The following is a 110,120-nucleotide window of genomic DNA, read 5'->3' as shown; positions in this document are numbered from 1 at the left end:
CCCGGGAACTGCGCTTCCTGGTCCGCCGGGATGGTGTTCACATAGTCCGTGGTGGTGACCATCGGAACCCCGACGCTCTGGGCGCCGGCACGCTGCAGGAGACTGCGCATGATGTATTGGGCACGCTCGGTGCCCTGTTCCCTGATCAGTGAATCCAGGGACTCAACCCACTCGGCGGTCTCTTCCGGATCACGATCAGGCAGCTGGTTAGTCAACCCGCTGAGGATATGGGAGGTATCTTCTCCTGCAGCCACGTCCAACCTCTCTTTGCGCGCATGCATCGGCGCCCTCAGGTCCGGCAGGGTAGCTGCCTGGCGTGAACGCGACGTGTGCGACATATCGGTTACAACAGCCCGGTCATGTGCGCCGGGCAGGGTTCTATCTCGTCTACGACTGCCTATCCGTCCAGGGCGGTCGCCCCGAAGGTATGGCTGTCACCAGTCACTCTAGCTGTGACGGCTTGCCGATGCGTAGCCGCGTCTGGCGCCCCGGTCGTATTTGACCGTCATACTGGTTGTGTGACGCACAATAAGCCGCACCGCGGCAGCAGCAGCTTGAAGCACGCGCCCAAAGGGTGTTGGCTTGGAGTAATCGATATCACTATGCATAGGAGGAACACGTGAGTGAGGCCGACGCCGCCACTTCGGTAAATGTGGCGGAAAAATTGGGTTTCAAGAGCGGGGATCTGATTCAGGAGTTCGGCTACGACGATGACGTCGATTTCGACTTGCGTGATGATATTGAGGACCTGACAGGGTCCGAGCTCCTGGATGAGGACGATCATGACGTTGTGGACGCCGTAATATTCTGGTGGCGCGACGGCGACGGCGACCTCGTGGACACGCTCATGGATTCGCTGACCACCCTGAGCGAGAACGGCGTGGTCTGGGTGCTGACGCCCAAGTCCGGGAGGCCAGGTTACGTCTCCCCGGCGGAGATCCAGGAAGCTGCACCCACCGCGGGGCTTCACCTCACCACATCGCCGGGCGTATCCAAGGACTGGAGCGCCACGCGCCTGGTGACCAGGAAGAACAAGTGACCTTAACAAACACCGTCGCCCCAACGGGTGCCGCGGTTGTGCCCGCAGTAGGAGAGCAGGCTCCGGAGTTCACTCTGGTCAACCAGTTCGGGGAGCCGGTCCGGCTCGCGGACTTGCGGGGCCGGAACGTGGTGGTCGTCTTTTATCCCTTCGCCTTCTCCGGTATCTGCACCGGTGAGCTGTGCGAGATCAGGGACAATTTGGCCGTCTTTGAGCATGCCGACGCCGAAGTGCTGGCAATCTCGGTGGACAGCAAGTTCGCGCTGCGCGCCTACGCCGAGCAGGAAGGCTACGGCTTCAGCCTGCTGGCTGACTTCTGGCCCCACGGCGCCGTGGCCGAGCAGTACGGCGTGTTTGACGCGGAGAGCGGCATGGCTACCCGGGGCACCTTCATCATCGACGGCGACGGCATCATCCGGTACGTCGTTGTCAATCCCCGCGGCCAGGCGCGCGATCTGGGCGAGTACCGCCGCGTGCTGGCAGGACTGGCGCAGGGCTGACCCCATGGACCGGCAGCGGACCGGCGTCGGCCTGACAGGGTTTGCCAGTCTGCCTCCGGTGCCTGGGACGGAACCGTCGGCGTCAGAACTCCAGGTCCTGGGGGAAATCCGGGATCTGTTGTCTGGACTGCGCCTGGCCCTCCTTACCGGGGCAGGACTGAGCACGGATTCCGGAATCCCTGACTACCGCGGGCCGGATTCGCCGCCGCGGTCGCCCATGACCTACCAGGAATTCGTGCGCGACGAGGCGAACCGTCAGCGGTACTGGGCCCGGAACCACATCGGCTGGTCCCACCTCCGGCGGGCTGACCCCAATGCCGGCCACGCCGCCGTCGCAACCCTGGAGCGCCGGGGACTCCTGACCGGACTGATCACCCAGAACGTCGACCGCCTCCATGAGGATGCCGGAAGCGTGAATGTTGTGGACCTGCACGGCCGCTTCGACCAGGTCATTTGCCTGGACTGCCGGCGCACGTACTCACGCCAATTGCTCGCCGGAGTGCTGGAGGAGCTCAACCCGGGATTTCTTGACCGTGCGCTGGAATCCGGCGCCGTTGAAATCGCACCCGATGCCGACGCGACCGTCGAGGACTCGGCGCTGATCCGGAGCTTTGTGGTTGCCCGGTGCCCTGCCTGCGGCGGCGCCCTGAAACCCGACTTCGTGTACTTCGGCGAAAACGTTCCCAAGGACCGCGTAGAGCGCGCCTATTCGATGGTGGATGAGGCCGGAGCGCTGCTCGTTGCCGGGTCCTCCCTCAGTGTCATGAGCGGCCTGCGCTTTGTCCGCCACGCCTCAAAACAGGGCAAACCGGTGGTCATCATTAACCGCGGAGAGACGCGCGGCGATGACCTGGCAACCGTCAAGCTCGTTGCGGGGGTAAGCGAGGCACTTGCCTGGCTCGCCGCAGAATTGCCGGGCATTCCGCCGTCCTGATCCGGATTGGCGTTTCGAGCCAGTGTTCGGGTAGAGTCTATGTTCGTTGGTTGGAGCGCTTCGGAGCGAAAACCGGCAAATTGGGTCTTTAGCTCAGCTGGTAGAGCGCCACGTTTACACCGTGGATGTCATCGGTTCGATCCCGGTAGGACCCACAAAGAAGAACCCCGTTGTCCCGGCCGTTACGGCCCGGGGCAGCGGGGTTTTCTGCTGTAAGTGTGATGTTTGGTTCGAGGTTCTCACCCCAGAAAATGTCAGTGCCGGGCCATAGTCTCCTGGCATGGAACATGTACTGGTGAGAACTGCTGAAGACGGCCAGCCGGCTGCTGTCATCCGCGGAGGCCGCGAATGGACGGTCGGAGCGGAGCCGGTCCGCTGGTTTGAACGGGTCAGCTGGTGGGAAGCCGAGCGCAGGATGCCGCTGGGCCTGAGCCGTGTGGATGTTGAGGTCTGGCGGCTGCAGGCGAGGCTGGGGCGGAATGAAGACTCCGCACTGACCACAATGGAGGTCATGCGCGACGGCCTGGGCGGTGGCTGGCGACTGCGCGGTGCCGTTGCGGACGCCGCATGAATTGGAAAAGCCTTCCACCGCGACTATTGGGGGATGCCGCGGTGGAAGGCTTAAGTTGAATATACCGTGAACTTTCGGAAACAAGAAACTATGTCGTCATGCCGGGGCAACATTGCTGACCGGGCAGTGTGATGCCTTCCGAGGCTGCGGACACCCGCACGCGAACGAACACATGCGGCTCCTCTGATTCAGGGGCCGCACGTGTCCGTTCGCGCTTTTCAGGGAGGGGTTAGCTGGCGTCCTCGACCAGCAAGAGGTCGCGGGCCACGGTTTCCGGCGTGAAAAAGGTGGTGCCGAAGGAAATGAGGGCGAGCACCACGGAGTAGACGGCCAGCACAAGCCACGAATATCCCGTGGCGGCCAGCAGGGCTGCACCGACCAGCGGAACCAGGCCGCCTGCCAGAACGGCCGAGAGTTCACGGCTCATGGCCACACCGGTGAAGCGGTACTGGGAGCCGAAGAGTTCGGGAAGCAGCGGGCACTGCGGGCCAAGCATCGATTGCACACCGAGCGCGATGCCTACAACCATGACCACCCACACGAGAGTCACGTTGCCGAGGGTTACCAGATAGAACGCGGGGAAGGCGATGGCTGCCTGGAACAGTGCCCCGTAGCGGTATACCGGGACGCGGCCGAAGCGGTCGGACAAAGCTCCGAAAGTGACCACCATGACGGCGGCGAAACCGGCAGCGATCAGGAGACCGACCGGGCCGATGAACTTGTCGCCAGGGAAGACGCCGTCCTTTGCTGCCAGGAAAGCGATCAGCAACGCGGAATAGATCGAGGAGTTGCCGTTCTCTCCCATGCGCAGGCCGATGCCGATCAGGACATTCTTCTTTGAGTGCTTCCACAGCTGGCCGATGGGATTCTTGACCACATTCTTGTGCTTCTCCAGCTCCTGGAAGACCGGCGTTTCCTTCAGCCGCAGCCGGATGAAGATGGCCACCGCGATCAGGATCACGCTCGCGAGGAACGGCACGCGCCACAGCCAGCCCTCAAGAACAGCCTTGTCCGCCGTGGCGATCAGCGCAAAGGTGCCGGCACCCAGGAGCGTGCCCAGCTGGATACCAACGAACGGCAGCGAAGCAAAGAATCCGCGACGGCGGCGCGGCGCGACTTCGGAAATCAGGGTGGTGGCGCCTGCCTGTTCAGCGCCTGCACCAAGGCCCTGCAGGATGCGCAGCGTCACCAGTAGGACGGCGCCGAGCATGCCTGCCTGCTCGAAGGTGGGCAGCAGGCCGATCGCGAAGCTGGCTGTGCCCATCAGTCCGATCGTCAGGATCAGCACCATCTTCCGGCCAAACCGGTCTCCGATGTAGCCGAAGACCATGCCGCCGAATGGCCGGGCTGCGAAACCCACGCCGTACGTGGCGAAGGATGCGATCAGTGCACCTTCTTCACCAAGCGGCTTGAAGAACAGCGGCCCGAAGATCAGGGCGGACGCGAGTCCGTAAATGTAGAAGTCGTAGTACTCCAGGGCCGAGCCTACGGAGCTGGCAAGAGTTGCCCTTCGCAGCTGGTCCGGATCGACGACGGCGTCATCCGCTTCAGCCAGCGGTGTATTAGTACGAGTTGTCACAGGCACTCCCTCAAGAACACTCCAGGCCCCCGTTGGCCTGGTGGGATAGCGGCAACACCTATGGCGTCGATCACTATGTTGAACAGAGTACAACAAGTTGAACGACTAGCCAATACCCAGGAGAAGGAAAGGAGACGATGCGTCATTGTGACGCCGCTCGCACCGGGGAACGGCGGGCGGATCAGCCCATGGGGTTGCCCAGGGACCTCGCCAGCTCCTTCAGCTCCTTGACCATTTGCGCGCCCTGCTCGTCCGAATACGTGGCCTTGAGCGCCGTAACGGACAGGCCCAGGCTGGGACCGTGGGCGCCACGGGTTGGCACCGAGACGGCGAGACAGACCACGCCGGTGGTGGATTCCTCATCCTCGAAGGCGTATCCCTTTTCCCGGATGTCTCGGAGCTGGGCCTTGAACTCGGCGCCGGTGCGGATCGACTTCGGGGTGAGTACCGGCAGTTCAACGTCGTCAGTGAACATGGCGTCGATGTCATGATCGTGAAGACGGGCAATGAGGGCCTTGCCCACCGCGCACAGTGAAACCGGCATCTTGTCTCCGATGTTGGAGGTCAGCCTGACGGCAGGGTGTCCTTCATAGCGGGCAAGGTAGATGACGTTCGTACCGTCCAGCATGGCAATCCGGACGGTTTCCCCGGAAAGCGTGGGGGCCTGTTCACAAAAGCGGTAAAACTCCTGGACCTCATCCAGCCTGCTCAGGTAGGCAGCGCCGAGCTCGACGAGCTTGCGGCCCAGGGTGAATTCAGAGCCTTGCCGGCTAATCAGGCGGGCATCCTCAAGGGCCAGCAGCAAATTGGACGTGGAGGACTTTGGAATGCCCAGTTCGCGTGCCAGATCACTGAGCGTCAAGCGGCCCGTGGCTGATCCGGCGAGGGCTTCCAACACCGCCGCGGCACGGGTCACGGCGGGTGCAGGCGAGGTACTGCCTAATCCATCGCTGGGGCGGGAAGCGCGGGAATCGACCATGATTCTCCTTCAATCGGTACGCGCTCAGGACAGCGCAGGCAGCATATCGGTCAGCGGCGGCAGCGGCGGGGGTAATCCATCGCTGTTCATTTGGCTGAACACTTACCATCATAATGGCTCGGCGGATCACGGCGGCATGACGCTGGCCACGGAACCAGCGGTGCGGGGCTGGGCGGTGCGGGGCTGGGCGGGGGCTCAAGTGCGACCGTTCGCGCTCACTCGGTACGGCAAGGCGCTCAATCCGTGCAGCGAAGGGCCGGGCATCCACAGTGGTTGCCCGGCCCTTCGTTTCATCGCCTTACACGTCATCGCCTTACACGCTGCGCGGTTGCGTCCTGTTGAAGCCCGGCCTAGTAGAAGTGCACCGTGTCCACGAGGTGTGGGAGCTCTCCGCCGTCGAGGAACGTGCGCAGGTTGCTGCAGAACCGATCCGCAATGAGGCGGTTCTCGGCGGCGCTGAGTGCCGACGTGTGCGGCGACACCATGACCCTGGGGTGGTTCCACAATGGGCTGTCCTGAGGGAGCGGCTCAACCGCGAAAACGTCCAGGCAGGCGTAGGACACCTGCCCGTTCTCCAGTGCCTCGAGCAGCGCTTCCTCGTCCACCACCGTGCCGCGTCCCACGTTCACGAACACGGTGCCGGGCTTCATGGCGGAAAAGGTCTCGCGGTTGAAGAGCTTCTCCGTGTAGGGCGTTCCGGGCAGCGTGTTCACCACGGCGTCGGCGGAGGCCAGCAGGCCGGCCAGGCCATCGTTGCCTGCCACGTCCTCAATGCCGTCGATGGGTTCGACGTTCCGTTTCGTTCCGCTGACCTTCATGCCGAGCGCCCGGGCAATCCGTGCCGTTTCCAGGCCGATCTCGCCGAGGCCGGTGACCACCAGGGAGGAGCCGTTGACCAGCCGCGTCGGGGTGCGTAGCTCCGGCCAGACCTTTGCGGCCTGGTCCTGGGCGAGCTCGGCGCTCCGCTTGAAGCCGTTGAGGATGCCGAGCGCCGCAAATTCCGCGAGCGGCAGCGCGTGAACGCCGGCGGAGGTTGTCACCTTGAACTTGTCCAGCGTTTCGGCGTCAAGACCCGAGGCCTTCACTGCCCCGCCGGCCCCTGCGGCCATGGCGTGGATCCACTGCAGGTGGGGGTTTTCGCGGGCAATCCTCGCCAGGCCGGCCGGGCTTTCGTTCGGAAGGCCGTACAGGACCTGGGCCTTGCCCAGCATCCCCCAGTAGCGCTCTTCCTGCTCGGGGGTCCGCCTGAAGTCGGGATCACCGGAGTGGTCTGCCGGGAAGCGCTCAGGGGGCAGCAGCTCGGGTTCGTAGAGAACGGTCACGGAGGGATCTACGGCGCGAATGCGCTCCACCAGCTCGGCTTCGAGCGGGACGGCGATTGCGACGGTGGTTTCAGTCGTCATGCTGTTCATCATACTGAATGGAGACTAGAATACTGAACAGGTTTCCGAGGATTAACCACGACGAAGTGAGGCAGCACCACAGATGAATATACAGAAGGCAGGCTTTGTCGGCCTGGGCCTCATGGGGGCACCAATGGCCGCGAACCTGGTGAGGAAAGGCTGGACGGTTACCGCCTGGAACCGCTCCGCCGCGGCGCTGGGTGCATTCGGGCAGCTGGGTGGGGCGAACGCCAAGGAGGTGTCATCGCTCCGCGACCAGCCCGTGATCGTCTTCATGTTGCCCGACCTTGGCTTCATCGAAGAGGCAGCGGCAGGACTCCTCGCCAGCTGGGTGGCCTCGCCGCCGGAGCCTGGCACGGCCCTCGTGATTATGAGCAGCGTTTCCCCCGCCGGAGTAAGGGATTTCGGACGCCGGGTGCGAGAAGCCAGCGCAGGCAATGCCGTGGTGGTGGATGCGCCCGTGAGCGGCGGCACGAAGGGTGCCGTCGAGGGGACGCTGGCCATCATGGCCGGTGCCGACGACGCCGCAGACTTCGAAAGATTGCTGCCGCTGTTCGAAGCCATGGGCACCACCGTCCGGCTGCTCGGCCCGCTGGGTTCCGGGTCACTCGCGAAGGCCTGCAACCAGCTGATCGTAGGAACCACGACGGCGGCCCTCGCCGAAGCAGCGGAACTCGCCGAACGCTCGGGACTGGATGTGGCGGCACTCTATGAGGTCCTGGCCGGGGGACTGGCCGGCAGCAGGGTGCTGGACATCGTGGGACCCCGGCTCGTCAAGAAGGACTACACGCCCACCGGACCAGCCAAGTTCATGCACAAGGATCTTTCTTTCGTCGTCGAATCAGCCGAAGCGGCCGGCACCGCGGTCCCCATGGCGACTGCCGGCGTCGGCCTCTATGCGGAACTCAAACTGCAGGGACTGGGCGACCAGGACCTGGCCGTTGTGAGGCAGACCATTTCCAATCTCAGCAACAGCGCCGCGGCCGCCGCGGCTGAAGGGACCATCAAGGCATGAGCGCGCTTTTTGACCTGACCGGGCGCATCGCCCTCGTAACCGGCTCCAGCCGGGGAATCGGAAACGCACTGGCGCGGGCCCTGGCAGACGCCGGCGCCACCGTGGTCCTGAACGGCATCACCCCCGGCAGGCTGAAGGCCGCCGAAGACTCGATGGCCGCCGACTACCCTGAAGGCAGGGTCCGCAGCTGCGCGTTCGACGTCACCAGCGACACGGCGGCGGCGGAGGGCATCGCCTGGGTAGAGGCCAACGTGGGCCCGCTGGACATCCTGGTGAACAACGCCGGGATCCAGCACCGGGTGCCGATGCTGGAGCTGGATGTGAAGGACTGGGAGCGGGTGATTTCCACGGATCTGACCAGTGCGTTCCTGGTGGGCCGGGAAGCGGCCCGGCACATGATTCCCCGCGGGCGCGGGAAGATCATCAACATCTGTTCGGTGCAGACGGACCTGGCCCGCCCGACCATCGCCCCGTACATCTCCGCCAAGGGCGGGCTGCGGAACCTGACCCGGGCGATGACCGCGGAGTGGGCCGCTTCGGGGCTGCAGATCAATGGAATCGCCCCGGGCTATATCCATACGGAAATGACCCAGAACCTGGTGGATGACGAGGAATTCAACGCCTGGATCCTGGGCAGGACCCCGGCGAACCGCTGGGGCACGGTCGAGGACCTGGCGGGGCCGGCTGTCTGGCTGGCCTCCAGCGGTTCGGACTTCGTGAACGGCCAGACGATCTTCATCGACGGCGGAATGACGGTGGTGGTCTGATGGCACCGATGATTGCGCCAACAGAACTGCCGGCCACCTCGCCGGCCGTGGTGGCCCACGCCGCCGGGGACCTGAGGCTGGAAGACATCGCGCTCGCCGCTCCTTCGCCGGACGAAGCGGTGGTGGAGGTGGCATACGGCGGCATCTGCGGCTCTGACCTGCACTACTGGCTGCACGGGGCCGCCGGCGAGTCTGTGCTCAAGGCTCCTCTGGTCCTCGGCCACGAAATTGTGGGTACCGTGGTCCGTTCGGCGGCCGACGGGAGCGGCCCTTCCGTTGGCGCTGCAGTGGCAGTGCATCCGGCGACCCCGGCCCCGGGGGCGGCCAGGTACCCCGAAGACCGGCCCAACCTGTCGCCGGGCTGCACCTATCTGGGCAGCGCGGCGCGGTTCCCGCACACGGACGGTGCCTTCAGCCGCTTTGTGAACCTTCCCACGCGCATGCTCCGGACCCTTCCGGACAGCATCGAACTGCGGACCGCAGCGCTGATCGAGCCCGCCAGCGTTGCCTGGCATGCTGTTGCGCGCGCCGGGGAAGTGGCAGGCAAGACCGCCCTGGTGATCGGCTGCGGCCCCATCGGCGCACTGGCCGTGGCGGTGCTGAAAAGGGCAGGGGCCAGCCGGATCACCGCGGTGGACATGCACGCCAGGCCGCTGCAGATTGCCGCCGCAGTCGGCGCGGATGACGTTCTCACCGCGGACGATGCCGACGCCGTCGCGGCAGTCGAGGCGGACATCGTCATCGAGTCCTCCGGCAGCCACCAGGGACTGGCTTCCGCCATCCGGGGCGCCGTCCGCGGCGGCACCGTGGTGATGGTGGGACTGCTGCCGTCAGGTCCGCAGCCCGTCCTGATTTCGCTGGCCATTACCCGTGAGCTCGAGCTCCGCGGGTCGTTTCGCTTCAACGACGATATCGACGAGGTCATCGGGGCACTGGCAGACGGCTCGTTGCAGATCGGGCCCGTGATCACGCACGAGTACCCGGTGCAGCGGGCGCTCGAAGCCTTCGCCGTGGCGCGCAACTCGGCCGAATCCGGAAAGGTGCTGCTCGACTTCCGCGGCTAGACGCGCGGCACCGGAACGAAGACCCGCGGCTGTTCCACCCAGACCGGCTCCATCTCGGAGATGGTTTGGCGCATGATCATGTTCGACGCCTCGCGCGCCTCTGCGGCATCCCCGGTGAAGATGGCATTGGCGACGTCCAGGTGCCACTGCAGCACGATGTCCCGGGGGCGGTCCGGCATCAGCCCGTGCACCGTCCGGCCGGTCAGCGTCTCGGCTACCTGGCCCACGAGGTTGGCGAACATTTCGTTGCCGGAGCCACTCAACAGGAGGGAGTGAAACTGGATGTCCAGCTCCAGGAAGCGGGGCACATCGCCGGCCTGGCCGGCGTCGCGCATTGCGAGGGCCACGTCAAGGAGTTCGCGGCGGAGATCATCGGGAGCGTTCACCGCCGCGAGTTCGGCGGCAACGGGCTCGACGGCGGAACGAAGCTCCGCGAGCGAGCGCAGCTGGGCGCCACGGCCCTCGCCTGCCAGCCGCCAGCGGATGACGAGCGGATCGAAGGGGTTCCAGCGGTGCGGTGGCAGGACCTTGATGCCGACGCGTTTGGTGGTCTCAACGAGGCCGAGCGACTGCAGCACGCGGACAGCCTCCCGGACCACCGAGCGGGATACTTTGAGCTCGTCTTCCAGCTGTTCCGCCAGCATGACATGGCCCGTGGGAAGGATGCCACCGACGATTCGGGTTCCCAGATGCTCGATGGCACGATGGTGGAGGCTGGTTGACATATTGGTAAGCATAATGGCGCCCGGCCGGATTGTTTCCCGCGCGGCGCCGGGCACCTGGTCCATGGCGCTGCAGCACATCATAGACTGTTTGTGACGCGTCTCCTTCCACTAAGTGGGCGCCGCTTCCCCATGCGGCCGGCAATACATATGGTTTATTCACAGCCACTTTTTCTTTAAGCGTGTTCCGCAGGACGTGCGGGACTCATTGCACACGTTGCACAGAAATGAATTGGAGTTTTGATGTCAGCACACATCGGTGTCACCGGCCTTGCGGTGATGGGTGCCAACCTGGCCCGCAACCTGGCCCGGAACGGCTTCACCGTTGCCCTCCACAACAGGTCTGTTGAGAAGACCGACGCATTGCTGGAAAAGCACGGCCACGACGGCGACTTCGTCCGTACCGAAACCCTGCAGGAACTCGTTGACTCGCTGGAAAAGCCGCGCCGTGTCCTGATCATGGTCAAGGCCGGCAAGCCGGTTGACTCCGTGATCGAGCAGCTCGAGCCGCTGCTGGAGGCGGGGGACATCATCATCGACGCCGGCAACTCGCACTACGAGGACACCCGCCGCCGGGAAGCAGCCCTCGCCAAGAAAGACCTGCACTTCGTGGGCATCGGCGTGTCCGGCGGTGAGGAAGGCGCCCTGAACGGCCCGTCCATCATGCCCGGAGGTTCCAAGGAGTCCTACGAAGCCCTCGGACCGCTGCTCGAGAAGATCGCCGCTAACGTTGACGGCCAGCCCTGCTGCGCCTGGATCGGCACCGACGGCGCCGGCCACTTCGTCAAGATGGTTCACAACGGCATCGAATACGCCGACATGCAGGTCATCGGCGAAGCCTTCGACCTGCTGCGCTCAGGTGCCGGCATCGAGCCCGCCGAGCAGTCCAAGATCTTCGCCGAATGGAACAAGGGCGAGCTCGCCTCCTTCCTGATCGAAATTTCCGCAGAGGTCCTCGGCCACGTGGACACCCGCACGGGCAAGCCGTTCGTGGACGTCGTGGTTGACGCCGCAGGCCAGAAGGGCACCGGCCGCTGGACGGTCATCTCAGCACTTGAGCTGGGATCCCCGACGTCGGGCATTGCCGAGTCGGTCTTCGCCCGCGCCCTGTCCTCCCAGTCCGAGCAGCGGAAGCTGGCTCAGGAACTCCTGGCCGGCGAGGAAATCGCCGTCGAGGTTCCGGAAACGTTCGTCGAGGATGTCCGCCAGGCGCTGTACGCGTCCAAGCTCGTTTCCTACGCCCAGGGCCTGGACATGCTGACCTCCGCCGCCACGGAATACGGCTGGGACCTGAAGCTGGACGAGATCGCCTCGCTGTGGCGCGGCGGGTGCATCATCCGTGCCGAACTCTTGAAGGAAATCACCAAGGCCTACGCCGCCGACGAGAAGCCGGCCAACCTGCTGTTCGCCCCGGCGTTCACCAAGGCCATCGCCGAGGTTCTCCCGGCCTGGCGCCGCGTGGTGTCCACGGCTGTGCAGCTGGGCATCCCCGTACCGGTGTTCTCCTCCTCGCTGGCCTACTACGACGGCCTGCGCCGCAAGCGCCTGCCGGCCGCCGTCATCCAGGGCCAGCGCGACCTCTTCGGTGCGCACACCTACGGCCGCGTTGACGCCGAGGGCACGTTCCACACCCTGTGGGGCGAGGACAAGTCCGAGATTGAGGCTGTGGACACCCACTAGCCACCGGCGCACCGCCGGAACGGTCTGATCGGCAAACGGCCGGCGCTTCCCGTTACTCTGGGAAGCGCCGGCCGTTTGCGTATCCAAGACCAGGAGTCCCAGTGTCCCAGCCAGTAGCGTTTGTCACCGGAGCTTCCACCGGCATCGGGTTTGAAGCGGCAAAGAAACTCAGCCGCAACGGATTCACCGTTTATGCCGGCGCACGGCGGGTGGACAGGATGGAGCCGCTCAAGGCGGACGGCGTGAACGTCCTGCAGCTGGATGTCACCGATGAGGAGTCCATGCAAAGCGCGGTCCGCACGGTCCTTGGGTCACACGGGCGGATCGACGTTTTGGTCAACAACGCGGGCTACGGCTCATTCGGCGCGCTGGAAGAGGTGGAGCTGTCGGAGGGCCGCCGTCAGTTCGATGTCAACGTCTTCGGCCTCGCCCGGATGACCCAGCTGGTGCTACCGGCAATGCGTGCTGCAGGGCAGGGCAGGATCATTAACATCTCCTCCATCGGAGGGAAGTTCTACGAACCCCTGGGCACCTGGTACCACGCCACGAAGTTCGCCGTGGAGGGCCTCAGCGACGCGCTTCGGCTCGAACTGAAGCCCCACGGGGTCAAGGTGGCGATCATCGAACCTGCCAGCACCCTGACCGAATGGGGCCGTATCTCCGCCGAGGGTCTGCTGGCCAGTTCGGGCAACGGCCCATACCGGGACCAGGCGAAGGAGATGGCCGCGGTACTCGCGTCCACGGGACGGCCGGCTACTTCAACCCATCCCGGAATCGTTGCCGACGCTGTGGTCCATGCCGCCACCGCGGCGCGGCCGAAGACGCGCTATCCGGTCGGCCGGGGAGCACCCGCCATCATGATGCTTCGCCGGATCCTTCCGGACCGGATGTTCGACGCCGCGGTCACGGCTGTCCTCAAGCGCGTCGGCCGCTGAGCCGGCCAGACCTGAAGCGTAGCCGCGCTCAGAAGTTCAGATCCGGTACTCGATGTAGTACTCGGCCGGGTCCACCGCTGGCTTTGTCTCCCTCTGGGCATCGCGGTGTCGCCAGCTGGCGGGGACGCCGGTCACGATCGACTCGGGCGGCGCATCCTTGACCACGACGGCGTTTGCCCCCACGGCGCTGTCGCTGCCAATCGTGATGGGGCCGAGAATTTTGGCGCCGGCTCCGATCGTGACCCGGTCTCCGATGGTGGGGTGACGCTTCACCTTGGCCAGAGAGCGTCCGCCGAGGGTTACACCGTGGTAGATCATCACGTCCTCCCCGATTTCTGCTGTTTCGCCGATGACTACTCCCATGCCATGGTCAATGAAGAACCTCCGGCCGATCGTGGCGCCCGGATGGATCTCGATCCCGGTCAGGAACCGGGCCAGCTGCGAGACCAGACGCGCCGGGAACCGCGTAGCCGGGTTCTGCCACAGTTTGTGCGTCAGCCGGTGTGCCCAGATGGCGTGAAGCCCTGAATAGGCGAAAAAGTTCTCAAAAGAACCTCGAGCCGCCGGGTCGTGGGACCGGGCGGCGTCGAGGTCTTCCTTAAGTCTTGCGAAAAAGCCCACAAAGATCTTTCTACAGGAAACGGGGAGGTGCAGGTTAAGGCTTAGCCGCGGATGTCGTCATAGAGGACGGTGGAGATGTAACGCTCGCCGAAGTCGCAGACGACGGCCACGATCAGCTTGCCGGCGTTCTCCGGGCGCTTTGCCAGTTCCAGCGCACCCCAAACGATGGCTCCCGAGGAGATGCCCCCGAGGATGCCTTCCTTGATGCCCATGTCCCGGGCCACAGACACCGAGTCCTCCAGCGTGGCGTCCAGAACCTCGTCGTAGACGTTGGTGTCCAGGAGCTCCGGAATGAAGTTGGCGCCGAGGCCCTGGATCTTGTGGGGGCCCGGCGCTCCGCCGTTGAGGATAGCTGAGTCCTTCGGCTCGACGGCCACGATCTGGACGTCGGGGTTGCGCTCCTTGAGGACCTGGCCCACACCGGTGATGGTTCCGCCGGTCCCGATGCCGGAGACGAAGATGTCCACCTTGCCGTCGGTGTCGGTCCAGATTTCCTCGGCCGTGGTCTTGCGGTGGATCTCCGGGTTGGCCTCGTTGGCGAACTGCTGGGCCCAGATGGAGTTCTCCGTGTTGGCCACGATTTCCTGGGCTTTCTCCACGGCGCCGCGCATGCCTTCGGAACCCGGGGTCAGCACGATCTCGGCACCAAAGGCGCGGAGCATGACACGGCGCTCCGTGGACATGGTCTCCGGCATGGTCAGTATGACCTTGTAGCCGCGTGCTGCGCCCACCATGGCCAGCGCGATGCCGGTGTTGCCGGACGTGCCTTCAACGATGGTTCCGCCGGGCTGGAGCGCTCCGGACTTTTCAGCAGCGTCGATGATGGCGACGCCGATGCGGTCCTTGACGCTGTTGGCAGGGTTGTAGAACTCGAGCTTGACGGCCACCGTGGCATCCAGGCCTTCGGTCAAGCGGTTGAGCCTGACCAGGGGGGTGCCGCCTACCAGCTGCGTCACATCGTCGTAGATCCGTGCCATGTACTTACGCCTATCTCTCAGGAGGGAATACTTTGGTCAGCCTAACGAGGGCGCAAGGGCCCCTGCTAAGCATTAAGCCATGCAGAGTAATATTTCCGGGCCTTGGCCAGCTTGGGGTTGATGATCACCTGGCAGTAGCCCTGCTCGGGGAACTTGGCGTAGTAATTCTGGTGGACGTCTTCGGCAGGGTAGAAAACCGGAAGCCGGCTTACCTCGGTCACTATCGGACGCGACCACAGGGCCTGGTTCCGTTCAATCGCTTCCTCAAAAAGGATTTTCTCCTCAGTCGACTCGTAGAACATGGACGAGCGGTATTGCGTGCCGACGTCGTAGCCCTGGCGGTTGAGCGTGGTGGGGTCATGCAGCACGAAGAACATGTCCAGGATGACCTCCGGCGGAATGACCTCCTCGTCGAAGGTGACCGCCACGACCTCGGCATGGCCAGTGGTGCCCGAGCAGACGGAATAGTAGTCAGGGTGGCGTTCATGGCCCCCGGTGTAACCCGATACCACCGACTTAACACCCATCGTTTTCTGGTAGACGGCGTCCAGGCACCAGAAGCAGCCTCCGCCAAGCACAAAAGTTTTCATGTCCTCTTCAATGGTTGAGATGCGCCGATGATTCCCGGCGCCACCTTACGGCCCCGCGCCGGGACGGGCCAGCGGGCGCCCATAGGGTAAAAATGTGAGTATGGAACCTGTGAACAGTGGCGTTGCAGCAGAGCCGGCGGAAACTGCGGAAGCGGCAGACGCCGCGGAGGCGCCGGACGCGCCGACGCTCGGGCAGCTCATGCTGGCCGTCGAAGAGCTCTGGCCAGAGTCACTCGCCGAGGAGTGGGACGAGGTGGGGCTCGTCGCGGGACACCCGTCAGCTGAAATCAGCAGGGTCATGTTTGCCGTGGACCCCACGCTTGAAGTCATCGACGAGGCCATCGAGTGGGGCGCCGGGCTGCTGATCACGCACCACCCGCTGCTGCTCAAGGGCGTCACGTCCGTCGCTGCCAACACCCCCAAAGGCAAGGCCGTCCACCGCCTCATCGAGTCCGGTACCGCTCTCCTGACCGTCCACACGAACGGCGATTCCGCCGTCGGCGGTGTTTCGGACGTCCTGGCGGATGCCCTGGGCCTCGAAAACGTGTCGCCGCTGACTCCAGCCGCCAACGGCCTTCCGGAGGAAGGCATCGGCCGGGTCGGTGATCTGGCCGAGGCCATGACGCTCGGTGACTTCGCTGCAAGGGTCTTCGGGATCCTTCCTTCCGTCGCGGGCGGCGTCAGGGTTTCCGGTGACAAAGACGGCCTGGTTCGCCGGATCGCGGTTTGCGGGGGCGCCGGCGATTCGCTCTTCAACGAAGTCAGGGCCAGCAGCGCCGACGTGTTCGTCACGGCGGACCTTCGGCACCATCCGGCCTCCGAAGCCCGCGAGGCCGCGGTCAACGGCCGGCCCTACCTGATCGACGTGTCCCACTTCGCCAGCGAGTGGCTGTGGCTGCCAGCGGCCGCGGACGCACTGGGCAATGTCCTCTCGGACCAGAGCCTGGACGTCGAAATCCGCGTCAGCACCACCAACAGCGATCCGTGGGACTTCATTCTGACTCCCGGCGGGGACTAGAGTCTATAAAGCCCCTGCAGGGGTGCCCGGCGCAGGCCGGATGGGATCAAGCGGAGGTAATAGTGGCCAAGGCAGCACCGGCGGAACAGTTGAAGTTGCTCGGACTCCAGGGGCTGGACGCCAAACTCAAGTCCCTGTCCAACCGCCGCCGCAGCATTGAGACCGATCCCCGCATCGAAGACCTTCAGTCGGCCCTCAGCATTGCCAACGGCGAACTGGGCGCAGCCAAGATGGCTGTCCATGACGCCGAGTCCGAGCTGAAGCGGGCCGAAGCCGACGTCGAGCAGGTGGCCAGCCGGATCGAGCGCGACGAAGCCAGGCTGAACAGCGGAACCGGCCTGTCCAAAGACCTGGTGGCGCTGCAGAAGGACATCGCGTCGCTCAACAAGCGTCGCTCGGACCTCGAAGACGTCGAACTCGAAGTCATGGAGAGGCTGGATGCCCTCCGCGAACGGCAGTCGGCCCAGCAGCAGATTGTCGATGACATCCAGGGTTCCTTCGGCGTGATCCGGGCGGAACTGGACGGGCAGCTGGCCGAGATCAGCACCGAGGCCGCCGAGGTGTCAGCCAAGCGCTCCGAATTCGCAGCCGGCCTGGAGGCCGGGATGCTGGCCGTGTACGAGAAAACCCTCGCCCGGCGCGGCGTCGGGGCCGCGCGGCTCTTCCACGGCACGTCCGAAGGGTCCGGCATGCAGCTGAGCCCGGGCGATCTTGCCGAAATCAAGGCCGCCGCCGAGGACGACATCGTCTTCTGCCCCGACTCCGGCTGCATCCTGGTGCGCTCCGCCGAGTGGGCCTGACCGAAAGTAGCTCGCATTAGATGGCGTTGTGAGCCCTCAAACGCCATGATTGCGGGCCAGTTCGGTTTCAGCCGGGCAGAATGATGTTGAGCGCATGCGCCTTGCGGGCGGTCCCGGGAATCAGTTCGGCATTCCACTTTTCGCGGGCAGCCTTGTGCAGCTGCGCCGGCGTTTCCGGGGCATTCCCGCGCCGGGTCAGCAGGTGCCGCGCCAGTTCTCCGCGGGTGTGCTTGGCGAAATGGCTGACCACCTTGCGCTCGCCGTTTACCTCAGTGAAAACGTTCACGGCCACCGTGGACGCAGCCGGGGGAGTCCACGCCGCAGCATAGGTGCTGGACCGGCAGTCCACCAGCAGCTCCCCGACCGCCGCGGAGGCGAGGGCGTCAGTGAGCTGCGGCTTCCAGAACGAGGCAAGGCGTCCGACGTCGGGCAGTGCCGTTGACATGGACAGCCGGTAGGCGGGCACGGAGTCTGCGAACCGGATGGCGCCCCAGAGGGCCGAAATCACCAGCACGGACGCGTCCGCCCGACGGCGCTGCAGCGCCGTCATCGATTTGTAGCCCAAAGCGTCGTACAGCACGCCGGAATAGACCTGGTGGGCCGGCGCCGCGGGTTCGGCATGCAGCCGGGTGTTGCGTTCGACGTCGGCCCTCAGCGATGCTCCGACGCCGAGTAACGCCAGGGCGTCCTCGTGCGCGCTCACCGTCCCCAGCGCCTCGAGCACCTTGGCCCGGCAGCTATTCAGGTCCGGGAAGCTCAGGGACGTCCAGTCCATGGCGTCGCCGCGGACGGCCGGGGTCTTGCCTTCGGACGGGGGGAGCAGAATCAGCACCGTACGATCTTACCGATGCCGGCTGCCCGCCGTTCTCACGCGGCCGCCCGCTCAGCCGAGGTGACGGCCCAGGAAGGAAACCACGTCCGGCAGGACGGACCGCCAGTAGGCTGCGTCGTGGCCGCCGGGCCGGAAGCCGCCCTCCACCGGATCCGGCAGGGCGCTGACGTAGTCCTTGACCGTCGCGTACAGCTCGTCCTCCGTGCCGCAGTCGATCCGTTTGGGCGTCGCTGCGAGTCGTGGCCGGAGCGCGAAGACGTCGTGTGCCGCGAAGTCAGCCGCACTGTCGAAGGCGCCCTCGATCCCGGCGCCGTACCGGTTCCAGGCTGCCGGACTCATGGCTGCCACGGCCCTAACGCCGGGTAGCCGGGCCTGGGAGGCCAGCAGCAACGAGCCGAAGCCCCCCATTGACAGGCCGAAGAGGCCGATCCGCCCGAGGTCATAGCCCTGGTCGCCGAGGAAAGGAACAAATTCCTTCACCAGCATCGACTGGGTGTCGCTGCCATCTGCGCGGGGGTGCCACCAGGTATCGCCCCCGTCCGCCGACGCGATGGCGAACGGCGTCCCGCCCGCGGCGAGGTGGCGCTGCAGGACGTCTTGTGCGTCGAGGTCGTCGAAGATTACCTGGTTGTTGGCGCCCCGGCCATGGAGGAACAGCGCCACGGGGTAGTCTGTCCCGCTCCGCCCTGGGACCACCGGGGTGGCGACCGTCCAGTACGTGCGTGCCTCCGTCCGGAACTTCGAGGCGAAGGATCCGCTGATCATTTCGACGGATGGCGGTCCGCCAAGGGATGTGGGAGCCGGCGAAGGGCCGGCTTCGCAGGCCGCGGGGGCGCACGCGCCGAAGCCGGTTCCTGCCAGCTGCAGCAGGCGGCGCCGGGTCAGAGCGGACTCGTCCATGTCCCGAGCATAGGCGCACGGCGTTTCCCGGCGTGCCACGCGTGACCGACGGCCTCTGCGCAGCGTTCCCGGCGGGAAGCTAAGCCGCCTTCACCGATGACGGTGCGGCCTGGGACGGCACGGCCTGGGATGACACGGCCTGTGCAGCGGCGGCCGTCTGCGCGGCTTGCCTCTCCCGGGCGAGGAATGCCGAGAGTTCACCAATGGTGCTCATGAGCGGCGCCGGGAACACGACCGTCGTGTTCCTGTCCACGCCGATCTCGACCAGCGACTGCAGATTTCTCAGCTGCAGCGCCAGCGGGTGGGCCATCATGGTGTCGGAGGCATCCCCGAGGGCGGCCGCCGAGATGGCCTCGCCCTGGGCGGCGATGATCTTGGCGCGCTTCTCGCGCTCCGCCTCGGCCTGGCGGGCCATGGCGCGCTTCATACTCTCCGGAAGCTGGATATCCTTGAGCTCCACCAGCGTGACGGCCACGCCCCACTCGAGAGTCAGCGCATCAAGAATCTCGCGGATGTCAGTGTTGATCCGCTCGGTCTCTGACAAGGTCTGGTCGAGGCTATGCCGTCCCACCACCTTGCGCAGCGTGGTCTGGGCGATCTGGTTGATGGCCGCAGCTACGTTTTCAATCGCCACCACGGATTTCACGGCATCGACCACCCGGTAGTAGGCCACGGCGGAGATGTCCACGCTGACGTTGTCCTGGGTGATGATGCCTTGCGACTGGATCGGCATCGTCACGATTCGCAGGCTGACGAGGTGAAGCCGGTCGATGACGGGGATGATGAAGCGCAGCCCCGGCATTCTGACCCCGATCACCCTGCCCAGCCTGAACAGCACGCCCTGCTCATACTGCCGGACAATCCGGATGGACATCCTGGCGGCGATGAGCAGCAGCGCCACAAGCACGGCCGCAATGAAGATGCTGGTGGGGTCCATCAGGATCCCCTCCTTATAACTAAGAGTTGAGCCTCCTTAATTGTCTCACCGCGACGGGCGCATGGCTCCGCGGAGGATCGCCCGCGGAGGAGGGCAGCCCCGTGAGCCCGTAGACTGGTGGGCGGATGGGTTGACCAGGCGGCCGCGCGTCACGCAAGTGGCTCGAGGAACGTCCGGGCTCCGCAGAGCAGGGTGGTGGGTAACGCCCACTCGGGGTAACCCGCAGGCTAGTGCCACAGAAAACAGACCGCCTGCCACGCGCCGTTTTGAAAGCGGCACGAAGCAGGTAAGGGTGAAACGGTGGTGTAAGAGACCACCAGCTTCCCGGGTGACCGGGAAGGCTAGGTAAACCCCACCCGGAGCAAGGCCAGACAGGGCACGTTTGAGGGCTGCTCGCCCGAGTGCCCGGGTAGGCCGCTGGAGGGCGTCGGCAACGGCGTCCGTAGATGGATGGCCGCTACTCCCGCGCCGGCAACGGCACGGGAACACAGAACCCGGCGTATCGGTCAACCCATCCACTTTTTGCCGCGACACTGACCGGCCGCGCCCGGTGTGAGTGAATTCACGCACGCAGCGGCGATACGGGCCAGCGGCCCGCCTTAGAATGGACAGTGAACGTAGAAGTTCTTCCGCCGGATCTGCGTTCGCAGCCGGCGGTTTTTCTTTGCAACGTACAACGGCATCCGGGGTGGACCGAACCCTGCCGGTGCCAGCGCCCCTGGATAACTTCAGGTGGCCGCCATCCGGTTTACGACGACGTATCCGGTTGAACCAAGGAAGGTAGTTCTGTGAGCCAGACGTCAGATTCTTGTCTTGATACGTGGATGGGCCGGGAGGCGCTCGCCGAGGCCATGATTCCGGTGATCGGCCGGCTGTACCGCGAGAACAACGTGGTGACCTCCATCCACGGGCGCAGCCTGATCAACAAGTCCACCATGAACATCCTCAAGGCGCACCGCTTTGCCCGCCGGATGAGCAAGGATGAGCTCCTCCTGGAAGAGACGGCCCCGCTGCTGGACACGCTCGCCAAGCTGGAGCTGGGCGCCGCGGCCATCGACATCGCGCGCCTGAACCAGAAGTACAAGTCCGACGGCGGTGACCTGACTTTGGAGGAATTCCTCCGCGCCGAGCTGGCTGAGATCGTGGGCAAACGCGGCGCAGACGACCGCACCAGCACCGACGTCGTACTTTACGGCTTCGGCCGGATCGGCCGCCTGCTGGCGCGCCTCCTCATCGAAAAGGCAGGCGGCGGGCACGGCCTGCGGCTGCGCGCCATCGTGGTGCGCCGAGGCTCCGACAACGATCTGTCCAAGCGTGCCAGCCTCCTGCGCCGCGACTCGGTGCACGGCTCCTTCGAAGGCACCATCAAGGTGGACCAGGAGGCCAACACCATCACGGCCAACGGCGTCCAGGTCCAGGTCATCTACTCGGACAACCCCGCCACCATCGACTACACGGCCTACGGCATCAAGGACGCCCTGGTGGTGGACAACACAGGACGCTGGCGCGATGCCGAAGGCCTGTCCCAGCACCTCCTGAGCACGGGCGTGGCCCGTGTGCTCCTGACTGCCCCGGGCAAGGGCGACCTGAAGAACATCGTCCACGGCATCAACCATGGAACGATCCTGGACTCGGACAAGATCGTGACCGCAGCATCGTGCACCACCAATGCCATCACCCCGGTCCTGAAGGCGATCAACGACAAGTACGGCGTGGTCCACGGCCACGTGGAGACCGTGCACTCCTTCACGAATGACCAGAACCTGATCGACAACTTCCACAAGGGTGACCGCCGCGGCCGCTCTGCTGCGCTGAACATGGTCATCACCGAGACCGGCGCCGCCAAGGCTGTGGCCAAGGCGCTCCCGGAACTGCTGGGCAAGCTCACCGGCAGCTCCATCCGCGTCCCCACGCCGGACGTCTCCCTGGCGATCCTGAACCTGAGCCTTGAGCAGGGAACCACCAAGGACGAGATCAACGACTACCTGCGCGAAATGTCGCTGCACTCGAACCTGCGCAAGCAGATCGACTACATCGACTCCCCGGAGGTCGTCTCCACAGACTTCGTCGGCTCCCGCCGGGCGGGCATCGTGGACGGCCTGGCCACCATCTCGAACGACAAAAACCTGGTTCTCTACGTCTGGTATGACAACGAGTTCGGCTACAGCTGCCAGGTGGTCCGCGTCATGGAGGAAATGGCCGGTGTGAACCCGCCCGCCTTCCCCGCAAAGGACTCCGTGAAGGACGCCGCCCCCGTGCTTGCCGCCGCAGCGGTCTAACAGAGGCAGTCCTGGTTCCGCGGTCATCCGGCCGCGGGAAAACTGTTCCCGGGAAGTTCCCGGCTGGTTCTCTGGAATCAGCCGGGAAAGGGGACCAAACTGTTGTCATGGAACACGACTCGACTCTCCAGCACGAAACAACCCTCGAACATGCCCTGGACGTAGCACGGGCAAACCAGAAGGAGGCACAGCGCCTCCTGGACGGGGCTAAGACCAGTCATGCCGCAGGCGAGATTGGTGAAGAGCGGGTCGCCCAGCTGGGACGGCTGCTTGACCTGGCCAACGAAGATCTCAGGCGGGTGACCAGGGAGCAGTAGGGAGCAGTTTCGCCGTTCCTCCGGCCTCCAGGTGTGCACCCACCATTCCTCCGCAAGGCACTTGTCCCCAACACTGTGGATAACAGCTGTGATGTCAGGGGGCTGCCCTAGGCTCTGGGGGTGCGCACAAAACATGTCCCGGAACACCAGGCCTCATGACTGTCAGCTGGGCTGCCTACCGGCGTGCCCGCCGCCGCTCACGCCAGGCCTGGGCCGTGCTGGTCATTCTCGCGGTGTCCGCAGTCTGGGGAGTCACCTGGTTCTTCAGCGAGGGCCAGTTTCTCGTGGCGGAGCCTGCGGTTGCCGGCCCCAGCGAGGCGCCCGTCTTTGACCCCGCATGGATGAAGCCGGTGATACGGCCCGCGGCTGTGCCTGAGGGCAGCGCGGCTGCGGCGCTGGATACCCTGTCCGTCAAGGGGCGCGCACCCAAGAACAATTACGACCGTGCGGCGTTTGGCCAGGCTTGGCTGGACGCCGACCGCAACGGGTGCGACACCCGCAACGACATTCTCCGGCGCGACCTCAGCGAGGTGGTCTTTTCCAAGGGCTCACGGTGCAAGGTCGCCTCCGGGACCTTCCATGAACCGTACGTTGGCCGGAGTGCCACGTTCAGGCGCGGGGCAGAGTCCAGCAAGGCCGTCCAGATCGATCACGTGGTGGCGCTGGGGGATGCCTGGCAGAAAGGCGCTCAGCAGCTCACCCCGAAGGAGCGACAAAACCTGGCCAACGATCCGCTCAACCTCATCGCGGCGGACGGGCCAGCGAATCAGGAGAAGAGCGCGTCGGACGCAGCCAGTTGGCTGCCCAAGAACAAAGCCCTCCGCTGTCACTACGTCGCCCGGCAGATCTCAGTGAAGGCAGCCTACGGACTCTGGGTGACGCAGCCTGAGAAAGATGCCATGGCCCGTGTCCTTGGTTCGTGCCCACAGCAGCGAACCGTCATGGCGCCCTGAGTCCCCGGCCACGATGACCGTCGCGGATCAGTGTCCGAACGGGTCTGGATCCACTCCGGGCATCCAGGTCAGCCCGGGGACTCCCCAGCCGCTTTTCTTGGCCTGCTTCATGGCCTTGCGCGAATAGCGGTCAAGGAGACGGTTCACGTACAGCTTTCCGTCCAGATGGTCATATTCGTGCTGGATGACCCGGGCAAACCAGCCCGTGGCCTCGAACTCGACAGGCTTGCCAAAGCCGTCGAAGCCCTGCACCCGCGCCCATTCCGCCCGTTTGAGGGGATACTGCTCGCCGGGGAAGGAGAGGCATCCCTCCACTTCCTCGTCCGGATCGGGCAGTGCACCGGAAACCTTGGACAGGGTGAGGATCGGGTTTACCAGCACTCCGCTCGGCGGGGCGTCGTCATCATTCTCATACTTGTAGACGAAAATCCGCCTGCCCACGCCGACCTGTGGGGCTGCGAGCCCGACGCCATTGGCCTTGTCATTGGTCTCAAACATGTCGGCAATCAGCTGGCGAAGCTCGTCGTCGAAAACCTCAACTTCGGCAGCCCGGCGGTGCAGCACCGGCTCGCCCCAGATCGTGATCGGCAAAACGGTCATGGCAGATGGTTCCTTTGATGCTTGGATGGACGACCCGGCGAGGGGTAAAACGCACAAAGGCTGCACCGGATAACCGGTGCAGCCTTTGTGATTGGACGACATACAAGCTGCCGACCTGTGAGGGTGAGCGACGGGGGTTGAACCCGCGACCTCCTGGACCACAACCAGGCGCTCTGCCAACTGAGCTACGCCCACCATGTGCCCCGCAGGCCTGCCGGCTTACCGGCTGGCTGGAAAGGCAACGTCAAATAGCTTACCTGCTGTTTGGGGTTGGTTTTGCCATTTTTGGCAGTTTCGGCAAAATTTCCCCCAAACGTGAGGCAGATTACTTTCTGTCCGCTTATTTGCCGGGTCCGGCGTCGGCCCGGGTGGGAAGGTCCTGCTCCGGGAGTCCCTGTGTCAGCTGATTGATGGCTGAGGGCTGGGCGGAGATGCCCTTGGAGATCTGCAGGGCGGTGGCGCTGTCCGGTCCCGGGGCGGGCACAAACACCGCTTCCCTGTAATAACGGAGTTCGTCGATGGAATCCTTGATGTCGCCCAGGGCGCGGTGGCCGCCGAGCTTGGCAGGGGCCTGAAAGTAGGCGCGCGCAAACCATCGACGGGCCAGTTCCTTGATGGTGCTGACGTCGATGATCCGGTAGTGCAGGTGCTCCACCACGGACGGCATGTCCCGGGCCAGAAAGACCCGGTCGGTCCCCACAGAGTTACCGGCGAGGGGTGCCTTGCGCGGATCGGGAACCCATTTCCGGATGTAGGCAAGAACGGCTTCCTCCGCCTCTTCCAGCGTCTTCCCTGCTGGGAGTTCCTTCAGGAGCCCGGACCGGGTGTGCATGTCCCGGACAAAGTCGTTCATCTGCGCGAGGGCTGCGGCGGCTGGTTTGATGACCACGTCCACCCCGTCCCCGAGGATGTTGAGTTCGGAATCCGTCACCAGGGCAGCGACTTCGATCAGGGCGTCATTGACGGTGTCGAGGCCGGTCATTTCGCAGTCGATCCAGACGATGCGTTCGTTAGATATAGGCACCCGATCAGCCTACCGTTTCGTGGTGTCAGAGCGGTCCGGTGCTAAGATTTCGGGGTACGTGGCGCCGCCCTGCGCAGTCGCCGCAATCCAGTCTGCCCGGTCAAGCCGGCAGCAGATTGAGGCAGCACGCCCACAAGAGATTGGACAATCCTGAGATGACGGCGCCTGTGCCTGGGACGGAGGAAATGGCCACCGATACTTCCACGGATCCGGCCCTCGCGGAGGTGGACCACCCCCGGTCGCCCATCCTCTCCGGTTTCGTGGGGTCGCTTTTCCTGGTGATCGGCTCCCTCGGCGTCGGCTGGCTGGCTCCGGCCTCGGAGCTCCGGCGGATGCCGTTGTTCATCTGGATGCGCACGGAGGCGTGGGGCGTTGGGCTGTCCATCGTATTGATTGCGGTGGGCGGCATGCTGCTGGTGCGGGCGTGGCTCCGGCTTGGCCAGCGTGTCCGCGTCTGGGGGCTTGAGGCCCGCAAAGCCACACTCCAGGCGGTCGCGGCGTGGGGGCTTCCCATGATGTTCACTGTGCCCTTGTTTAGCCGGGACGTGTATGCGTACATCGGGCAGGGCCGGTTGATGGTTGAGGGATTCAACCCCTACGAGAACGGTATTTCGGCGCTCTCCAACTATTTCCAGCTTGGCGCAGACAAGATGTGGACCGAGGCGCCCGTGCCGTACGGGCAGCTGTTCCTTTGGATCGAGCAGTTCGTGGTCTGGTCCACCAACGTCCATCCCGAGGCCAGCATCATGCTCTTCCGCCTCGCTGCGCTGGTGGGCGTGGTGCTGTGCATCATCTATGTCCCCAAGCTCGCTGAACTGCACGGGGTCAACCCGCATCGGGCCCTGTGGCTTACCGCCGCCAACCCGCTCTTCCTCACGAACTTCATCGCCAGCGTCCACAATGACTCGCTGATGATCGGGCTCGCCCTTGCCGGCCTGTACTACTGCGCCACGCGGCGGGTGATCTTTGGAATTGTCCTCGTCACGGCCTCCATCGCAGTCAAGCCCATCACCGTGGTGTTCCTGCCGTTCATTGGACTGCTCTGGGCGGGCAAAGGTGCCAGCTGGCCGCGCAAGTTTGTTTTCTGGGGGCTGACGGCGGGCATCAGCTTTGCTCTGCTGTACCTCATGAGCCTGGTGAACGGATTCGGTTTCGGCTGGATCAACGGCCTCTCGGCGCCCGGAAGCGTCTGGATCTGGTACGCCCCGGTAGGGCTGCTGGGACTCGTTGTCGCTTCCATCGCCAACGCCTTTGGCCTGGACGGGTGGGGGCTCGCCAAATGGGTTTACGACGCCGGGAAGTTGCTCGCCGTCGGAATCGTCGCCTGGCAGATCTTCAGGGGAGACCACGACCGCATCATGCGCCGGCTCACGCTGGCCTTCGCCGCCGTCGTCGTGCTGGCGCCCATGATCCAGTCCTGGTACGTGGTCTGGCTGATTCCGCTGTTTGCCGTGACGGGCATCCGGGCCGACTGGCAGGTCAAGGCCCTGTACTTCATCGTGTCCTTTTTCATGGTCTACGCCATCTCTGACCAGCTTGAGGTCTTCCCGTATCTGCAGTCAGAGGATCTCGGACTGGCACTGGCCCTGGCCAGGAACGCCGCCGCCATCATCGCCCTGCTGTTCGCGCTCTACCTTATTTTCTTGGACCCGCGCACCAAACTTCTGTTCAGCAAGTCGGATCAGCCGGTCACCACCCGGCCCGTCATCTGACCGGCAGGTTTTTCACCGCTTCCCGGCGGGACAGCGGGCTGAGGGACTGGCCATTGCGCTCGACGAAGTCCATGACCCAAGCCGGATCCGTCTTGGCGTATTCCCGCAGCGCCCAGCCGATGGCCTTCCTGATGAAAAACTCCGTGTCAGCCATGTTCGCTTCAATGACTCTGGCGAGCAGAGTGGTGTCCGTGCCGGATTTCGCCGCGAGCTGGGCGGTAATGGACGCCCGCCTGAACCAGAAATCCGCGTCCTCGCTCCATGCGAGCAGCACAGGCGTTAGCTCGGCCCGGTGCGCCTGAAGGAGCGCGCAGAGGCGGTGGGCAACGCCGTCCACAAGATCCCAGGATGCTCCGGTGCGGATGACCTCCTCATAGACGGAAAGCATCCCAAGGTCTCCGGCCACCAGCCGCAGCCCGGTCAGGTCGATGGCCGCGTAGCGCTCTTCGCGGTACTCCGCCCCGCGCCAGAGGTCGAGCACGGTTTCACGCAGTTCTTCGGCGGACTCGAGAGGATAGGCTGCCGCAGCTGCCTTGGCAGCGCTGCGGACCTCGGGTACGCGGACGCCCAGCGATGGTGTTGACGACTTCATGTAGGCCTGCGCCGCAGCGCCCCGAACGGGATCCGCGGCAGCCCGAAGCGCGGAGCGGATCGCGGCCAGGACCTTGTCGTTTGCCATGAAGCCAACATAGCGGCTCAAGAAAAGGGCCAGGCTGAGCGCAGCCGACATGAAATCATCCAGCACCCGAGGGGCGCGGCCGTTCCTGAGCCGGGAGCGTCCTTGAGTGGGGAGGGGCCTTGGAGCAGGAAGCGTTCTACAGTAGACAGGGTACAAGGCGCTGCCGGCCTGTCCCTGTCAGCGGCACCGCCAAAAGCCCGGAGGCCAGCAGATGTCCATGATCAAAAGCCCTGATGAAATAGCCCTCATGCGCGAAGCGGGGCGCGTGGTGGCCAATGCCCTGGCCGCCGTCCGCCAGGCGGCCGCCGTCGGCGTTTCCCTCAAGGAGCTCGACGGCGTTGCCGCCGCCTCCATTTCTGATGCCGGCGCCACGCCGGCCTTTCTCGACTACAGGCCGCGCTGGGCTTCGGTACCGTTTCCGGGGGTCATCTGCGCCAGCGTGAACGACGCCGTAGTCCACGGGATCCCCAACGGGTACCGGCTTCAGGACGGGGATTTGCTGAGCGTGGACTGCGGCGCCTTCCTTGAGGGCTGGTGCGGCGACGCCGCCGTCAGCTTTGTCGTTGGCACCGTTGATCCCGTTGACCAGGAACTCATCGACGCAACCGACGCGGCGCTGGCCAGGGGCATCGACGCGGCGCGGGTGGGCAACAAGATGGGTGACCTCGCCTATGCCATCGGTGGCGCCGCCCGCCGCGCGGGCTACGGGCTGCTGGCCGACCATGGAGGTCACGGCATCGGCCGGACCATGCACGCGGAGCCCTCTGTCCCGAACGACGGACGCCCAGGGCGCGGAATCAAGCTGACCGAAGGGCTGGTCATTGCCATCGAGCCAATGCTCATCCTCGGCGGCAAGGGGGACTACTACCATGACGACGACGAATGGACGCTGCGGTCAGCGAACGGCCGCAGGGCAGCCCACAGCGAGCACACGGTGGCCATCACCGCCGACGGCCCGGTAATTCTTACGCTGCCGTGACCCTGAATGCCTTCTTTGGTCGAGTGGGGTATTCTGGCTGACGAATTCAGTTAGCGCTAACAACACCTTGTAGGAGTCCCATGCCGGCCACGGAACACAGCATCAGCTTTGGCCCTTATTCAGCCATCGTCACTGAGCGAAGCGGAGCCCTGCGGCAACTGCGGTACGGCGAGCGGGACCTGGTGGTCGGTTTCGGTGCGGACGGGCCCGTTCCGGACTACCGCGGAGTTGTCTGCGCCCCGTGGCCCAACCGCGTGGCCGACGGCCGCTACAGCCATGGCGGCAGGAGCTTCCAGGCCACCATTAACGAACCGGAGCGCCAGGCGGCTCTCCATGGACTGGCGCTGGATGCCCGCTGGACCCTCGCCGGGCGCACAGCCTCATCGGTCAGCCTGACCTGCCAGGTCGATTCCGGTCCTGCCTATCCCGGACGGCTGCAAATTACGGCGGCCTATGAACTGGTGGAAGACGGCCTGCACTGCAGGGTCACTGCCACCAACACCGGCGACACCCCGGCACCCTACGGCGTCTGTCCCCACCCCTATCTGGTCGCGGGACCGGCTTCGCTGGATGAGTGGACCCTGGAGCTCCCGGCCGGTGAGTTCCTGGAAGTTACCCCGGACCGGCTGCTGCCGCTTCAGCTGGAATCGGTGGAGGGCCACAAATTCGACTTCCGGACGGAACGCCCCCTGGGAAGCATCCGGATTGACCACGCCTTCACCGGAATCAGCCGCACGGAGTACGGCCTGGCTGCGGTGCGCGTGTTTGACCCCTCAGACACGGGTGTGGAGCTCGAATGGGACGAACGCTGCCCCTGGGTGCAGATCCACACCGGTGACAAGCCGGTCGGTCCAGACCGGCTCGGGTTGGCGGTCGAGCCGATGACGTGTCCTCCGGACGCGTTCAACTCAGGAACCGATCTCGTGGAGCTGGCACCAGGCTCGTCACACGCAGCGGGCTGGACCATCCGGGCCCTGACTCGCTGACGGCAGGGCTACGGAGCAGCCTCCGAGACTGGCTCGGTGCAGCGGCGAAGCGTTACCTGGCCGGTCACCGGGACTGTGGTGCCGCCGTCGGACGTTGAGCCTCCGGCAGCGGTCCCCAGGACGGCCAGCCGGCCGATCTCGTCAAGGGGAAGCCGCGCCGTGGACAGGGCAGGGTGGAAGTCGCGCAGCGTTTTAATATCGTCGAAACCGGCGATGGCTCCCTTAACAGCGCCGTCCGCAGCGCGTAGGGTGATGTTCACGCGTTGGACGGCAATCAGGAGGCGGGCTGATGAATGAGCGTGGCAAGGATGCGGTGGCGTCCATCGATGTGGCGGCGACACCGCAGCGGGTCTGGAAAGCCCTCACCGACCCCGTCGACGTCAAAGAGTATTTCCTGGGCACGAATGTTTCCTCAACATGGCACGAGGGCGATCCTGTGACCTTTGCGGGGGAGTGGAAGGGGAAGGCCTACGAGGACCGGGGGATCGTTCTGGCGAACAGGGCCAACGAGCTCCTTCGCATCAGCCACTACAGCCCGTTGAGTGGTCTGCCCGACGTCCCGGAGAACTATCACACGGTGGAGTACCGCCTGGCTCCGAGGCCTGAAGGCACCGGCGTCACCATCACTCAGGGCAATAACCGGAGCGACTCCGAGGCGGATGAGTCTGCCAAGCTCTGGGAAACAGTGCTTGGCAACCTCAAGGAGTACCTGGAGCGCTGACGGGGAGAGGGCTCGCCGGCAGCGACGGGATTCCTACCGTTTGCGTGCGGCCAAGGACCGGCGCCGGTGTTCAGCTGCGCGCAGCTGGATGATTCGTGCGGCACCTGCCATTGCCACCAAAACGCCGCCGCCGACGGCCGCTATGAAGAGGGCGACGCCGAGGGCCACTGCACCTTCAAGCCCGAAGAACTTTACCTGAACCAGTTCCTGGTTTTGCAGGATGAACACGATGAGCAGCACAAGGACCACCAGCGCCGAGGCGACCGCGGCCCAGATCATGCCTGCCCGGGTCACCGGACGTTTCGGTTCGGCCATGCCGGCCTGTGGGGCGGAGGTCCCGCCGTAGCTCGGCAGCGGAGATGTGCCGGGCGGGATTTTGTCCTCTTCGGCGGCAGGGCGCCGTCCATCGAGGGGCGAATGTTCTGTCCCCTCCGAAGGCTGCGCCGGCGGCCGTAACGGTTGTTGCTCGAACGGATCGGGTTCAGATGGACTCTGCCGCATGCCTGTGGATCCTTCCTCTTGTCTGCCCCGCAACGGGCCAGGAACGTGGGCGCCGGCGCCACATCACTGTGCCGGCGCCCGGTCTGATCATAGGCACATGTCGCGCCAAGTAATAAGCATGCTTTCCATTAATTGTTCCGCGTGTCGGGTTTGGCGTCCACCCGCCCGCTGGTCAGACTTCGAACATTCCGTAGATCCAGATGTCGGCATTCGCTTTCGCGAGCTCGGACTTCGGAACGCGGCACGCTCCGGTGCGGGTTATCCAAAACCTGTTGTCCTTGGTCGGTGTTTTGACGGCAACCCCGACATTGTAAACAAGGTACAGCGACGTCGATGTGGCCGATATGCCTTCCATGGAGGCTCGTTTGGTAAGGCTCCTCGACGTGACGGAGCCGCCGAAAGGAGATGGCATGGCGGCGTGCATGCAGGTGATGAGTCCAGTGCCGGCGTTCATTGATGTTGACTGGACGAGTCCGTTGAGGGAAACCCAGGCAGCTCCGTTTCAGGAAACGTAATCGCCGAAGCCGCCCGGCTGTGACGCGAATATCGTCACCGAGTTCAGCCCGACCGAGGCGCCCAACTGATACCCGACTGCGGCCAACGTTTCGTCGGGTGCCGCGATGACGGAGCCGACCCCCAGGCCTTCGAAGCTGAGATTGACGGTGACGGACATGCCATCGAATGACGTCACGACAGAGTCGACTTGAACGGCATGTGGTTGTCATCGTTGATGATTTGAAATCCTGGGCCGCTGTTGCGAAGGGCGCAGGCCGCCATCCGGTAACGCTTGCCGTCTGATCCCCGCACGACGCCGCGTTGCCAGCTGGCCATCAGGCGGTCAGGGCCCGGACACCGGAAGCGGAACCTTGAGCGGGCTCTTTTCGTGTGGCTTCGTCTCGTCTCCGCGGATCTAGTCGTTGAAAATCGTCGATCGTTCGGGCCGCGAGGGTCGCCTCTGATGACTAAACAGAGATGCTGTTACCTTCAAATCGAACGCGTTGCGACGATGGTCGGAAACCGCATAACCAGCCCAGACAAAGAAAAACACCCCGGTCCGAAGACCGGGGTGTCAACGATGACCCGACACATCCGTAAAGGATGTCTCGACTCACCACACAAGTGCCCCAGGAGGGAATCGAACCCCCGACCGGCGGATTAGAAGGCCGCTGCTCTATCCCCTGAGCTACTGGGGCTTGTGGCCGCCCGGCAGATTCCGGGTTGCCTCAAAAAGTTTACATTGACTTGCGCCCGGTGTCGGCATGGGCCGGGACCGTTTTCCCGGTCCTCCGCCGCGGCCGGACCCGGGTTATCCACATACGGCAGTTGGGCTCTCCCCGCTGACGCGCGGCCGACTGATGCTGGGAGTGCCTGCTAGGGCAAGACACATCGAGACAGGACACCAAGATGACCGACAACATCACTGTCCGCGGCTTCGTTGCCTCGGAAATCAGGAGCTCCACCACACCAGGAGGCGTCGCGACAGCCTCCTTCCGCCTCGGGTCGACCGACCGCCGTTACGACCGCGCAAGCAGCACCTGGGTAGATGGCAACACCAACTGGTTCACCGTCCAGGGGTATCGGCAGCTGGCCGGGAACATCGGGTGCAGCATCAAGAAGGGTCAGCGGGTCATCATCGTCGGACGGCTGAAGATGCGGAGCTGGGAAAAGGACGGCCGAATCTACCATGTGGCGGAGATCGACGCCGAGTCCGTCGGCCACGACCTTATGTGGGGCTCGGCCAACTTCACCCGGACGGCGGGAAACAACTCCCAGCCTGCCGTGGCGGCCGGCGTGGTTGGCAGTGAACTGGACGGACACGGTGACGGAAACGGTTCAGAGCCATCAGACCGAAACGAAGCTGGGCCTGATGAGGAAGGGGATGAGGACGATGACGGCGCCGCGGCAGGCCTCTTCATCGACGACAGCACCGGTGAAACCATGCAGCTCGACTCCGATACCGGCGAGCTCACCGGAGCCGCAGCCTGACCGGCGGAGCCATGCGGCACCGTACCCCCGCGGTGCCGCATGGCAGAATGGCAGCGTGACACGACCCGGGATATTCCAATCGACCACCCGACTCTTGGGCTCCTGCAGCAGGGCACCCGTCAGGGCATCGGTCGGAACGTCGAGCCCAAGCCCGGGCAGAACGTCCAGCAGGACGTCGCTAAGGGCATCCGCACGGATCACGTTTACCGCGCTTCTGCTCGGAGCCATGGCTGCCTGCAGTTCCGGAACCGCCCAGCAGCCCGGTCTCGGCGCAGCGGGGGCTACCAGCCAGTCGTCCGCTCCGTCCGCCGCGGCTAACCCGCCGCGATCTGCCCGCACCTCGCAGGCGCCTTCTGCAGCAGCCGGCCAGGCATCACGGGCTACGGAGACGCCCGGTACGGCGACGGCCAAGCTGCAGAAGACAATGTCTGAGACCCTGGGCGTCGTCGCCTCGGGAACCCCGAAACCCGAAGCCGAGCAGGTCAGGCAAGCGCTGACCGCTGCGGGAGTCCCGGCTGCCACCCTTGAGGTTTCGGCGGGCCGAACGCCCACCGGCCTAGACGTTGATTCCATCGAGGCGGCGGCGGTGCAGGGCAAGGACTGCGTCATTGGCCAGATCCGCGACGGCAAAGTGACGGTTGCGGTGCTGCCCGTCCTGGCGGGCGGGAAGTGCTTCGTGGGGCCCCAAGCCTGACGTCCCGAATGTGAGATATACCCGTCAACCCACTAGATTTGGAACCATGGCGGAATTTATCTACACAATGACCAAGGCCCGTAAGGCTGTTGGCGAAAAACTTATTCTCGACGACGTAAGCATGTCCTTCTTTCCGGGCGCCAAGATCGGCGTTGTTGGCCCCAACGGTGCCGGTAAGTCCACCATCCTGAAAATCATGGCAGGCCTGGACACCCCCTCCAACGGTGAAGCCCGGCTGAGCCCCGGCTACTCCGTGGGCATCCTGCTCCAGGAGCCGCCGCTCAATGAGGAAAAGACAGTCCTGGGCAACGTCCAGGAAGGCGTTGGCGAGATCTACGGCAAGATCCAGCGTTTCAATGAGATCTCCGAGGAGATGGCCAACCCTGACGCGGACTACGACACCCTGCTGGAGGAAATGGGCCACCTGCAGGAAGCCATCGACGCCGCCGACGCCTGGGACCTCGATTCCCAGCTGGAGCAGGCCATGGATGCCCTCCGGTGCCCGCCGGCCGATGCTGACGTGACCCTCCTTTCCGGCGGTGAGCGCCGCCGGGTGGCACTCTGCAAGCTGCTGCTGCAGAAGCCGGACCTGCTCCTCCTTGACGAGCCCACCAACCACCTTGACGCCGAGAGCGTGCTCTGGCTGGAACAGCACCTGTCCAGCTATGCAGGCGCGGTCCTTGCTGTCACCCACGACCGGTACTTCCTGGACCACGTCGCCGAGTGGATCGCTGAAGTGGACCGCGGCCACCTCTACCCATATGAAGGCAACTACTCCACCTACCTGGAGAAGAAGCGCGCCCGCCTCGAAGTCCAGGGCAAGAAGGACGCCAAGCAGGCCAAGCGCCTTACCGAGGAACTGGAATGGGTCCGCTCCAACGCCAAGGGCCGTCAGACCAAATCCAAGGCCCGTCTGGCCCGCTACGAGGAAATGGCGGCCGAGGCTGACCGCACGCGGAAACTGGACTTCGAGGAAATCCAGATCCCGCCGGGCCCCCGCCTGGGCGGACTGGTCCTGGAAGCCAAGAACCTGCAGAAGGGCTTCGACGACCGCACCCTGATCGACGGACTGTCCTTCTCCCTGCCCCGCAACGGCATCGTCGGCGTCATCGGCCCCAACGGTGTCGGCAAGTCGACGCTCTTCAAGACTATCGTTGGCCTGGAGCCTCTCGACGGCGGCGAGCTGAAGATCGGTGACTCCGTCAAGATCTCCTATGCGGACCAGAGCCGCGGCGGCATCGATCCCAACAAGACCCTCTGGGAGGTCGTTTCCGACGGACTGGACTTCATCCAGGTGGGCCATGTTGAAATGCCGTCCCGCGCCTACGTTGCCGCCTTCGGCTTCAAAGGCCCGGACCAGCAGAAAAAAGCGGGCGTGCTCTCCGGCGGTGAGCGCAACCGCCTGAACCTCGCGCTGACCCTCAAGCAGGGCGGCAACCTGCTGCTCCTCGACGAACCGACCAACGACCTCGACGTCGAAACCCTCAGCAGCCTCGAAAACGCGCTGCTCGAATTCCCCGGCTGCGCCGTGGTGGTCTCGCACGACCGCTGGTTCCTGGACCGGGTTGCCACGCACATCCTCGCCTACGAAGGCGACGAGGAGAACCCGTCCAAGTGGTACTGGTTCGAGGGTAACTTCGAATCCTACGAGGAGAATAAGGTGGAGCGTCTCGGCCCCGACGCCGCTAAGCCCCACCGCGTTACGCACCGCCGCCTCACCCGCGACTAAGCAATACGCGACTAGTCGTTAAAGCGTAAAGGCCGGTTCCCCGAAGGGAACCGGCCTTTCGCATGCGCGTGAGGCGACGCCGTGCCCGCCGCAGCCCGCAGGACCGTAGTCCCGCTCAGGCTTTGCGTATCTGGTGCTGCAGGACTTTGGACTGGAAGGCGCCGGCAACCTTGCTCTTCAGGTCCGTAGGCACCCTGACCATGCCCTCCTGGGCCACGGACGCCACGTGCAGCCCCTCCCGGCTAAAGATCTTGCCGGTGGCGAGCCCCCGGGCCCCCTGGGCGCTCGGTGACTCCTGGACATACAGCAGCCACTCGTCCACCCGCACCGGCCGGTGCCACCACATGGCGTGGTCCAGGCTGGCCACGCTCATGCCGGGCGTGATCCAGCTGAGCCCGTGCTTGCGCAGAATGGACTCGAGCAGAGTGTAGTCGCTGGCATAGGCCAAGGCGGCACGGTGCGTGTTGGCGTCGTCCGGCATGGGGCTGAAGGTCTTCATCCAGACCGCGTTGCGGGCTTCCTTCTGGCCCGTGGCCGCAACGTAGAGCGCGGGGTCTACGTGGCGGATATCGAAGGGACGCTCATACGCCCAGTGCCTGGCCACCGGGTGGTCGAACTTCCCAAGGAGGTCTGCGGTGCTGGGGAGCGTTTCCGGATCCGGAATTCCCCGGGGCATTTCCGACTGGTGTTCGATGCCCTCGTCCTCGGCCTGGAATGAGGCGATCATCGACAGAATCGGCGAACCGTCCTGGTACGCGTGGACCCGGCGCGCCGAGAAGGACCGGCCGTCCCGCAGCCGCTGCACGCCGAAGGTGATGGGCTTGTTGGCGTCACCGGGGCGCAGGAAATAGCCGTGCATGGAGTGCACCGTCCGCTCGGCGTCCACGGTCCGCATCCCCGCGATGAGGGACTGGGCCAGCACCTGGCCGCCGAAGACCCGCTGGTGCGGCTGCCGCTGCGACGGGCCCATGAAGATGTCCTCGTCGGTGCGGGCGCCCTCAAGCTCGCCAAGATCAAGCAGTTCGATCAGGGACGTCGTGGGGTCGTTCGTGGGCAGTTCCTGCAATCCGGCGTCCGCTTCAGTCATGGTTTGACTCTAGACGTCGCCCCGGCACCGCTCAACCGAGGCTCAGCCGGTAGTGTTCTTAATGTGTCTGATCTTCTCACCCAGTCCTTCCGCTTCGCCGATCCCCGCGACCTCGCTGATCTTCGGACGTATGCCACCCGCGCCAGGGCCATCGACGACGGCGCCATCCGGCTCCAGGCCGCAGGGTCAGTCCTCGCCGCGTACGTCTGCGTGCTCCGCCCCAGGATCCTGGGGGAGTCCACGCCCACCATCCTCGGCCTGCGGACGGTGGCCCTGGCGGAGCCGTCCGCCACGGATGTCACGGTGCCGCTGGCAGCCGTTCTCGACAGGCTCGCCCGGGCGGGGGAGAACGACGCCGAGCTGCCGGTCCCGCCGTCGACCGTCACCGAATCGTGGGCGGGTGTCGGAGCCCCCCGCAGCGGCTGGGAGCTGATCGGATCCGTTCCCGACGCCGAACTGCGGAAGACCGCCGAAGCGGGAATCGCCGAGGTCGCCGGAATCGTACCGGACAAGCCCGGCGCCCTTATCGTCAACAACGCCCGCGCCGCAGTCTGGGGGCGCGAGCTGGACGGCAGGTCGGGGCTTCCCGCCGGCGCGGCCTTCGCCGCACTCGCACTCGGCTTCCTCGGCGGCGACGAGCAGCGCCTCTACCGTGCCGGGCGCTGGTTCCGGCTCAGTGGCAGCCGCGGGCACGTCCTGGCGAGGACGGGTGCCGGCCTGTCCTAGCCTGCCGCCTTCGCCGGAATCAGTCAGGGAGTGCATCAGTCCAGGGCCTGCGGGTTCCTAGGACCCTGACGGGCTGTTGACCATGGAGAGCGCGGCACGCTCCATGTAGTCCCACAGGGTTCCCTCGTACAGCGGGGGCAGCTGCAGGGCGTCCACGGCAGCGCGCATGTGGTGCAGCCAGCGGTCCTTGGCCTCAGGTGTGACCTGGAAGGGTATGTGGCGCATTCGCAGCCGCGGGTGGCCGCGTTCTTCGCCGTACGTGGTGGGCCCGCCCCAGTACTGCTCGAGGAACATCAGGAACCGCCGCTTGGCCGGGCCGAGATCCTCTTCCGGGTACATGGGACGCAGGAGCGGATCGGTTGCCACGCCGTCGTAGAACACGTCGATGAGTTTTACGAACGTTTCGTGCCCGCCCACCGCGTCGAAAAAGTTGTCCGTGTAGCCCGGCTGGCTGAAGGGATCATTGCGCATCAGCTGCCTGGGCGCGCCGGGTTCGGATGGTGTGGGACTGGTCATGGCTATTCTCCGGCCTTCTGCTGCGGTCCGTGCTGGGCTTCGGCCTCGAGCGGCCCGTCTCCTGGCTCATCGGCGGGAGCCACGTAGTTGCCCTGCGACCGGTTTCCGACGCGGAGGATTTCACCGTTGCGCAGGTACCAGATCGCACCATTGTCGTCGCGGACGCGGGTAATCCTCAGGCCAATCGACTCCACGACGCCCACGACTTCGCTGGTCTCGATGATGTCGCCGATCCCGTACTGGTCCTCGATCGTGATGAAGATGCCGGCCAGGAAGTCGCGGATCAGCTGCTGCGCGCCAAAGCCGATGGCGATACCGAGGATACCGACGCTGGTCAGCAGCGGCGCCACGTCGACGTCGAGATTCTTGAGCACGTAGATGCTGGTGATGACCGCGATGACCACCCCCACCACACTGTTCAGCAGAGATCCTATGGTGTTGGCCCGCTGGACCCGCCGCTCATGGTCCAGGGCCCGCAGCGCGGGGGCGACCCACTTGAAGTGGGGCTTCTTGAACAGCGCTGTTCCGCTGGCGACCCGCTTGGTGATCCGTGAGATCACGAAGCTTGCCAGCAGCCACAGGATGATGCCCGCGCCGAGGCTGATCGCGATTCCGGCGACGTCGAACCCGGTGGGTTCCAGCGAGGCCGAAGGCGTTGTAAACATGCTGTACATCTGCAGGGATGCTCCTTGTTGCTCTCCGGCGCCAGCCGGATTTCCCCGCCGGCGTTCGCGGCGGCTGGACTCGTTCCCTTTTAAGCCTAGCGGGGTATGCCGGTGGCTAGCTTCCCGCCGCTGTGGTATCGGGAACGTGGATTACGGGGAAATTTACGCTGCGGGCGATGAAACAAAGCTGGTTGGCCTGCCGGTGCATCTCCTCGGCGAGCCCCACGTGGACAGGATCAGCCACTTCCACACGCGGACGGAGCGTCACGTTTTCGAACTGGCCGCTTCCGTCGCGGTTGACGCGCATGAGGCCGGAGGCATTGTCCTCATAGGACAGGACGACGACGCCGTGCCGCACCGCGACGTGCAGGAAGGACAGCATGTGGCACTGCGCCAGCGCCGTGAGCAGCAGCTGCTCCGGGTTGTACCGCGAGCGGTCGCCGTGGAATGTGGGGTCGGCCGAGCCCTTGAGGACCGGCAGCCCGGGAATCTCGACGTCGTGGTCCCGGGAATACTCCCGATACGACGACGTGCCGCTTCCGAGGTTGCCGGTCCATCGAACAGTCAGCGAATAGTGATGCTCGTCAAGGGCCATGCCGCCAGTTTAGATGCCTGCGGGCCGTCGCCTAGACGTCAGCTGCACGTGCCCGCAAGGCCCGGGCAACGCCGTCGCGGTTTTCCAGCATCATGCGGCGCAGCGCCCCGCTGTCCTCGGGAAGCGCCGCGAGGAACTCGTCCGTCCGGTCCACGGTGGCCTGGGTGGTCAGCTGTGCCGGGTAAAGCCCGACGACGATCTGCTGGGCCAGTGCGTTGGTCCGCTGGGCGACAATCCCCGGTACGGCGTCGAAGTACTTCCCGGCATAGGGCTCAAGCAGGTCCGTGTCCAGCACCCGCGTGAAGCCGGCGACGGCCGAGGCCTGAATGGCGTTGGACAGCTCGCCCTTTTCCACGATGGATTCCCAGGCCGCCGCCTTGGCCTCGGGGGTGGGGATGGCAGCCTTGGCCAGCGCGGCCGCGTTCTGGCCGCTGGAGGTGTTGTCCCGCTGCAGCTCGGCGTCGATCTGCTCCTGGCCCATCCGTCCGCCCACCACGAGTGCTGCCAGGAGTTCCCACCGCAGGTCCTGGTCCACCGTCAGCCCGGGCAGCGAGGCGGAGCCGTCCAGCAGCCCGGCAACCGCGTCCAGCTGCTGTTCGCTTCGGGCCAGCAGAGCGTAGGACTTGATGAACTGGAGCTGGGCATCGGATCCGCCCGGCACCGTCGAGGCGAGATCCCAGAGCCGGTCTCCGGCTGCCACGATGGTGGCCTCACGGTGTTCCCCGGCCACGTAGAAAGTAAGCGTGGTGGCCAGCTGACGCAGCTGCACAAGGATCACCGACGAGTCACTTTCAGAGGCGATGTTGGCCAGGATCAGGTCCACGTAGCCGCGCGCTGGCGTCTCGCCGTCGCGGGCAGCGTCCCAGGCCGATCCCCAGACGAGCGTGCGGGGGAGGCTCTCCCGGAAGTCCTTCAGGTGCGACTTGGCCGTGGCCAGCGATTTTTCGTCCAGCCGGACCTTGGCGTAGGCGAGGTCGTCGTCGTTGAGCAGGATGAGGTCCGGCCGCCGCAGCCCCGCCAGCGCTGCCACCTCGGTGCGTTCGCCGTCGATGTCGAGCTCCTCGCGGTGGACGCGCTCCAGCTTGCCGTCGTCTGTGACGTCGTAGAAACCCACGGCGAGCCGGTGCGGGCGGAGGGTCGGCTGCGCGGCAACGGCTGACTGCAGGATGGCGAAACCGGTGATGGTGCCGTCCGCGTCCACTGTCAGTTCGGGCTGGAGCGTGTTCACCCCTGCGGTTTCGAGCCAGAGGCGGCCCCATTGGTCCAGGTCACGTCCACTTGCTTTCTCCAGTTCACTCATCAGGTCGCCCAGCTCGGTGTTGCCCCAGGCATGCTTGGCGAAGTACTCCCTGACACCGGACATGAACTGCTCCGGGCCCACCCATGCCACCAGCTGCCGCAGCACGGAAGCACCTTTGGCGTAGGTGATGCCGTCGAAGTTGACCTCCACGTCCTGAAGGTCGTTGATCTCGGCGAAGATCGGGTGTGTGGTGGGGAGCTGGTCCTGGCGGTAGGCCCACGACTTTTCCACCGACGCGAAGGTGGTCCATGCGCTCTGGAACTTGGTGTTCTCCACGGCGGCGAGGTGGGACATGTATTCGGCAAAGGATTCATTGAGCCAGAGGTCATTCCACCAGCGCATGGTGACGAGGTCGCCGAACCACATGTGCGCCAGCTCGTGCAGGACCGTGATGGCGCGGCGCTCCACCTGCGCTTCGGGGACCTTCCCGCGGAAGACGTAGCCCTCCAGGATGGTCACGGCCCCGGCATTCTCCATGGCGCCGGCGTTGAACTCCGGCACGAACAGCTGGTCGTACTTTTCAAACGGGTACGGGCAGCCGAACTGCGCCTCGAAGAACTCAAACCCCTGGCGGGTCAGTTCAAAGATGTTGTCAGCGTCCAGGTACTGCATCAAAGACTTCCGGGCGAACACGCCGAGCGGAATGACGCGGCCGTCGGATCCCGTGGCGTCGCTGCGCACCGACTGGTACGGCCCGGCGATCAGGGCTGTCACGTAGGAGGAGAGCCGCGGCGTGGGGGTGAATTCCCAGACCGAGCGGGCGCCGCCGTCTGCTCCGGGCGAAGTTTCCACCGGCGACGGCGTGGGGGAGTTGGAGACGACGTCCCAGTGTGACGGTGCCGTCACTGTGAACTTGAACGTCGCCTTGAGGTCCGGCTGCTCGAACACGGCGAACATGCGGCGCGAGTCCGGCACCTCGAACTGCGTGTAGAGGTAGACCTCGCCGTCCACGGGATCAACGAAACGGTGGAGCCCCTCTCCGGTGTTCATGTAGGGGGTGTCCGCCACCACGGTGAGCTCGTTTTGCGCGGAGAGGTCCGCCAGCCGGATGCGGATGCCGTCGGACACCGCCGCAGGGTCCAGTGCGCGGCCATTCAGGGTCACGCTGTGAACGGTCTCGGTCACGGCGTCAATGAAGCTGGAGGACCCGGGGGCAGCGCTGAACTTTACGGTGGTGGTGGAGCCGAAGACCTTCCCGCCCCTGGTCAGGTCCAGGCGGACATCGTAGGACTCGACGGCGATCAGATCGGCGCGCTCACGTGCTTCGGCGCGCGTCAGGTTCATTCCTGGCAAGGTTGGGCCTCCTGGGGGGGTGGTGGGTCGTTACTGTGAAGCCATTGTTTCATTTCCCGGTCCTTTGGCAAGTTGCGTGGATCACTTTCCCGGTCCCGGCGGCGCCGCAGGGGTAGCGTTAAGGCATGGGAAAGTTCCTCGATTCGGTGGACATCAAAGCGCTGCGCTTCGCAATAGGGTTTCCCGTCCTGCTTGCGGCTGCCTTTGCGCTGAGCGCCGCATTTCTGCGTCCCGACCTTCCGGAACCGCTGGCGGTCCGCTGGAACGACGACGGCGGGATCAGCTTTGCGCCGTTTGCCGCCTACGTGGGGGTCGGGGCCGCGATGATCGTGGCCGTCGGCTGGCTCGTTCTCCTGCAGGCTGTCCCTGTTTCCCGGCCCACGGTGATGCGCCGCATCATGATGGGGGCCGGCCTGACGGTGAGCCTGTTCGTGACGAGCGTCCTGGCCGCCGGCCTGGTGGGACAGGCGGGCCTGGCCGACGCCCGGGAATCCCGGGTGGACCTCATCGTGCTGGCCATGGGCAGCGGCGCCGCTCTTTCGCTCGGCGTCATCCTGGGATTCGTTTTCAAGGCGGACCAGCAGTGGACGCCGGAGGACGACCGGGCCCTCCGGCACGCCCTGGAGCTTGAGCTCGACCCCGAGTTGGCCACCGATTCGATCAGGCTATGGGTGCACGCCCGCAGCTCTGTCTTTGTCATGATCGGTATCGCCAGCCTGTTCCCGGCGTCCCTTGTTTCGATTGCCGTTCCCTGGCTGGGTGCGCTGTTGGTTGCTGCGGCCCTTGTCGGCGCCGCCTTCCTCTTCGCCCGAGTCACCGCTGACCGCAGCGGGCTGCGGGTTTTCGTTGCCGGAATACTGAGGGTGGTGAACATTCCGGCGGAGGCCATCTCGGCGGCGGCTCCGGCGGACGTCCGCGCCGCCGACTACGGCGGCTGGGGCTACCGCCACCACGGCGGAACAGCAGCTGTGCTCGTGAGCAGCGGGCCCGCCGTCGTGGTCCGCAAGACCGACGGCCACCGGCTGGCGGTGAGTGGCGGAAACCCTGCCTCGGCAGAGCGCCTCGCTGAAGTACTGACGCGCGTGGCCGCGCGTGCCCGGCGCGAGGGCCGCTCTCCTTCCCAGGGCGATGTCGGCGCGTAATTTGCACGACATCACGGGAACCGGACCTAGTACTCTTGGACCTGTTGATTTGACCTGTACCAGCCCGGCCGCGCCCCGGTGCTCATGACTGAACGGAAGCCACCGTGACCACAACTCCTGCATTCCCGCGGGTCCACATCGCCACCGACCACGCCGGCATGGAGCTGAGCGCCCACCTGGTCAGCCACCTGTCGGCCAAGGGTTACGACGTGGTGGACCACGGGCCGAAGGAATACGACGCACTGGACGACTACCCGTCGTTCTGCATCAACGCGGCGCTCGCTGTCGTGGCGGACCAAGCGGCGGGAGTCCACTCCCTCGGCATCGTGCTGGGCGGCTCCGGAAACGGCGAACAGATCGCTGCGAACAAGGTCAGGGGTGTCCGCGCTGCCCTTGCCTGGAACCATTCCACGGCCACCCTGGCCCGGCAGCACAACGACGCCAACGTCGTCGCCGTTGGGGGACGGCAGCACAGCGTGGACGAGGCCACCGCCCTGATCGAGGCATTCCTGGAGGAACCCTTCAGCAACGACGAGCGCCACATCCGCCGCATCGGTAAGATCGCCGCCTACGAAACCAGCGGCGAGGTCATCGAGTAGTGCCCGAGGGGCATTCCATCCACCGGCTGGCCCGCCAGTTCGGTGACGTATTCGCTGGCGGACGGCTCGCCGTCTCCAGCCCCCAGGGCCGCTTCGCCGCGGGCGCGGCTCTGCTTAACGGCCACACTCTGGTCAACGCCGACGCTCACGGGAAGCACCTGTTCCTGCACTTCGAGCACGGAATGGTGCTGCACGTCCACCTGGGACTCTACGGCGCCTGGGACTTCGGCGGCGACGGCGAGTTCCGCGGTGCTTCCAGCATCGGCGCGCCCCGCAGGGTGGGGGAGCGTGAGGTGGCCGGCGAAACCGGCGTGGACATGCCCGCGTACGCCGGCCCGCCGGCGCCTGTGGGTGCCGTGCGGGTGCGGCTGGCAGGCGAACACGGCTGGGCAGATTTGCGCGGCGCCACCACGTGTGCGGCCATCACGGAGGATGAAGCGGCGGCGGTCCTCGGGAGGCTCGGCCCCGATCCGCTTCACAATCCGGATCCGCTGCACACTCCGTTTCCGCTGAATGAAGTGAACGTCAACCGTGAAGACTTCATCCAGCGGGTTCTGGGGCGCAGAACGCCGGTGGCGACGCTGCTGATGGACCAGAAGGTGATTGCCGGCGTCGGGAATGTGTACCGGGCCGAGGTGCTCTTCCGCCAGCGGCTTGACCCCCTGCTCCCGGGCCGGGCGCTCACGGCCGCCGTTGCAGGCCGCATCTGGGATGACACAGCCGCCGTGATGTCCGACGGCGTCCGCGATGGCCGGATCATCACCACAACCCCCGGCTTCTGGAGCGATAAGACCTCGCTGCCGCCCACGGAGGAAGCACATTTCGTCTACCGGCGGCATGGGCAGCCGTGCCGGGTGTGCGGCACTCCGGTGGCTCTCGCAGAGCATGCCGCCCGCAAGCTCTACTGGTGCCCGCTGTGCCAAAGCTCGGCGTGAGCAGACGGTCCGGCTGAACGGCCGGCCACAGCCTCCGTTGCAGCAGATCCGGGAACGAATGCGGGCACAAAAAAGGGCCCCTCACCGAGGGGCCCTTCGCCGAGGGGACGACGGGAATCGAACCCGCGTAATCAGTTTGGAAGACTGAGGCTTTACCATTAAGCTACGTCCCCGAAAGAAGGCAGTTGTCGCAACTGCGGATCTTCGGGCTGGCTGTTGAAGCCGGATATAACTAAACCTAATTCATGCCCCACGTGTCAAATGTGCAAAGCCGGCGGGTATGAACGTAGACTGTCCTGTGCATTACGGGGTGTAGCTCAGCTTGGCTAGAGCGCCTGCTTTGGGAGCAGGAAGTCGCAGGTTCAAATCCTGTCACCCCGACTCTGCGGCCCGGGCCGATGGCCTGGGCAGAGAATCGCGTTTGCAGAACCCCATCCAACAAATCAGGAGTACTTAGACTGTGAAGAGCGCTGTCGAGAACCTCACCCCCACGCGGGTCAAGCTCAATGTTGAGGTCCCCTTTGAGGAATTGAAGCCCAGCATCGAAGAGGCATACAAGACTGTTGCTTCCCAGATCCAGGTCCCTGGCTTCCGTAAGGGCAAGGTTCCCTCCAAGCTGATCGACCAGCGCGTTGGCCGCGGCTACGTGCTGGAGACCGCCATCAACGAGGGCCTCAACGGCTGGTACCAGGCCGCCGTCCAGGAATCGGGCATCCGTCCGCTGAGCCGCCCCGAAGTTGAGATCACCGAGGTTCCGGACCCGTCGGCAACGGACGGTGAACTCAAGTTCCACGCCGAGGTTGACGTCCGCCCGGAGATCGAACTCCCGGAATACGCAGGCATCAAGGTTGAGGTGGCTGCAGCAGAGTCCTCCGACGCCGACGTCGACAAGGCTCTGGATGAGCTGCGCGGCCGCTTCGGCACGCTGAAGTCCGTGGACCGCCCGGCGGCCGACGGCGACTTCCTCACCATCGACATCACGGCCACCATCGACGGCGCAGAGGTGGACTCCGCTTCCGGTCTGTCCTACCAGGTTGGCGCCGGCACCATGCTCGAGGGCATGGACGAAGCAGTCACCGGCCTGAGTGCCGATGAGGACGCCATCTTCGACACCACCCTCGTAGGTGGCGACCACGCCGGCGAAGCCGCCCAGGTCAAGGTAGTGGTCAAGTCCGTCAAGGAGCGCGAGCTGCCCGAGGCAAACGACGACTTCGCCCAGCTGGCATCCGAGTTCGACACCCTTGCCGAGCTGCGTGAGGACCTTGCCAAGCAGGCTGCGGACTCCAAGGTCGTCGAGCAGGGCGTCGAAGCCCGCGACAAGGTCCTGGACAAGCTTGTTGAGCTCGTGCAGGTTCCCGTCCCGGAATCCGTTGTTGAAGAGCAGCTCGAGCAGCACTTCAACGCCGAGAACGCCCACGGTGAAGGCGAGCATGACACCGAGGAGCACCGCGCCGAGGTCAAGGCCAACACGGAGCGCGCCTTCCAGAACGAAATCATCCTCGATGCCATCGCCGAGAAAGAGGAAGTGGGCGTCAGCCAGAACGAGCTGATCGACTACATCGTCACCACTGCCAGCCAGTACGGCATGGACCCGAACCAGTTCGCCCAGATCATCGATCAGAGCGGCCAGGTCCCCATGATGGTGTCCGAGGTCCGCCGCCGCAAGGCACTGGCCGTCGTGCTCGGCCAGGCAGAGGTCACGGACTCCGAGGGCAACAAGGTTGACCTGAGCGACTTCGTCCGTCCTGCCGGCGAGGACGAGGCCGTGGCCGCCGAAGAAGAAGCTGCTGACGATGCAGCCGAGGTCGTCGCCAGCGACGATCCCGCGGCTGTGAAGTTCTAGCAGCTAAGTCGCACTGACAGCTTGACGGCAGCCCCCGGATCCGCGGATCCGGGGGCTGCTGTGTTTAACCTCCATGGCCGGCGGAAGGCGCCGCCTCAGCCGCCCGCGGCAGTCGTGCGCCGTCAGCGAACAGCGCGATTCCGACGAACAAAACCGCTGCGAAAGCAGTTAGTGTCCAAGTAGTGAAGTTCAGTGATGTCACCGTCACCAGCGAGAGGTAAGTACTTATGTCACAGCAAGCAGGGGCGCCCCGCATGGCAACTGTCGATCCGGCAGCCCAGGACAACTACATCTACAACCGACTGCTGAAAGAGCGCATCATCTGGCTTGGCTCCGAGGTCCGCGATGAAAACGCGAACGCGATCTGCTCGCAGCTGCTGCTCCTGTCGGCAGAGGATCCGAACAAGGACATCTACCTTTACATCAACTCTCCCGGCGGCTCCGTCACGGCCGGTATGGCGATCTACGACACCATGCAGTTCATCCCGAACGACGTCGTCACCGTGGCCACCGGGCTTGCTGCCTCCATGGGCCAGTTCCTGCTGTCCTCCGGCACTAAGGGCAAGCGTTACGCCACGCCGAACGCCCGCATCCTGATGCACCAGCCGTCCGGCGGCATCGGCGGCACGGCCTCCGACATCAAGATCCAGGCCGAACTGATCCTGCACATGAAGAAGGTCATGGCCGAACTGACTGCGGAGCAGACCGGCCAGACGGTGGACACCATCCTCAAGGACAACGACCGCGACAAGTGGTTCACCGCAACCGAAGCACTGGAATACGGCTTCTTTGACAAGATCTCCGCCCACGCCGGCTCTGTAGCCGGTGGCGGCGGAACTGCCCAGAACTAACCGGCACGCAGAGCGAATTGAATCCAGGAGTAAAGAACATGAACTACAACTTCGGCTCGACTGCCGGCAACCTGCCGACCAGCCGCTACGTGCTGCCCCAATTTGAAGAGCGCACGCCCTACGGCTTCAAGCGCCAGGACCCGTATACCAAGCTCTTCGAGGACCGCATCATCTTCCTCGGCGTCCAGGTCGATGACGCGTCCGCCGACGACGTCATGGCTCAGTTGCTGGTGCTGGAGTCCACCGACCCGGACCGTGACATCACCCTGTACATCAACTCGCCGGGCGGCTCCTTCACTGCCATGACCGCGATTTACGACACCATGACGTACATCCGTCCGGAAATCCAGACCGTCTGCCTGGGCCAGGCGGCCAGCGCCGCAGCCGTCCTCCTCGCTGCAGGAACGCCCGGAAAGCGTCTCGCACTGCCCAACGCCCGCGTGCTGATCCACCAGCCCTCGCTGTCCGGCGGCCAGGGAGGCCAGGCCTCTGACCTGGAGATCCAGGCGGCCGAGGTCATGCGGATGCGGTCGTGGCTGGAAGACACGCTGGCCAAGCACTCCGGCCGGACGCCGGAGCAGGTCAACAACGACATCGAGCGGGACAAGATCCTGACCGCGGCCGAGGCCATGAACTATGGCCTCATTGACCAGGTGCTGGATTCCCGCAAGATCAAGCCGCAGGCGATTGCAAGGTAGAAGCGGCTGTCCCCGGCGCCGGTGTGGTTCAGTTTTTTTGGACCGCACCGGCGTCCGGTTTCACCCTCTTGGGCCGAATGTGACCTAGAGTGGATGTAATCACGGCCAGACCGCGACGGGTGACCGTGATTCAAGCAACCGGTGCAAGGCTGCACTCGCAGCAAGATACTAAGGGGTTCACATATGGCTCGGATTGGCGAGAGCACGGATCTGCTCAAGTGCTCTTTCTGCGGAAAGAGCCAGAAGCAGGTGCGCAAGCTCATTGCCGGGCCCGGCGTGTATATCTGCGACGAGTGCATTGAACTCTGCAACGAGATCATTGAAGAGGAACTCGCAGAAGTAGCCGATCTGGGCAGTTTTGAACTGCCCAAGCCCCGGGAGATATTCGATTTCCTCCAGGAATATGTCATCGGCCAGGAACCCGCAAAGCGGTCCCTCGCCGTCGCCGTCTACAACCACTACAAGCGGATCCAGGCCGGCCACGCTCCCAAGAGCGGCAGCCTGGCGGACGGTGTCCACCATGACGACGTCGAGATCTCCAAATCCAACATCCTCCTGATCGGCCCCACCGGCTGCGGCAAGACCTACCTCGCGCAGACCCTCGCCCGCCGCCTCAACGTCCCCTTCGCCGTGGCCGATGCAACTGCCTTGACCGAAGCCGGGTACGTGGGCGAGGACGTCGAAAACATCCTGCTGAAGCTCATCCAGGCAGCGGACTACGACGTCAAGAAGGCTGAGCAGGGCATCATCTACATCGACGAGATCGACAAGATCTCGCGCAAGAGTGAGAACCCGTCCATTACCCGCGACGTCTCGGGTGAGGGCGTGCAGCAGGCGCTGCTCAAGATCCTCGAGGGCACAGTGGCCTCCGTTCCGCCGCAGGGCGGCCGCAAGCACCCGCACCAGGAATTCATCCAGATCGACACCACCAACGTGCTGTTCATCGTGGCTGGCGCCTTTGCCGGCCTGGAGGACATCATCGGCTCCCGGTCCGGCCGCAAGGGCATCGGTTTCGGGGCGCCGCTGAACGAGGTCAAGAACACCACTGACTCGTACGGCGAAGTGATGCCGGAGGACCTGCTCAAATTCGGCCTCATCCCGGAATTCATCGGCCGCCTCCCGGTGATCACCACAGTCTCGAATCTGGACCGTCCCGCGCTGATCCAGATCCTCTCCACTCCCAAGAATGCCCTGGTGAAGCAGTACCAGAAGATGTTCCAGCTGGACGGTGTTGAACTCGTGTTCGACGACGCCGCCCTGGACGTGATTGCAGACCAGGCGCTCGAGCGCGGGACCGGTGCGCGCGGACTACGCGCCATCATGGAGGAAGTCCTCCTGCCGGTGATGTTCGATCTGCCCAGCCGCGACGATATCGCCAGCGTTGTGATCACGGCGGACGTTGTAGCCAAGAAGGCGCAGCCCACCATGATTGCGCACGACGTCGTCGCGAAACGCCGGAATAAATCCGCCTAGATCTTCGCTGTCGCCTAAGCGTGCCCTGGGTACGCAACACCCTGATGACTTTTCGAGGAGATTCGCTGTGTCTGAAACCGCTGCCAACAAAGCTGATTTTTGGTTCGACCCCCTGTGCCCCTTCGCCTGGATCACCTCGCGCTGGATCGGTGAGGTGGAAGATGTCCGCGACATCACCACGGAATGGCACGTCATGAGCCTCTCCGTGCTGAACGAGGGCCGGGACCTGGAGCCCAAGTACCGGGAAGCCATGGACAAGGCGTGGGGACCCGTCCGCGTGATCATCGCCGCGCAGGAACAGCACGGCGACCGAGTGGTCAAGGACCTCTACGACGCCATGGGCACGCAGATCCACGACGGCGGCCAGAAGGATTTCTCGATTGTCATCAGCAAGGCCCTCGCCGACTGCGGTCTGCCGGCGGATCTGGCCCAGGCTGCAGAGTCCGACGCGTATGACCCCCAGCTGCGGGCGAGCCACGAACAGGGCATTTCCCTGGTGGGCCAGGACGTCGGGACACCCGTGGTGGCGTTCAACGGCACGGCGTTTTTCGGCCCCGTCCTGACCCGCATTCCGCGCGGCGAAGAGGCCGGCCGGCTGTGGGACGCCGCGGTCACACTGGCCTCGTTCCCGCACTTCTTCGAGATCAAGCGCAGCCGCACCGAAAGCCCCGCCTTCGACTAGCCGGGTGCCTGGTTGAAGGGACAAAGAGCCCCGGGAGAACTACATGCGAGTAGTTCTCCCGGGGCTCTTGCGCATCCAAATGAGGGGGACAACAATGGTTCTTACCCAATTCGAAAGAAAAGGGACGCAGGAACCAAAGATTCAGTGACACTCATCCGACGCAGCCTTCGGCAAAGTCAGATGATGGCTACCAGTGACAAGGTAGGAAGACCTGAAACTTCTGAGGATCTTGCCAGACCGTCATAGATGTCACCAGATGGCCGAAAGTCGAAGCCCCACCAACGGCAAAACGCTGATGGGGCTTCCCCTTTGCCCGGAAACTTTTAGCGGGCGTGCAATCCGGTCAGGCCGGCCCGGTCTCCTCGGCTGGAACCAGCACCACGTCGCTGACACTCAGTTCGCCGTCACCCGCTATCAGCGTGATTTCGCGGGCGTTGGAGGCCGCCTTCAGATCAGCCAGACCTGCCTTGAGCTGTGTGGTGAGGGATTCGGTGGCCGTGATGGTGGCAGACAGAACCTCGGTGCGCTGCTTGACCTTGGCCTCCGACTTCGCCTTCCGGATGCCGCTCAGGGCCAGGCCCACCGTCGCGAGCAGCGTGGTGTCTCCGTCCGCGACCTCAAGCGCCGCAGGCCATTCAGCGCGGTGTACTGAGGCGTTTCGCCACCAGCTCCAGACTTCCTCGGTGGCGAACGGCAGGAATGGCGCGAAGAGCCTGAGCAGGGTGTCCAGGCTGGTGGCCAGCGCGGCGAGCACTGAGGCCTGCTCTGTTTCACCCGCGGCCCCGTAGGCGCGGTCCTTGATGAGCTCCACGTAATCATCGGTGAACTGCCAGAAGAAGCTCTCCGTGATCTGCAGTGCCCGGGCGTAGTCGTAGTTCTCAAAGGCCTTGGTGGACTGCGCCACGACGTCGGAGAGCTGGGCCAGGACGGCGCGGTCAAGCGGGTTGGTGAGAACCGCGTGGTCGTCCGTTACCACCGAGTTTTCCGTCGCGCCCAGGTTCAGGACGAACTTGGAGGCGTTGAGCAGCTTGATGGCCAGGCGGCGGCCGATCTTCATCTGCGCAATTTCATACGCCGTGTCCGCGCCGAGCTTGGCCGAGCTGGCCCAGTAGCGGACAGCGTCGGAGCCGAACTCGTTGAGCACGTCCGTGGGCACCACCACGTTGCCCTTGGACTTGGACATCTTCTTGCGGTCCGGGTCCAGGATCCAGCCGGAGATGGCCGCATGCTTCCAGGGGGCCGTGTCCTGCAGGGCGTCTGCGCGCACCGCTGACGAGAACAGCCAGGTGCGGATGATGTCGTGGCCCTGCGGGCGGAGGTCGAACGGGAAGACCTTGGCGAAGAGCTCCTCGTCCCGGCTCCAGCCGCCAACTATATGCGGCGTCAGGGAAGACGTGGCCCAGGTGTCCAGGACGTCGGCGTCACCGGTGAAACCGCCCGGAACGTCGCGCTGTGCTTCGTCGTAGCCGGGGGCCGCGTCCGCGGCGGGATCCACGGGAAGCTGCTCGTCGGCGGGCACGACGGGGGCGTCGTAGTCCGGGTTCCCGTCCGCGTCCAGGGGATACCAGACAGGCACGGGCACGCCGAAGAAGCGCTGCCGGGACACCAGCCAGTCGCCGTTGAGGCCGGAAATCCAGTTCTCGTAGCGTGAGCGCATGAAGGCCGGGTGGAACTCGATCTCGTGACCGCGCCGGATCAGGCGTTCGCGGCGGTCCTCGTCGCGGCCGCCGTTGCGGATGTACCACTGGCGGGAGGTTACTACCTCAAGGGGCTTGTCGCCCTTTTCGAAGAAGTTGACCGGGTGCATGATCTTCTTCGGCTCGCCGTCGAGCAGTTCGGCCGCAGCGAGGAGCTCCACCACGGCTTCCTTGGCGCTGAAGACGGTCTTGCCGGCGATGGCGGCGAAAGCTTGCCGGCCCTCTTCCGTGGTGATCCACTCGGGCGTTTCGCCGATGATGCGTCCGTCGCGGCCAACAATGGCGCGGGTGGGCAGCTGGAGTTCCCGCCACCAGGTGACGTCGGTGAGGTCACCGAACGTGCACACCATGGCGATGCCGGAGCCCTTGTCGGCCTTGGCCAGCGGGTGGGCCTTGACCTCAAGCTCGACGCCGAAAAGGGGAGACGTGACCTTCTTGCCGAACAGCGGCTGGTACCGTTCGTCGTCAGGGTTTGCCACGAGCGCCGCGCAGGCGGCGAGCAGCTCGGGGCGGGTGGTCTCGATGTAGATCTTTTCGCCGTTTTCAGTAAAGAACGGGTAGCGGTAGTAGGCGCCGGCAACTTCGCGGTCCTCAAGCTCCGCCTGGGCGACGGCGGTGCGGAACGTGACGTCCCAGAGGGTGGGTGCCTCGGCCATGTAGGCATCGCCGGCAGCCAGGTTCTTGAGGAAGGCACGCTGGGACACGGCACGGGAGGTGTCGTCGATGGTGCGGTACGTGAGGTCCCAATCGACGGACAGGCCGAGGGTCTGGAACAGGTTCTCGAAAACCTTCTCGTCCTCAACGGCGAGTTCCTCACAGAGCTCGATGAAGTTCTGCCGGGACACGACGTCGAAGTCGCGCTGGTTCTTGGCAGCCTGTGCCGGCGGCCGGTAGTCGGCGTTGTAGGGGATGGCTGGATCGCAGCGGACGCCGTAGTAGTTCTGCACGCGGCGCTCGGTGGGCAGGCCGTTGTCGTCCCAGCCCATCGGGTAGAAGACGTTCTTGCCGGTCATGCGCATGTAGCGGGCCTGGACGTCGGTCTGCGTAAAGGAGAACATGTGGCCCACGTGGAGGGACCCCGATGCCGTGGGCGGGGGAGTGTCGATCGAGTAGACCTGCTCCCGGGTGGTGTCCGGGTTGAACTTGTAGGTTCCTTCGTCCAGCCAGCGCTGCGTCAGGGCAGCCTCAAGGCCTTCAAGGGCCGGCTTGTCGGGAACGTTGATGGGGGCGGTGGCGGGCGTGTCTGTACCCTGCGTTGATTCAGCCATGGGCCAATTGTTTCATGACCTTGGGCGGGAGCCTGCAGCAAACCACCCGGTGAACCTGCAGTAGCATGCCGCCTATGGAGAATGCAGACGGTCCTTTTGTGATCAAGCGCATTTACGAGGACCCCGCGGACGACGACGGCTGCCGGGTTTTGGTGGACAGGCTCTGGCCGCGCGGGGTCAGTAAGGAACGCGCCCGTCTTGAGCTGTGGCTCAAGGAAATCGCGCCCTCCCCGCCCCTCCGGCAGGAATTCGCCCACATGCAGGAGCGTTTCGCCGACTTCCGGGCGCAGTATGAAGCGGAACTCGAACAGAACCCCGCGGTGGGGCAGCTGCTGGACCTGGCCCGCGGCCACACGAGGGTGACGCTGCTCTACGGTGCGCGGGATCCGGAAGTGAACCACGCCCGGGTGCTGCTGGAGTTCCTACAGGCGAGACGCGGCTGAGGCATGCTCCGAATGCCGTTAGGGTGGTGCCATGACTGAGGTATCGAAGAACAAAGCAGCTGTCGTCACAGGTGCAAGCACCGGCATCGGCGAGGCGACCGTCCGGGCGCTGAGGGCCGAGGGGTGGACGGTTTATGCCGTTGCCCGGCGCCAGGAGCGGCTGGCCGCGCTGGAAGCTGAGACGGGTGCCGTCGGAATTCCGGCTGACATCGCCGAAGACGGTGACGTTGCCAGGCTCCTGGCCGAGGTGACCGCCGCAGGCGGCATCGACACCCTGGTCAATATCGCCGGCGGAGCCCGCGGTGCGGATCCGGTGGGGCAGGCCCAGACCGATGACTGGGAGTGGATGTACCGGGTGAACGTCCTGGGGACCATGAAACTCACTCGCGCCTTCCTCCCGATGCTGCGCGAAAACGGTGAGGGCACTGTCCTGAACCTGACGTCCACAGCGGGGCTCGTGGCCTACGAGGGCGGCGCCGGATACAACGCCGCCAAGTTCGCCCAGCACGCCATGACCGGAGCGCTTCGCCTTGAGGAAGCCGAAAACAATGTCCGCGTGATCGAGGTTGCCCCGGGGCTCGTCCAGACCGAGGAATTCGCCCTCAACAGGCTGGGCGACGCGCAAGCCGCCCAAAAGGTCTATCAGGGCGTGGAAAACCCACTGACGGCCGCCGATGTGGCGGACGTGGTGCGCTACGCCGTCTGCGCACCGCACCACGTGAACCTGGACCAGATCGTGATCCGTCCGGTCGCGCAGGCGGCCAACCACAAGCTGATCCGCAAGCAGGCCTGAACACCTGACGGTTCACTTGGGGTTGATGGGCGTATACGGCATGAAGCTGCCCCGGGCCTAGCCCGCTGCCGGGATCCTGAGCGTGGCCAAAACCGCGGCGTGGTCCGTTCCCGGGATCCGGTGCACGGCATAGCCGGAACTGGCGATCTGCGGGCTCGTGACGAGGTGGTCGATGGTGATCCCGGGCAGGGGCATGCCTTCCATCGGCCACGTGGGGACCAGCCGCAGGCCTGCGGCGGTTCCCACGTCAACTAACTTCAATCCGGAGCCGTTGGCGCCGCCGTCGAGCACCGCCCGGAACTCGGAATGGTCGTAGGTGGCGTTGAAGTCTCCGATCAGCAGGCGGTTGGCCGGCAGTCCGGCAAGACTCCCATGCGCGGCCGTCCCCGCAGCCGGACGATCCTGCGCAGCGAGCCGCCCGAGTGCCGCCAGGTCGCTGCGCCATTGGGCAACGCGGACGTCCACCGGCGGCAGCGCGTGCACGTTCGTGACGTCGAGCTTGCTTGTGCGGCCGGCGTCCTCGATCGCCAGCCGGACCGTAGGCATTTGGAACGGCGTGTCAGGCAACACCCCCAGGGCATGCATTGGATGGACAGAATAGATCGCGCTCCCGGCGCCGTCGTCCGTTGGACTGCTGATCCTGTGGGGCAACAGGCTTCCCAGCCCCTCGGATGCCAGCCTGTCCTCAAGGTCCTGGGTGTGTTCCTGAACCGTGAGCAGATCGACGCCGTTCTCCCGGACCAGGCGGACGATCTCCGCCGCATCGGCCTGGCCGAATTCGGAGTTGATGTTCATTGCCGTCAATGACGTGGCGGCGGCGGACTGACCCGGCAGGGAGCGCCCGGCGTCCAGGGGAAAGAGCCAGAACAGCTGGGCGGCCAGCAGCACCGCGGCCGCGGCGTTGACCCACACCCGGCGGCCGGCCAGCGCCAGCCCCAGAGCCAGGACGGCGGGAACCACCATCCAGGGCGTGAAAGACAGCAGCTGGACCACGGGCGTCGGCCATTGCGCGGGGACGGCCCGGAAGATCGACAAGGACGCCACAGGCACAAGGACGGCGAATGCCAGCAGCCGCCACGCGAAACCCCTGCCGTGGCTCGAAGTGGCGGATTGCGGGGATCCCGGGGGTTTCGAGGAAGCACGGCCTCGTTCCGAGGACGACGGGGCTGGGACTGTCATGGCATCGAGTCTAGGGAGGAAGCAGCGCTTGACGCCCGTTCTGGAGGGTCCCCTCGGTTATGGCGTCCGGGAGCACAGCCGTTAGACTGGTGCCAACAGCTTTGACCCGGCCATCACCGGTGAGCTTCCGGAAGAACCCCGGCCCGGTAATCATGAAATGACCGAACTCATGAACCAACCGTGCAGGCCAGTAGAACCGGACGGGTAAGCCCGTCACAGCAGTAATGAGCGGCCGGCGCCGGAACAGCTCCTTTGAGGGCCAGTCCCAGTGCCGGTAAGTGAGGTGGTACCGCGGTGCCGGCATCGTTGGGCAGTGACACTGGACAGTGACACGGGACAACGGCGTACGGGCCGTCCTCGCATCCTGAATGATCCACTTGTTCACCAGCTCAACCCAGGATGTCGAGATGACCTATTACCCCAAGGCCTCTGCCGCACCGTCAGGCGCCAACACCTCCGGCGTGTCTGCCTCCGTGAAGTTTCCGGAGATCGAGGAGCGCATCCTCAAGTACTGGGATGAGGACGGCACCTTCCAGGCAAGCATCGACCAGCGCCATCCGGACCTTCCCGGCGGAACGTCCGGCAGCAACGAATTCGTCTTCTACGACGGCCCTCCCTTCGCCAACGGCCTGCCGCACTACGGCCATTTGCTGACCGGCTACGCCAAAGACCTCGTGGGCCGGTACCAGACCCAGCGCGGCAAGCGGGTCGAGCGACGCTTCGGCTGGGACACCCACGGGCTGCCCGCCGAGCTGGAAGCCATGAAACAGCTCGGCATGACGGACAAGACCCAGATCGAAGCCATGGGCATCGACAAGTTCAATGACGCCTGCCGCGCGTCGGTGATGAAGTACGCCAACGAGTGGAAGGCGTATGTCACCCGGCAGGCGCGCTGGGTCGACTTCGACAACGACTACAAGACGCTCAACGTCGAGTACATGGAGTCGGTGCTGTGGGCCTTCAAGCAGCTGCACGAGAAGGGCCTGACCTACAACGGCTACCGTGTGCTGCCGTATTGCTGGAAGGACGAGACGCCGCTGTCCAACCATGAGCTGCGCATGGATGACGATGTCTACAAGAACCGCCAGGACCAGACCGTCACGGTGACCTTCCCCATCACGGCGGGGGACTCCGGGCTCTCCCGGCAGCTTGCCGGAGTCCAGGCGCTCGCCTGGACCACCACCCCCTGGACGCTGCCCACCAACCTGGCGCTCGCCGTCGGGCCTGCCATCACGTACGCCGTGCTGCCCGCCGGCCCCAACGGCGTCAAGGCCGCCTCCCCGGAGGCGCCGGTCACCGGCAGGTTCCTGCTCGCCGAAGATTTGCTCGGGACCTACGCTAAGGATCTGGGGTACGACGACGGTGCTGCCGCGGCCGCCGCCGTCACATCAACCCACACGGGCGCGGAGCTGGAGGGCCTCGAGTACGAGCCGTTGTGGCACGACTTCAGCGACACCGAAAAGTTCGGCACCGAGAACGCCTGGCGGATCCTTGTGGCCGACTACGTCACAACCACGGACGGCACGGGCATCGTCCACCAGGCACCCGCCTACGGTGAGGACGACCAGAAGGTCTGCGAGGAAGCGGGCATCCCCGTGGTCCTGTCCGTGGACGAAGGCGCCAAGTTCCTGCCGCTGTTCAAGCACGGCGCCCTGCACGACATCGCGGGGCTGCAGGTCTTCGAGGCCAACAAGCCCATCACCCAGGTGCTGCGCGCCCAGGGACGGCTGGTCCGCCAGGCCAGCTACGAGCACAGCTACCCGCACTGCTGGCGCTGCCGCAACCCGTTGATCTACCGGGCCGTGTCCTCCTGGTATGTGGAGGTCACCAAGTTCCGCGACCGCATGTCCGAGCTGAACCAGGAGATCAACTGGATCCCGGGCAACGTCAAGGACGGCCAGTTCGGCAAGTGGCTAGCAAACGCCCGCGACTGGTCCATCAGCCGCAACCGCTACTGGGGCAGCCCGATCCCGGTGTGGCAGTCCACCGACCCGGAGTACCCGCGCACCGACGTCTACGGTTCCCTCGCCGAAATCGAGGCCGACTTCGGCCGGCTCCCGCTGAACAAGGACGGCCAGGTCGACCTGCACCGGCCGTTCATCGACGAACTGACCCGCCCTAACCCGGACGACCCCCGCACCCCCGACGAGGGCCAGTCCGTGATGCGCCGCGTCGAGGACGTGCTGGACGTCTGGTTCGACTCCGGCTCCATGCCGTACGGCCAGGTCCACTACCCGTTCCAGAACGAGGCGTGGTTCGACACCCACAACCCCGCGGACTTCATCGTGGAGTACATCGGGCAGACGCGCGGCTGGTTCTACATGCTGCACATCCTGTCCACGGCGCTGTTTGACCGTCCTGCCTTCCGGAACGTGATCAGCCACGGCATCGTGCTGGGCTCCGACGGTCAGAAGATGTCCAAGAGCCTGCGCAACTACCCGGACGTGTCCGAGGTCCTGGACCGCGACGGCTCCGACGCCATGCGCTGGTTCCTCATGTCCAGCCCCATCCTGCGCGGCGGCAACCTCGTGGTCACCGAACAGGGGATCCGCGACGGCGTCCGGCAGGTCATCCTGCCGCTGTGGAACGTGTACAGCTTCTTCACCCTGTACACCAACGCGGCCAAGGGCGGGGACGGCTACGACGCCCAGCTCCGCTACGACGGCTACTCCGACACCCTGGACCAGTACCTGCTGGCCAACACCGGCGACCTGGTCCGCAACATGACCGCCCAGCTGGACAGTTATGACATCTCCGGCGCCTGCGACGAGCTGCGCAGCTACCTGGACATGCTCACCAACTGGTACGTCCGCCGCAGCCGCCAGCGCTTCTTCGACGAGAACGCCGACGCCTTCGATGCGCTGTACACGGCGCTGGAGGCGGTCTGCCGCGTCTCAGCTTCGCTGTTGCCGCTGGTCTCGGAGGAAATCTGGCGCGGACTCACCGGCGGCCGCTCCGTGCACCTGGCCGACTGGCCGGACGCCGATCTGTTCCCGGCCAATGCCGGTCTGGTCGAGGCGATGAACCGCGTCCAGCAGATCTGCTCCACCGGTTCCTCCCTGCGCAAGGCCGCGAACCTCCGCGTCCGCCTGCCGCTGCAGGAACTCACGGTGGTGGCACCGGGGGCGGATGCGCTGGGCGGGTTCGCTGCCGTCGTCGCTGATGAACTGAACCTGCGCTCTGTGCGCCTGCTGGATGCCGCCAGCGCCTCTCCGGAGGAGTTCGGCATCGAGCAGAAGCTCGTGGTCAACGCCCGGGCGGCGGGCCCACGCCTCGGCAAGAACGTCCAGCAGGCCATCAAGGGGTCCAAATCCGGGGACTGGTCGGTTTCGGACTCCGGCGTGGTGACCGCAGGCGGACTCGAGCTGGAGCCGCAGGAATACTCGCTGGAGACGGTGGTTGCCGAGTCCGACGGCGGTCCCGGCTCCGCATCTTCTGCCGTCGCAGTATTGCCCACCGGAGGCTTCGTGGTGCTCAACACCGAGGTCACCCCCGAGCTTGAGGCCGAAGGGCTGGCGCGGGACATGGTGCGCGCCATCCAGCAGGCACGCAAGGACGCCGGACTCAACGTGAGCGACCGGATCCGGACCACGGTCACCGCGGCACAGAACGTGGTGGACGCCCTGCTGGCCAACGCCGAACTCGTCAAGACCGAAACCCTGACCCTGGCGCTGGACACCGTTCCGGCCGGCTCAGGGGAACCCCTCATCACCGTCGAAAAAGCAGAGGCCTGAATCTTATGACCGACGAATTCTCCGTGGAGAGCGTCTACGCCGAGCTGCTGGGCCGGGCGCCGGAAAACAAGATGGAACCGCGGCTCGCGCCCCTCTTCCGGGCCATGGATGTGCTGGGGGAGCCGAACAAGGCGTTCCCGATCATCCACGTCACAGGCACCAACGGCAAGACCTCCACGGCACGGATGATCGAGGCCGGCCTCCGCGCGCACGGCCTCAGCACCGGCCGCTACACCAGTCCGCACCTGTCCAAGGTCACGGAGCGGATCAGCGTGGACGGCGCACCGGTGTCCGACGAGACGTTCGTCCGGATCTGGGATGAAATCCGGCCCTACCTGGAAATCGTGGACAACGAACTCCTGGCCGAGGACCAGCCCAGACTGACCTACTTTGAGTGCCTGACCATCCTCGCCTTCGCCGTCTTCGCGGACCAGCCCGTCAATGTGGCGGTCATGGAGGTGGGCCTGGGTGGCATCACCGATGCCACGAATGTGGGCGACGGCCAGGTAGCCGTGATCACGCCGATCTCCCTGGACCACACGGAGCTCCTGGGTGACACCACAGAGGACATCGCCTACGAGAAGGCCGGCATCATCAAGCCGGGCGGCTTCCTCATCAGCGCGGCCCAACCTGTGGACGCTGCCCAGGTCCTGCTGGAGAAGGCCAAGGAAGTAGAGGTGCCGTTCCGCTTCGAGGGCGTGGAGTTCGGCGTCGAATCGCGGCAGGTCGCCGTCGGCGGGCAGGTTGTGACCATCCAGGGACTTGCGGGTCGCTACCCGGAGCTGATGGTGCCGCTCCACGGCGCGCACCAGGCCGAGAATGCGGCGGTCGCCATCGCGGCGCTCGAGGCGTTCCTGGGCGGTGGCGAGAAAGAGCTGGACGCCGAAGTGCTGCAGGAAGCGTTCGCCACGGTCACGTCCCCTGGCCGTCTTGAGGTGCTCCGCACCGCGCCCACCATCATCGTGGACGCAGCGCACAACCCGGAGGGCATCCGCGTTTCGGCCGAGGCCATTGAGGAAGCCTTCAGCTTCAGCAAGATCGTTGCAGTGGTCGGTGTCCTCAAGGAAAAGGATGCCGAGGAGATCCTCCGCCAGCTCAAGGCGTCCCTGGGCGGTCTCGCCGAGGAGTTCTGCTTCACGCAGTCGAACTCGCCGCGGGCGGTTCCGGCCGCGGAACTGGCGGAGCTCGCCGTCGACCTCGGCTTTGGTGAGGAGAACCTTCACATCGCCGAGAAGCTGGATGATGCCCTCGAATGGGCTGTGGAGCGCGCTGAGGCCAACGAAGATCTTGCCGGCGGCGTGCTGGTGACGGGCTCCATCACCTTGGTGGCGGAAGCCCGCATCCTGCTCGGAAAAACGGAGGCCTGACCCATGGCCAAGCTGACCAAAGCCCAGCGCGAATGGCGGCCGGGCATGCCCAAAAAACGCAGGTCCACCAAGGTCATGTTCGCGTCCACGGTGCTGCTGCTGGAGGCTTTCGTGGCGTTCTTCGCCACGCTGGCCGTCTTCGGACTGCGGCGCAGCGAGATGTCCCCGGTGCTGATCCTCGCCGTGGGCATCGGGCTGAGCGTGGTCCTGGTTCTGGCTTGCGCCGTCCTGTCGAAACCGTGGGGCGTGGCGCTCGGCTGGGTCCTGCAGCTGGTGCTCATCTTCGCCGGGTTCGTGGAGCCCCTGATGTTCCTCGTGGGCGTTCTGTTCGCCCTGGCCTGGTGGTACGGCATCAGGACAGGCATCCGGATCGACGCCGAAGCCGCCCAGCGGGCCCGGGAGCAGGCCGAATGGGATGCTGCGCATCCCGACGGCCCGCGCAGTGAAGGCGCCGGCCAGAACCCGTAGACTTAGCCGGAAACCCACAACCAACCACATTGGAGCAGCTGTGAGCATTGAGCGCACCCTCGTCCTGATCAAGCCCGACGGCGTCACCCGTAACCTGACCGGCGAAATCCTTGGCCGCATCGAAGCCAAGGGCTACACCCTGGCTGAGCTCAAGAAGGTAAATGCCACCCGGGACCTGCTCGAGCAGCACTACGAAGAGCACGTGGGCAAGCCGTTCTACGAGCCGCTGGTTGAGTTCATGCTCAGCGGCCCCGTGGTTGCCGCGATCTTCGAGGGCCACCGCGTGATCGAAGGCTTCCGCTCGCTGGCCGGCACTACCGACCCGACGACGGCGGCCCCGGGCACCATCCGCGGCGACTTCGGCCGCGACTGGGGCCTGAAGGTCCAGCAGAACCTCGTTCACGGCTCCGACTCAGTGGACTCGGCCGAGCGCGAAATCAAGATCTGGTTCGAGTTCTAAGCGTTTCCCCGCCTTCGCTAAAAAGCGCGAACAAACACTTGAGGCCCCTGTTTCTTTGTGAAGCAGGGGCCTCAAGTGTTCGCTCGCGCTTGACGGCAGGGGGAGGGTTAGAAGCCGGAGGTTCCGACGAACACCTGGATGAAGGCGAAGAAGATCGTCGCGATGACCGCCACGTAAAGCAGCGCAGTGATGATCCACCCGGCGTCGCCGAGGATCCTGGCCACCCCGGCGGGCACCGGGATCACGCCCTGGACAATGTTGCGTACCGTCACCCAGACGAACAGCGGAATCATGGCTGCCCAGACCACCATGCAGAACGGGCAGAGGATGTGGATCACGTACAGTGCCTGGGACCACAGCCACACTACAAAGATGAAACCCAGGGTGATGCCGGCCTGCAGCCCGAGCCAGTACCACCGTGCAAACTTCGCCCCTGCCAGCAGCGCCATCCCTACCGTGATGGTGACAGCGAAGGCGACGATGCCGATGAACATGTTGGGAAAGCCGAAGACCGAACTTTGGGGAGTCTGCATCACCTGGCCGCAGGAGATCCAGGGATTAACATCGCAGACGGTGGTGTGGTTGGGGTCCTTGAGCACCTCAAGTTTCTCCAGCACCAGGGTGCCCGACGCGAGCCACCCCACGATGCCGGTGATGACCAGCAGCCACCCGAAGGGACGGTCACGGGTCATGGCCGGCAGGGAGGTGCCGGCAGTCGCGGGAGTTCGTCCGGATTCGTCGGCGTAAGCGTGTCCGGAATCCGTGCCGGTGGAAGACGAAATGCTGGGCATGGGGCTGGCGTCCTTTGTCTGGGGGTGCTCCTGCCCAGATTGTATCGCCGCGAACTGGGTGCAAGCTTGGGGGAGCCAGCCGTTCGCGGGTCCCTTGACCGCCTTTGTCACATAATTACGGCGTTTTTGTACGGTGGTGTGAGAGAATGAACGTGGCTGGAGCGCGAACCACATTCGAGTTCCGGTCCGGTGGCTTGTTCCCAAGACCGCCAATGAGAAGCAGTGCAGGCTCCGGATTCGGAAATCCGGCCTCCCGCATTCCATTGGACGGCACCTGGTTGTGGATTGCAGAAACAACGGGTTCCAGTAGCATTCCCGCCGGCCTTTCAGGGCTGCCGCACCCCACTGCCGGTGCGAACCTGAGGGTATCCAATTGACTTCTGTCAACGCCCGCGGGTTTTGACAATATGTGCCCCAACGGGTGCCGGATGTGGCGGCATGTCAGGGGCAGGAGTGTTGCCACATATGGATAATGACCAGGTAATAGCCGTTAACGAAGAACCGGCTGCCAGTGCAGAAGCAGTAGCCGCGGAGGCTCCCAAGAAGGCCACCCGAACCAGGCGCAAGGCAGCGCCGAAGGTAAAGGAACCGGAAGCCCAGCTCTCGTTGCCGGAACCGGAACTGCAGGAGCCCGCCCTGGCTGAACCCGCACTGTCGGCTGAGCCCGCTGTGTCGGACCCGGCAGATGCCGCGCATGCCGAAGTGGCGGCAGTGGAAGGGGCCGTTGCCGAGGCCAAGGCCCCGGTGCGGCGCACGCGCTCCCGCAAGAAGGTTGCTGACGAGCCCCTGCCCGCCTTCGCCGGCGATGCAGGTGCTGACACAGGCGCCACGGAGGTCACGGGGGCAGACGCAACGCTTCCGGGCGGTGCAGTCTCCCCTCCCGCCGAAGCTGCCGCCGTCGAATCCGCCACTGGGGAACCTGCCGCCGAGGTGAAGCCGGTGCGCCGCCGCCGGGCCACCAAACCCAAGGCCGTGGAGCCCGAGACGGTCGCCCCTCAGACCGCGGAAGCGGCGGCTGGACCCGCCGCCGCGGTTGAAGCGCCGGCGTCGGAAACACGGGTTGAAGAAACATCTGTTACGGAAATACAGGCTGAGGCTGCAGCCGCCGCGGCGACCCCGGAAGCCGAGGCCGCAGAGGCCGAGGAGGCACCGTCGCAGGCCGCTCCTGCCGGTTCGCTCTTCCTGGAGCCCGCGTCGGTCACATCGATCATTTTCCAGGCTCCTGACCTGAACACAGTGATCCGCCCCGCAGCGGCGCCCGCTGCAGCGGAGGAAACTGACGCCGAAAGCGGCGAGGACGGTGACCTGGAGGACGACGGCGGACGCCGCCGCCGTCGCAGCCGCGGACGCCGTGGCCGGAGCCGCAGTGAAATCACCGACCGCGACGACGCCGAAGGCGACTCCGAAGGAGCCGACGCAGCCGACGACACCGACGAAGAGAACGCCGGCCAGCCCGAAGAAGGCGTGACCTCACGCCGGCGGCGCCGCCGCCGCCGCGGTGACCAGGACCTTGAGCTCACCGGCGGGGGAGATGACGATCCCCCCAACACCGTGACCCGTGTCCGCGCTCCACGTGTCCCCAGTGAACCCGCCGTCAACAACCGCGTAACCAGCGTCAAGGGTTCCACCAGGCTGGAAGCGAAGAAGCAGCGCCGCCGCGAATCCCGCGACACCGGCCGCCGCCGCACCGTCATCACCGAGGCCGAGTTCCTTGCCCGCCGCGAATCCGTGGACCGCCAGATGATCGTGCGCCAGCGCGACGACAGAATCCAGATCGGCGTCCTCGAAGACGGCGTGCTGGCCGAGCACTTCGTGTCCAAGACGCAGCAGGACTCCCTCATCGGCAACGTCTACCTGGGCAAGGTCCAGAACGTGCTGCCGTCCATGGAAGCCGCCTTCGTCGACATTGGACGCGGCCGCAACGCCGTGCTCTACGCCGGTGAAGTGAACTGGGAGGCCGTCAACCTCGAAGGCAAGCAGCGCCGGATCGAGAACGCCCTGAAGTCCGGGGATGCCGTCCTGGTCCAGGTCACCAAGGATCCCGTGGGCCACAAGGGCGCACGCCTCACCAGCCAGATCTCCCTGCCCGGACGCTACCTTGTGTACGTGCCCGGCGGCTCCATGACGGGCATCTCCCGCAAGTTGCCCGACGTCGAACGCAACCGCCTCAAGCGCATCCTCAAGGACCGCCTGCCGGAAAATGCCGGCGTGATCGTCCGCACCGCGGCCGAAGGCGCGTCCGAGGAAGAGCTCACCCACGACATCAACCGCCTCCGGGCGCAGTGGGAGGGCATCGAGAGCCAGTCCAGCTCCACGAAGGTCCTCGCCCCGGAACTGCTCTACGGCGAACCGGACCTGACGATCAAGGTGGTCCGCGACGTCTTCAACGAGGACTTCTCGAAGCTGATCGTTTCCGGCGAGGAAGCGTGGGACACCATCGAGGCCTACGTCACCTACGTGGCCCCCGACCTGGTGGGCCGGTTGGAGAAGTGGACCAAGGACACCGACATCTTCGCGGCGTGGCGGATCGACGAGCAGATCCACAAGGCGCTGGACCGCAAGGTGTTCCTGCCGTCAGGCGGTTCCCTCGTGATTGACCGCACCGAAGCCATGACCGTGGTTGACGTCAACACCGGCAAGTTCACCGGCAGCGGCGGCAACCTGGAGGAAACGGTCACCAAGAACAACCTGGAGGCTGCCGAGGAAGTCGTCCGGCAGCTCCGACTCCGCGACATCGGCGGCATCATCGTGATCGACTTCATCGACATGGTGCTCGAATCCAACCGCGACCTCGTGCTGCGCCGCATGGTTGAGTGCCTGGGCCGCGACCGGACCAAGCACCAGGTCGCGGAGGTGACCTCGCTGGGACTCGTGCAGATGACGCGCAAACGGATGGGCACCGGGCTGCTGGAAGTCTTCGGCGAGCAGTGCGAGGCGTGCGCCGGCCGCGGCATCGTCACCCACGACGAGCCGGTCGAGCACCGCCGGGCCAATGTCGTTGCCGCCGAGCACCACATCCCTCGGGCGGAGCACCAGCCCGCCGTGCGCCCGGAGCGAAAGAGCCGCCGCCGCGGCAAGGGCGGCCAGGTTCCGGCCGAGTCCGCGCCTACTGCTCCCGCCGCTGTCCATCACGAGCCAACCGAGGCCGAGCGACACGCCAAGGCCGAAGCCACCCGGGCGGCCCTCGCCAACATAGCGGCAGCGGCACACGCAGCGCACCTGCATGAGGATGCCGCCCACCACGGTGTCTCCGGCGATGCGGCGCGGCCTGCTCCCGTGCCGGCGGCCTCCGCTCCGGAGAGCCCGGCAGTGCACCGCAGCCCGGAGACGGAAAGCATTTCCGGCCGTCCCGGCGCCGTGCTGACGTTCGGAGGCGAGAAGGTGGTGCTTCCCTTCGTCGAGCACGCCGATGAGCCGGCATCCGAAACGCCTGCCCTGACCCTGGACCGGCTTGAGGAAGCCTTCGCGCACCTTGGCGAGCCTGCTGCTCCCGCTGCGGAGGAGCCGACGGCGGCCCCGGTACCCGCTGTTGTTGATCCGGCTGCAGCCGGCCCTGCCACTGCGGTAGCTGCCCCGGCGCGAACCGGGGAGAGTCCCGCTCCGGCGGTTGCGGAGAACGACGCCGACCGGTTCGCGGATCACTCGGCCGTGCAGACCCGGACCCGACGTCCGCGCCGGAACCGCAGCGCAAGCCGTGCGCAGGGCGCAGCCAACGAGACGTCCGTGGAACACCATGAGACGGCGCCGGCAGCACTGGCCGGACACTCGCATGAGGCCAAGGCTCCGGAAGCGGAGAAGGTGGCTGCCGCCAAGCCGGCCAGCGAGCCGATCATTCTTGGCGTAGGCGTACCCGCGTCTGAGCTCTGAGTCGACCCCCTTCCAACGGGCCGGTGCTGCAATCGCAGCACCGGCCCGTTGGGTTTTGGGAGTAAGCCGCTAGGCTGGGGGACTGACACGGGGTGCCGAGCAAAGTGCCGGCTGAGATCCAAACCCGTTGAACCTGACCGGTTAGCACCGGCGAAGGGATGTCTCCTTTGTCCTCAGCATCTGTCCTGCCTCCCGCGGTTGATTCCTCCGTTGCCGCCTTCAAATTCTCCCCGCGCACCGGCCGGGACATTCCCCGGGTCTTGGCGATCGCCGGCTCGGACCCTTCAGGAGGCGCCGGCGTCCAGGCGGACCTGAAGAGCATCGCGGCCAACGGAGGCTATGGAATGGCCGCCATCACGGCGCTGACCGCCCAGAACACCCGCGGCGTCAGTGCCGTCCACGTTCCGCCGGCGGATTTCCTCACCGCGCAGCTGTCAGCGGTCAGCGACGACATCACTGTTGACGCCGTGAAGATCGGCATGCTGGGCGACGAAAAGGTGATCACCGCGGTCCGCAGCTGGCTGGAGAAGGTCCGTCCCGGCGTCGTGGTTCTTGACCCGGTCATGGTGGCAACGAGCGGGGACCGGCTCCTGCGGGAGTCCGCCGAGTCTGCACTTCGGGCACTCCTGCCGCTGGCCGACCTGATCACGCCCAACCTTGCCGAGCTGGGCATGCTGCTCGGGGAACCGGAAGCCGCCACCTGGTCCGACGCGCTCGAGCAGGGAAAACGGTTGTCGGCCGAAACCGGGGCCACAGTCCTGGTCAAGGGAGGGCATCTGGACGGTGCTGATTGCCCGGACGCCCTCGTGAACACCGGTGGTGTGCTGTCCGCTGACGTGGTGGTGGTGGACGGCGAGCGGGTTCCGACGCGCAACAGCCACGGCACAGGGTGCTCGCTGTCCTCAGCCATGGCTACGGTGCAGGCGCGCTTAGGGGACTGGGAGCTGTCCCTGCGTACCGTCAAGCCGTGGCTGGAGGGGGCCCTCCGCACGTCCGGGAGGCTCGACGTGGGGCACGGCAACGGACCCGTCCACCACTTCCACCACCTGACGGTGGCGGGCGAAGGCAGCTATGCCGGGATGCTCCACGCCGAAGCCGCACCCGACCTGGAAACGATCTACGGCCTGGGCTTCATCCGCGGCCTGGTGGAAGGCACCCTGCCGGAAAACGAGTTTGCGTACTACCTCGCCCAGGATGCCATCTACCTCAACGGGTATTCACGCGTCCTGGCGCGGGCCAGCGCCCTTGCCCCCACCGAGGCCGAGCAGCTCTTTTGGGCGCGTTCCGCGCAGCAGTGCCTCGAAGTCGAGTCGGAGCTGCACCGCAGCTGGCTCAGCACCCGGACAGTGCGGGCGGAGCTGGGCCCGGTCACCAAGGCATATGTGGACCACCTGCTGGCTGCTTCTGCATCCGGAAGCTATGCCGTGCTGGTGGCGGCGGTGCTTCCGTGCTTCTGGCTCTATGCCGACGTCGGGGCGAGCCTCCACGCCGAATTTGCGGCGGCGGGCGCCCCGGAAGAGCATCCGTACGCGGAGTGGCTGCGCACCTACGCCGACGAGGACTTCGCCGCGGCCACCCGGCAGGCCATCGGGATCACCGATGCCGCCGGGCGCGCGGCGTCTGACTGGGAACGCACCCAGATGCTCACGGCCTTCCGGCAGTCCTGCCGCTACGAAGTGGATTTCTTCGACGCGCCACGCCGCCACGGCTGAGCGGCGGCGGGCGCGGCAGCCGGTACGATAGATGCGCACGGTTACGGCAGGCGGTGCGGCAGCCCTTGTGGCGCCTATCACGGACAGCCCGCCGAAACCAGCCTCATTTGCGACCGAAGGCGAAATTAGCGTAGTCTAGATCTTCGGTGCTTACGCCAACACTTGGGTTATGACCCCGGAACGATCCAATCGGAATTGTTCTTGGGATAGCTCACGGGTTCCCCCGGGGAATCCACGGCGTTGAGGCACAGCGAGAGCCAGGCCAAACAATTGGACCCAGGTTCCGCACGCAAATTTAGTAATAAACGTCGAGAGAAGTGAGTTCCCAAGTGGTGTACGCGATTGTCCGCGCAGGCGGCCGCCAAGAGAAGGTTTCCGTTGGAGACTTCGTTACCCTGAACCGCGTCGCCGGTGGAGCTGGCAGCACCATTGAGCTGCCCGCACTGCTCCTGGTAGACGGTGACAAGGTCACCTCCGCAGCTGCGGACCTGGCCAAGGTAACTGTTACGGCTGAGATCCTTGAGGACCTTCGTGGTCCGAAGATCGTCATCCAGAAGTTCAAGAACAAGACCGGTTACAAGAAGCGCCAGGGTCACCGTCAGGAACTGACCAAGGTCAAGATCACCGGTATCAAGTAACCACTGGTTACTGTTCAGGTTTTCAGCAGATTCCCCAGAATTTAAAGGCAGGCATTCCAAATGGCACATAAAAAAGGCGCGAGCTCCACTCGCAACGGTCGTGACTCCAACGCCCAGTACCTCGGCGTCAAGCGCTTCGGCGGCCAGGTAGTTTCCGCTGGCGAGATCATCGTCCGCCAGCGTGGAACCCACTTCCACCCCGGCGCAGGCGTTGGCCGTGGCGGCGACGACACCCTGTTCGCACTGCAGGCCGGCGCTGTCGAATTCGGCACCCGCCGCGGCCGTCGAGTCGTGAACATCGTTACTGCTGCAGCTGCAGAGTAACAACAGGATCTGAACCGGTGGAGCGGGCCATGATGGCCCGCTCCACTGTTCTTTTAACCGCATTACAATCAATTTGGGTGTCCAAGACAGCCAGATTAAGCACAGAGGAGATTCACCGTGGCGAGCTTTGTAGACCGGGTAGTACTGCACGTATCCGGCGGTACCGGCGGCCACGGCTGTGTCTCCGTTCACCGTGAGAAGTTCAAGCCGCTCGGCGGACCCGACGGCGGCAATGGCGGCAACGGCGGCGATGTCATCCTTCGCGTGGACCTGCAGACCACCACGCTGCTGGACTACCACCACGCCCCGCACCGGCACGCCACCAACGGCGGCCCGGGCATGGGTGACTGGCGCGGCGGCAAGAACGGTGAAACGCTGATCCTGCCCGTCCCGGACGGCACCGTGGTCAAGACGAAGGACGGGAAAGTCCTTGCCGACCTCGTCGGCGAAGGCACCGAATTCATTGCGGCTGCCGGCGGCATCGGCGGCCTTGGCAACGCCTCGCTGTCCTCGCAGAAGCGTCGCGCCCCCGGCTTCGCACTGCTGGGCATCGAGGGTGATTCCAGCGACATCGTGCTGGAACTGAAGTCCATTGCGGATATTGCCCTGGTCGGATTCCCTTCGGCGGGCAAGTCCAGCCTGATTGCCGCGATGTCCGCTGCCCGGCCCAAGATCGCCGACTACCCGTTCACCACGCTCATCCCCAACCTCGGCGTGGTCCAGGCCGGCGAGGTCCGGTTCACCATCGCAGACGTCCCCGGACTCATCGAGGGTGCCAGCGAAGGCAAGGGCCTGGGCCATAACTTCCTCCGCCACGTGGAGCGTTGTGCGGCTTTGGTGCACGTTTTGGACTGCGGTACGCTCGAATCTGACCGTGACCCGCTCTCCGACCTCGCCATTATTGAAGCCGAGCTCGAGAAGTATGCCGTTGACATGAGCTACGCCGGCACCGACGGAGAAGTTGTCCCGCTCAACCACCGGCCCCGGCTGGTGGCACTGAACAAGGTCGATCTGCCCGACGGTAAAGACATGGCCGAGTTCGTCCGCCCGGAGCTGGAGTCCAGAGGCTACCGCGTCTTCGAAGTCTCAGCCACGAGCCACGAGGGCCTGCGCCAGCTTGGTTTCGCCATGGCCGAGATCGTCAAGGCCGCCCGGGACACGGTGGCGGCCACGCCGCCCAAGGTGCACGCTCCTGTCCTGCGCCCCCGTGCGGTCAACGAGGCCGGCTTCAAGATCCGCCGCGAGGAGAAGAACCTGGAGCCGCTGTTCCGCGTCCTGGGCGAGAAGCCCGTGCGCTGGGTCAAACAGACCGACTTCACCAACGAGGAAGCCATTGGCTACCTGGCCGACCGCCTTGCCAAACTGGGTGTGGAAAACGAACTGTTCAAGCAGGGTGCCAAGCCCGGCGACACAGTGGTGATCGGTGAGGACGACGGCGTTGTGTTCGACTGGGAGCCCACCATGATGGCGGGCGCGGAATTGCTCGCCGCGCCGCGCGGTACTGACGTCCGTTTCGCTGACATCGGAGACCGGCCGACGCGTGGACAGAAGCGCGATGAGCAGGTCGAGCGCCGTGAAGCCAAGGCCGCGGCACGCGCCGAGCTGGAGGCTGAGCGCAAGGCCGGAATCTGGACTGAGTCAGTCAGTGGACGCCGTGCCGCACGGCCTCTCAAGGAGAGTGGACTGAACACCGACAATGAGGAGTGAACCCGCACACGTGACCGACAATTCCGCAGTAGTCATCGAGGAACCCAGAACCGACGACCGCAGAATGCTCGCGAGGGCACGCCGCATCGTAGTCAAGGTCGGATCGTCGTCGCTTACCAGCATCAAGGGCGGAATCTCGGAGGAGGCGCTGACCGAACTTTCTGACGCGCTGGCGGCCAAGTGCAACGCGGGCGCCGAAATCATCCTGGTTTCCTCCGGCGCAATCTCGGCAGGACTGGCACCGCTTGGCCTGGCCAAGCGTCCGCGCGACCTCGCCACGCAGCAGGCAGCTGCCAGCGTGGGCCAGGGCCTCCTTATGGCCCGCTACACACAGGCTTTCGGCGCGCACGGTGTCACCGTCAGCCAAGTGCTTTTGACTGCAGATGACCTCATGCGGCGAAGCCATCACCAGAACGCGTTTCGCGCACTGAACCGTCTGCTGAACCTCGGCGTTGTGCCCGTGGTCAATGAGAACGACACCGTCGCGACCCACAAGATCCGCTTCGGCGACAACGACCGCCTCTCCGCCCTCGTTGCCCATCTGGTTCGCGCCGATGCGCTGGTGCTCCTTTCCGACGTCGACTCGCTTTATGACGGTCCGCCCTCGAAGGGCGCCAAGCGGATCCCGCAGGTAGACGGCCCGCAGGACCTTGAAGGTGTATCCATCGGCAGTCCCGGCAAAGCCGGGGTGGGAACCGGCGGCATGCAGACCAAGGTGGAAGCCGCCACAATGGCTGCAGATTCCGGCATCCCCGCGCTTGTAACGTCCACCGCGAATGCGGCCGCGGCCCTTGCCGGCGAAGACGTGGGAACCTGGTTCTCCGTCAACAGCGGACGCAAATCCGTGCGCATGATGTGGCTGGCGCACCTCGCGCACGTGCAGGGCCGGCTAATACTCGACGACGGCGCCATCACCGCCGTGCGGGACAACCACACCTCGCTGCTCCCGGCGGGCATCACGGCCGTTGAAGGCACCTTTGAATCCGGCGACGCCGTCGAAATGGTATCTGCCGACGGCACGGTCATTGCGCGCGGCCTGGTCAACTACTCCGCCAGCGAACTGCCGCAAATGCTGGGCCGCTCCACCGTGGAGCTGGGGGAGTCACTGGGGCGCGGCTTCGACCGTGAGGTTGTTCACGTTGATGACCTGGTTCTGGTCTAACGGCCGCACTCGCCTAGACTTGAATGATGACTGAGGCACTGATGAACCAAGCAGCAGAGACATCCACCGACGCTACGCAGGTCCCTTCCATGCCGGAAAACTCCCAGCCGACACCGGCAGAGGTCGAGGCGGCCGTGTACGCGATCGCCGACCGTTCCCGCCACGCGGCCCGCAGCATGTCCCGGGCCAACCGCGCCCTGAAGGACAAGGGTCTTCGTGCCATTGGAAGCGCATTGCTGGAGAGCAAGGCCGAGATCCTTGCCGCGAACGCCAAGGACGTGGAAGCCGGCCGCGCGAACGGAACTACGGCCGCCCTCCTTGACCGGCTGACGCTCAACGACGCCCGGATCGACGCCCTCGCAGGCGCCCTCGAAAATCTCGCGGGCCTGCCCGACCCCGTCGGCAACGTTGTCCGGGGCCAGACGCTGCCGAACGGCCTGCGCCTGCGTCAGATCAACGTCCCCATGGGCGTGGTTGCGGCCATCTATGAAGCCCGCCCCAACGTGACTGTTGATATCGCCGGTCTCGCGCTGAAGAGCGGCAACTCCGTGATCCTGCGCGGCGGCTCTGCGGCGGCTGCCACCAACGAGGCCCTGATCCTCGTACTGCGCGAAGCACTCGACTCCGTGGGCCTTCCTGCGGATGCCGTCCAGACCGTCGACCAGTTCGGACGCGAAGGGGCCAATGTGCTCATGCGTGCCCGCGGCCGTGTTGACGTGCTGATTCCCCGCGGCGGCCGTGAACTGATCCAGACCGTCGTGAACAATTCCTCCGTCCCGGTCATCGAGACAGGTGAGGGCAACGTCCACATCTTCATCGATGAGTCTGCCGGCGAGGACATGGCCGTGGAGATCCTCCTCAACGCCAAGACCCAGCGGCCCAGTGTCTGCAACACCGTGGAAACGCTGTTGGTTCACTCCGGCTCCACCGTCCTACCGGCGGTGGCCGAGGCGCTCAGAAAGGCCGGCGTCCGTCTGCATGCCGATGACCGGATCCGCGCCGCGCTGCCCGCATCCGTAGAGTCCGTGCCGGCCACCGACGAGGACTGGGCCACCGAGTACATGGACCTGGACCTGGCGGTGGCCATGGTGGACAGCCTGGACGAAGCGGTGCAGCACATCCGCACCTGGACCACCGGCCACACCGAGGCCATCCTGACCAACAACCTCGCGAACGCCGAACGCTTCATTGCGGAAATTGACTCGGCGGCGGTGATCGTGAACGCGTCCACGCGCTTTACCGACGGCGGCGAATTGGGGTTGGGTGCCGAGGTCGGCATCTCCACGCAGAAGCTTCATGCACGGGGTCCGATGGGCCTCACGGAGTTGACCACCACCAAGTGGATCGTGCAGGGCGAAGGTCAGGTGCGCGGTTAACAACCGCGGTAACCGTGGCTAACAACGCGGTAACATAGTACAGAAGTCCGGAACGGCGGGAATTTCCGCCGTCGTCATCCTTTCAGTCCTAGGGGAGAAAATGCTGCTCCAGCAGATCGCCGTGTCAGTTGCCGAACACGAAGAACGGGCCCCCCTGTGGGCTGAACCCTGGGTTTTTGGCGTGTCGATCTTTAGCATCCTGCTGGTTCTGATGTTCATCACGCTGTCCTACTCCAACCTGGGCAACCGCCACTCCCCGGTGGACGAACATTCGGATCCGCACCGCCAGCACCCCAACAAGCACGATCACGGGCAGGGCCACTAACATTTCCACCGCATTGCATCACGGCGGTCCGCAACGCCGGCTGAGGTTGGGCGTGATGGGCGGGACGTTCGATCCCATCCATCACGGCCACTTGGTGGCGGCCAGCGAGGTAGCCGCCAAGTTCGGACTGGACGAGGTGGTCTTCGTTCCGACCGGCCAGCCGTGGCAGAAGTCGAGCAAGAAGGTCAGCGAGCCGGAACACCGCTATCTCATGACCGTGATTGCCACGGCGTCGAATCCGCGGTTCACCGTCAGCCGCGTGGATGTGGACCGTCCCGGTCCCACCTACACCATCGACACGCTGCGGGATCTGCGGACCCAGCGTCCCGACGCCGACCTGTTCTTCATCACCGGTGCGGACGCCCTGGCTCAGATCCTGTCATGGAAAGATATCGACGAACTGTGGTCGCTGGCCCACTTCGTGGGCGTCACCCGGCCGGGGCACGAACTGGACGGCATGGGCCGAAAGGACGTCAGCCTCCTCACGGTGCCGGCCATGGCCATTTCCTCAACGGACTGCCGCGCACGCGTGGCGGCCAACAATCCGGTCTGGTACCTGGTGCCGGATGGCGTGGTTCAGTACATCGCGAAATACGGACTTTACGCCGCGCCGCGGACCCAGCAAGGCAGCTCCGCGCTTACCGAGACAGACGATCCCGACAGCACTGAATGAGTTTTTAAATGAGTCAGGAACAGCCACCCGTCCGCAGCCGCCGTGAATTACGGAAGGCCAGAGATGAAGCCCTGGGTAAGAACCGGGATGACGCCAGCACCACGCGTGCCGGCGGGGTAGCCCCTGCCTCAAAGCAACCTTCCCCGAAACAGCCTTCGTCAAAGCAGCCGGCTGATCCCCGCGCAACGGAAGCGTCCAGGGCCGCCGGCGCTCCACGTCCCGCGGACACTCCCCGCAATCCCGATGGCGCCCGCGCCTCTGATGCAACGCGTCCATCCTCCGAATCTGGGCGTGTCCGCCGCGTCGCGCCGGGGCCCGTGGATTCCGTCCCCGCAGGCTCAGCGGCTGAACGCTCGTCCCAGATCAGGGCGAGGGACCGTGCCGCGCTCCGCACCATCAAAGAGCTCGCGGAAAAAGAAGGGCAACTGTCCGGAGGCGGACCGCCCACTCGCCGCCAGCTCAGGCTGATGCAGCTGGAACAGGCTGTCACCTCGGCTATGCCCGTGGTCCCGCCCGCTGCTGGCGGCCCGGCTCCCGCCCAAAAGAAGGGTTCCACGCAAGCGCAGGCACCTGCCGCGCCTGCTCAAGCTCAGCCCCCAGCCCAACCGCAGGCGCCCGCGCAGGCGCCCGTGCAGGCCGCGCAGCCGAAGGCCGCGCCGGCGTCGGCCGGGGCGTCCGCTGGGGACGAGTTGCCCGAGGGCATGACTGTCGAACAGGCACTTGAGGCGCGCACCCTCATCGCCGAACAGGCCAAGAACCAGCTCGCCAAGATGGAGCACATCGCTGCCACGGACCCGGAAGCCGTGGACCCCGAGATCCTGGCTCAGCAGATAGCCCTCGCTGAACGCGCTGCCGTTCTCAACAAGCGTGCCAAGGCCAAACAGAAACTTGCCGAACAGAACGCCCCGACCCAGCCGCAGAACGGCCCGTCCACGGCCAGCAACCTGGCCATGGTAACGCCCCTGGAATTTGTCCAGGTTCCGGGAGTGGACCGCCCCGTCATGAAGCGGCCGGCCACATCGTATGTTCCGGTGGTGACCAGCCCGGGGCCGCGCGTTCCCTCACGGGCTGCACGCCAGACCAAGAAGCCGCGGTCAGGCGGCAGCACGCCATCGACGGGACGCTCACGGGTGATCGCCCGTGCCGAGGCGGCAGCAAGGGCCGCGTCCGGAGCCGCAGCTCCTCAGGCGAACGCCGCCTGGGATGCGGAGTCGAATGAGGATTTTGCCGGGCTGCCGCCTGTGTCAGCGAAGTCCGCCTACGGACTGGATCCGCTCGATGCCGCAACGGCCGGTCTCGGCAGGGCCCACCGGCTCCGGCTCCTCCAGTTGGGAGTGCTGGCCCTCGGGACCATCGCCCTCATTACCGGAATCATCATGATCATCAGCGGCCTCTCGCGCTGACTTCAGCAATAACCACCAGGTTTTACACCACAACAAGGAGTCCCGTGACTGCATCCGATTCATCCATCACCACAGCCCGACACGCAGCGAGGGCCGCGGCGGACAAGATTGCCCAGGACATCGTTGCCCTGGACGTCAGTGAGCGCCTTGCCCTCGCAGACGTCTTCCTGATCGCTTCCGCGCCCAGCGAACGCCAGGTCAACGCCATTGTCGACGGCATCGAAGAGGAGCTCATCAAGCAGGACCTTCGCCCGGTCCGCCGCGAGGGCCGCTCGGCCGGCCGCTGGGTCCTGCTGGATTACTCCGACGTAGTGATCCACGTCCAGCACGAGGAAGACCGCGTCTTCTATGCCCTCGAGCGACTCTGGAAGGACTGCCCGGTCGTGGACCTGCAGCTCGGCGACGACACCTCCGCCAAGGCCGCCGCGACTTCCGAATCAGAGTAGGGCTGGCCCGAACAGTGGCCAATATGCCCGATTTGGAATTTTCGGAATCGCTGTTCTAAGATATTTGAGTTGCTTCGGAGAGATCCGAACAAAAGGTCGGGCCCTGAGGCGAACGCTGAAGGTGCCGGAGCAGCGAAAATTAGGGGCTGTGGCGCAGCTGGTAGCGCACCTGCATGGCATGCAGGGGGTCAGGGGTTCGAGTCCCCTCAGCTCCACCAAGAAACCGCTGGAACTCAGGGCTGCGGCCCGGTTCCGGCGGTTTTTCTTTGCCGAAATTCAGCACGGCTCTGTGTTTGCCCGTGACTTCAAGTTCTGGGCCTTCCCTTGGCGCCGCAGGGAGTTCACGGTCCAGGAACCCGAGCAGGCTCCTGACAGGACCGGGGAGAAGGTCTAATCCGAGAACGGAAAGAGGGGCAGCCGCAATGGTTGCCCCTCTTTCGTGCCTCTCTGGACTATCGGCCGAAGAGCCGCCGACCGCCGACTCCTTCACCGGCTCAGGGCTCTCCGCCGGCTGTTGCTGGCGGCCAGTAGTCACTGTCCGCATTGGTGCTTTACCAGCCAGTGTGCTGCAAATGTCCGGAACGTTGCTCACCCCCCATCGTGGGGGTCGGCGAGTACCACGTATTTGAGGGGGAGCTCCCGTTTTTTCACAAGGCACTCGGACCAGAGTGAACATGTCCTGGAGCGGACCAAACCGCTAGTCCGAAGCTCCGGATGGCCGGGCCCGGCGTCCCCAGCAGCGACGGGCCCGGCAACACACCCTCGGCTTGGCGGCCGTACTCTGGCGGGAAGGCAGGTAGGCGGACAGCCTTCTCGACCTACGGTTCCCTCAGGAGCCCCAGGATGGCCCGTCAGTAAGCACGCCCAGAAGGCCTGACGGGGCGTTCAATACATCAGACGCTGGTACAGTCTGTGGTCCTGCCAAACCCCCGCAATCCTCAGGTAGGCGGGCGCAAGGCCTATTTGCTCGAAGCCTGCGCGGTTCAGCACTTTCTGCGACGCGGCATTTTGTACAAGCGTCGCCGCCTGCAGACGGTGGAGGCCCAAATCCCGCCCCGCCGTTTCGACCGCGAAGGCAACAGCGGCGGAGGCGAGTCGCTTGCCAGTAAATGCACTGTCGACCCAGTATCCGATGTGGGCGCTGAGAAACGGCCCGCGGACAATGCCGGTCAGTGTGAGACACCCGACAATGCGGTCACCGACCTGGAGGACCCATGGAAGCTCCGAACCTGCGGCGTGCATGTCCATCTTGGCGGAGATAACTTCGCTCTGACCGTCCGGCGTGAAGAAATGCTCGGACCGCTCCGGTTCCCACGGGGCAAGGTGTTCCCTGTTCCGCTGGTAGGCAGCGGACATGAGTTCAGCATCTGCCTGGCGCAGCAATCTGACCTGCACATCCCCGATCAAGTTTTTGTCCCCGCCATCACCGGGCTACTTTAGCCGAGAAGTCGTCGCAACGGTTCCTGGCCGCCAGGGTGCTCGGCGGGTTGCGCCCGCCGAGCGTCGCCGCGTGGTCTGTGGCGTCCATGGTGGCGCACCGATGTGCGGCCTCAACGGAGGCATCACCGCCTTCGTAGGTGTTTTTCCAGAAGAAGCGGTTGGAAGTGGTCATCAGCCCGGGTCCAGCGGCTTTGTTTATCCTGTGCCGATATGATTTCCCTCACCACTAGCGATTTCTAAAGGGGAAATATGGACGGTACCGTGCAGCCGGACCCCATGACTCGGCGCGGCTGGATTTGGCTGATTGCCGCGGGATTCTCCGTATCGATCACCGGAATCATCGTCGGTTTGCAGAAAGCCGGCCCGCTTTGCGGCAGTGCGCTGATGCCGCAAAGCCGCGCCGCTGAAATCTTCGACGCCCTTCGGAGCCGCTCCCGTGCCGCGGCAGAGTGCTATCGGAGTGTCGACTCTGCTGCGGTTCCGACCTGGACCCTTCTAGTGCTGGGCATCGCCCTGGTCCTTGCCGGAGTCATCATCCGGGTGCTCAGCATCAACCGATACGCGGCCGGCGCCGCATCCCCGTCAGTGGTGTCGCAGATCGAGGAACTTGTACGCCTGCAGCGGCAGGGTCTGATCTCCGACGAGGAGCTCAGCACCAGGCGGGCCGAATTACTCAACCGCCTGTAAGGCCGTCGACGCCGGAGAGGGGGGCTTGAGCAGAAGGTGCCAACGGCCAGCCGTCGGTTGGCCGCGTGCCCAACGGTTCGAAGCATCCGGAACCTCGTTGTTAGGCTGCCTGCCAGCTGACCGGGAGCTCCTTGAGCCCGTAAATGATCGTGCTTTCCACCCGCTCGGGGCGCGTTCCGGCGGCCAGGATCAGTCCGGGCAGACGGGACAGAATGGCCGCAAGTGCGATCCTCGCTTCAAGTCTGGCCAGAGGGGCACCGAGACAGAAGTGAATGCCGTGGCCGAAGGCAAGATGCCGGACAGGACCGCGGTCGATATCGAACTGGTCAGGTCGCTGGAAGTGCCGCTCGTCGCGGTTCGCCGATCCGATCCACGCCACCAGCGGGGCTCCGGCGGGGATCTGGAGACCGCCCAGGATAGTTTCTGTAGCCGCCACCCGGTACATGGACTGGACGGGAGAACGGTAGCGCAGCACTTCTTCTACCGCCTGCGGCAACAGCGACGGTTCCGCTTGGAGCCGTTCGATTGTGCCGGGCACTTCCGTGAAACAAAGCACCGCGTTGCCGATCAGGTTGGTGGTCGTTTCATTGCCGGCGACGAGCAGCAGACTGCAGAAGCCCAGCAGCTCGGCGACACTCAGTTTTTCGCCTTCAATCTCGGCTGTCAGCAGGTTGCTGATCAAATCACTTCCAGGGCGGCGTCTACGCTCTTCGATCATGGCCAGGAAGTATTCAGTCATGTCCTTGTTGGTGGTGCGGTGGCCGGCGCTCTCCGCTCCCTCCCGCGTTTGGCTGACGATGACATCGGACCACTTCTTGAAGCGATCACGGTCCTCGGCGGGTATGCCCATGAGCTCCGCGATCACGATCACCGGCAGCGGGTACGCCAACTCCTCGATAAGGTCGGCCGTACCGGTGGCAGCGATCCCGTCCAGCAGTTCCTCCGTGAGCGTTGAGATACGGGGCGCAAGCCCGTCCACTGCCTTCGGCGTGAACGCCTGAGTCACCAGGGAGCGCAATTGCCGGTGCCGGGGTGGGTCGGTGGTGACCAGACTCGCTGCGAACAACTGGCCCGTCTCCGACGGATCGCCCCCGCCCATCGTTGAGGAGAACGTGGCATGTTCGGAAAGCACACGCTGCACGTCGTCATACCGGAAGACGTGCCAACTCCCGGATGACTCGTCGTGGAGGACAGGTGCGCTTTCCCTCATCCTCTTGTAATGAGGGAAGGGGTCCATTCGATGCTCATTATCGGGTCTGAAGTCCATGGCTGGCCTCCCTGCTCAGCCCGCGGTCTTCCGGGCGCAGACGAAGTGTCGGGGCGCGCGTTGCACGTCTCACCGGTAGACGCGGACCCAATCGACCTGCATCTGGGTTGGTTTGGTGGCCGTTCCGTTCGGGAACCAGTCGAGCTGGAGGGTCTGGTGCATCCCGACGGTCGGCAGATGGGCTGGATTCGTATCGGTGAACCACAGGATTCCATCGATGTATCCGGTGATCCCCGTTGAGGTCCACTGGACGGCGTAGTTGTGCCATTGGGTGACGTCGATCGTCCGTGCCCCCCGGGTCTGATAGCTGTATGGTCCGGCGCAGGCGTAGTGCAGGGCAAATTTGACCGTGGTGGTATCGGTGAGCGCCTCGGCGTAGTCAACTTCAGCGCAGTTCGGGGAAGTGTTGCCGTTCGGCCACAGGAGCACGACAGGGTGGTATTTCAGGTCTCGCACGCTGGTCTTCATTCGTGTTTCCCAACGGCCGTACTTTTGTTGGGCGAAAATCGCCGACATCCCGCCCGTCGTGCCGGAAGCGTTACCGCTGACCGTCGCAACTCCATTGGCCACGTTCCACGCCTTTGGGCTACGGATCCCTTTGCCGGCGTGACCCAGCCCGTCGTACAGTTTCCATTTTTGCGGGTTGGGCGCCCCGACGTAGGAAAACTCGTCGCCTGCCACCACCCGGCCCCATCCCCGCAGGACTGCAGCCTGGACTCCGTCCGTGGCCGCCGTTGCTACGAATCCCGGGTCCGATGCCGGTACCGACAAGCGCCCATTCAGATTCACTGCCGCCAGACTCAACGTGGCGGCAGCAATAACCGCTGCTGCCAGCTTTCGCTTCAAACGCATGGCTCTCCTCAGCTCTGCATTATCCACAGCGCCCCAGCAACACGCATGCGGGTCATTCCGCTGGACTCAGGCTACGGGACAGACCTTGGGAAAGTCTTGGAGTCCGGGTCCCCACTTGCGCTTAGCCACTCAAAAAGGTCGCGGCGGGAAGTCGCCGGGCCGGGCACGGGGACGGCCTGATTGGCTTCCAGCCCAATTGTGCATTACGCTATTCAGGTTGCTTCCGGGAGACACAAAAGACCGGCAGGAACAAGGTTTGGGGCTGTGGCGCAGCTGGTAGCGCACCTGCATGGCATGCAGGGGGTCAGGGGTTCGAGTCCCCTCAGCTCCACCAAGAAACCGCTGGAATTTAGGGCTGCGGCCCGGTTCTGGCGGTTTTTCTTTGCCGAAACTCGACACAACTCTGACACGTGGGCACCTTTTGACCACTTTTCACGGAACCTTCATGCTCCTTCTGACGCCTGAGCAAATCCACGCCAGGTCACAGAAACGTCGCAACAGGGTAAATTTTGTCCCACGAACCGCCCTTCCGCCAGGTCGCAGCTTTAGGATGAGCTCGTTTCACTCACTCGAAAACATGGGGGTACAACTTGAGTTATCCGCAATACCCGCAGCAGCAGCAAGCGCAACCCTGGCAGGGCGAACCGCCACTCTGGGCTCCGTACTACGGCGCGCCTTTCCCGGCAGCAGTCCGCCGGTTCTTCAAGAAGTACGCCACGTTCTCAGGGAGGGCCAGCCGCAGCGAATACTGGTGGTGGACCCTGGTATCCGTTGGCGTAAGCATCATCGTGAACATCATCATAGGAGCGGGAGCTTCCGCCACGCCGGCAAGTTCTAGCCTCGGCAGCACCCCGGCTCCCGGACCTGGTGCCATCGTCGGCTACATTCTGCTCGTCATTTGGGCGCTGGCCACCATCGTTCCGTCCCTGGCGCTCACCGTACGGCGTCTGCACGACGTGAACATGAGCGGCTGGCTGGTGCTCCTCGGGCTGGTGCCGTTCCTGGGTGCACTGGCCTTGCTGGTGTTCATGATTCTGCCCTCCAACCCGGCAGGACAGCGCTTCGACCAGCCCGGCGGCGTCTAGTCAGGGCCTGGCCGCAAGGACCTCTGTTCGGAGAGCGCGAAAGGGGCTGCACCGAGGTGCGGCCCCTTTTGTGTGCCCAGGGCGGTAGTGGCCCGAAATCCGCCAACAGAGTTCGTTTGCGCCACTTCCGGGATCAGCCCATGCTGCCGGGCGAGCGGAGGAGTCAGGGGAGTGCCCGGCGGGCCGTCCCGCCGGTGAGGAGGTCCTCAACCCTGGCCGGCACGAGGTCGTTCAGGAACTGCAGCCGGTCATCGGGGGACCTGGTCGCCGCGGCAGCCTGCCCGACGGCCTCCATTGCAGATCGCGCGGTGGCCCTGGCATCATCCGCTTCCAGGCCCCAGGCCGCTCCTTCCCGGACGAGGTGTTCCAGTGTGAGGTGATTCAGCCCGATCTGCCCGCCGAGCGCGTGGCCGGCATTGGAGCTTGGCGGGTAGAGCAGCAGCGTGGGCGCCACGTCGTACAGGGGAGCGAGCAGCACTTCGCCGCCGTCCCGGATCAGGACCGAGTAGTTTTTCGAGTGGGCATCGCCGTTGCCGATGACTAGGTTGAAGGTGACGGCCCGGAGCAGGTCACGACGGAAAACGTCAGGGTCCCGGGTGTGCGGTGACGCGGCAGCAACGACTCTGGTGAGCCGGGACGGCGGGACCGTGGTTCCCTCGTACTTGGCCGTGCTCGCCAGGGCGAGGGCCTGGGTGAAGTCTTCCTGGTGCAGCCTGCCCCCGTCCGGGGTGCGGTCAAAGCGCGTCACGACGATGGCGTCCCGTTCCCCGAACGTTTCCAGGTGCGCCTGGGCTGCCGGCAGCCCTGCTGCCGCAGCGACCCGGAGGGCCCAGTCTTCGGAGGTGAGGAGCTGGGGGATCGGCGAATCGAGTGGCTCGGGCTTGATGATGTGCGTGGACACCGCGCCCCGCCCGGGCCAGGCCCACCCGCCGTCGTGCCTGCTCAGGAGGACTTTTGACTGGACGCCGCCCAGGGAGGCCGTGATGGCGAAGTCGGCGGGCAGATCCCAGGTTGGCAGCGACTCCACGACATGGCGCACCTCCTCGTCCGTCATGGCTACCGCCTGCGAGGGCCCGTCCGGCCCGATTCCTGGCGGCAGCGCCTGGACCGCGCCGGCGCAGTCGGCCCCGAGGACGGACAGCAGGCCGATGGCATCCGGTGTGGTTATCAGGTTCTCGGCAGCCAGGTGCGAGCGAACTTGGCCTTCGGGCAGCAGTCCGTCGAAGTAGTTAAAGACCGCGGGGCCGTCCAGTTTCTTCCGCGACACCGGGAGCGCCAGGGAGAGCAGGACGGACGACGCACCATATTCGGCGACGATGTCCGTGTCGTACTGGAAGGCCAGCCTCAGGGGCGTGCCGGAGAGGACCCCGATGTGGCGTCCGTGCAGGAAGACCTCAAGGCTGCGGCGGGTCACGGCCTGACCTGCAGCTTAGAGAACCGGGGGATCAGCGCCACATCCCGGCCGAGGGCACGGATTGCGTCCATCGCGACGATCATGGACACCGCTTCGCCATGTTCGAGGCGGTGGATGGTGCGGCGGGTGGTGCGGATCCGGTCGGCCAGTTCCTGCTGTGTCAGGGATGCTTCCTTGCGGGCATCGCTGATGGCCAGTCCGAGGGAGACGGCATCCACTGCGCGATAGAACGGGGTCAAGTCCGGCGAATGTGACATATTTTGATCATATCGGGATTTTCCGCGTTTGGGATATATCTGTCACATCCGAGCTTACTTCGCAGATGTGATATATATGTCCCATTGTTAGTGGGGTGCGGCTCCGACCCGACCCAGCCTGACCTGCGATCTCCTGGGGCGAGGGGCACTGGAATCTTGTGATGGGGACGTCAAGGTCCAGGCCAACGGGCAACGCGGTTCCGGGTGTCCCGGGCACCGGTGCGCCCAAAGTAATCGCCCCGCCTTAGCAGGTGCTGGAACCTGCCAGCGCGCGTCGGAAGCATCATTCCAGGATCTTCTGTTTGACGATCGCCAGGTAGTCTCCGGCGGCTTCCTCGAAGCCGAAATCCAGCCAGTACGCTTTGAGGGCCGTCGTCGCCGCTTCATATTCAGGAGATTTTTCGTCTGGAAAAGCTCCGCTGATCGCCGGAGCTGCATGAAGCACTACCAGGTCAGCGGACCTGCCGATCGTCTCGATAATTGCGTGCAAAGCCGAGTAGCCGATCCTGTCGCCCCGGTATTCAGGAAGGATTTCCAGGGACGAGATGACCATCAGGTCACCGCCGTACTGGAGATACTCGGCCACCAGGTCCGGGCGGTCACTCGTCAGCATCTCTGCGACCAGCTCCATTTCCCGGTCCGTTCCGTCGGCTGCCACGGCGAGGTTGAGCATCCCTGCCTTTGGCACAAGGTAGACGGCCGCGCTTCCGACTTGGACGTCGTCTTCGTTGTGCCCGCCGCTAATGGTGATCTGCCACCGCATCGGAAGGTCAGTTGGATCGTGCTCGGGGCCGGGGGCGCCGCGATACCGGAGCCTGTACTCGAAGGTCAGCAATTCCGGATCGATCGCGGTCATGACGCCATCCTTGAGTTAACTCCAACGATGCTTACAGGGGAAGTTTATGCCCGGAGCGGCCCAGGAATCTCGACTTCGTTCGATTGCAGCGACAGCCGCTGCCCCTGACGCGCGGATTAGGATAGGCAACGTGAACGAGACGCTTCCTCCTTGCCCGGATTGCTCAAGCGAATATACGTATGAGATGGGTGCTCTCCTGGTCTGCCCTGAATGCGGCCACGAATGGTCAGCGGCGCCGGCTGAAGCGGACGGGCCGGGGGAGCGGGTCATCAGGGACGCCGTGGGAAACGTGCTGGCCGACGGCGACACCGTTACCGTGGTCAAGGACCTCAAGATCAAGGGCAGCTCCACCGTCATCAAGGTTGGCACCAAGGTGCGCGGCATCCGCCTCCTGGACGGCGTGGGTGACCACGACATTGACTGCAAAGTCGACGGTGTGGGTCCCATGCAGCTGAAGTCCGGCGTGGTGAAAAAGGTTTAGGGACCGACAGCAGTACGAGCCACGGAAACGTCAGCGAGCCCTACCGGCGCCCGTCGTGTGCCGTTCCCAGCTTCCGCCCCCATGTCCTCGTGATAGGGGAAATGCCGGTGAAATGGTGTATGTTGCATTCCCGTCAGATACGAACGTCAGAGAAGAGAACGAACCAAGTGGCAACCGATTACGACGAAGTACGATCCGACGTCAAAGAATCTCAGGACAGGTCCCTCGAGGCGCTTCAGTCCGCGAACGCCCCGGACGCCCGCAGCGTCGTCCGGGAGCTGGACGAGGCTGACGCCTTGGACGGCGCCGTCACCCCGGGCGGAGAGTTCGTCGCCGAGGAACTGGTCGTCCAGGTCGTACCCCAGGCGGAGGACGAATTCACCTGCTACTCCTGTTTCCTGGTCCGGCACCGGTCCCAAATCGCACGTGAAAAGGACGGTCACGCATACTGCACTGACTGTGAAGGCTAAGGCGGAACTACGCGCCGGGCTGCTCCCGGATCCGGAATGATGCACGGTGCGGCCGCGGCAACAGATCCGCGGCCGCATCACGAAGCTGATTGCGAAGAGAATGTGAACATTGTCTTGAACGGGGTGCCATTGAACATCTCAAGGTATGCGGTTGCGCTGAGCTTCCAGAAGCGTTCGTGCCGCCAAAACGGACGCTCATAAATCGAGCAGCAGAGGGGATGCAGCTTCCGAAAGCCCAGCGAAGCGCGCTCGATGGGCACGAAATACCCCACCGTGAACACGACCATGCCAACCACTACGGCGGAGACATCAAGCGCGTCGCTGCAACAACACGCCAGGTCAGTCCTGAGTCGAAACAGCCCCCAACCGACTCTCTTTCCGACGAGTCAAGCTTAATTCGTTGCCGCAAGCAATCAGGTGGGGTAGCGGCTTCTGGAGGTCCCGATGCTGCATTCCGAAGAAGGGTTCATTCCCGTCCGTCAGCGACGGTGCGGGTTTTGGGCGGGCGGCCCGCACCGGATTCGCGGTAAGTTTGCTCAGTAGCCCGCCCCCTCGAGGGGGCGCGGCATATTCGGCATCGGCAGGCAGTAAAGAACAGGCGGCGGCAACAGGTGACGGAAAACAGCCTTGGGCACCTACTGGGCAGGCTGCGGAGGTACCCGGACGTTGAGGCCGCGAACCTGCAGGCATGGGACGCCACCGACACGCTGCTGCTGGAAACAGCCGCCGACTTCCTGACGCCCGAGAGCAGCGTTGCGGTCATCGGCGACCGCTACGGGGCTCTCGCGCTGGGGCTGCTCGCTGGCCGCGCGTCACCGCCTGCGCGGGTTCGGGTGCACCAGGATCTCATCACGGGGGAGCGTGCACTCCGCAACAATGCTGCTGCACTCGGCGTCGACGCCGGGTTTGTGCAGCTGCCCCTGGGGGCAGCGCTGCTGGACGGCGCGGACATCGTGCTGCTGCAGCTTCCCAAGACGCTCGCCGAGCTCGAGGAAATTTCCGACGCCGTGGCACGGTACTCGTCCGCCGGAACCGTGCTGCTTGCCGGCGGCCGGGTTAAGCACATGTCCCTTGGCATGAACGCGGTGCTGGGGCGGTATTTTGAAATCGTCCAGCCCCAGCTGGCGCGGCAGAAGTCACGGCTCCTCGTGGCATCGGGCGCAATACCCGGGCAGCCGGCGTCGCCGTACCCGGTGATGGAGCACAACGCCGAGCTCGATCTCACCGTCTGCGCGCACGGTGCAGTATTCGCCGGCACCAGGCTGGATATCGGAACGCGCTTCCTGCTGGAGTTCCTTCCGGCGATCCCTGCGGCCGGCAGCGCAGTGGATCTGGGCTGCGGCACCGGGATCCTGGCGGCCATGTATGCGCGCGCCCATCCGGGGTCGGCGGTGACGGCCACGGACCAGTCAGCGGCGGCAGTTGCGTCCGCAGCGGCCACCGCAGTGGCGAATGGCCTGGACAGGCAGATCACTGTTCTTCAGGACGACGCGATGAGCTCTGTTCCGGCCGGCAGCGCCGACCTCATCCTGCTAAATCCCCCCTTCCACCTTGGCGCGAGCGTCCACGCCGGTGCGGGGATCAAGATGTTCGAGGCCGCGGCCCGGGTGCTGGCTCCCGGGGGTGAGCTGTGGACGGTCTTCAACAGTCATCTGCCATACTTGCCGGCTCTCGAAAGGCTCGTTGGACCGACCCGCATCAAAGGCAGGAACCCGAAATTCACGGTGGCTGCCAGCACCAAACTGCACGGCAGCTAAGCGCCGCAGCCGGCACGGGCTGCCCTCCGCCTTGGTCCGCGTGTGGGGACATACCCGTATACCGGTAGGTAACGTACGATTCAGACATCGATAGTGACGCACCGACGATGCTTAGGGGATTCATTGACCGAGATCCGCCAGCCCACACCGCGGCGCGGAACCAACCTTCCCCGCATGGGTGACTTCAACCTGACAGTCATCCTGGACGCGATCCGGCGATCCTCAGGAGGCCTCAGCCGCGTTGAGCTGGCGCAGATCGTAGGCCTGTCGCCGCAGACAATCTCGAACATTTCCCGCCGGCTGCTGGACCAGAACCTCATTGTCGAGGCAGGGAAAGAGGGGAGCGGGCCAGGAAAGCCACGGACCATCCTGCGACTTAATCCGTCGGGTATGTATGCAGTGGGTGTGCACCTGGATCCCGCCGTCGCAACCTCCGTGCTGCTGGACCTCACAGGTGCAGTGGTTCAGCATTCGCAGATCAAGACTCCGGACGACGGCAATCCGGATGCCGTCATCTCCGCCATCGCCGCAGAGATCGAACAACTCGTGGACGCTTCCGGCGTGGACCGGGACAAAATTGCAGGCCTCGGGGTGGCTACTCCGGGTCCGATCAACCATGACCACGGCACCGTGGTGGAACCGCCGTTGCTGAACGGCTGGGACAGCGTTCCGCTCCGGGACGCGCTGGCCGAAGCCACGGGGATGTCGGTGCTCATGGACAAGGATGTGACCAGCGCCGCCGTCGCGGAAACCTGGGCTGGCGGCCCCAGCGGCACGGGCAGTTTCATCTTCATGTACATGGGCACGGGAATCGGCTGCGGCATTGTCCTCAACGACGAGGTGGTCCGCGGTACGTCGGGTAACGCCGGAGAGATCGGCCACATCATCGTTGATCCGGACGGGCCGCCCTGCGACTGCGGCCTTCGTGGCTGCGTAAAGTCCTCTTGCATTCCCCAGGTCCTCGTGGCGGAAGCCCAGGCCGCCGGCATTCTGGACGACTCAAGTCCGTTGACGAGCGGGCCTGCGGTTCAAGACGGTTTTGCATTGCTCTGCGAGGCTGCCGAGGCGGGAAACGGCGCGGCCGCTGCGATCATCGACAAGTCAGCGGTGCTCGTGGCACGGGCAGCGGCGGTGGTGGCCAACACGCTCGACGTCGACCGCGTGGTGTTCGGCGGACCGTTCTGGGCTCCGCTATCACGGCGCTATTTGGACCAGGTTCCCGAACTGATCAATCAGAACAGCGACGCGGGGAACATCCATGGCATTGAAGTGGTGGGCACGGGTGTGGGGGAGGACGTCGGGGCCGTGGGCGCTGCGTGCCTCGTCCTGGAGCACACGCTGGCTCCGCGGGCGCAGCGGCTGCTGCTGGAGGGCTGAGGTTTCGGACCCGGCGACTAGTGCCGGGTGGCAACCCTAATCGATGTCCTCGACAATCGTTCCGTACGGAATGGTGTCGTCAAGGTGCGCCTGGTGCCCCTTCGGAATGAACAGCACACGCACGCCATGGAGCTTGTCGGCGGCGGACTGCATGAGGACCGGGCGGACCATGTCAACGAAGCTTTGGTCCTTGCCGACAAGATATTCCTGATAGCTGGCTGGTAGCTGGATCATGGCAAAAGAATAGACCCGTTCCCCCTGCATGGGGAGGGTAACGGCTACTTCTGCAGCGCCGGAAGCGGGACTGACGACGCCGGGACCAACGTCGTCGGCGAACCGTCCGGCCTGATACGCCCCAGTTGAGCGCGGCCAGGCCATCTGGCGCCGGCGGGCGCGTTGAGCGAAGAATATTCTGTGCAGGGCACAACCGGAGGCGTAAGACTGCGTCTTAATTCGATGCCGACTTGAACCGGCCCCCACCCGGCTTCTAAAGTTCTATACAAGTTACCGAGGTAACGTGTCAGCGATCCTCCGCTGTGGTTCTGCCGCCTGTCGGCAGCCAAGGAGGGTGTGGGTGCCCCCATGTGGGCCTGACATTTGCTCACGGACTGCTTTTATTCAGGCGTAACAGTCGCGGCTGCGCCCTGCCGAAGTACGTTCCGTGTTCCCCAAACTCAATTCATTGACCGCACACTGCACGGGCACCGCCACGGCAGTGCTGCTTTCAATGGCCCATAGCCAAGGACGCAAATGGCACCACCCAGCCTTATTGAGACCCATCCAAATCTTTCCGACACGGCCCCTGTGGCGCTGTCGTATGAGCTCTTCCCTCCCCGGTCGCCCGCGGCTGCGGAAACCTTGTGGACGACCATCCGCGAGCTGGAGACGACGGACCCCGACTACGTGTCCGTCACCTATGGTGCCAGCGGCTCCAACCGGGACACCGCCGTCGAACTCATCAACCGCCTGGTCCTGGAGACCACCCTCCGCCCGCTGGCACACCTGACCTGCGTCGGAAACACGCCGTCGGAACTTGCCGAAATCATCGGCGAGCTGCTTGACGCCGGGGTGCGCGGCATCCTTGCCCTGCGCGGCGACCAGCCCAAGGACAGCGGTGAACCCGTCAGCGGCTCCCTCCGCTACGCCCAGGACCTGATCGAACTGATCCGGCGGGTTGAGCAGCGGCGGTCGGCGCTGCTGTGCGCCGGCAAGGTGGCAGTCGGCGTGGCCGCCTATCCCACCCGGCACCCGGAATCCCCGAGCGAGGCACACGACGTCGAGGTGCTGCTGGCCAAGCAGCGCTCGGGCGCGGACTTCGCCATCACCCAGGTCTTCTTCCACACTGAGCAGTACGCGGACCTCATCACGAGGGCGCGCCGCGCAGGAGTCACGATCCCCATCATCCCCGGTGTCATGCCGCTCACGAGCCTGCGTCGGCTGAAGCGGCTGGGCGAGCTGACCGGCGTCGAACCGGCTCCGGAGCTCATCGAGCGGCTGGCGGCGGCGGATTCCGACGCCGAACGCCTGCGCATCGGTGTGGGCGCCACGGTGGACCTGGCCAACGCCGCACTGGATGCCGGGGCCCCCGGCCTGCACCTGTACACGTTCAATGAACACCAGAGCGCGCTGGAGGTGCTGGACAAGCTCTCGCTCGTCCGTCCGGCACGCTCCGCCAGCCGCCTCAACGCGATCGCCCGCCGCCAGCTCGCCAGCTGACCACGGCCAGCCGACCACTCCCCAAGACTTGCAAGCCTTCCCAACCATTCAAGGAAATTCACATGACTGAGAAGAACACCCCGTTCCCGTCCGCCTCAATCCTCGGCTACCCCCGCATCGGCCGGCGCCGCGAACTCAAGAAGGCCGTCGAAGCCTACTGGGCCGGCAAGATCGACGCCGCCGCGCTTGACGCCGCCGCCAAGGAAATCCAGCTGGGCACTGCCAAGCGCCTGCAGGGCCTGGGCCTGACTGAAGCCGCGGCCGTTCCCGGCACGTTCTCCTTCTACGACCAGGTGCTCGACGCCGCCGCTCACCTGGGCGCCGTGCCGGCCCGTTTCGGCAACCTCCTCAACGCTGAGGGACAGCTGGACATCGACGGCTACTTCACCCTGGCCCGCGGCAACAAGGACGAGCAGCCGCTGGAAATGACCAAGTGGTTCGACACCAACTACCACTACCTGGTGCCGGAAATCGGCCCGGAGACCAACTTCGCGCTGACCTCCAGCCGCATCGTTGAAGAGTTCGAATACGCCCTGGCCAACGGTGTGGAGACCCGTCCCTACATCGTGGGCCCGGTCACCTTCCTGCTGCTCAGCAAGGCTTCCGACGACGCCCCGGCCGGCTTTAGCCCGCTGTCGCGCCTCGAGGATGTACTCCCCATCTACACCGCGCTGCTCGAGAAGCTGGCCGCTGCCGGCGCCAGCTGGGTCCAGCTGGACGAGCCGGCCCTGGTTGTTGACCAGGAAACCTCCGCGCAGGAGATCCAGGCCGCCGTTGCCCGCTCTTACGAAGTCCTCTCCGCGGCCGGCCAGCGCCCGCAGCTGTTCGTCTCCACCCCGTACGGCGCCCTGAACGGCCAGCTCGGCACCCTCGCGGCCACCAACATCGACGCCCTGCACATCGACGTCTTCAAGGGCGCCGTCCCGTCCGCCGCAGCACTGGCGGCACTGGGCAGCAAGACCCTGGTTGCCGGCGTCGTGGACGGCCACAACATCTGGCGCAACGATCTTGCCGCCTCTGCCGACAAGATCGCCGAACTGAAGAAGTCCGTGGCCAAGCTGGCCATCAGCACGTCCACCTCCACCCAGCACGTCCCGCACGACGTCGGGGAAGAGGCACAGCTGTCCGAGCAGCTCCGCAGCTGGCTGGCCTTCGCTGACCAGAAGGCTGTCGAGGTTGTCGCCCTCGCAGGCCTGCTGACTGCCGCCGCGTCCGTGCAGCCGGCCATCGATGAAGCCACCCGCATCATTGCTTCCCGTGCCGCCGCCGAGGGCGTCCAGCGCGCCGACGTCCGGGCACGCACCGCAGCCCTGACCCCGGCCGACTTCAACCGCTCCGAGTACTCGGTCCGCGAAGCCGCCCAGGAAGAGGCACTGCACCTGCCGCCGCTGCCCACCACCACCATCGGCTCCTTCCCGCAGACCTCCGAGATCCGCTCCGCCCGTGCCCGCAACAACAAAGGCGACCTCACCAACGAGCAGTACGAGCAGCTCATGAAGGACGAGATCAAGCGCGTCGTCGACCTGCAGGAAGAGCTCGGCTACGACGTCCTGGTGCACGGCGAGCCCGAGCGCAATGACATGGTCCAGTACTTCGCCGAGAATCTGGAAGGCTTCGACGTCACGGTCCACGGCTGGGTCCAGTCCTACGGCTCACGCTGCACACGCCCGTCCATCCTCTGGGGCGACGTCACCCGCAGCGCCCCCATCACAGTGGCCTGGGCCGAGTACGCCCAGTCGCTGACCAGCAAGCCGATGAAGGGCATGCTCACCGGTCCGGTCACCATCTTGGCTTGGTCCTTCGTCCGCGACGACCAGCCGCTGGGCGAGACCGCCAACCAGGTTGGCCTGGCGCTGCGCGACGAAATCGCCGACCTCGAAGCCGCCGGCATCAAGGTCATCCAGGTGGACGAGCCCGCCCTGCGCGAACTCCTTCCCCTGCGCAAGGCCGACCAGGCCGCTTACCTGGACTGGTCTGTGAACTCGTTCCGCCTGGCCACCGCCGGTGCTGCCGATGCCACCCAGATCCATACCCACCTGTGCTACTCCGAGTTCGGCGCCATCATCGACGCCATCGACGGACTGGACGCGGACGTCACCTCCATCGAGGCCGCCCGTTCACGCATGGAGGTTGTCCACGACCTCGAGTCCCACGGCTTCGGCCGCGGCGTGGGCCCGGGCGTCTACGACATCCACTCGCCGCGCGTTCCGGGCGAGCAGGAAGTCACCGAGCTGCTCAGCACCGCCGTGAAGCACGTCCCGTCCCGCCAGCTCTGGGTCAACCCGGACTGCGGCCTGAAGACCCGCGGCTACGCCGAGACCGAAGAGTCCCTGGGCGGGGGTTCACCTTTTGGTGACCGCCCGCCGTCGGCGTTTAATCATCGATTGCTGAGCAAACGCCGTTCTGAGCCCTCAAAAGGGCCGTTATGGAGCAATCGATTCGCATTGGGGGTGGGTTCAGGACTCCCAGACGATTTCGTCGTCCACCACGCCGTCCTCATCCGCAGACGCCACGAGCAGTTCGTCAGTGAAGTGGGAACCCAGTGTGAAGTCGAGGACGAAGTAGCGCTCGGGCTGGCCCGGGTAGATTCCCACGTGGCCCAGCTTCAGAGCCTTCAGGAACACCGCATTGGTGAGCTGGCTTTTGTCTGAGACGCCGAAGACCTTCTGCAGGTGCTCATCCTTGATGGCATTGCAGTGGAAGCGGAGATACTCCTGGGGGCTCGTCCCCTCCTGCTCCAGCTCTTCCGCGATCATCTCCCGGACCTCATCCACGAGCTCGGGCAGGTAGCGCAAACGGTAGTCCACCTTGTGCATGGCCGCCTCATCGAAGTGGTCATGGGCGTTGATGTTGAGGTCCAGCTCAAGGCGTTGGCCAGCCAGCTCATGCTCCGCGGCGACGTTATGGTCCCGGCCGTGGTTGAGCTCGATCTCTCCGAAGTGCTGGCTCGCTACCTTGGTGGTCATATCTTCAACATAGACCCGAAAAGCGGTGCATTCCAGCATCGGGGATTATTTATCTGGAGACCCCAGGCTGCCAAGCGTGTCAGCCAGCAGGTCCACGAAGAGCTGCACCCGGGCGGTCTTCTTGTCGTTGATCAGCAGTGCGAAGACGTTGCGGGCCAGCCTGATCTCCGGGACGTCCAGCACCACCACGCCGGCCGGCCGGTGGCGCAGCGCAAGCTCAGGTACCAGCGCGGCACCCAGCCCGGCGGCCGCCATTTCAAGGCTGGCGTGGAAGTCGTCGCTGTAGGCCACCACGCGGGGATGCAGGTTGCAGCTGGCGAAGAGCCGTTCGATCACCGTGGCGTCGCTCGTGCCCGGGTGGTGCATGATCCAGGGCATGTCGGAGAGGTGGTCCGCCGCCACCTTGGCCTCAGTGCGGAAGCCCCATCCGGTGGGTAGGACCACCCGGAAGTTGTCGTCGCCGATCCACTGCCGGTTGATGGTGTGGGGCCACGCGAGCCCGGACTGGCCCACCTGGTACACGAGCGCCACGTCCACGTCGCCGCCTGTACGCAGGCCCTGGATGGTCTGGGCGGGTTCGGCCACGGAAACCCGGAGGTCGATGCCGAGGCCTTTCCACGCCGGATTCTTCAGGATCCGCGGGAGGACGTAGGTGGCAAGGCTGGGAAAGATTCCGAGCCGCAGCTCCTGGCTGGTGGTGTCGTGGGTCTTGGACGCGGCGGCCATCAGCGCCTCAATGTCGGTGAGGACCTTGGCCGCGTGGCGGGCCATCACCAGGGCGGCATCGGTGGGCACCACGCTCCGTGCCGAACGCTGGAACAGGTGCACTCCCGTGTCCCGTTCCAGGGCCGACATCTGCTGGGAAACGGCCGAGGCCGTATACCCGAGCCTGCTCGCCGCGGCCGCGAAGGATCCAAGCCTCGTGACCTCCAGCAAGGTCCTCAAATGTACGGGGTTAACCACCAGCTCACCTTACTCTCGGTGCCGTTTGCAGCGAAAAAAATTGCCCACCCATCCGTGTGCCTGATGGCTCCGAATAGCCCCTGAGTAGTCAATCAGCGGCAGCTGTTCAGCAAAGGAGCAAAGATTGTCACCCAGCCCAGCACGGAGTGGAGACGAGAGCCGGCGCATCGCCGTCGTCGGCAGCGGGGTGGCGGGCCTGACGGCCGCGCACATCCTCAGTCGGCGTGACCACGTCACCCTCTTCGAGGCGGAAGCCAGGCCCGGAGGCCACGCCCACACCCACGACGTCCCGCAGACTTCGGGGACGCTCGCTGTGGATACGGGCTTCATCGTGCACAACAACCGCACCTACCCCAACCTCATCCGGCTCTTCGGCGAACTGGGTGTCGAAACGCAGGATTCGGACATGACCATGAGCATCAGGTGCGACGGCTGCGGCCTCGAGTACGCCGGGGCCAAGGGAGCCGCTGGTGTCTTTGCCCGGCCAGCCAACCTGCTGCGTCCCCAGTACCTGCGGATGCTGGCCGAGATCCTTCGCTTCTGGCGAAAGGCGCGCGCACTGCTGTCCTCCGCCCCAGAAGACGGCGGCGAGGAAACGCTGGGCGCCTTTCTGGACCGGGAAAAGTTCAGCGATTACTTCACAGCCCACTTCATGGCGCCGGTGGTGAGCGCCGTGTGGTCCTGCGACCCGACGACCGCGCTCGCCTATCCGGCACGGTATCTCTTCACCTTCCTGGATCACCACGGCATGCTCGGCATCAAGGGTTCGCCGCAGTGGAAGACCGTGAAGGGAGGCTCGCGCAGTTACGTTGACCGCGTGGTCGCAGGTTTGCAGGAGGTCCGCCTCGGCAGCCCCGTGCTGGCGGTGCGTCGCACCGGATCCGGCGTGGAAATCACGACGGCGGCCGGCACCGAAGAGTTCGACGCCGCCATCATCGCCGCGCACCCGCGCGAGGCACTGGCCATGATGGCGGAGCCGACGCCGGACGAAGTCAGGGTCCTGGGCGACATGCCCTATTCTCTGAACCACATCAAGTTCCATCGTGATCCCGCCGTTCTGCCGCGCACGGAAGCGGCCCGCGCGTCCTGGAATTACCGGCTTCCTTCCTGCGGGGCCCGCCCGGACCACGTGCTGGTCAGCTATGACCTCACCCGCCTCCAGCGGCTCAGCCCGGACGACGGCGGCAGCTATATCGTGAGCCTTGGCGAATCCCACCTCATCAAACCGGAAGCCGTACTGCAGGACCTCGTCTATGAGCACCCCCAGTACACGCCGGAATCTGTGACCGCGCAGGGCCGCCTTGATGAACTCGGCGACTCCCGGCTCGCGTTCGCCGGCGCCTACCACGGCTGGGGCTTCCATGAGGACGGGGCAGCGTCCGGGGTTCGGGCGGCAGCGCTGCTGGGCCGGGACTGGGAAGCGCCCGCAGACCGGCACGAGATGCCGGAAGCCGGGCGGCCGGCGGAGCTTGTCCCATGACGGCGGCCATCTACCGCACCAGCATCCGCCACGTGCGGCGGGATCCGCTGGAGAACGCCTTCACCTACCGAAGCTACAGCTGGTTCGTGGACCTTGACGCGTTGCCCCTGCTGCCCTGGTGGCTGCGTCCGCTCGCCGGTTTCCATGCCAAGGACCACCTGGGGGACCCGGCGGCCAGCATCCGGGAGAACGTTGACCGCTTCCTCGCCGTCAACGGTGCGAAGCCCGACGGCGGCAAGGTCACCATGCTGGCCAACGCCAGGGTGCTGGGACAGGTCTTCAACCCCATCAGCCTCTTCTGGTGCCACGGCGCTGACGGCGCGCTGCACGCCGTGATCGCCGAGGTCCACAACACCTATGGCGAACAGCACTGCTACCTGCTGCATCCGGATGAGTCCGGACGTGCCAGGACCGACAAGGACTTCTACGTCTCCCCGTTCAACGAGGTGGACGGCAGCTACCTGATGAACCTGCCTGAACCTGACGGGAACCTCGCCGTCGCGGTGGTGCTGGAACGTGCCGGGCGCAAGCCGTTTACCGCCACCATGACCGGGGTCGGACAGGCCGCCACTCCGCGCAGCATCCTCGCCGCGGCGCTCGCCGTTCCGTTGGCACCTCTCCGCCTCGTGCTGCAGATCCATTGGCAGGGAATCAAACTCTGGGCCCGCGGATTGCCCATCATCAACCGCCCCCACCACCCATCACAGGAGGCAGTCTCATGACACTCACAGACCCGACCTACCAGGGAAACGCATCCGGTCCGTTCCGGATCCCGGCTGCTCCGGCGGCCATCGACGCCGAGGTGTGGCCCGGCGTCGCCCGTACTCCTGCAGGAGCGAAGGCGGTCCTTGCCGGCAAGGCGGCCGGCGCACTGTTCAGGGGTGCCGCCCGGCGGCTGCCGCTGCGCGTTGAGTACCCCGACGGGTCCGTGCTGGGGACCGGGGACGCCGGCTCGCCGGTGATGACCATGGTCAGGCCGGAGGATTTCGACGCCCGCATCGGCGACAACGGCCTGATCGGGCTGGGGGAGTCCTTCATGGCCGGGGACTGGGAGGCGTCTGACCTCGCCGGAGTCCTGGAGGTCTTTGCCTCCTCGCTGGACACGCTCATCCCGGTGCCGCTGCAGAAGCTTCGCAGCCTCTACCTGCCGCGGGCGCCCCGCCAGGAACGCAACACGGAGCAGAACACCCGGGGCAACATCTCGCGCCACTACGATCTCTCCAACGAGCTCTTCTCCAACTTCCTGGACACCACCATGAGCTACTCCTCGGGGCTGTTTACCGCCGGAGCCGGCCCGCTGCCGGAAGTCGGCTGGGATGCACTGGCCTCCGCCCAGCAGGCCAAGATCGACAGGCTGCTGGACAAGGCCGGGGTGGGCCAGACGACCCGGCTGCTGGAGATCGGCACGGGCTGGGGCGAGCTCGCCCTGCGTGCCGCTGCCCGCGGCGCCACCGTGTACACGGTGACGCTGTCCAGCGAGCAGCAGTCCCTGGCACAGCAGCGCATCGAGGAAGCCGGTTACTCAGGCCAGGTCACGGTGGCCCTGCAGGATTACCGCGCGGTGGAAGGCGAGTACGACGCCGTCGTCTCCGTCGAAATGATTGAAGCGGTGGGCTATGAGTACTGGCCGGTCTACTTCCAGACCATCGACCGGGTGCTGGCTCCCGGCGGCAAGGTGGCCATCCAGGCCATCACCATGCCGCACGGCCGCATGCTCGCCACGCGGAATGCCTACACCTGGGTGCACAAGTACATTTTCCCCGGCGGGTTCCTTCCTTCCGTGCGGGCGATCGAGAGCGTCACCGAGCAGCACACCACGCTGCGTGTCCGGGAACGCCGGGGGATGGGTGACCACTACGCGGCCACGCTGCGGCTGTGGGAGGAGCGGTTTCTGGTCCGCTCCCGCGAAGTGCGGGAGCTCGGGTTCGACGAAGTGTTCCAGCGGATGTGGCTGTTCTACCTGTGCTACTCGCGGGCCGGTTTCCAGTCCGGCTACCTGGACGTGCAGCAGATCGTCCTGGACCGCCGGGAGGCACAGCTCTAGATTTGCCGTTTCCTTAATCACAAGGAGGGGCCCGGAAGCATGCTTTCGGGCCTCTTCTGCGTGCCCCGGACCACAATTCCTGGCCTGCGCGGGCACGTTCGACACGCCGTCTTCCGCACGACACGCAGGCGTTTAAATGTGTCTAAGTACTCCACAGGGTGTGGATTACGTCCTCGAAAAAGCCGGAAATCCGGACATTTTGGCGACCCTTGCCTGTGGATTAAAAGTGCATTAAATGACATACTTGTAATACATCATCTAGGGGTTCCGCTGGCGGCCTTGCACTACATGTAGTATCGACATACAGATTGAGCGGGAGACCGGCGCAGCCAGTATCGGACAGGGATTTCAGTTCCAGGCCGATTCCAGTTCCAGGCCACAGTCCACCGCAACGATGAACAAAGACTTCAAGCAAGACAAGACGTCAAGAGTACAGAAGCAGTGACTTCGACAAAGGGGACAGGGACCATGACCGTTACGGTTTACACGAAGCCGGCCTGTGTTCAGTGCAACGCAACCTACCGCGCGCTGGATAAGAAAGGCATCACCTACCAGAGCGTGGACATCTCCCAGGACGCGGACGCCCTCGAGCGCCTGAAGTCATTGGGATACATGCAGGCTCCGGTTGTCGTGACGGATCAGGACCACTGGTCAGGCTTCCGCCCGGACAAGATCGAAGAGCTGGCGCTGAGCGCCGCCGCTTCGGTGGCCTAGGCTTCATCCGCCGTTTCCGGCAAAGAACTTTACGTAGATGAGGTGACCCCCATGGCAGCGCCGGCACTTGCCGATGCGCCGTTCGCAGCGGATGTTGCGAATACGACGCCCATGAACCGGACATCCAGTCACCTCATCTACTTCTCCTCGTCCTCCGAGAACACCAAGCGCTTCATCGACAAGCTGGGTACGGACGCGGCCAGGATTCCGCTGCATCAGAAGGACCAGCCGCTCACGGCTTCCGAGCCGTTTGTGCTGGTACTCCCGACGTACGGCGGAACCGGCGGCGAAGGCTCCGTACCCAAGCAAGTCATCAGGTTCCTGAACAACCCGCTGAACCGCAGCCTGCTCAGGGGCGTCATCGGGGCGGGAAACACGAATTTCGGGGACAACTACTGCATGGCGGGGGACATCATCGCTGCCAAGTGCCAGGTCCCGCACCTATATCGTTTCGAACTCATGGGGACGCCGGAAGACGTCGACCGTGTACAAAAAGGATTGGAAGAGTTTTGGACACGACTGTCGCAGACACAGAAGTAACCAGGTCCGAAGGAAGGGACACGCCCATGGATTCGGTCGCCGGTGCGGTTGAACAGCAGGAGAAGCCGGCACTGCCCGCCGCCTACAAGGGCCTGGGCTACCACGAGCTCAACGCCATGCTGAACCTGTACGGTGCCAACGGCGAGATCCAGTTCGAAGCGGACCGTGAGGCCGCCCACCAGTACTTCCTGCAGCATGTGAACAACAACACGGTCTTCTTCCATGACCTCGAGGAGAAGCTCGACTACCTGGTGAAGAACCAGTACTACGAGCGCGAGACTCTCGACCAGTACACGATGAACTTCATCCGTGAGCTCTACAACCGCGCCTACAAGAAGAAGTTCCGCTTCGAGACCTTCCTGGGCGCGTTCAAGTTCTACACGTCCTACACGCTGAAGACGTTCGACGGCAAGCGTTTCCTTGAGCGCTACGAGGACCGCGTCTGCATGGTGGCCCTGCACCTGGCCCGCGGCGACGAGCAGCTGGCGCTGCAGATGGTTGACGAGATCATCGAGGGCCGCTTCCAGCCGGCCACCCCCACGTTCCTGAACGCCGGCAAGCGCCAGCGCGGCGAGCTGGTCTCCTGCTTCCTGCTCCGCATCGAAGACAACATGGAGTCGATCGGCCGCTCCATCAACTCGGCCCTGCAGCTGTCCAAGCGCGGCGGCGGCGTGGCGTTCGCGCTGACCAACATCCGCGAGGTCGGCGCGCCCATCAAGCAGATCGAGAACCAGTCCTCCGGCGTCATCCCCGTGATGAAGCTCCTCGAAGACAGTTTCTCCTACGCCAACCAGCTCGGTGCCCGCCAGGGTGCCGGCGCCGTGTACTTGCACGCCCACCACCCGGACATCTACCGGTTCCTGGACACCAAGCGCGAGAACGCGGACGAGAAGATCCGCATCAAGACGCTCTCGCTCGGCGTCGTGATCCCGGACATCACCTTCGAGCTGGCCAAGAAGGACGAGGACATGTACCTGTTCTCGCCGTACGACGTCGAACGCGTCTACGGGATGCCGTTCTCCGACGTCTCGGTCACCGAGAAGTACTACGAGATGGTGGACGATTCCCGGATCAAGAAGACCAAGATCAAGGCGCGCGAGTTCTTCCAGACCCTCGCCGAGATCCAGTTCGAATCCGGCTACCCGTACATCATGTTCGAGGACACGGTGAACCGGGAAAACCCGATCGACGGCAAGATCATCATGTCCAACCTGTGCTCCGAGATCCTTCAGGTCTCGCAGCCCACGACGTACCATGACGACCTGTCCTACGACGAGACCGGCAAGGACATTTCCTGCAACCTGGGCTCGCTGAACATCGCGAAGACCATGGATTCGCCGGACTTCGGCCTGACCATCGAGACGGCCATCCGCTCGCTCTCGGCGGTTTCGGACATGTCCAACATCACGTCGGTTCCGTCCATCGCCCGCGGCAACGACCAGAGCCACGCCATCGGCCTGGGCCAGATGAACCTGCACGGCTACCTGGCCCGCGAGCGGGTCCACTACGGTTCCGAAGAGGGCCTGGACTTCACCAACATCTACTTTTACTCGGTTGTCTACCACGCCGTCCGTGCCTCGAATAAGCTGTCCATCCAGACGGGCCAGACGTTCGGCGGCTTCGAGAAGTCCAAGTACGCCTCTGGCGAGTTCTTCGACAAGTACACGAACCAGGAATGGGTCCCGCAGACCGCCAAGGTCGCGGAACTGTTCAAGAACATCCACATCCCCACCCAGGATGACTGGCGAGGGCTGAAGGCTTCCGTCATGGAGCACGGCATCTACAACCAGAACCTGCAGGCCGTCCCGCCGACGGGCTCGATCTCCTACATCAACAACTCCACCTCCTCGATCCACCCGGTGGCGTCCAAGATCGAGATCCGCAAGGAAGGCAAGCTGGGCCGCGTGTACTACCCGGCGCCGTACCTGACGAACGACAACCTGGAGTACTACCAGGACGCGTACGAGATCGGCTACGAGAAGGTCATCGACACCTACGCCGCCGCCACGCAGCACGTGGACCAGGGCCTGTCCCTGACACTGTTCTTCAAGGACACCGCCACTACGCGCGACATCAACAAGGCCCAGATCTACGCCTGGAAAAAGGGCATCAAGACCATCTACTACATCCGTCTCCGCCAGCTCGCGCTGGAAGGGACCGAGGTGGAAAATTGCGTCTCATGCATGTTGTAATCGACCGAAATAGGTTGATTTTCGCAAGGGGATGAAGTGATGGAAACGACGACGGCGACGGGCGGCTTGGTCTACGGCATCCGGCTTCGGCGTGAGGTCGAGTACCGGTATGTCGGTATCACCACCAAGACGGCAAGTCGTCGTTTCCATCAGCACCTCAGAGTGGCCGTAGAGGGTCGAAAGACTCCGTTCTACGATTGGGTCCGCAAGCAAGACCCCGCTGATCTCATTGCTGATGAGCTTGACTGGATCGAGGGGTTGCCCGAGCTGGGGAAGGCTGAGATGGACTGGATCAGCTACCTGCGCCGCGAAGGGGACCGGCTGCTCAATCTTTCGGATGGAGGACTCGGCCCGACCGGAGTTGTCTGGACGACGGAAATGCGGGAAGCCGCAAGCCTCCGTGGCACCGGTCGGAAGGGGTCGAGCCGGCCCGGCGCTGCTAATCCCTTCTACGGCGGAACGCACAGTGCCGAGCAGCGCAAGACGTGGGAAGTCGATCGGAAGGGCACCTATTCGGGGCCGGACAACCCCAACTTCGGCAAGTTCGGAGCGGATCATCCAAGCTTTGGTCACACGATGAGCGAGGAATCCCGCAAGGCTCTTTCTGAAGGTAGGAAGGGCGCGGGGAATCCAAACTTCGGTAAGAAGCTGAGTGCGGAAACTCGTGCGAAAATGTCGGCAGCCCAAAAGGGCAAACCTAACCGTGGCCCACATACAAGATTTCATACTAAACAGGGCATTGAGATGGCCGGGTGCAGCTTCTGCATCGAGGACTCAGCCAAAACAAGTCACTCTTCAGAAAGCGAGTCGGAGTCATGACGGAAAAAGTAAAGCTTCTCAGCCACGTTGAAGCCATTAACTGGAACCGGATCCAGGACGACAAGGACGTGGATGTCTGGAACCGCCTGGTCAATAACTTCTGGCTGCCGGAGAAGATCCCGCTGTCCAACGACGTGCAGTCGTGGGCAACTCTGACCCCGGAGGAGCAGCAGCTCACCATGCGCGTTTTCACGGGCCTGACGCTGCTGGACACCATCCAGGGCACCGTCGGTGCCGTATCGCTGATCCCGGATGCGATCACCCCGCATGAAGAGGCTGTCTACACGAACATTGCGTTCATGGAGTCCGTGCACGCCAAGAGCTATTCCTCCATCTTCTCCACGCTGGCCTCAACCAAGGAGATCGACGAGGCGTTCCGCTGGTCCACCGAGAACGAGAACCTTCAGAAGAAGGCACAGATCGTCATGGACTACTATCAGGGCGACGATCCCCTGAAGCGCAAGGTGGCCTCCACGCTGCTGGAGAGCTTCCTGTTCTACTCGGGCTTCTACCTGCCGATGTACTGGTCCTCACGGGCCAAGCTGACGAACACAGCCGACCTAATCCGCCTGATCATCCGCGATGAGGCCGTGCACGGCTACTACATCGGCTACAAGTTCCAGAAGGGCCTTGAGGGTCTCTCGGAGGAACGCAAGCAGGAGATCAAGGACTACACCTTCGAGCTGCTCTTCGAGCTGTACGAAAACGAAGTCCAGTACACGCACGATCTCTACGACTCCGTCGGCCTGGCCGAGGACGTCAAGAAGTTCCTGCACTACAACGCCAACAAGGCCCTCATGAACCTGGGCTACGAGGCCATGTTCCCGGCCTCCGTCACCGACGTGAACCCGGCCATCCTCTCCGCGCTGTCTCCGAACGCGGACGAGAACCACGACTTCTTCTCGGGCTCGGGTTCTTCGTACGTCATCGGCAAGGCTGTCAACACCGAGGATGATGACTGGGACTTCTAGTCTTCTGTCGGGCGTCGACCTAGTTGGAAGTACGCCCTTCATGTTGGAGGAAGTGCCGGGACTCCTACTTGGAAGACTTGCAAATAGGTGGCCGGGGCCGCCCTCGTCCACCCAGAAGTGGCAGGGGTAGGTCTGGCGACTACTTCTCCTAGGTTGGGCGAACATATGTTCGCCCATTGATCTACTCGCCCAAGCTAGGCAGCGCTCTCACGAACCGAGGAACCCAAGCGATGTCCAAAGCATCCCGCTATGGCTCGGAGGCGTCCGCCTCCGCGGGCCGGTCTGAGCTGATCCCCGCCGTCGATCGTGGGGGAGGGCGCGTAGCCGTAAGCGATCTCGACGCCAGACGGGTATGGGTTGTCGCAGGTGGACGCTGCACCTTCTGCAAGGAGTTCCTCGCCGAGGACGAGACCACGGGTCAGCCTGTATACACAGGTCAACTGGCTCACATCGTTGGCGCTACCGCCGAAAAGGGGTCGCCACGAGGGAAGAGTTCCAAGACGCCCAGGGAACGGGCGCAGCCAGAGAATCTGATGCTGTTATGTGCTGGCGAGCATAAGGTCATTGACACCTTCGAGCACTGGGCGTTGTATGACGAGGAGCAGTTGCTCGCATTCAAGACGCAGCACGAGCGGGACGTCCGCGAGCTGACCGGCCTGCTGCGGAAGCCCAAGAGCACTGTGATCCGCGTGTCCGGTGACATCCGCGACCAAGCAGTCGACTTTAGCAAGCAAGCGGTGATCCGTGCTCTGCTGGAGGATCAGCGGTTCCCCGATTTCAGCCTCCATGACGACAGCCAGAACTGCGAGGTCGACCTCCGTGCCCAAGACGGTGAGGACGACAGCGACCCCACCTACTGGCAGTCGACCGCGCTTACCCTCAAACGACGGCTGCGCCCACTGAAAAACCACCTGAAGACTAAGGAGATCGACCACATCTCGGTCTTCGCGCTCGCGCGCATCCCCATCCTCGTCCAGCTCGGCGCCTTGCTCGACGACGTCACTAACGTGACCGTTCACAACCGCCGCCGCGGAAGCGAACAGGGATGGGGCTGGTACGCGAAGGGCCCGACTGAGGACCTCCGTTTCGCCGTCACCGAGGTGCCCGGCGAGGGTGACCCGGTGGTCACATTCAGCGTCAGCGGGCCGGTTGACTTCGACGCACTCCCAGAAGAGCTGCAAGCCAAGCCGCGTTACGACATCCGCGTTGAAGGCGTGAAACTTAGCCCTGCGGTCCTTCGCAGCCCCGAGGACCTCGCCGGCCTGATCGAAACGTGGCGCGAGGTCCTGGCGACCCTCGAGACGAACCACCGAAACCGGCCGATCAGCTTGGTTCTGGCGGTCTGTGCCGCTGCCGCCGTCGAGATCGGCCGTGCCCACATGAGAGGAGCACACGCTCCGCTCCGGGTCTTCGATCGCATCGACAGCACCTACGCCCTGACCCTCGAGACGAACTGATCGGGCTCCCGCCCTATTCCGAAGAATCGAAGAAAGCAGCCCCAGATGACCATCCTCGCTGAGACCAAGGAAGAGCAGATCTCTCAGCTCATCGGCACCACCATCGAGCAGCTCGACATCACCGACGCTGCCTTCGAGGCTGCTGAGCGCTGCTACCACGACCTTGGCTCCCACCTCTCCGAGGCGAGCGCCGAGGTCCACGTCCAGGGCAGCTTCCTTCTCGGCACTGTTGTACGTCCGCACCACCGCGACGGCGAGTATGACTTGGACCTTGTTTCCCGTCTCGACGTGGCGAAGACCTCCATCACTCAACAGGAGCTGAAGGACTGGATCGGCTCATTGCTCGCCACGTATCACAACGAGCACGACAGCGAGGCCTGCGAAAGCCCGAAGGAGATCTCCGAAGGACGGCGCTCCTGGTGCCTGCACTACGACAACTTCCACATGGACGTTCTGCCGGCCATTCCGGACGCCGCTTCCGCATCGGTGACCGCGATCGAGCTCACCGATCGCAACCTGCGGCTCTGGCAGAAGTCGGATCCGCTTGCCTACGTCGAGTGGTTCCGCGCACAGTGCGCCAAGCAGTTCGAGGAAGAACGCGTCGTGCTGGCCAAGTCCTACGGATCGGTCGATGCCGTACCCAAGCATCGGGTGCGCACCCCGCTGCACCGCGTCGTGCAGATCCTCAAGCGTCACCGAGATATTTACTTCGCCGACGATCTCGATGACCGGCCGCCGTCGAGCCTCATCACCACACTGGCCGGTCGGTCCTACCAAGGCGAGAAGGACCTCGTCACCGCGACGATGGCGGCAGTGCAGCGCATGCCCGACCACCTCGGGAAGCGCAGCGGGCAATACTGGGTGGAGAACCCGGTATGTGCAGGCGAGAACTTCGCGGACAAGTGGAACGAGTACGAGGCCCGACGGCTGAAGTTCGAGACTTGGCGAGCGACTGTCGAGGAGGACCTCGCCAGCTTCATGCAGGAGACGAACGGGGCGGTGGCCCTCCATCAGCGGATCGCGAAGGCTTTCGGCAATGCACCGGTCGAGGAAGCCGTCAAGGCACTCGGAGCTCGGACCAACGTTGCTCGGGAGACAGGGAACGTCCACTTCGCGAGCGGCGGGCTCCTTACGACGGCAGTAACTGCGACTGCCGTCCCGACCCATAGGTTCTTTGGTGGCGAGACCGCACGGTAGGCAGCTGAGCGTCACTCAGCAGGCCGTTTGCCTTCTGCGGTTTCCCGACGAGCGCCCGCCTGCGGTCAAAGCCGGCGCTCTGATCTGGACAGTCACCCTGCAGCCAACGCCAATGAGCGTTCACTACCAAGTTGCGATCCAGTACAGGCATCGCCAGCGCCCCAAGGTAAAGGTCGTGGCCCCAGCACTCGAATGCCGTCAGGGCGAGTCGCTGCCACATGTGTACTCAGGAGATGAACTCTGCCTGTACTACAAGGACGAGTTCATTGGCACCGAGGACTTCATCGCCGACACGATCGTTCCCTGGACGAGCGAGTGGCTCTACTTCTACGAGTGCTGGGTCACAAGCGGGGTCTGGCTCGGCGCCGAGGCGCCACACGGACCTGGCGTCGCGAAGCGGTAGGCGACGACGTCGGCAAATCATGACCGATCGAAGGCTCAGCCAGGCCCGAACGAGGGGTGCGTCTAGCTGGCCTTCGACTACTGACTTGCAGATAGGCGGGCCAGCTCAGCCTTTTGAGACTCCGCTTCATCGGCTTGATCTCGCTGGTCGGTACTTGCAAGTTCTTGCAAGCAAGTTGAAATCTCACATCTTCCGCCACAAGCTGACCCGGCTCTTGAAGGCCGAAATGACCCCGCACGCTGAAGCGTGCGGGGTCATTTGTTTGTCACACGAAGGTGACTTGGATTCCGAGTGAGTTGAACATCCCGGCCAGCATGGCCTTTGTATTTTCCAGGGCAGAAGCTGCACTGCGGCTGAATCTAGGTGCTGCCGGATGGCTTCGGCCCTCTGGTCCGCACCCAGCATTGTCAGCAGGAAGGTGTTCATCCCGAGCCGGCCAAGGCCGTATGCCACGTTGAGGCCTGAACCGCCGGCGAATTCCACAGGTCCGGCTGACGTGGTGATGATGTCGATCAGGGATTCCCCGACGACGATTACATCCGGGTGGGGCGCGGGGAGCCAGAATTGGGGTCACGGCTGTCCTGACAGGGCGGCCCGGCGTGTAGTTCCCACGCTATCCACTGTCAGCTTCGAAACCCTATTGAGCAGGGGCATGGAGGCGGCGTTGGCCACCGTCAGCGTCACGGGTGCATGCACGATGGGCAGTGGGACCGCCATGATGCCCTGGTGGCCGGAGAGTTCCAAGACCCCGGCGTCAATGATGGCCCGCAGCTCGGAGCCCTCGTCGGCCGGCAGGAACGCGTCGGCGAAGTCGGCGTTCCCGGCCGCCGTGACCCGGATGCCGTCCCCGTCGTGCCGGACGGCGGCTAGTGGCCCGTCCAGGGTGGCGAGGATGATGACCGTCTCGGCGGTGACGGCGCACCGGAGGTCCGCACCGTCGTCGAGCACTGTCTCGAAAACCGCGGCGCTGACCTGCTCCATGGAGCCCGGCCGGGAGTACGTCGCGAGGTCGGCGTGCGGGGCGGCCACCAGAGTATCGCCCTTGAGCCTCAGCGTGTGCGGGATGCTCAGCGCGCTGGCCCACTGCCCTTCCGGGCTGACGACGCCGCGGACCCAGAAAATCAGCGACGGCGCGTCGTCCCTGTCCCGGAAGAAGGAAGGGGCGTAGTAGCTCTTGCCGTAGGTGAGCTTGCCCCAGGAGCGGGCGGTGAACTGACCGTCGGAGTAGCTTCCTACGCCGTAGGCCACGTAGTGAAGGACGTCGTCTTCCCAGATGGAGGTGACCAGGACGTGGGAGCCGTCAATCTCAAAGAGCTGGGGGCATTCCCACATGGTGCCGGTCCACACCGGATCCGTCGCCGTGCCGGAGCGTTGGGCGGCGATGCCGTCCAGGCTCCACTGCGAAAGGTCCGGGGAGCTGTAGGAGACAGCCGCGGCTGTTCCGCCCTCGAGTCCGGCGCCGACGAACATGCGCCACTGTCCGCCGTCGCGGAAGACGAACGGGTCCCGGTAGGCCAGGACGCCGGCATCGGGAGCGGTCATCAGTTTCGCGCCTTTGGTCCACGAGTTCCAGGACGCGTCGTCGGGGGTGGCGGTCCTTACCGTCCCAATGCCGATGTCGGGTTCGGTGACCGAGGTGTAGAACATGGTCGTGGCACCGTCCGGGCCGGTGACTATGGAACCCGACCAGACGCCGTCGTCCCCGTCGCCGGGTGCGACGGCGACGCCCTGTTCCGTCCAGGCAATCATGTCGGGGGACGTGGCGTGTCCCCAGTGGCAGTTGGAGGCCCACGTGGTGCGGCCCGGAACGTACTGGTAGAACAGGTGGTAGTGGCCGTCCTTCCAGGTCACGCCGAGGGGATCGTTGATCCAACCCTCAGTGGCTGTGAAGTGGAAGGCGGGGCGGGGTTCCTGCGCGTTCATGCTGATCCTTCTGTGCTGTCTGCTGGCGGGATTACTGGACCGGGACGCTGCTTGCGGCCAGGAACCGTTGCCGGATTTCCCGTGCCTGCTCGGCGTTGGCCTTCTCCCAATGGTCAATTTCTGCCCTGCGTTCGTTCCGGACGGCGTCGCGGGCTTCGGTGAACCGCTGCATCCGTTCGGCGGAGGCGTCCCGCGCGGCCTGCTGGGCCGGCGTCAGTTCCGGCAAGGGAAGTTCTTCCACCTGGTCGCGGGGCCGAAGCGGCAGGCGCTCTTCCACGGCGTCGATGTCCAGCACGGGGGAGGGGAGGGTCTGGTACCAGTAGGCGGTGGAGGACCAGTCGTCGGAGAGGTGGTTGGCGTGGCCGTGTTCAAAGGTGACCTTGATGCGCTTCTGGAACCTGATGGGATCGGTCATGTGGAAGCGGTAGCTGTGGTGGAAGCCGGGTACGTTTTCTTCGTGGACCATGGTGCCGTTCATGAGGAAGGCGTTGTGCTGCATGCCCCAGGCGTGGCCGAAGTAGTCCTCCATGCCGGTGCCGTGGAGGCTGGGCGGCCAGGTGTCGTCGTCGATGAAGATCATGTCGTCGCCTTCGCCCCACCATGACCCTTGGAAGTGGCGGACGGCGAGGTTGCAGCCCACGTAGTGGCCTTGGCCTTCAGTTTCCAGGACCACGTAGTTGTCCTCGCCCGTGAGGTTGGGGATGGCCACTTCGATGCTGTTGGTCTGAAGGTCCGGGCCCCAGCCCGAGTTCGGCTTCTGCCGGCGCCAGTGGGCGTGGAAGTAGGCGGTGTCCTCCGGGAGAGGCTCAGTATAGAGCTCGTAGTCGATGTAGAAGTACTGCAGGTACGGGATGTCGTTCTGGTTTTCGACGACGATCCTGGCACGGGAGTTGAAGGGCATCTCGAAGTAGCTGTTGAAAGCCGCGCTGCCGCCGAAGGTGTTCAGTTCCCCTTCCTTGGCGGAGACCGAGAGCGGCAGCGAATCGTAGGAGCCGGAGAGGGAGTTCATGAGGCCGAAGAAGTCACCGAGGGGTGCAATGACGCTTGGGGTCTCCTGGTCGTCCCAGTACATTTTGAGGACGATCTTGCGGTAGTAGTCCGGGTCCACCACTTCCCAGCTGACGCCGAGGGCGTTGTGGATTTCGAGCATCGGCACACCTACCAGTTCCGGGGAGATCTGGCCGGGACCCGGCTGGATCCGGCAAGACTGGGTCATCCAGATGTGCGTGATCGAGCCGGGTCCCTCGATGTCGGCGAGGACCCGTTCCTCGCCGGGCATAATGATCCAATTGTCACGATTGCGGCCGGTCTGGTCCCAGCTGGAGGCGCGGGCCGTGCGGGCGGTGGAGAGCTTGGTCAGGCTTGAGAGAAGGCCGGAGCGGGTTGATGAAGCCATGGAGGAGTACCTTTCGGAAAGTTGTGGTTAGCCCTTGACGGCGGACTGGGTGAGGCTGGCGATAATCCACCGCTGGGCCACAAGGAAGACGATGAGAGCTGGAGCGATGGCGATGGTGGTTGCCGCCATCACCTGGGCCACGTTGCCGGCCCCGTAGGGTCCGAGCATCAGGACCAGGCCCAGCGGGAGGGTTGCGGTGTCGGTGCTGTTGAGGAAGATCGAGGGGGCGAAGTACGCATTCCAGCTGCCTAAGAACGTAATCACGCCCAAGGTGCTGACGGCGTTCTTTGCTAGCGGCAGTGCGATCAGGCGGTAGGTCTGCCAGGCCGTTGCCCCGTCCATGCGGGCCGCGTCGATGATTTCCTGCGGCAATCCCAGGAAGAACTGCCGCAGCAGGAAAACGCCCAGTGCGCCTGTGATACCTGGCAGGATCAGGCTAAGAGGGTTATCCAGCAGGCCGAAGGTCCGCATCAGCAGGAACAGCGGAATGATGGTCACCTGCGCCGGCACCATCAGCGAGGACAGTAGGCCCACAAAAATCGAGTTGCGGCCGGGGAATTCCAGCTTTGCGAAGGCGTAGCCCGCCATCGGCGCCGTGATGATCATGCCGATGCTGACCGCGATGGCGATCACGGCGCTGTTAAACATGTTCCGCAGGATGGGCACTGGCCCGTTCACGGCCGCGGCATAGTTGCTCCAGTCCCACTCCGTGGGCAGCCACTGAGGCGGCAGATCGTACGCCTGGCTGGCGTCCCGAAGCGAGGTAGTAAACATCCAAAGGAACGGTGCCACCATGCCGATGGCCCCCAAGACCAGCAATGCCACGGAAATGCTCTTCCCGACGCTGGGGCGAGGCCGCCTCCGCTGCACGGAGCTGCGGCCGGCACTGATAACGGCATTGGTGCTACTCATTGTTCACCCACGACTTCCTGAGGCGGAACTGCACCATCGTCACCAGCATGATGATGAGGAACAGCGTTACCGCAATGGCTGAGGCATAGCCCATATCGAACTTGTTGAAGGCCACTTCCGCGATGTACATCACCACGCTGCGGCTGGCATCGCCAGGGCCGCCCCTGGTGAGCACAATGATGGACTCGTAGATCTGGAACGCGCCGATGATGGTGATGGTGATGTTGAAGAACGTTGCCTGGCTGATCATCGGAAGGACGATCCGGCGGAAGACCTGCCATTCGTTGGCTCCGTCCATGCGGGCGGCTTCCACCATGTCCTTGGGGACTTCCTGCAGGGCTGCAACGAAGATCAGCATGGCGAACCCCACGTTCCGCCAAGTGTCGACGATGATCACCGATACCTTGGAAAACTCGGAGCTGTTGAGCCAGTCGATCCGGTCCCCGCCCATTGCAGTGATGTAGTAGTTCAGAATTCCTGTGTCCTTCTGGAACAGTGCCTGCCAGATGATGGACACGTACACCAGGGCCACCAGGTAGGGGAAGAAGTACGCGGAGCGGAAGACGTAGGTCAGGGCCCGGGGGAGCCGCTGGTTGATTAGGACGGCGAACAGGAGTGCGAAACCGTTGATCAGCACTACCGCGGCCCCGACATACAGGACGGTGTTGCCGTAGGTGGTAGCCAGCCGTTCGTCCCTGAACATGCGGGCGTAGTTGTCGAGCCCCACGAACCTGGGTGCAGTCAGGATGTTGTACTTGGTGAGGCTCAGGTAGACAGCTGCGATGAGCGGCCCGAGAACGAAGACCACGAATCCGATGATGGTAGGGGCTGTGAAGGCGTAGCCGGTCAGGGCGTCCCGGCGTTTGACGGCGGTGAGCCGGTCGGACTTGGCGGTTGTCACGGGCCGCCCCGCGCCCCCTGATGGGGGCGCGGCAGACGACTTGGTTTGAGCGGTCATGGTCACTTCAATGCTTCCTCAACGTCCTGGTTGGCCTTCTTCAGGGAGTTCCCCACGTCCTGGCCGGACATGATTTCGTCCATGGCGCGCATGAATGCCGGGTCCAGGACGTTGTAGGCGCCAGGGGCGGCTACAGGCTTGGCGTAGGACAGTGAGTTGTAGAACTCGCTGGCGTGTTCCGGTGCCGCAAGGAATTCCTTTGAGGAGGCCGCCGTCTTGGTGGACGGAACCGCGGAGCCGGCATCGGCCCACTTCTTCTGTGTCT

At 64.6% G+C, this 110,120-nt stretch carries 106 protein-coding genes, 7 tRNA genes, 1 other RNA gene, 2 pseudogenes and 1 riboswitch (1 of these 117 only partly in view); of the genes and pseudogenes, 71 read left to right on the top strand and 45 right to left on the bottom strand.

The annotated features are described in order from the left end of the window. Positions 1-281, bottom strand: a pseudogene (locus AC1DDG_RS08395) (pyruvate dehydrogenase (acetyl-transferring), homodimeric type); the annotation flags it as partial. 338 nt (positions 282-619) lie between these two features. On the opposite strand from AC1DDG_RS08395, the gene AC1DDG_RS08390 reads away from it, so the two are divergent. From AC1DDG_RS08390 to AC1DDG_RS08370, 5 genes are all read left to right on the top strand, one after another. After that, positions 620-1,039, top strand: coding sequence for a DUF3052 domain-containing protein (locus AC1DDG_RS08390; RefSeq protein ID WP_476875667.1), 420 nt, complete (start codon positions 620-622; stop codon positions 1,037-1,039). Then, entirely contained in the window at positions 1,036-1,539 is a 504-nt protein-coding gene (locus AC1DDG_RS08385; RefSeq protein ID WP_476875666.1) for a peroxiredoxin, read from the top strand. Before AC1DDG_RS08390 ends, AC1DDG_RS08385 begins: the two co-directional genes overlap by 4 nt. Positions 1,540-1,543: 4 nt before the next feature. Then, positions 1,544-2,473, top strand: a complete 930-nt coding sequence (locus tag AC1DDG_RS08380; RefSeq protein ID WP_476875665.1) for an NAD-dependent protein deacetylase — start codon at positions 1,544-1,546, stop codon at positions 2,471-2,473. A gap of 82 nt (positions 2,474-2,555) precedes the next feature. Beyond that, positions 2,556-2,628, top strand: a tRNA-Val gene (locus tag AC1DDG_RS08375). Between the two features lie 125 nt (positions 2,629-2,753). Continuing rightward, on the top strand, positions 2,754-3,044 hold the full coding sequence (locus AC1DDG_RS08370) for a hypothetical protein (protein ID WP_230120892.1): 291 nt from the start codon (positions 2,754-2,756) through the stop codon (positions 3,042-3,044). Between the two features lie 229 nt (positions 3,045-3,273). Here the strand turns inward: AC1DDG_RS08370 and AC1DDG_RS08365 are convergent, their stop codons facing one another. The 3 genes from AC1DDG_RS08365 to AC1DDG_RS08355 form a co-directional block, all read right to left on the bottom strand. Beyond that, positions 3,274-4,629, bottom strand: coding sequence for an MFS transporter (locus AC1DDG_RS08365; RefSeq protein WP_476875664.1), 1,356 nt, complete (start codon positions 4,627-4,629; stop codon positions 3,274-3,276). Between the two features lie 175 nt (positions 4,630-4,804). Next, entirely contained in the window at positions 4,805-5,602 is a 798-nt protein-coding gene (locus AC1DDG_RS08360) for an IclR family transcriptional regulator (RefSeq protein WP_230120888.1), read from the bottom strand. Between the two features lie 350 nt (positions 5,603-5,952). Further along, the gene (locus tag AC1DDG_RS08355; RefSeq protein WP_476875663.1) at positions 5,953-7,017 is read right to left on the bottom strand and encodes a D-2-hydroxyacid dehydrogenase; all 1,065 of its coding nucleotides are present in this window, start codon (positions 7,015-7,017) and stop codon (positions 5,953-5,955) included. 70 nt (positions 7,018-7,087) lie between these two features. Here AC1DDG_RS08355 and AC1DDG_RS08350 point away from each other — a divergent pair, with 70 nt between their 5' ends. Genes AC1DDG_RS08350 through AC1DDG_RS08340 form a run of 3 tightly spaced genes read left to right on the top strand, consistent with a single transcriptional unit; the run spans position 7,088 to position 9,851 of the window. Beyond that, complete coding sequence (locus tag AC1DDG_RS08350) at positions 7,088-8,020, top strand: NAD(P)-dependent oxidoreductase (RefSeq protein WP_476875662.1); 933 nt, start codon at positions 7,088-7,090, stop codon at positions 8,018-8,020. Further along, entirely contained in the window at positions 8,017-8,787 is a 771-nt protein-coding gene (locus AC1DDG_RS08345) for an SDR family oxidoreductase (protein WP_476875661.1), read from the top strand. The genes AC1DDG_RS08350 and AC1DDG_RS08345 overlap by 4 nt, the downstream gene beginning before the upstream one ends. 8 nt (positions 8,788-8,795) lie before the next feature. Beyond that, positions 8,796-9,851, top strand: a complete 1,056-nt coding sequence (locus AC1DDG_RS08340) for an L-idonate 5-dehydrogenase (protein WP_476875681.1) — start codon at positions 8,796-8,798, stop codon at positions 9,849-9,851. Here the strand turns inward: AC1DDG_RS08340 and AC1DDG_RS08335 are convergent. After that, positions 9,848-10,576, bottom strand: coding sequence for a FadR/GntR family transcriptional regulator (locus AC1DDG_RS08335; RefSeq protein ID WP_476875660.1), 729 nt, complete (start codon positions 10,574-10,576; stop codon positions 9,848-9,850). The genes AC1DDG_RS08340 and AC1DDG_RS08335 overlap by 4 nt on opposite strands. Before the next feature lie 240 nt (positions 10,577-10,816). Here AC1DDG_RS08335 and gndA point away from each other — a divergent pair, with 240 nt between their 5' ends. After that, a complete protein-coding gene (gene gndA, locus AC1DDG_RS08330; RefSeq protein ID WP_476875659.1) occupies positions 10,817-12,253 on the top strand; it encodes an NADP-dependent phosphogluconate dehydrogenase in 1,437 nt (478 codons plus the stop codon). A 101-nt stretch (positions 12,254-12,354) separates the two neighbouring features. Next, positions 12,355-13,188: an oxidoreductase gene (locus AC1DDG_RS08325; RefSeq protein ID WP_476875658.1), complete on the top strand. Its 834-nt coding sequence runs from the start codon at positions 12,355-12,357 to the stop codon at positions 13,186-13,188. 36 nt (positions 13,189-13,224) lie between these two features. Here the strand turns inward: AC1DDG_RS08325 and epsC are convergent, their stop codons facing one another. The 3 genes from epsC to msrA all read right to left on the bottom strand — a co-directional run bounded on the left by epsC (position 13,225) and on the right by msrA (position 15,376). Then, the gene (gene epsC, locus AC1DDG_RS08320; protein WP_476875657.1) at positions 13,225-13,809 is read right to left on the bottom strand and encodes a serine O-acetyltransferase EpsC; all 585 of its coding nucleotides are present in this window, start codon (positions 13,807-13,809) and stop codon (positions 13,225-13,227) included. 41 nt (positions 13,810-13,850) lie between these two features. Further along, positions 13,851-14,786 (bottom strand): cysteine synthase A, encoded by a 936-nt coding sequence (cysK, locus tag AC1DDG_RS08315; protein WP_476875656.1) that lies wholly within the window; start codon positions 14,784-14,786, stop codon positions 13,851-13,853. Between the two features lie 65 nt (positions 14,787-14,851). After that, positions 14,852-15,376: a peptide-methionine (S)-S-oxide reductase MsrA gene (gene msrA, locus AC1DDG_RS08310; RefSeq protein WP_476875655.1), complete on the bottom strand. Its 525-nt coding sequence runs from the start codon at positions 15,374-15,376 to the stop codon at positions 14,852-14,854. Between the two features lie 100 nt (positions 15,377-15,476). Here msrA and AC1DDG_RS08305 point away from each other — a divergent pair, with 100 nt between their 5' ends. Together AC1DDG_RS08305 and AC1DDG_RS08300 are read left to right on the top strand one after the other, a co-directional pair. Then, positions 15,477-16,394 carry a Nif3-like dinuclear metal center hexameric protein gene (locus tag AC1DDG_RS08305; protein ID WP_476875680.1) on the top strand — a complete coding sequence of 306 codons (918 nt, stop codon included), beginning with the start codon at positions 15,477-15,479 and terminating at the stop codon, positions 16,392-16,394. 62 nt (positions 16,395-16,456) lie between these two features. Then, a complete protein-coding gene (locus AC1DDG_RS08300) occupies positions 16,457-17,194 on the top strand; it encodes a zinc ribbon domain-containing protein (RefSeq protein WP_476875654.1) in 738 nt (245 codons plus the stop codon). A gap of 67 nt (positions 17,195-17,261) precedes the next feature. Here the strand turns inward: AC1DDG_RS08300 and AC1DDG_RS08295 are convergent, their stop codons facing one another. The 3 genes from AC1DDG_RS08295 to AC1DDG_RS08285 form a co-directional block, all read right to left on the bottom strand. Then, positions 17,262-18,026: a YaaA family protein gene (locus tag AC1DDG_RS08295; RefSeq protein ID WP_476875653.1), complete on the bottom strand. Its 765-nt coding sequence runs from the start codon at positions 18,024-18,026 to the stop codon at positions 17,262-17,264. A 51-nt stretch (positions 18,027-18,077) separates the two neighbouring features. After that, complete coding sequence (locus tag AC1DDG_RS08290; RefSeq protein WP_476875652.1) at positions 18,078-18,926, bottom strand: alpha/beta hydrolase; 849 nt, start codon at positions 18,924-18,926, stop codon at positions 18,078-18,080. Between the two features lie 79 nt (positions 18,927-19,005). Then, the gene (locus AC1DDG_RS08285) at positions 19,006-19,863 is read right to left on the bottom strand and encodes a slipin family protein (protein WP_476875651.1); all 858 of its coding nucleotides are present in this window, start codon (positions 19,861-19,863) and stop codon (positions 19,006-19,008) included. Between the two features lie 126 nt (positions 19,864-19,989). Between AC1DDG_RS08285 and rnpB the strand changes: the two genes are divergently transcribed. The 4 genes from rnpB to AC1DDG_RS08265 all read left to right on the top strand — a co-directional run bounded on the left by rnpB (position 19,990) and on the right by AC1DDG_RS08265 (position 23,412). After that, an RNA gene (gene rnpB / locus AC1DDG_RS08280) (RNase P RNA component class A) lies at positions 19,990-20,381 on the top strand. A 270-nt stretch (positions 20,382-20,651) separates the two neighbouring features. Further along, entirely contained in the window at positions 20,652-22,142 is a 1,491-nt protein-coding gene (locus tag AC1DDG_RS08275; protein ID WP_476875650.1) for a glyceraldehyde-3-phosphate dehydrogenase, read from the top strand. A 107-nt stretch (positions 22,143-22,249) separates the two neighbouring features. Then, positions 22,250-22,459 (top strand): hypothetical protein, encoded by a 210-nt coding sequence (locus AC1DDG_RS08270; protein ID WP_230119703.1) that lies wholly within the window; start codon positions 22,250-22,252, stop codon positions 22,457-22,459. A gap of 155 nt (positions 22,460-22,614) precedes the next feature. Next, positions 22,615-23,412, top strand: a complete 798-nt coding sequence (locus AC1DDG_RS08265) for an HNH endonuclease family protein (RefSeq protein ID WP_476875649.1) — start codon at positions 22,615-22,617, stop codon at positions 23,410-23,412. 27 nt (positions 23,413-23,439) lie between these two features. Here the strand turns inward: AC1DDG_RS08265 and def are convergent, their stop codons facing one another. From def to orn, 3 genes are all read right to left on the bottom strand, one after another. Beyond that, positions 23,440-24,012 (bottom strand): peptide deformylase, encoded by a 573-nt coding sequence (def, locus tag AC1DDG_RS08260; RefSeq protein WP_476875648.1) that lies wholly within the window; start codon positions 24,010-24,012, stop codon positions 23,440-23,442. 122 nt (positions 24,013-24,134) lie between these two features. Next, positions 24,135-24,207, bottom strand: a tRNA-His gene (locus AC1DDG_RS08255). A 145-nt stretch (positions 24,208-24,352) separates the two neighbouring features. Then, positions 24,353-25,036 carry an oligoribonuclease gene (orn, locus tag AC1DDG_RS08250; protein WP_476875647.1) on the bottom strand — a complete coding sequence of 228 codons (684 nt, stop codon included), beginning with the start codon at positions 25,034-25,036 and terminating at the stop codon, positions 24,353-24,355. Positions 25,037-25,074: 38 nt separating this feature from the next. On the opposite strand from orn, the gene mptB reads away from it, so the two are divergent. After that, positions 25,075-26,748, top strand: a complete 1,674-nt coding sequence (mptB, locus tag AC1DDG_RS08245; protein WP_476875646.1) for a polyprenol phosphomannose-dependent alpha 1,6 mannosyltransferase MptB — start codon at positions 25,075-25,077, stop codon at positions 26,746-26,748. On the opposite strand, the gene AC1DDG_RS08240 is transcribed toward mptB, so the two are convergent. Beyond that, complete coding sequence (locus tag AC1DDG_RS08240; RefSeq protein ID WP_476875645.1) at positions 26,741-27,427, bottom strand: DNA alkylation repair protein; 687 nt, start codon at positions 27,425-27,427, stop codon at positions 26,741-26,743. The genes mptB and AC1DDG_RS08240 overlap by 8 nt on opposite strands. A gap of 211 nt (positions 27,428-27,638) precedes the next feature. On the opposite strand from AC1DDG_RS08240, the gene map reads away from it, so the two are divergent. Together map and AC1DDG_RS08230 are read left to right on the top strand one after the other, a co-directional pair. Beyond that, on the top strand, positions 27,639-28,406 hold the full coding sequence (gene map, locus AC1DDG_RS08235) for a type I methionyl aminopeptidase (protein ID WP_476875644.1): 768 nt from the start codon (positions 27,639-27,641) through the stop codon (positions 28,404-28,406). 80 nt (positions 28,407-28,486) lie between these two features. Then, positions 28,487-29,392 carry an aldose 1-epimerase family protein gene (locus AC1DDG_RS08230; protein ID WP_476875643.1) on the top strand — a complete coding sequence of 302 codons (906 nt, stop codon included), beginning with the start codon at positions 28,487-28,489 and terminating at the stop codon, positions 29,390-29,392. Between the two features lie 8 nt (positions 29,393-29,400). Here AC1DDG_RS08230 and AC1DDG_RS08225 read toward each other — a convergent pair whose 3' ends face one another. Beyond that, the gene (locus AC1DDG_RS08225) at positions 29,401-29,652 is read right to left on the bottom strand and encodes a hypothetical protein (protein WP_476875642.1); all 252 of its coding nucleotides are present in this window, start codon (positions 29,650-29,652) and stop codon (positions 29,401-29,403) included. 29 nt (positions 29,653-29,681) lie between these two features. Between AC1DDG_RS08225 and AC1DDG_RS08220 the strand changes: the two genes are divergently transcribed. After that, on the top strand, positions 29,682-30,113 hold the full coding sequence (locus AC1DDG_RS08220) for an SRPBCC family protein (RefSeq protein WP_230119710.1): 432 nt from the start codon (positions 29,682-29,684) through the stop codon (positions 30,111-30,113). Positions 30,114-30,146: 33 nt separating this feature from the next. Here AC1DDG_RS08220 and AC1DDG_RS08215 read toward each other — a convergent pair whose 3' ends face one another. The 4 genes from AC1DDG_RS08215 to AC1DDG_RS08200 all read right to left on the bottom strand — a co-directional run bounded on the left by AC1DDG_RS08215 (position 30,147) and on the right by AC1DDG_RS08200 (position 31,807). Further along, on the bottom strand, positions 30,147-30,614 hold the full coding sequence (locus tag AC1DDG_RS08215; RefSeq protein WP_476875641.1) for a LapA family protein: 468 nt from the start codon (positions 30,612-30,614) through the stop codon (positions 30,147-30,149). 172 nt (positions 30,615-30,786) lie between these two features. Next, positions 30,787-31,068: a hypothetical protein gene (locus tag AC1DDG_RS08210; RefSeq protein WP_476875640.1), complete on the bottom strand. Its 282-nt coding sequence runs from the start codon at positions 31,066-31,068 to the stop codon at positions 30,787-30,789. Between the two features lie 48 nt (positions 31,069-31,116). Beyond that, positions 31,117-31,305 (bottom strand): hypothetical protein, encoded by a 189-nt coding sequence (locus AC1DDG_RS08205; RefSeq protein ID WP_476875639.1) that lies wholly within the window; start codon positions 31,303-31,305, stop codon positions 31,117-31,119. Positions 31,306-31,734: 429 nt separating this feature from the next. Continuing rightward, a tRNA-Arg gene (locus AC1DDG_RS08200) sits at positions 31,735-31,807 on the bottom strand. Positions 31,808-32,018: 211 nt separating this feature from the next. On the opposite strand from AC1DDG_RS08200, the gene AC1DDG_RS08195 reads away from it, so the two are divergent. From AC1DDG_RS08195 to ettA, 3 genes are all read left to right on the top strand, one after another. Further along, positions 32,019-32,600: a single-stranded DNA-binding protein gene (locus AC1DDG_RS08195; RefSeq protein WP_476875638.1), complete on the top strand. Its 582-nt coding sequence runs from the start codon at positions 32,019-32,021 to the stop codon at positions 32,598-32,600. Between the two features lie 424 nt (positions 32,601-33,024). Next, positions 33,025-33,294 carry a DUF6993 domain-containing protein gene (locus AC1DDG_RS08190; protein WP_476875637.1) on the top strand — a complete coding sequence of 90 codons (270 nt, stop codon included), beginning with the start codon at positions 33,025-33,027 and terminating at the stop codon, positions 33,292-33,294. Between the two features lie 46 nt (positions 33,295-33,340). Further along, positions 33,341-35,023 (top strand): energy-dependent translational throttle protein EttA, encoded by a 1,683-nt coding sequence (gene ettA, locus AC1DDG_RS08185; RefSeq protein WP_230119716.1) that lies wholly within the window; start codon positions 33,341-33,343, stop codon positions 35,021-35,023. 115 nt (positions 35,024-35,138) lie between these two features. Here ettA and AC1DDG_RS08180 read toward each other — a convergent pair whose 3' ends face one another. Next, positions 35,139-36,110 (bottom strand): acyl-CoA thioesterase, encoded by a 972-nt coding sequence (locus AC1DDG_RS08180; protein WP_476875636.1) that lies wholly within the window; start codon positions 36,108-36,110, stop codon positions 35,139-35,141. A gap of 63 nt (positions 36,111-36,173) precedes the next feature. Between AC1DDG_RS08180 and AC1DDG_RS08175 the strand changes: the two genes are divergently transcribed. Continuing rightward, positions 36,174-36,836 (top strand): DUF8185 domain-containing protein, encoded by a 663-nt coding sequence (locus tag AC1DDG_RS08175; RefSeq protein ID WP_476875635.1) that lies wholly within the window; start codon positions 36,174-36,176, stop codon positions 36,834-36,836. 57 nt (positions 36,837-36,893) lie between these two features. Here the strand turns inward: AC1DDG_RS08175 and AC1DDG_RS08170 are convergent, their stop codons facing one another. The 4 genes from AC1DDG_RS08170 to pepN all read right to left on the bottom strand — a co-directional run bounded on the left by AC1DDG_RS08170 (position 36,894) and on the right by pepN (position 41,196). Then, positions 36,894-37,352 (bottom strand): globin, encoded by a 459-nt coding sequence (locus tag AC1DDG_RS08170; protein ID WP_290369779.1) that lies wholly within the window; start codon positions 37,350-37,352, stop codon positions 36,894-36,896. 2 nt (positions 37,353-37,354) lie between these two features. Further along, positions 37,355-38,026 (bottom strand): mechanosensitive ion channel family protein, encoded by a 672-nt coding sequence (locus tag AC1DDG_RS08165; RefSeq protein ID WP_230119719.1) that lies wholly within the window; start codon positions 38,024-38,026, stop codon positions 37,355-37,357. 106 nt (positions 38,027-38,132) lie between these two features. Beyond that, a complete protein-coding gene (locus tag AC1DDG_RS08160; protein WP_476875634.1) occupies positions 38,133-38,612 on the bottom strand; it encodes an OsmC family protein in 480 nt (159 codons plus the stop codon). Positions 38,613-38,643: 31 nt separating this feature from the next. Continuing rightward, positions 38,644-41,196: an aminopeptidase N gene (gene pepN, locus AC1DDG_RS08155; protein ID WP_476875633.1), complete on the bottom strand. Its 2,553-nt coding sequence runs from the start codon at positions 41,194-41,196 to the stop codon at positions 38,644-38,646. Positions 41,197-41,330: 134 nt separating this feature from the next. Here pepN and AC1DDG_RS08150 point away from each other — a divergent pair, with 134 nt between their 5' ends. From AC1DDG_RS08150 to AC1DDG_RS08140, 3 genes are all read left to right on the top strand, one after another. Beyond that, a complete protein-coding gene (locus tag AC1DDG_RS08150; protein WP_476875632.1) occupies positions 41,331-42,347 on the top strand; it encodes a hypothetical protein in 1,017 nt (338 codons plus the stop codon). 104 nt (positions 42,348-42,451) lie between these two features. Beyond that, positions 42,452-42,946 carry a ribose-5-phosphate isomerase gene (locus AC1DDG_RS08145; RefSeq protein ID WP_476875631.1) on the top strand — a complete coding sequence of 165 codons (495 nt, stop codon included), beginning with the start codon at positions 42,452-42,454 and terminating at the stop codon, positions 42,944-42,946. Continuing rightward, positions 42,946-43,881 carry an Fpg/Nei family DNA glycosylase gene (locus AC1DDG_RS08140; RefSeq protein ID WP_476875630.1) on the top strand — a complete coding sequence of 312 codons (936 nt, stop codon included), beginning with the start codon at positions 42,946-42,948 and terminating at the stop codon, positions 43,879-43,881. The genes AC1DDG_RS08145 and AC1DDG_RS08140 overlap by 1 nt, the downstream gene beginning before the upstream one ends. A 102-nt stretch (positions 43,882-43,983) precedes the next feature. Here AC1DDG_RS08140 and AC1DDG_RS08135 read toward each other — a convergent pair. Next, positions 43,984-44,054: transfer RNA gene (locus tag AC1DDG_RS08135), tRNA-Gly, on the bottom strand. A gap of 133 nt (positions 44,055-44,187) precedes the next feature. On the opposite strand from AC1DDG_RS08135, the gene AC1DDG_RS08130 reads away from it, so the two are divergent. The 6 genes from AC1DDG_RS08130 to AC1DDG_RS08105 all read left to right on the top strand — a co-directional run bounded on the left by AC1DDG_RS08130 (position 44,188) and on the right by AC1DDG_RS08105 (position 49,428). Further along, positions 44,188-44,262, top strand: a tRNA-Pro gene (locus AC1DDG_RS08130). 79 nt (positions 44,263-44,341) lie between these two features. After that, the gene (gene tig, locus AC1DDG_RS08125) at positions 44,342-45,724 is read left to right on the top strand and encodes a trigger factor (RefSeq protein ID WP_476875629.1); all 1,383 of its coding nucleotides are present in this window, start codon (positions 44,342-44,344) and stop codon (positions 45,722-45,724) included. 254 nt (positions 45,725-45,978) lie between these two features. Further along, the gene (locus AC1DDG_RS08120; protein WP_230119726.1) at positions 45,979-46,575 is read left to right on the top strand and encodes an ATP-dependent Clp protease proteolytic subunit; all 597 of its coding nucleotides are present in this window, start codon (positions 45,979-45,981) and stop codon (positions 46,573-46,575) included. Between the two features lie 38 nt (positions 46,576-46,613). Then, positions 46,614-47,273: an ATP-dependent Clp protease proteolytic subunit gene (locus AC1DDG_RS08115; protein WP_230119727.1), complete on the top strand. Its 660-nt coding sequence runs from the start codon at positions 46,614-46,616 to the stop codon at positions 47,271-47,273. Between the two features lie 183 nt (positions 47,274-47,456). Beyond that, the gene (gene clpX, locus AC1DDG_RS08110; RefSeq protein ID WP_230119728.1) at positions 47,457-48,746 is read left to right on the top strand and encodes an ATP-dependent Clp protease ATP-binding subunit ClpX; all 1,290 of its coding nucleotides are present in this window, start codon (positions 47,457-47,459) and stop codon (positions 48,744-48,746) included. 67 nt (positions 48,747-48,813) lie between these two features. Then, a complete protein-coding gene (locus tag AC1DDG_RS08105) occupies positions 48,814-49,428 on the top strand; it encodes a mycothiol-dependent nitroreductase Rv2466c family protein (protein ID WP_476875628.1) in 615 nt (204 codons plus the stop codon). A 343-nt stretch (positions 49,429-49,771) separates the two neighbouring features. Here the strand turns inward: AC1DDG_RS08105 and valS are convergent, their stop codons facing one another. Next, positions 49,772-52,393, bottom strand: coding sequence for a valine--tRNA ligase (gene valS, locus AC1DDG_RS08100; protein WP_476875627.1), 2,622 nt, complete (start codon positions 52,391-52,393; stop codon positions 49,772-49,774). Between the two features lie 74 nt (positions 52,394-52,467). On the opposite strand from valS, the gene AC1DDG_RS08095 reads away from it, so the two are divergent. Both AC1DDG_RS08095 and AC1DDG_RS08090 read left to right on the top strand, forming a co-directional pair. Next, the gene (locus AC1DDG_RS08095; RefSeq protein ID WP_230119731.1) at positions 52,468-52,836 is read left to right on the top strand and encodes a DUF488 domain-containing protein; all 369 of its coding nucleotides are present in this window, start codon (positions 52,468-52,470) and stop codon (positions 52,834-52,836) included. Positions 52,837-52,867: 31 nt separating this feature from the next. Next, on the top strand, positions 52,868-53,629 hold the full coding sequence (locus tag AC1DDG_RS08090; RefSeq protein WP_476875626.1) for an SDR family oxidoreductase: 762 nt from the start codon (positions 52,868-52,870) through the stop codon (positions 53,627-53,629). A 57-nt stretch (positions 53,630-53,686) separates the two neighbouring features. Here AC1DDG_RS08090 and AC1DDG_RS08085 read toward each other — a convergent pair whose 3' ends face one another. Further along, the gene (locus tag AC1DDG_RS08085) at positions 53,687-54,808 is read right to left on the bottom strand and encodes an endonuclease/exonuclease/phosphatase family protein (RefSeq protein ID WP_476875625.1); all 1,122 of its coding nucleotides are present in this window, start codon (positions 54,806-54,808) and stop codon (positions 53,687-53,689) included. Between the two features lie 407 nt (positions 54,809-55,215). Here AC1DDG_RS08085 and ileS point away from each other — a divergent pair, with 407 nt between their 5' ends. Genes ileS through ndk form a run of 4 tightly spaced genes read left to right on the top strand, consistent with a single transcriptional unit; the run spans position 55,216 to position 60,837 of the window. Continuing rightward, positions 55,216-58,542: an isoleucine--tRNA ligase gene (gene ileS / locus AC1DDG_RS08080; protein WP_476875624.1), complete on the top strand. Its 3,327-nt coding sequence runs from the start codon at positions 55,216-55,218 to the stop codon at positions 58,540-58,542. 5 nt (positions 58,543-58,547) lie between these two features. Continuing rightward, entirely contained in the window at positions 58,548-59,909 is a 1,362-nt protein-coding gene (locus AC1DDG_RS08075; protein ID WP_476875623.1) for a bifunctional folylpolyglutamate synthase/dihydrofolate synthase, read from the top strand. A gap of 3 nt (positions 59,910-59,912) precedes the next feature. Continuing rightward, positions 59,913-60,377, top strand: coding sequence for a DUF4233 domain-containing protein (locus AC1DDG_RS08070; RefSeq protein ID WP_476875622.1), 465 nt, complete (start codon positions 59,913-59,915; stop codon positions 60,375-60,377). 40 nt (positions 60,378-60,417) lie between these two features. Beyond that, positions 60,418-60,837 carry a nucleoside-diphosphate kinase gene (ndk, locus tag AC1DDG_RS08065; protein WP_230119737.1) on the top strand — a complete coding sequence of 140 codons (420 nt, stop codon included), beginning with the start codon at positions 60,418-60,420 and terminating at the stop codon, positions 60,835-60,837. 107 nt (positions 60,838-60,944) lie between these two features. On the opposite strand, the gene AC1DDG_RS08060 is transcribed toward ndk, so the two are convergent. Then, positions 60,945-61,628, bottom strand: a complete 684-nt coding sequence (locus AC1DDG_RS08060; RefSeq protein ID WP_230119641.1) for a vitamin K epoxide reductase family protein — start codon at positions 61,626-61,628, stop codon at positions 60,945-60,947. A 465-nt stretch (positions 61,629-62,093) separates the two neighbouring features. Here AC1DDG_RS08060 and AC1DDG_RS08055 point away from each other — a divergent pair, with 465 nt between their 5' ends. The 12 genes from AC1DDG_RS08055 (at position 62,094) to AC1DDG_RS08000 (ending at position 75,479) form a co-directional block, all read left to right on the top strand. Then, positions 62,094-65,495, top strand: coding sequence for an Rne/Rng family ribonuclease (locus tag AC1DDG_RS08055; protein WP_476875621.1), 3,402 nt, complete (start codon positions 62,094-62,096; stop codon positions 65,493-65,495). A 78-nt stretch (positions 65,496-65,573) separates the two neighbouring features. Further along, positions 65,574-65,671, top strand: a riboswitch (TPP riboswitch). Then, the gene (gene thiD, locus AC1DDG_RS08050) at positions 65,654-67,207 is read left to right on the top strand and encodes a bifunctional hydroxymethylpyrimidine kinase/phosphomethylpyrimidine kinase (protein ID WP_476875620.1); all 1,554 of its coding nucleotides are present in this window, start codon (positions 65,654-65,656) and stop codon (positions 67,205-67,207) included. It overlaps the preceding riboswitch by 18 nt. A 329-nt stretch (positions 67,208-67,536) precedes the next feature. Beyond that, positions 67,537-67,845 carry a 50S ribosomal protein L21 gene (gene rplU / locus AC1DDG_RS08045; RefSeq protein WP_230119644.1) on the top strand — a complete coding sequence of 103 codons (309 nt, stop codon included), beginning with the start codon at positions 67,537-67,539 and terminating at the stop codon, positions 67,843-67,845. A 60-nt stretch (positions 67,846-67,905) separates the two neighbouring features. Further along, positions 67,906-68,169 (top strand): 50S ribosomal protein L27, encoded by a 264-nt coding sequence (gene rpmA, locus AC1DDG_RS08040; protein ID WP_247045811.1) that lies wholly within the window; start codon positions 67,906-67,908, stop codon positions 68,167-68,169. Between the two features lie 117 nt (positions 68,170-68,286). After that, the gene (obgE, locus tag AC1DDG_RS08035) at positions 68,287-69,876 is read left to right on the top strand and encodes a GTPase ObgE (RefSeq protein ID WP_230119638.1); all 1,590 of its coding nucleotides are present in this window, start codon (positions 68,287-68,289) and stop codon (positions 69,874-69,876) included. Between the two features lie 64 nt (positions 69,877-69,940). Further along, the gene (gene proB / locus AC1DDG_RS08030; protein WP_476875679.1) at positions 69,941-71,038 is read left to right on the top strand and encodes a glutamate 5-kinase; all 1,098 of its coding nucleotides are present in this window, start codon (positions 69,941-69,943) and stop codon (positions 71,036-71,038) included. A 26-nt stretch (positions 71,039-71,064) separates the two neighbouring features. Next, the gene (locus tag AC1DDG_RS08025) at positions 71,065-72,414 is read left to right on the top strand and encodes a glutamate-5-semialdehyde dehydrogenase (protein WP_476875619.1); all 1,350 of its coding nucleotides are present in this window, start codon (positions 71,065-71,067) and stop codon (positions 72,412-72,414) included. 100 nt (positions 72,415-72,514) lie between these two features. Further along, complete coding sequence (locus AC1DDG_RS08020) at positions 72,515-72,739, top strand: hypothetical protein (protein WP_230119636.1); 225 nt, start codon at positions 72,515-72,517, stop codon at positions 72,737-72,739. A gap of 1 nt (position 72,740) precedes the next feature. Continuing rightward, positions 72,741-73,412: a nicotinate-nucleotide adenylyltransferase gene (gene nadD, locus AC1DDG_RS08015; protein WP_476875678.1), complete on the top strand. Its 672-nt coding sequence runs from the start codon at positions 72,741-72,743 to the stop codon at positions 73,410-73,412. Between the two features lie 317 nt (positions 73,413-73,729). Further along, positions 73,730-74,815, top strand: coding sequence for a hypothetical protein (locus AC1DDG_RS08010; RefSeq protein WP_476875618.1), 1,086 nt, complete (start codon positions 73,730-73,732; stop codon positions 74,813-74,815). Positions 74,816-74,859: 44 nt separating this feature from the next. Beyond that, complete coding sequence (rsfS, locus tag AC1DDG_RS08005; RefSeq protein ID WP_230119633.1) at positions 74,860-75,261, top strand: ribosome silencing factor; 402 nt, start codon at positions 74,860-74,862, stop codon at positions 75,259-75,261. 142 nt (positions 75,262-75,403) lie between these two features. Beyond that, positions 75,404-75,479: transfer RNA gene (locus AC1DDG_RS08000), tRNA-Ala, on the top strand. A 667-nt stretch (positions 75,480-76,146) separates the two neighbouring features. Here the strand turns inward: AC1DDG_RS08000 and AC1DDG_RS07995 are convergent. Together AC1DDG_RS07995 and AC1DDG_RS07990 are read right to left on the bottom strand one after the other, a co-directional pair. Beyond that, a complete protein-coding gene (locus AC1DDG_RS07995; protein ID WP_476875617.1) occupies positions 76,147-76,656 on the bottom strand; it encodes a GNAT family N-acetyltransferase in 510 nt (169 codons plus the stop codon). Positions 76,657-76,684: 28 nt separating this feature from the next. Further along, positions 76,685-76,873 carry a hypothetical protein gene (locus AC1DDG_RS07990; RefSeq protein ID WP_476875616.1) on the bottom strand — a complete coding sequence of 63 codons (189 nt, stop codon included), beginning with the start codon at positions 76,871-76,873 and terminating at the stop codon, positions 76,685-76,687. A 77-nt stretch (positions 76,874-76,950) separates the two neighbouring features. Here AC1DDG_RS07990 and AC1DDG_RS07985 point away from each other — a divergent pair, with 77 nt between their 5' ends. After that, positions 76,951-77,388 (top strand): SHOCT domain-containing protein, encoded by a 438-nt coding sequence (locus tag AC1DDG_RS07985; protein ID WP_476875615.1) that lies wholly within the window; start codon positions 76,951-76,953, stop codon positions 77,386-77,388. Between the two features lie 100 nt (positions 77,389-77,488). Here AC1DDG_RS07985 and AC1DDG_RS07980 read toward each other — a convergent pair whose 3' ends face one another. Together AC1DDG_RS07980 and AC1DDG_RS07975 are read right to left on the bottom strand one after the other, a co-directional pair. After that, entirely contained in the window at positions 77,489-78,625 is a 1,137-nt protein-coding gene (locus AC1DDG_RS07980) for a cytochrome P450 (protein ID WP_476875614.1), read from the bottom strand. A 99-nt stretch (positions 78,626-78,724) separates the two neighbouring features. Beyond that, positions 78,725-79,534: a glycoside hydrolase family 16 protein gene (locus AC1DDG_RS07975; RefSeq protein WP_476875613.1), complete on the bottom strand. Its 810-nt coding sequence runs from the start codon at positions 79,532-79,534 to the stop codon at positions 78,725-78,727. Positions 79,535-79,765: 231 nt separating this feature from the next. Between AC1DDG_RS07975 and AC1DDG_RS07970 the strand changes: the two genes are divergently transcribed. Next, positions 79,766-79,841, top strand: a tRNA-Ala gene (locus tag AC1DDG_RS07970). Between the two features lie 256 nt (positions 79,842-80,097). Continuing rightward, positions 80,098-80,592 carry a DUF805 domain-containing protein gene (locus tag AC1DDG_RS07965; RefSeq protein ID WP_476875612.1) on the top strand — a complete coding sequence of 165 codons (495 nt, stop codon included), beginning with the start codon at positions 80,098-80,100 and terminating at the stop codon, positions 80,590-80,592. A gap of 163 nt (positions 80,593-80,755) precedes the next feature. Here AC1DDG_RS07965 and AC1DDG_RS07960 read toward each other — a convergent pair whose 3' ends face one another. From AC1DDG_RS07960 to AC1DDG_RS07950, 3 genes are all read right to left on the bottom strand, one after another. Beyond that, positions 80,756-82,006, bottom strand: a complete 1,251-nt coding sequence (locus AC1DDG_RS07960) for a type II toxin-antitoxin system HipA family toxin (RefSeq protein WP_476875611.1) — start codon at positions 82,004-82,006, stop codon at positions 80,756-80,758. After that, the gene (locus tag AC1DDG_RS07955) at positions 82,003-82,263 is read right to left on the bottom strand and encodes a helix-turn-helix transcriptional regulator (protein ID WP_476875610.1); all 261 of its coding nucleotides are present in this window, start codon (positions 82,261-82,263) and stop codon (positions 82,003-82,005) included. Before AC1DDG_RS07955 ends, AC1DDG_RS07960 begins: the two co-directional genes overlap by 4 nt. 283 nt (positions 82,264-82,546) lie before the next feature. Continuing rightward, positions 82,547-83,119: a hypothetical protein gene (locus AC1DDG_RS07950; protein ID WP_476875609.1), complete on the bottom strand. Its 573-nt coding sequence runs from the start codon at positions 83,117-83,119 to the stop codon at positions 82,547-82,549. A 130-nt stretch (positions 83,120-83,249) separates the two neighbouring features. Here AC1DDG_RS07950 and AC1DDG_RS07945 point away from each other — a divergent pair, with 130 nt between their 5' ends. From AC1DDG_RS07945 to AC1DDG_RS07930, 4 genes are all read left to right on the top strand, one after another. Continuing rightward, positions 83,250-83,600, top strand: a complete 351-nt coding sequence (locus AC1DDG_RS07945; protein WP_476875608.1) for a zinc ribbon domain-containing protein YjdM — start codon at positions 83,250-83,252, stop codon at positions 83,598-83,600. Between the two features lie 167 nt (positions 83,601-83,767). Continuing rightward, positions 83,768-84,070 carry a DUF4193 domain-containing protein gene (locus AC1DDG_RS07940; protein ID WP_476875607.1) on the top strand — a complete coding sequence of 101 codons (303 nt, stop codon included), beginning with the start codon at positions 83,768-83,770 and terminating at the stop codon, positions 84,068-84,070. 611 nt (positions 84,071-84,681) lie between these two features. Then, complete coding sequence (locus AC1DDG_RS07935) at positions 84,682-85,827, top strand: class I SAM-dependent methyltransferase (protein WP_476875606.1); 1,146 nt, start codon at positions 84,682-84,684, stop codon at positions 85,825-85,827. A 123-nt stretch (positions 85,828-85,950) separates the two neighbouring features. After that, positions 85,951-87,204 carry an ROK family transcriptional regulator gene (locus AC1DDG_RS07930; RefSeq protein WP_476875605.1) on the top strand — a complete coding sequence of 418 codons (1,254 nt, stop codon included), beginning with the start codon at positions 85,951-85,953 and terminating at the stop codon, positions 87,202-87,204. 36 nt (positions 87,205-87,240) lie between these two features. On the opposite strand, the gene AC1DDG_RS07925 is transcribed toward AC1DDG_RS07930, so the two are convergent. Then, positions 87,241-87,438 (bottom strand): hypothetical protein, encoded by a 198-nt coding sequence (locus tag AC1DDG_RS07925; protein WP_476875604.1) that lies wholly within the window; start codon positions 87,436-87,438, stop codon positions 87,241-87,243. Positions 87,439-87,954: 516 nt separating this feature from the next. Between AC1DDG_RS07925 and AC1DDG_RS07920 the strand changes: the two genes are divergently transcribed. Both AC1DDG_RS07920 and metE read left to right on the top strand, forming a co-directional pair. After that, positions 87,955-88,920 carry a methylenetetrahydrofolate reductase gene (locus tag AC1DDG_RS07920; RefSeq protein ID WP_476875603.1) on the top strand — a complete coding sequence of 322 codons (966 nt, stop codon included), beginning with the start codon at positions 87,955-87,957 and terminating at the stop codon, positions 88,918-88,920. Between the two features lie 62 nt (positions 88,921-88,982). Next, a pseudogene (metE, locus tag AC1DDG_RS07915) lies at positions 88,983-91,253 on the top strand (5-methyltetrahydropteroyltriglutamate--homocysteine S-methyltransferase); the annotation flags it as partial. 123 nt (positions 91,254-91,376) lie between these two features. Here the strand turns inward: metE and AC1DDG_RS07910 are convergent. Continuing rightward, a complete protein-coding gene (locus AC1DDG_RS07910) occupies positions 91,377-91,886 on the bottom strand; it encodes a DUF2004 domain-containing protein (protein ID WP_230119617.1) in 510 nt (169 codons plus the stop codon). 45 nt (positions 91,887-91,931) lie between these two features. Continuing rightward, positions 91,932-92,849, bottom strand: a complete 918-nt coding sequence (locus AC1DDG_RS07905) for a LysR family transcriptional regulator (protein ID WP_476875602.1) — start codon at positions 92,847-92,849, stop codon at positions 91,932-91,934. 124 nt (positions 92,850-92,973) lie between these two features. Here AC1DDG_RS07905 and AC1DDG_RS07900 point away from each other — a divergent pair, with 124 nt between their 5' ends. From AC1DDG_RS07900 to AC1DDG_RS07850, 11 genes are all read left to right on the top strand, one after another. After that, on the top strand, positions 92,974-94,329 hold the full coding sequence (locus AC1DDG_RS07900) for an NAD(P)/FAD-dependent oxidoreductase (protein ID WP_476875601.1): 1,356 nt from the start codon (positions 92,974-92,976) through the stop codon (positions 94,327-94,329). Next, complete coding sequence (locus tag AC1DDG_RS07895) at positions 94,326-95,051, top strand: DUF1365 domain-containing protein (protein WP_476875600.1); 726 nt, start codon at positions 94,326-94,328, stop codon at positions 95,049-95,051. The genes AC1DDG_RS07900 and AC1DDG_RS07895 overlap by 4 nt, the downstream gene beginning before the upstream one ends. Next, positions 95,048-96,373, top strand: a complete 1,326-nt coding sequence (locus AC1DDG_RS07890; protein ID WP_476875599.1) for a class I SAM-dependent methyltransferase — start codon at positions 95,048-95,050, stop codon at positions 96,371-96,373. Before AC1DDG_RS07895 ends, AC1DDG_RS07890 begins: the two co-directional genes overlap by 4 nt. 468 nt (positions 96,374-96,841) lie before the next feature. Beyond that, complete coding sequence (nrdH, locus tag AC1DDG_RS07885; protein ID WP_056625338.1) at positions 96,842-97,087, top strand: glutaredoxin-like protein NrdH; 246 nt, start codon at positions 96,842-96,844, stop codon at positions 97,085-97,087. Positions 97,088-97,198: 111 nt separating this feature from the next. Further along, positions 97,199-97,627 (top strand): class Ib ribonucleoside-diphosphate reductase assembly flavoprotein NrdI, encoded by a 429-nt coding sequence (gene nrdI / locus AC1DDG_RS07880; RefSeq protein WP_230119642.1) that lies wholly within the window; start codon positions 97,199-97,201, stop codon positions 97,625-97,627. 26 nt (positions 97,628-97,653) lie between these two features. Then, positions 97,654-99,819, top strand: a complete 2,166-nt coding sequence (gene nrdE, locus AC1DDG_RS07875; protein WP_476875598.1) for a class 1b ribonucleoside-diphosphate reductase subunit alpha — start codon at positions 97,654-97,656, stop codon at positions 99,817-99,819. A 39-nt stretch (positions 99,820-99,858) separates the two neighbouring features. After that, positions 99,859-100,638, top strand: a complete 780-nt coding sequence (locus AC1DDG_RS07870) for an NUMOD3 domain-containing DNA-binding protein (RefSeq protein ID WP_476875677.1) — start codon at positions 99,859-99,861, stop codon at positions 100,636-100,638. Continuing rightward, a complete protein-coding gene (gene nrdF / locus AC1DDG_RS07865) occupies positions 100,635-101,609 on the top strand; it encodes a class 1b ribonucleoside-diphosphate reductase subunit beta (RefSeq protein ID WP_476875597.1) in 975 nt (324 codons plus the stop codon). The genes AC1DDG_RS07870 and nrdF overlap by 4 nt, the downstream gene beginning before the upstream one ends. A gap of 230 nt (positions 101,610-101,839) precedes the next feature. After that, entirely contained in the window at positions 101,840-103,066 is a 1,227-nt protein-coding gene (locus AC1DDG_RS07860) for an SAVED domain-containing protein (RefSeq protein ID WP_476875596.1), read from the top strand. A 45-nt stretch (positions 103,067-103,111) separates the two neighbouring features. Beyond that, entirely contained in the window at positions 103,112-104,263 is a 1,152-nt protein-coding gene (locus tag AC1DDG_RS07855) for an SMODS domain-containing nucleotidyltransferase (RefSeq protein ID WP_476875595.1), read from the top strand. Next, a complete protein-coding gene (locus tag AC1DDG_RS07850; protein ID WP_476875594.1) occupies positions 104,244-104,666 on the top strand; it encodes a type II CBASS E2 protein in 423 nt (140 codons plus the stop codon). The genes AC1DDG_RS07855 and AC1DDG_RS07850 overlap by 20 nt, the downstream gene beginning before the upstream one ends. A gap of 183 nt (positions 104,667-104,849) precedes the next feature. Here the strand turns inward: AC1DDG_RS07850 and AC1DDG_RS07845 are convergent, their stop codons facing one another. The 6 genes in view from AC1DDG_RS07845 to AC1DDG_RS07820 are tightly spaced (at most 36 nt apart) and all read right to left on the bottom strand, a layout consistent with a single transcriptional unit that may run on beyond the window. Next, positions 104,850-105,200 (bottom strand): PfkB family carbohydrate kinase, encoded by a 351-nt coding sequence (locus AC1DDG_RS07845; RefSeq protein ID WP_476875676.1) that lies wholly within the window; start codon positions 105,198-105,200, stop codon positions 104,850-104,852. Between the two features lie 36 nt (positions 105,201-105,236). After that, on the bottom strand, positions 105,237-106,589 hold the full coding sequence (locus AC1DDG_RS07840) for a glycoside hydrolase family 32 protein (RefSeq protein ID WP_476875593.1): 1,353 nt from the start codon (positions 106,587-106,589) through the stop codon (positions 105,237-105,239). Between the two features lie 31 nt (positions 106,590-106,620). Next, positions 106,621-107,985: a glycoside hydrolase family 172 protein gene (locus tag AC1DDG_RS07835; protein WP_476875592.1), complete on the bottom strand. Its 1,365-nt coding sequence runs from the start codon at positions 107,983-107,985 to the stop codon at positions 106,621-106,623. A 27-nt stretch (positions 107,986-108,012) separates the two neighbouring features. Next, positions 108,013-108,897 carry a carbohydrate ABC transporter permease gene (locus tag AC1DDG_RS07830; protein ID WP_476875591.1) on the bottom strand — a complete coding sequence of 295 codons (885 nt, stop codon included), beginning with the start codon at positions 108,895-108,897 and terminating at the stop codon, positions 108,013-108,015. After that, on the bottom strand, positions 108,890-109,855 hold the full coding sequence (locus tag AC1DDG_RS07825; protein ID WP_476875590.1) for a carbohydrate ABC transporter permease: 966 nt from the start codon (positions 109,853-109,855) through the stop codon (positions 108,890-108,892). The genes AC1DDG_RS07830 and AC1DDG_RS07825 overlap by 8 nt, the downstream gene beginning before the upstream one ends. A 2-nt stretch (positions 109,856-109,857) precedes the next feature. Then, positions 109,858-110,120 carry the final stretch of an ABC transporter substrate-binding protein gene (locus AC1DDG_RS07820; protein WP_476875589.1) on the bottom strand. It continues 1,039 nt past the right edge of the window, so the window shows 263 of its 1,302 coding nt (coding positions 1,040-1,302); its start codon lies off the right edge, out of view; the stop codon is at positions 109,858-109,860.

It is taken from the genome of Arthrobacter sp. 10L430 (assembly GCF_056395245.1).
Note: the sequence above shows the minus strand (reverse complement) of the source record. Positions and strands in the feature narration are given on the sequence as shown.

Excerpts from the sequence above, each read along its gene's own strand:
- AC1DDG_RS07890 (WP_476875599.1), top strand. The coding sequence starts at position 95,048 with ATGACACTCACAGACCCGACCTACCAGGGAAACGCATCCGGTCCGTTC.
- AC1DDG_RS07980 (WP_476875614.1), bottom strand. The coding sequence starts at position 78,625 with ATGGACCCCTTCCCTCATTACAAGAGGATGAGGGAAAGCGCACCTGTC.
- AC1DDG_RS08055 (WP_476875621.1), top strand. The coding sequence starts at position 62,094 with ATGGATAATGACCAGGTAATAGCCGTTAACGAAGAACCGGCTGCCAGT.
- gndA (WP_476875659.1), top strand. The coding sequence starts at position 10,817 with ATGTCAGCACACATCGGTGTCACCGGCCTTGCGGTGATGGGTGCCAAC.
- AC1DDG_RS08070 (WP_476875622.1), top strand. The coding sequence starts at position 59,913 with ATGGCCAAGCTGACCAAAGCCCAGCGCGAATGGCGGCCGGGCATGCCC.
- AC1DDG_RS08150 (WP_476875632.1), top strand. The coding sequence starts at position 41,331 with ATGGGAAAGTTCCTCGATTCGGTGGACATCAAAGCGCTGCGCTTCGCA.
- rpmA (WP_247045811.1), top strand. The coding sequence starts at position 67,906 with ATGGCACATAAAAAAGGCGCGAGCTCCACTCGCAACGGTCGTGACTCC.
- AC1DDG_RS08345 (WP_476875661.1), top strand. The coding sequence starts at position 8,017 with ATGAGCGCGCTTTTTGACCTGACCGGGCGCATCGCCCTCGTAACCGGC.
- AC1DDG_RS08115 (WP_230119727.1), top strand. The coding sequence starts at position 46,614 with ATGAACTACAACTTCGGCTCGACTGCCGGCAACCTGCCGACCAGCCGC.
- valS (WP_476875627.1), bottom strand. The coding sequence starts at position 52,393 with ATGGCTGAATCAACGCAGGGTACAGACACGCCCGCCACCGCCCCCATC.
- AC1DDG_RS08305 (WP_476875680.1), top strand. The coding sequence starts at position 15,477 with ATGGAACCTGTGAACAGTGGCGTTGCAGCAGAGCCGGCGGAAACTGCG.
- AC1DDG_RS07860 (WP_476875596.1), top strand. The coding sequence starts at position 101,840 with ATGTCCAAAGCATCCCGCTATGGCTCGGAGGCGTCCGCCTCCGCGGGC.
- AC1DDG_RS07910 (WP_230119617.1), bottom strand. The coding sequence starts at position 91,886 with ATGACCACCAAGGTAGCGAGCCAGCACTTCGGAGAGATCGAGCTCAAC.
- AC1DDG_RS08355 (WP_476875663.1), bottom strand. The coding sequence starts at position 7,017 with ATGATGAACAGCATGACGACTGAAACCACCGTCGCAATCGCCGTCCCG.
- AC1DDG_RS07990 (WP_476875616.1), bottom strand. The coding sequence starts at position 76,873 with ATGACCACTTCCAACCGCTTCTTCTGGAAAAACACCTACGAAGGCGGT.
- AC1DDG_RS08095 (WP_230119731.1), top strand. The coding sequence starts at position 52,468 with ATGGAGAATGCAGACGGTCCTTTTGTGATCAAGCGCATTTACGAGGAC.
- AC1DDG_RS08240 (WP_476875645.1), bottom strand. The coding sequence starts at position 27,427 with ATGGCAAACGACAAGGTCCTGGCCGCGATCCGCTCCGCGCTTCGGGCT.
- AC1DDG_RS08075 (WP_476875623.1), top strand. The coding sequence starts at position 58,548 with ATGACCGACGAATTCTCCGTGGAGAGCGTCTACGCCGAGCTGCTGGGC.
- AC1DDG_RS07925 (WP_476875604.1), bottom strand. The coding sequence starts at position 87,438 with ATGATCCAGCTACCAGCCAGCTATCAGGAATATCTTGTCGGCAAGGAC.
- AC1DDG_RS08265 (WP_476875649.1), top strand. The coding sequence starts at position 22,615 with ATGACTGTCAGCTGGGCTGCCTACCGGCGTGCCCGCCGCCGCTCACGC.
- AC1DDG_RS08025 (WP_476875619.1), top strand. The coding sequence starts at position 71,065 with ATGACTGAGGCACTGATGAACCAAGCAGCAGAGACATCCACCGACGCT.
- AC1DDG_RS08290 (WP_476875652.1), bottom strand. The coding sequence starts at position 18,926 with ATGGACGAGTCCGCTCTGACCCGGCGCCGCCTGCTGCAGCTGGCAGGA.
- AC1DDG_RS08230 (WP_476875643.1), top strand. The coding sequence starts at position 28,487 with ATGCCGGCCACGGAACACAGCATCAGCTTTGGCCCTTATTCAGCCATC.
- AC1DDG_RS08180 (WP_476875636.1), bottom strand. The coding sequence starts at position 36,110 with ATGACTGAAGCGGACGCCGGATTGCAGGAACTGCCCACGAACGACCCC.
- AC1DDG_RS08210 (WP_476875640.1), bottom strand. The coding sequence starts at position 31,068 with ATGAACGCCGGCACTGGACTCATCACCTGCATGCACGCCGCCATGCCA.
- AC1DDG_RS08380 (WP_476875665.1), top strand. The coding sequence starts at position 1,544 with ATGGACCGGCAGCGGACCGGCGTCGGCCTGACAGGGTTTGCCAGTCTG.
- nrdH (WP_056625338.1), top strand. The coding sequence starts at position 96,842 with ATGACCGTTACGGTTTACACGAAGCCGGCCTGTGTTCAGTGCAACGCA.
- AC1DDG_RS08190 (WP_476875637.1), top strand. The coding sequence starts at position 33,025 with ATGTCTGAGACCCTGGGCGTCGTCGCCTCGGGAACCCCGAAACCCGAA.
- ettA (WP_230119716.1), top strand. The coding sequence starts at position 33,341 with ATGGCGGAATTTATCTACACAATGACCAAGGCCCGTAAGGCTGTTGGC.
- AC1DDG_RS07830 (WP_476875591.1), bottom strand. The coding sequence starts at position 108,897 with ATGAGTAGCACCAATGCCGTTATCAGTGCCGGCCGCAGCTCCGTGCAG.
- pepN (WP_476875633.1), bottom strand. The coding sequence starts at position 41,196 with ATGAACCTGACGCGCGCCGAAGCACGTGAGCGCGCCGATCTGATCGCC.
- AC1DDG_RS08120 (WP_230119726.1), top strand. The coding sequence starts at position 45,979 with ATGGCAACTGTCGATCCGGCAGCCCAGGACAACTACATCTACAACCGA.
- AC1DDG_RS08285 (WP_476875651.1), bottom strand. The coding sequence starts at position 19,863 with ATGGACCCCACCAGCATCTTCATTGCGGCCGTGCTTGTGGCGCTGCTG.
- AC1DDG_RS07985 (WP_476875615.1), top strand. The coding sequence starts at position 76,951 with ATGGACGGTACCGTGCAGCCGGACCCCATGACTCGGCGCGGCTGGATT.
- AC1DDG_RS08350 (WP_476875662.1), top strand. The coding sequence starts at position 7,088 with ATGAATATACAGAAGGCAGGCTTTGTCGGCCTGGGCCTCATGGGGGCA.
- AC1DDG_RS07895 (WP_476875600.1), top strand. The coding sequence starts at position 94,326 with ATGACGGCGGCCATCTACCGCACCAGCATCCGCCACGTGCGGCGGGAT.
- nrdE (WP_476875598.1), top strand. The coding sequence starts at position 97,654 with ATGGATTCGGTCGCCGGTGCGGTTGAACAGCAGGAGAAGCCGGCACTG.
- AC1DDG_RS08370 (WP_230120892.1), top strand. The coding sequence starts at position 2,754 with ATGGAACATGTACTGGTGAGAACTGCTGAAGACGGCCAGCCGGCTGCT.
- AC1DDG_RS07840 (WP_476875593.1), bottom strand. The coding sequence starts at position 106,589 with ATGAACGCGCAGGAACCCCGCCCCGCCTTCCACTTCACAGCCACTGAG.
- msrA (WP_476875655.1), bottom strand. The coding sequence starts at position 15,376 with ATGAAAACTTTTGTGCTTGGCGGAGGCTGCTTCTGGTGCCTGGACGCC.
- def (WP_476875648.1), bottom strand. The coding sequence starts at position 24,012 with ATGACCGTTTTGCCGATCACGATCTGGGGCGAGCCGGTGCTGCACCGC.
- proB (WP_476875679.1), top strand. The coding sequence starts at position 69,941 with ATGCTCGCGAGGGCACGCCGCATCGTAGTCAAGGTCGGATCGTCGTCG.
- AC1DDG_RS08215 (WP_476875641.1), bottom strand. The coding sequence starts at position 30,614 with ATGCGGCAGAGTCCATCTGAACCCGATCCGTTCGAGCAACAACCGTTA.
- AC1DDG_RS07825 (WP_476875590.1), bottom strand. The coding sequence starts at position 109,855 with ATGACCGCTCAAACCAAGTCGTCTGCCGCGCCCCCATCAGGGGGCGCG.
- ileS (WP_476875624.1), top strand. The coding sequence starts at position 55,216 with ATGACCTATTACCCCAAGGCCTCTGCCGCACCGTCAGGCGCCAACACC.
- AC1DDG_RS08335 (WP_476875660.1), bottom strand. The coding sequence starts at position 10,576 with ATGTCAACCAGCCTCCACCATCGTGCCATCGAGCATCTGGGAACCCGA.
- AC1DDG_RS07920 (WP_476875603.1), top strand. The coding sequence starts at position 87,955 with ATGGCACCACCCAGCCTTATTGAGACCCATCCAAATCTTTCCGACACG.
- clpX (WP_230119728.1), top strand. The coding sequence starts at position 47,457 with ATGGCTCGGATTGGCGAGAGCACGGATCTGCTCAAGTGCTCTTTCTGC.
- AC1DDG_RS08160 (WP_476875634.1), bottom strand. The coding sequence starts at position 38,612 with ATGGCCCTTGACGAGCATCACTATTCGCTGACTGTTCGATGGACCGGC.
- AC1DDG_RS08340 (WP_476875681.1), top strand. The coding sequence starts at position 8,796 with ATGATTGCGCCAACAGAACTGCCGGCCACCTCGCCGGCCGTGGTGGCC.
- AC1DDG_RS07870 (WP_476875677.1), top strand. The coding sequence starts at position 99,859 with ATGGAAACGACGACGGCGACGGGCGGCTTGGTCTACGGCATCCGGCTT.
- AC1DDG_RS08270 (WP_230119703.1), top strand. The coding sequence starts at position 22,250 with ATGGAACACGACTCGACTCTCCAGCACGAAACAACCCTCGAACATGCC.
- AC1DDG_RS07855 (WP_476875595.1), top strand. The coding sequence starts at position 103,112 with ATGACCATCCTCGCTGAGACCAAGGAAGAGCAGATCTCTCAGCTCATC.
- AC1DDG_RS07955 (WP_476875610.1), bottom strand. The coding sequence starts at position 82,263 with ATGTCACATTCGCCGGACTTGACCCCGTTCTATCGCGCAGTGGATGCC.
- AC1DDG_RS07835 (WP_476875592.1), bottom strand. The coding sequence starts at position 107,985 with ATGGCTTCATCAACCCGCTCCGGCCTTCTCTCAAGCCTGACCAAGCTC.
- AC1DDG_RS08195 (WP_476875638.1), top strand. The coding sequence starts at position 32,019 with ATGACCGACAACATCACTGTCCGCGGCTTCGTTGCCTCGGAAATCAGG.
- nrdI (WP_230119642.1), top strand. The coding sequence starts at position 97,199 with ATGAACCGGACATCCAGTCACCTCATCTACTTCTCCTCGTCCTCCGAG.
- map (WP_476875644.1), top strand. The coding sequence starts at position 27,639 with ATGTCCATGATCAAAAGCCCTGATGAAATAGCCCTCATGCGCGAAGCG.
- AC1DDG_RS08360 (WP_230120888.1), bottom strand. The coding sequence starts at position 5,602 with ATGGTCGATTCCCGCGCTTCCCGCCCCAGCGATGGATTAGGCAGTACC.
- AC1DDG_RS08165 (WP_230119719.1), bottom strand. The coding sequence starts at position 38,026 with ATGTACAGCATGTTTACAACGCCTTCGGCCTCGCTGGAACCCACCGGG.
- AC1DDG_RS08220 (WP_230119710.1), top strand. The coding sequence starts at position 29,682 with ATGAATGAGCGTGGCAAGGATGCGGTGGCGTCCATCGATGTGGCGGCG.
- AC1DDG_RS08020 (WP_230119636.1), top strand. The coding sequence starts at position 72,515 with ATGCTGCTCCAGCAGATCGCCGTGTCAGTTGCCGAACACGAAGAACGG.
- AC1DDG_RS08170 (WP_290369779.1), bottom strand. The coding sequence starts at position 37,352 with ATGACCAGTCCCACACCATCCGAACCCGGCGCGCCCAGGCAGCTGATG.
- AC1DDG_RS08085 (WP_476875625.1), bottom strand. The coding sequence starts at position 54,808 with ATGACAGTCCCAGCCCCGTCGTCCTCGGAACGAGGCCGTGCTTCCTCG.
- AC1DDG_RS08090 (WP_476875626.1), top strand. The coding sequence starts at position 52,868 with ATGACTGAGGTATCGAAGAACAAAGCAGCTGTCGTCACAGGTGCAAGC.
- AC1DDG_RS08060 (WP_230119641.1), bottom strand. The coding sequence starts at position 61,628 with ATGCCCAGCATTTCGTCTTCCACCGGCACGGATTCCGGACACGCTTAC.
- AC1DDG_RS07950 (WP_476875609.1), bottom strand. The coding sequence starts at position 83,119 with ATGACCGCGATCGATCCGGAATTGCTGACCTTCGAGTACAGGCTCCGG.
- cysK (WP_476875656.1), bottom strand. The coding sequence starts at position 14,786 with ATGGCACGGATCTACGACGATGTGACGCAGCTGGTAGGCGGCACCCCC.
- thiD (WP_476875620.1), top strand. The coding sequence starts at position 65,654 with ATGTCTCCTTTGTCCTCAGCATCTGTCCTGCCTCCCGCGGTTGATTCC.
- nrdF (WP_476875597.1), top strand. The coding sequence starts at position 100,635 with ATGACGGAAAAAGTAAAGCTTCTCAGCCACGTTGAAGCCATTAACTGG.